Annotated in this window: 105 protein-coding genes, 4 tRNA genes, 1 other RNA gene, 1 pseudogene and 1 riboswitch (1 of these 112 cut by a window edge); of the genes and pseudogenes, 83 read left to right on the top strand and 28 right to left on the bottom strand. The window is 64.2% G+C overall.

Annotated features, from left to right (window positions below):
• The 4 genes in view from amrS to C7438_RS02990 are tightly spaced (at most 55 nt apart) and all read left to right on the top strand, a layout consistent with a single transcriptional unit that may run on beyond the window.
• Positions 1 to 499, top strand: the 3' portion of a protein-coding gene (gene amrS / locus C7438_RS03005; RefSeq protein ID WP_245956448.1) for an AmmeMemoRadiSam system radical SAM enzyme. It extends 545 nt beyond the left edge of the window; the window shows 499 of its 1,044 coding nt (coding positions 546-1,044); the start codon falls outside the window, past its left edge; the stop codon is at positions 497 to 499.
• Between the two features lie 55 nt (positions 500 to 554).
• Positions 555 to 2,354 (top strand): efflux RND transporter periplasmic adaptor subunit, encoded by a 1,800-nt coding sequence (locus C7438_RS03000; protein ID WP_170143520.1) that lies wholly within the window; start codon positions 555 to 557, stop codon positions 2,352 to 2,354.
• Positions 2,351 to 3,043 (top strand): ABC transporter ATP-binding protein, encoded by a 693-nt coding sequence (locus tag C7438_RS02995; RefSeq protein WP_121443828.1) that lies wholly within the window; start codon positions 2,351 to 2,353, stop codon positions 3,041 to 3,043. Before C7438_RS03000 ends, C7438_RS02995 begins: the two co-directional genes overlap by 4 nt.
• 1 nt (position 3,044) lies before the next feature.
• The gene (locus C7438_RS02990; RefSeq protein ID WP_121443827.1) at positions 3,045 to 4,217 is read left to right on the top strand and encodes an ABC transporter permease; all 1,173 of its coding nucleotides are present in this window, start codon (positions 3,045 to 3,047) and stop codon (positions 4,215 to 4,217) included.
• Here the strand turns inward: C7438_RS02990 and C7438_RS02985 are convergent.
• Both C7438_RS02985 and C7438_RS02980 read right to left on the bottom strand, forming a co-directional pair.
• Positions 4,208 to 5,623, bottom strand: coding sequence for a sensor histidine kinase (locus C7438_RS02985; RefSeq protein ID WP_121443826.1), 1,416 nt, complete (start codon positions 5,621 to 5,623; stop codon positions 4,208 to 4,210). The genes C7438_RS02990 and C7438_RS02985 overlap by 10 nt on opposite strands.
• Positions 5,620 to 6,327: a response regulator transcription factor gene (locus C7438_RS02980; RefSeq protein ID WP_121443825.1), complete on the bottom strand. Its 708-nt coding sequence runs from the start codon at positions 6,325 to 6,327 to the stop codon at positions 5,620 to 5,622. Before C7438_RS02980 ends, C7438_RS02985 begins: the two co-directional genes overlap by 4 nt.
• A 30-nt stretch (positions 6,328 to 6,357) precedes the next feature.
• Between C7438_RS02980 and C7438_RS02975 the strand changes: the two genes are divergently transcribed.
• The gene (locus C7438_RS02975) at positions 6,358 to 6,756 is read left to right on the top strand and encodes a secondary thiamine-phosphate synthase enzyme YjbQ (protein WP_121443824.1); all 399 of its coding nucleotides are present in this window, start codon (positions 6,358 to 6,360) and stop codon (positions 6,754 to 6,756) included.
• On the opposite strand, the gene C7438_RS02970 is transcribed toward C7438_RS02975, so the two are convergent.
• From C7438_RS02970 to C7438_RS02955, 4 genes are all read right to left on the bottom strand, one after another.
• Complete coding sequence (locus C7438_RS02970; protein ID WP_121443823.1) at positions 6,734 to 7,435, bottom strand: DNA-3-methyladenine glycosylase; 702 nt, start codon at positions 7,433 to 7,435, stop codon at positions 6,734 to 6,736. The two genes, C7438_RS02975 and C7438_RS02970, sit on opposite strands and share 23 nt — an antisense overlap.
• 102 nt (positions 7,436 to 7,537) lie before the next feature.
• A complete protein-coding gene (locus C7438_RS02965) occupies positions 7,538 to 9,238 on the bottom strand; it encodes an NAD(P)H-hydrate dehydratase (protein WP_170143519.1) in 1,701 nt (566 codons plus the stop codon).
• Positions 9,239 to 9,268: 30 nt separating this feature from the next.
• Positions 9,269 to 9,853 carry a [protein ADP-ribosylglutamate] hydrolase gene (locus tag C7438_RS02960; RefSeq protein WP_121443821.1) on the bottom strand — a complete coding sequence of 195 codons (585 nt, stop codon included), beginning with the start codon at positions 9,851 to 9,853 and terminating at the stop codon, positions 9,269 to 9,271.
• Positions 9,854 to 9,998: 145 nt separating this feature from the next.
• On the bottom strand, positions 9,999 to 10,550 hold the full coding sequence (locus C7438_RS02955; protein ID WP_121443820.1) for a bifunctional nuclease family protein: 552 nt from the start codon (positions 10,548 to 10,550) through the stop codon (positions 9,999 to 10,001).
• 124 nt (positions 10,551 to 10,674) lie between these two features.
• On the opposite strand from C7438_RS02955, the gene hisS reads away from it, so the two are divergent.
• The 14 genes from hisS to C7438_RS02885 all read left to right on the top strand — a co-directional run bounded on the left by hisS (position 10,675) and on the right by C7438_RS02885 (position 24,242).
• The gene (gene hisS, locus C7438_RS02950) at positions 10,675 to 11,943 is read left to right on the top strand and encodes a histidine--tRNA ligase (protein ID WP_121443819.1); all 1,269 of its coding nucleotides are present in this window, start codon (positions 10,675 to 10,677) and stop codon (positions 11,941 to 11,943) included.
• A 150-nt stretch (positions 11,944 to 12,093) separates the two neighbouring features.
• On the top strand, positions 12,094 to 13,932 hold the full coding sequence (gene aspS, locus C7438_RS02945) for an aspartate--tRNA ligase (RefSeq protein ID WP_121443818.1): 1,839 nt from the start codon (positions 12,094 to 12,096) through the stop codon (positions 13,930 to 13,932).
• Positions 13,933 to 14,052: 120 nt separating this feature from the next.
• Positions 14,053 to 14,239, top strand: a non-coding RNA gene (gene ssrS / locus C7438_RS02940) — 6S RNA.
• Positions 14,240 to 14,537: 298 nt separating this feature from the next.
• A complete protein-coding gene (locus C7438_RS02935) occupies positions 14,538 to 14,741 on the top strand; it encodes a YrzR-like zinc ribbon domain (RefSeq protein ID WP_121443817.1) in 204 nt (67 codons plus the stop codon).
• A gap of 23 nt (positions 14,742 to 14,764) precedes the next feature.
• On the top strand, positions 14,765 to 14,959 hold the full coding sequence (locus C7438_RS02930) for a hypothetical protein (RefSeq protein WP_121443816.1): 195 nt from the start codon (positions 14,765 to 14,767) through the stop codon (positions 14,957 to 14,959).
• Between the two features lie 233 nt (positions 14,960 to 15,192).
• Positions 15,193 to 16,290 (top strand): AI-2E family transporter, encoded by a 1,098-nt coding sequence (locus tag C7438_RS02925; protein WP_170143518.1) that lies wholly within the window; start codon positions 15,193 to 15,195, stop codon positions 16,288 to 16,290.
• Positions 16,291 to 16,728: 438 nt separating this feature from the next.
• Positions 16,729 to 19,410, top strand: coding sequence for an alanine--tRNA ligase (alaS, locus tag C7438_RS02920; RefSeq protein ID WP_121443814.1), 2,682 nt, complete (start codon positions 16,729 to 16,731; stop codon positions 19,408 to 19,410).
• 98 nt (positions 19,411 to 19,508) lie between these two features.
• Positions 19,509 to 19,847: an IreB family regulatory phosphoprotein gene (locus C7438_RS02915; RefSeq protein WP_121444068.1), complete on the top strand. Its 339-nt coding sequence runs from the start codon at positions 19,509 to 19,511 to the stop codon at positions 19,845 to 19,847.
• Position 19,848: 1 nt separating this feature from the next.
• Positions 19,849 to 20,271 carry a Holliday junction resolvase RuvX gene (gene ruvX / locus C7438_RS02910; protein ID WP_170143517.1) on the top strand — a complete coding sequence of 141 codons (423 nt, stop codon included), beginning with the start codon at positions 19,849 to 19,851 and terminating at the stop codon, positions 20,269 to 20,271.
• Complete coding sequence (locus C7438_RS02905; RefSeq protein WP_121443812.1) at positions 20,268 to 20,609, top strand: DUF1292 domain-containing protein; 342 nt, start codon at positions 20,268 to 20,270, stop codon at positions 20,607 to 20,609. Before ruvX ends, C7438_RS02905 begins: the two co-directional genes overlap by 4 nt.
• Positions 20,610 to 20,678: 69 nt before the next feature.
• A complete protein-coding gene (mltG, locus tag C7438_RS02900; protein WP_147401975.1) occupies positions 20,679 to 21,767 on the top strand; it encodes an endolytic transglycosylase MltG in 1,089 nt (362 codons plus the stop codon).
• A 146-nt stretch (positions 21,768 to 21,913) separates the two neighbouring features.
• Positions 21,914 to 22,720, top strand: coding sequence for a metal ABC transporter ATP-binding protein (locus C7438_RS02895; RefSeq protein WP_121443810.1), 807 nt, complete (start codon positions 21,914 to 21,916; stop codon positions 22,718 to 22,720).
• A 59-nt stretch (positions 22,721 to 22,779) separates the two neighbouring features.
• Complete coding sequence (locus tag C7438_RS02890) at positions 22,780 to 23,790, top strand: metal ABC transporter permease (RefSeq protein WP_121443809.1); 1,011 nt, start codon at positions 22,780 to 22,782, stop codon at positions 23,788 to 23,790.
• Positions 23,791 to 23,795: 5 nt separating this feature from the next.
• Positions 23,796 to 24,242: a Fur family transcriptional regulator gene (locus tag C7438_RS02885; protein ID WP_121443808.1), complete on the top strand. Its 447-nt coding sequence runs from the start codon at positions 23,796 to 23,798 to the stop codon at positions 24,240 to 24,242.
• A gap of 71 nt (positions 24,243 to 24,313) precedes the next feature.
• Here C7438_RS02885 and C7438_RS02880 read toward each other — a convergent pair whose 3' ends face one another.
• Entirely contained in the window at positions 24,314 to 24,760 is a 447-nt protein-coding gene (locus C7438_RS02880; RefSeq protein ID WP_121443807.1) for an Hsp20/alpha crystallin family protein, read from the bottom strand.
• Between the two features lie 244 nt (positions 24,761 to 25,004).
• Here C7438_RS02880 and C7438_RS02875 point away from each other — a divergent pair, with 244 nt between their 5' ends.
• A complete protein-coding gene (locus C7438_RS02875; protein WP_121443806.1) occupies positions 25,005 to 25,259 on the top strand; it encodes a hypothetical protein in 255 nt (84 codons plus the stop codon).
• Positions 25,260 to 25,568: 309 nt separating this feature from the next.
• The gene (gene sigK, locus C7438_RS02870; RefSeq protein WP_121444067.1) at positions 25,569 to 26,348 is read left to right on the top strand and encodes an RNA polymerase sporulation sigma factor SigK; all 780 of its coding nucleotides are present in this window, start codon (positions 25,569 to 25,571) and stop codon (positions 26,346 to 26,348) included.
• Positions 26,349 to 26,359: 11 nt separating this feature from the next.
• Here sigK and C7438_RS02865 read toward each other — a convergent pair whose 3' ends face one another.
• A complete protein-coding gene (locus C7438_RS02865; protein ID WP_170143516.1) occupies positions 26,360 to 27,496 on the bottom strand; it encodes a HesA/MoeB/ThiF family protein in 1,137 nt (378 codons plus the stop codon).
• A 97-nt stretch (positions 27,497 to 27,593) separates the two neighbouring features.
• Between C7438_RS02865 and moaA the strand changes: the two genes are divergently transcribed.
• Positions 27,594 to 28,607, top strand: coding sequence for a GTP 3',8-cyclase MoaA (gene moaA, locus C7438_RS02860; RefSeq protein ID WP_289626229.1), 1,014 nt, complete (start codon positions 27,594 to 27,596; stop codon positions 28,605 to 28,607).
• 24 nt (positions 28,608 to 28,631) lie between these two features.
• Here moaA and C7438_RS02855 read toward each other — a convergent pair whose 3' ends face one another.
• The gene (locus C7438_RS02855) at positions 28,632 to 29,744 is read right to left on the bottom strand and encodes a YitT family protein (RefSeq protein WP_121443803.1); all 1,113 of its coding nucleotides are present in this window, start codon (positions 29,742 to 29,744) and stop codon (positions 28,632 to 28,634) included.
• A 121-nt stretch (positions 29,745 to 29,865) separates the two neighbouring features.
• Here C7438_RS02855 and C7438_RS02850 point away from each other — a divergent pair, with 121 nt between their 5' ends.
• The 6 genes from C7438_RS02850 to C7438_RS02825 all read left to right on the top strand — a co-directional run bounded on the left by C7438_RS02850 (position 29,866) and on the right by C7438_RS02825 (position 37,085).
• Complete coding sequence (locus tag C7438_RS02850; RefSeq protein WP_170143515.1) at positions 29,866 to 31,050, top strand: MFS transporter; 1,185 nt, start codon at positions 29,866 to 29,868, stop codon at positions 31,048 to 31,050.
• A 32-nt stretch (positions 31,051 to 31,082) separates the two neighbouring features.
• On the top strand, positions 31,083 to 32,468 hold the full coding sequence (locus tag C7438_RS02845; protein WP_170143514.1) for a polysaccharide deacetylase family protein: 1,386 nt from the start codon (positions 31,083 to 31,085) through the stop codon (positions 32,466 to 32,468).
• Complete coding sequence (locus C7438_RS02840; RefSeq protein ID WP_121443800.1) at positions 32,465 to 33,811, top strand: MGDG synthase family glycosyltransferase; 1,347 nt, start codon at positions 32,465 to 32,467, stop codon at positions 33,809 to 33,811. Before C7438_RS02845 ends, C7438_RS02840 begins: the two co-directional genes overlap by 4 nt.
• Before the next feature lie 135 nt (positions 33,812 to 33,946).
• Positions 33,947 to 34,582 carry a YqeG family HAD IIIA-type phosphatase gene (locus tag C7438_RS02835; protein WP_121443799.1) on the top strand — a complete coding sequence of 212 codons (636 nt, stop codon included), beginning with the start codon at positions 33,947 to 33,949 and terminating at the stop codon, positions 34,580 to 34,582.
• Entirely contained in the window at positions 34,579 to 35,724 is a 1,146-nt protein-coding gene (gene yqeH, locus C7438_RS02830) for a ribosome biogenesis GTPase YqeH (protein WP_121443798.1), read from the top strand. The genes C7438_RS02835 and yqeH overlap by 4 nt, the downstream gene beginning before the upstream one ends.
• A 134-nt stretch (positions 35,725 to 35,858) precedes the next feature.
• Entirely contained in the window at positions 35,859 to 37,085 is a 1,227-nt protein-coding gene (locus C7438_RS02825; RefSeq protein WP_121443797.1) for a TraB/GumN family protein, read from the top strand.
• Between the two features lie 104 nt (positions 37,086 to 37,189).
• On the opposite strand, the gene modD is transcribed toward C7438_RS02825, so the two are convergent.
• The 8 genes from modD to modA (C7438_RS02785) all read right to left on the bottom strand — a co-directional run bounded on the left by modD (position 37,190) and on the right by modA (C7438_RS02785) (position 44,835).
• The gene (modD, locus tag C7438_RS02820) at positions 37,190 to 38,032 is read right to left on the bottom strand and encodes a ModD protein (protein WP_170143513.1); all 843 of its coding nucleotides are present in this window, start codon (positions 38,030 to 38,032) and stop codon (positions 37,190 to 37,192) included.
• 119 nt (positions 38,033 to 38,151) lie between these two features.
• Entirely contained in the window at positions 38,152 to 39,420 is a 1,269-nt protein-coding gene (locus tag C7438_RS02815) for a molybdopterin molybdotransferase MoeA (RefSeq protein ID WP_121443795.1), read from the bottom strand.
• 22 nt (positions 39,421 to 39,442) lie between these two features.
• Positions 39,443 to 40,654, bottom strand: coding sequence for an ABC transporter substrate-binding protein (locus tag C7438_RS02810; RefSeq protein ID WP_170143512.1), 1,212 nt, complete (start codon positions 40,652 to 40,654; stop codon positions 39,443 to 39,445).
• Between the two features lie 141 nt (positions 40,655 to 40,795).
• On the bottom strand, positions 40,796 to 41,620 hold the full coding sequence (locus C7438_RS02805; protein WP_121443793.1) for a DUF364 domain-containing protein: 825 nt from the start codon (positions 41,618 to 41,620) through the stop codon (positions 40,796 to 40,798).
• Between the two features lie 12 nt (positions 41,621 to 41,632).
• The gene (gene modA / locus C7438_RS02800; RefSeq protein WP_121443792.1) at positions 41,633 to 42,499 is read right to left on the bottom strand and encodes a molybdate ABC transporter substrate-binding protein; all 867 of its coding nucleotides are present in this window, start codon (positions 42,497 to 42,499) and stop codon (positions 41,633 to 41,635) included.
• Positions 42,403 to 43,161: an ATP-binding cassette domain-containing protein gene (locus C7438_RS02795; protein WP_121443791.1), complete on the bottom strand. Its 759-nt coding sequence runs from the start codon at positions 43,159 to 43,161 to the stop codon at positions 42,403 to 42,405. Before C7438_RS02795 ends, modA (C7438_RS02800) begins: the two co-directional genes overlap by 97 nt.
• Before the next feature lie 36 nt (positions 43,162 to 43,197).
• The gene (gene modB / locus C7438_RS02790; RefSeq protein ID WP_147401974.1) at positions 43,198 to 43,884 is read right to left on the bottom strand and encodes a molybdate ABC transporter permease subunit; all 687 of its coding nucleotides are present in this window, start codon (positions 43,882 to 43,884) and stop codon (positions 43,198 to 43,200) included.
• A gap of 87 nt (positions 43,885 to 43,971) precedes the next feature.
• Positions 43,972 to 44,835 carry a molybdate ABC transporter substrate-binding protein gene (modA, locus tag C7438_RS02785; protein ID WP_170143511.1) on the bottom strand — a complete coding sequence of 288 codons (864 nt, stop codon included), beginning with the start codon at positions 44,833 to 44,835 and terminating at the stop codon, positions 43,972 to 43,974.
• 188 nt (positions 44,836 to 45,023) lie between these two features.
• Positions 45,024 to 45,162: riboswitch (molybdenum cofactor riboswitch) on the bottom strand.
• A 180-nt stretch (positions 45,163 to 45,342) separates the two neighbouring features.
• Between modA (C7438_RS02785) and aroE the strand changes: the two genes are divergently transcribed.
• From aroE to holA, 9 genes are all read left to right on the top strand, one after another.
• Positions 45,343 to 46,230 carry a shikimate dehydrogenase gene (aroE, locus tag C7438_RS02780; RefSeq protein WP_211322032.1) on the top strand — a complete coding sequence of 296 codons (888 nt, stop codon included), beginning with the start codon at positions 45,343 to 45,345 and terminating at the stop codon, positions 46,228 to 46,230.
• Complete coding sequence (gene nadD, locus C7438_RS02775) at positions 46,224 to 46,901, top strand: nicotinate-nucleotide adenylyltransferase (protein ID WP_211322031.1); 678 nt, start codon at positions 46,224 to 46,226, stop codon at positions 46,899 to 46,901. The genes aroE and nadD overlap by 7 nt, the downstream gene beginning before the upstream one ends.
• A gap of 42 nt (positions 46,902 to 46,943) precedes the next feature.
• Complete coding sequence (gene yqeK, locus C7438_RS02770) at positions 46,944 to 47,534, top strand: bis(5'-nucleosyl)-tetraphosphatase (symmetrical) YqeK (RefSeq protein ID WP_121443786.1); 591 nt, start codon at positions 46,944 to 46,946, stop codon at positions 47,532 to 47,534.
• A complete protein-coding gene (gene rsfS, locus C7438_RS02765; RefSeq protein WP_121443785.1) occupies positions 47,531 to 48,043 on the top strand; it encodes a ribosome silencing factor in 513 nt (170 codons plus the stop codon). The genes yqeK and rsfS overlap by 4 nt, the downstream gene beginning before the upstream one ends.
• A gap of 65 nt (positions 48,044 to 48,108) precedes the next feature.
• Complete coding sequence (locus tag C7438_RS02760; protein WP_211322030.1) at positions 48,109 to 48,870, top strand: 3-oxoacyl-ACP reductase; 762 nt, start codon at positions 48,109 to 48,111, stop codon at positions 48,868 to 48,870.
• Positions 48,871 to 49,101: 231 nt separating this feature from the next.
• Positions 49,102 to 51,573 (top strand): leucine--tRNA ligase, encoded by a 2,472-nt coding sequence (gene leuS / locus C7438_RS02755; protein WP_121443784.1) that lies wholly within the window; start codon positions 49,102 to 49,104, stop codon positions 51,571 to 51,573.
• A 149-nt stretch (positions 51,574 to 51,722) separates the two neighbouring features.
• Positions 51,723 to 52,286 carry a hypothetical protein gene (locus C7438_RS09115; protein ID WP_121443783.1) on the top strand — a complete coding sequence of 188 codons (564 nt, stop codon included), beginning with the start codon at positions 51,723 to 51,725 and terminating at the stop codon, positions 52,284 to 52,286.
• Positions 52,287 to 52,363: 77 nt separating this feature from the next.
• Entirely contained in the window at positions 52,364 to 54,589 is a 2,226-nt protein-coding gene (locus tag C7438_RS02745) for an ATP-dependent DNA helicase (RefSeq protein ID WP_121443782.1), read from the top strand.
• Positions 54,590 to 54,786: 197 nt separating this feature from the next.
• A complete protein-coding gene (gene holA / locus C7438_RS02740; RefSeq protein WP_170143509.1) occupies positions 54,787 to 56,058 on the top strand; it encodes a DNA polymerase III subunit delta in 1,272 nt (423 codons plus the stop codon).
• Between the two features lie 226 nt (positions 56,059 to 56,284).
• On the opposite strand, the gene rpsT is transcribed toward holA, so the two are convergent.
• A complete protein-coding gene (gene rpsT, locus C7438_RS02730; protein WP_121443779.1) occupies positions 56,285 to 56,590 on the bottom strand; it encodes a 30S ribosomal protein S20 in 306 nt (101 codons plus the stop codon).
• A 206-nt stretch (positions 56,591 to 56,796) separates the two neighbouring features.
• Here rpsT and mgsA point away from each other — a divergent pair, with 206 nt between their 5' ends.
• Positions 56,797 to 57,282, top strand: coding sequence for a methylglyoxal synthase (gene mgsA, locus C7438_RS02725; RefSeq protein ID WP_121443778.1), 486 nt, complete (start codon positions 56,797 to 56,799; stop codon positions 57,280 to 57,282).
• 116 nt (positions 57,283 to 57,398) lie between these two features.
• Here mgsA and C7438_RS02720 read toward each other — a convergent pair whose 3' ends face one another.
• The gene (locus C7438_RS02720; RefSeq protein WP_121443777.1) at positions 57,399 to 57,608 is read right to left on the bottom strand and encodes a hypothetical protein; all 210 of its coding nucleotides are present in this window, start codon (positions 57,606 to 57,608) and stop codon (positions 57,399 to 57,401) included.
• A gap of 45 nt (positions 57,609 to 57,653) precedes the next feature.
• The gene (locus C7438_RS02715) at positions 57,654 to 59,078 is read right to left on the bottom strand and encodes an NAD(P)/FAD-dependent oxidoreductase (RefSeq protein ID WP_121443776.1); all 1,425 of its coding nucleotides are present in this window, start codon (positions 59,076 to 59,078) and stop codon (positions 57,654 to 57,656) included.
• Between the two features lie 359 nt (positions 59,079 to 59,437).
• On the opposite strand from C7438_RS02715, the gene gpr reads away from it, so the two are divergent.
• The 7 genes from gpr (at position 59,438) to C7438_RS09230 (ending at position 63,425) form a co-directional block, all read left to right on the top strand.
• On the top strand, positions 59,438 to 60,532 hold the full coding sequence (gene gpr / locus C7438_RS02710; protein WP_121443775.1) for a GPR endopeptidase: 1,095 nt from the start codon (positions 59,438 to 59,440) through the stop codon (positions 60,530 to 60,532).
• Between the two features lie 92 nt (positions 60,533 to 60,624).
• The gene (spoIIP, locus tag C7438_RS02705) at positions 60,625 to 61,692 is read left to right on the top strand and encodes a stage II sporulation protein P (RefSeq protein ID WP_121443774.1); all 1,068 of its coding nucleotides are present in this window, start codon (positions 60,625 to 60,627) and stop codon (positions 61,690 to 61,692) included.
• Positions 61,689 to 62,078: a hypothetical protein gene (locus C7438_RS02700; protein WP_121443773.1), complete on the top strand. Its 390-nt coding sequence runs from the start codon at positions 61,689 to 61,691 to the stop codon at positions 62,076 to 62,078. Before spoIIP ends, C7438_RS02700 begins: the two co-directional genes overlap by 4 nt.
• Before the next feature lie 264 nt (positions 62,079 to 62,342).
• Positions 62,343 to 62,418, top strand: a tRNA-Pro gene (locus C7438_RS02695).
• A 63-nt stretch (positions 62,419 to 62,481) separates the two neighbouring features.
• A tRNA-Leu gene (locus C7438_RS02690) sits at positions 62,482 to 62,566 on the top strand.
• 4 nt (positions 62,567 to 62,570) lie between these two features.
• Positions 62,571 to 62,647: transfer RNA gene (locus C7438_RS02685), tRNA-Val, on the top strand.
• Positions 62,648 to 62,957: 310 nt separating this feature from the next.
• Positions 62,958 to 63,425, top strand: coding sequence for a NifB/NifX family molybdenum-iron cluster-binding protein (locus tag C7438_RS09230; RefSeq protein WP_211322029.1), 468 nt, complete (start codon positions 62,958 to 62,960; stop codon positions 63,423 to 63,425).
• 186 nt (positions 63,426 to 63,611) lie between these two features.
• Here C7438_RS09230 and C7438_RS02675 read toward each other — a convergent pair whose 3' ends face one another.
• Positions 63,612 to 64,214 (bottom strand): hypothetical protein, encoded by a 603-nt coding sequence (locus C7438_RS02675; protein WP_121443772.1) that lies wholly within the window; start codon positions 64,212 to 64,214, stop codon positions 63,612 to 63,614.
• 499 nt (positions 64,215 to 64,713) lie between these two features.
• Between C7438_RS02675 and C7438_RS02670 the strand changes: the two genes are divergently transcribed.
• A complete protein-coding gene (locus tag C7438_RS02670; protein ID WP_121443771.1) occupies positions 64,714 to 66,978 on the top strand; it encodes a GGDEF domain-containing protein in 2,265 nt (754 codons plus the stop codon).
• Between the two features lie 67 nt (positions 66,979 to 67,045).
• Here C7438_RS02670 and C7438_RS02665 read toward each other — a convergent pair whose 3' ends face one another.
• On the bottom strand, positions 67,046 to 67,984 hold the full coding sequence (locus tag C7438_RS02665; RefSeq protein ID WP_252393313.1) for a glycoside hydrolase family 130 protein: 939 nt from the start codon (positions 67,982 to 67,984) through the stop codon (positions 67,046 to 67,048).
• Between the two features lie 303 nt (positions 67,985 to 68,287).
• Between C7438_RS02665 and C7438_RS02660 the strand changes: the two genes are divergently transcribed.
• From C7438_RS02660 to C7438_RS02615, 10 genes are all read left to right on the top strand, one after another.
• Positions 68,288 to 68,965 carry a TetR/AcrR family transcriptional regulator gene (locus tag C7438_RS02660; RefSeq protein ID WP_121443770.1) on the top strand — a complete coding sequence of 226 codons (678 nt, stop codon included), beginning with the start codon at positions 68,288 to 68,290 and terminating at the stop codon, positions 68,963 to 68,965.
• 109 nt (positions 68,966 to 69,074) lie between these two features.
• Positions 69,075 to 70,394 carry an HlyD family secretion protein gene (locus C7438_RS02655; RefSeq protein ID WP_170143508.1) on the top strand — a complete coding sequence of 440 codons (1,320 nt, stop codon included), beginning with the start codon at positions 69,075 to 69,077 and terminating at the stop codon, positions 70,392 to 70,394.
• A 1-nt stretch (position 70,395) separates the two neighbouring features.
• Positions 70,396 to 71,490, top strand: a complete 1,095-nt coding sequence (locus C7438_RS02650; protein ID WP_170143507.1) for an ABC transporter permease — start codon at positions 70,396 to 70,398, stop codon at positions 71,488 to 71,490.
• Between the two features lie 344 nt (positions 71,491 to 71,834).
• Positions 71,835 to 74,003 carry a molybdopterin-dependent oxidoreductase gene (locus C7438_RS02645; protein ID WP_121443767.1) on the top strand — a complete coding sequence of 723 codons (2,169 nt, stop codon included), beginning with the start codon at positions 71,835 to 71,837 and terminating at the stop codon, positions 74,001 to 74,003.
• A 58-nt stretch (positions 74,004 to 74,061) separates the two neighbouring features.
• Positions 74,062 to 74,601, top strand: a complete 540-nt coding sequence (locus C7438_RS02640) for a 4Fe-4S dicluster domain-containing protein (protein ID WP_121443766.1) — start codon at positions 74,062 to 74,064, stop codon at positions 74,599 to 74,601.
• A gap of 53 nt (positions 74,602 to 74,654) precedes the next feature.
• Entirely contained in the window at positions 74,655 to 75,734 is a 1,080-nt protein-coding gene (gene nrfD / locus C7438_RS02635) for an NrfD/PsrC family molybdoenzyme membrane anchor subunit (RefSeq protein ID WP_211322028.1), read from the top strand.
• A gap of 330 nt (positions 75,735 to 76,064) precedes the next feature.
• Entirely contained in the window at positions 76,065 to 76,721 is a 657-nt protein-coding gene (locus tag C7438_RS02630) for a Panacea domain-containing protein (RefSeq protein ID WP_147401972.1), read from the top strand.
• A 3-nt stretch (positions 76,722 to 76,724) separates the two neighbouring features.
• Positions 76,725 to 77,138, top strand: a complete 414-nt coding sequence (locus C7438_RS02625) for a type II toxin-antitoxin system PemK/MazF family toxin (RefSeq protein WP_121443763.1) — start codon at positions 76,725 to 76,727, stop codon at positions 77,136 to 77,138.
• 89 nt (positions 77,139 to 77,227) lie between these two features.
• Positions 77,228 to 77,313 (top strand) — tRNA-Leu (locus C7438_RS02620).
• Positions 77,314 to 77,470: 157 nt separating this feature from the next.
• On the top strand, positions 77,471 to 79,438 hold the full coding sequence (locus C7438_RS02615) for an alpha-glucosidase (protein ID WP_170143505.1): 1,968 nt from the start codon (positions 77,471 to 77,473) through the stop codon (positions 79,436 to 79,438).
• 185 nt (positions 79,439 to 79,623) lie between these two features.
• Here the strand turns inward: C7438_RS02615 and C7438_RS02610 are convergent, their stop codons facing one another.
• The 4 genes from C7438_RS02610 to C7438_RS02595 form a co-directional block, all read right to left on the bottom strand.
• Positions 79,624 to 80,340 carry a class I SAM-dependent methyltransferase gene (locus C7438_RS02610; protein ID WP_121443761.1) on the bottom strand — a complete coding sequence of 239 codons (717 nt, stop codon included), beginning with the start codon at positions 80,338 to 80,340 and terminating at the stop codon, positions 79,624 to 79,626.
• Positions 80,341 to 80,952 (bottom strand): deoxynucleoside kinase, encoded by a 612-nt coding sequence (locus C7438_RS02605; RefSeq protein WP_121443760.1) that lies wholly within the window; start codon positions 80,950 to 80,952, stop codon positions 80,341 to 80,343. It abuts the gene before it with no gap.
• Positions 80,952 to 81,662 carry a deoxynucleoside kinase gene (locus C7438_RS02600; RefSeq protein ID WP_121444063.1) on the bottom strand — a complete coding sequence of 237 codons (711 nt, stop codon included), beginning with the start codon at positions 81,660 to 81,662 and terminating at the stop codon, positions 80,952 to 80,954. Before C7438_RS02600 ends, C7438_RS02605 begins: the two co-directional genes overlap by 1 nt.
• 292 nt (positions 81,663 to 81,954) lie before the next feature.
• A complete protein-coding gene (locus C7438_RS02595; protein ID WP_121443759.1) occupies positions 81,955 to 82,326 on the bottom strand; it encodes a hypothetical protein in 372 nt (123 codons plus the stop codon).
• Positions 82,327 to 82,582: 256 nt separating this feature from the next.
• On the opposite strand from C7438_RS02595, the gene C7438_RS02590 reads away from it, so the two are divergent.
• The 11 genes from C7438_RS02590 (at position 82,583) to carB (ending at position 95,955) form a co-directional block, all read left to right on the top strand.
• The gene (locus tag C7438_RS02590; protein WP_121443758.1) at positions 82,583 to 83,023 is read left to right on the top strand and encodes a PepSY domain-containing protein; all 441 of its coding nucleotides are present in this window, start codon (positions 82,583 to 82,585) and stop codon (positions 83,021 to 83,023) included.
• Positions 83,024 to 83,351: 328 nt separating this feature from the next.
• On the top strand, positions 83,352 to 84,116 hold the full coding sequence (locus tag C7438_RS02585; RefSeq protein WP_434963942.1) for a response regulator transcription factor: 765 nt from the start codon (positions 83,352 to 83,354) through the stop codon (positions 84,114 to 84,116).
• 102 nt (positions 84,117 to 84,218) lie between these two features.
• Entirely contained in the window at positions 84,219 to 85,652 is a 1,434-nt protein-coding gene (locus tag C7438_RS02580; RefSeq protein ID WP_121443756.1) for a sensor histidine kinase, read from the top strand.
• A gap of 86 nt (positions 85,653 to 85,738) precedes the next feature.
• Positions 85,739 to 86,167 (top strand): cell wall hydrolase, encoded by a 429-nt coding sequence (locus C7438_RS02575; protein ID WP_211322027.1) that lies wholly within the window; start codon positions 85,739 to 85,741, stop codon positions 86,165 to 86,167.
• 36 nt (positions 86,168 to 86,203) lie between these two features.
• The gene (gerQ, locus tag C7438_RS02570) at positions 86,204 to 86,755 is read left to right on the top strand and encodes a spore coat protein GerQ (protein WP_211322026.1); all 552 of its coding nucleotides are present in this window, start codon (positions 86,204 to 86,206) and stop codon (positions 86,753 to 86,755) included.
• Positions 86,756 to 86,759: 4 nt separating this feature from the next.
• Positions 86,760 to 87,296, top strand: coding sequence for a hypothetical protein (locus C7438_RS02565; protein ID WP_121443755.1), 537 nt, complete (start codon positions 86,760 to 86,762; stop codon positions 87,294 to 87,296).
• 400 nt (positions 87,297 to 87,696) lie between these two features.
• On the top strand, positions 87,697 to 88,716 hold the full coding sequence (argC, locus tag C7438_RS02560) for an N-acetyl-gamma-glutamyl-phosphate reductase (RefSeq protein WP_121443754.1): 1,020 nt from the start codon (positions 87,697 to 87,699) through the stop codon (positions 88,714 to 88,716).
• Positions 88,717 to 88,741: 25 nt separating this feature from the next.
• Positions 88,742 to 90,076: a bifunctional glutamate N-acetyltransferase/amino-acid acetyltransferase ArgJ gene (gene argJ / locus C7438_RS02555; RefSeq protein ID WP_245956444.1), complete on the top strand. Its 1,335-nt coding sequence runs from the start codon at positions 88,742 to 88,744 to the stop codon at positions 90,074 to 90,076.
• A gap of 59 nt (positions 90,077 to 90,135) precedes the next feature.
• Complete coding sequence (gene argB / locus C7438_RS02550) at positions 90,136 to 90,999, top strand: acetylglutamate kinase (protein WP_170143504.1); 864 nt, start codon at positions 90,136 to 90,138, stop codon at positions 90,997 to 90,999.
• Positions 90,996 to 92,198, top strand: a complete 1,203-nt coding sequence (locus C7438_RS02545; protein WP_121443752.1) for an aspartate aminotransferase family protein — start codon at positions 90,996 to 90,998, stop codon at positions 92,196 to 92,198. Before argB ends, C7438_RS02545 begins: the two co-directional genes overlap by 4 nt.
• 190 nt (positions 92,199 to 92,388) lie before the next feature.
• On the top strand, positions 92,389 to 95,955 hold the full coding sequence (gene carB, locus C7438_RS02540; protein WP_170143503.1) for a carbamoyl-phosphate synthase large subunit: 3,567 nt from the start codon (positions 92,389 to 92,391) through the stop codon (positions 95,953 to 95,955).
• Positions 95,956 to 96,076: 121 nt separating this feature from the next.
• On the opposite strand, the gene C7438_RS02535 is transcribed toward carB, so the two are convergent.
• A complete protein-coding gene (locus tag C7438_RS02535) occupies positions 96,077 to 96,985 on the bottom strand; it encodes an HAD family hydrolase (RefSeq protein ID WP_121443750.1) in 909 nt (302 codons plus the stop codon).
• Positions 96,986 to 97,267: 282 nt separating this feature from the next.
• Between C7438_RS02535 and C7438_RS02530 the strand changes: the two genes are divergently transcribed.
• From C7438_RS02530 to argH, 6 genes are all read left to right on the top strand, one after another.
• Positions 97,268 to 98,140: a phosphate/phosphite/phosphonate ABC transporter substrate-binding protein gene (locus tag C7438_RS02530; protein WP_121443749.1), complete on the top strand. Its 873-nt coding sequence runs from the start codon at positions 97,268 to 97,270 to the stop codon at positions 98,138 to 98,140.
• 156 nt (positions 98,141 to 98,296) lie between these two features.
• A complete protein-coding gene (gene phnC, locus C7438_RS02525) occupies positions 98,297 to 99,106 on the top strand; it encodes a phosphonate ABC transporter ATP-binding protein (RefSeq protein ID WP_121443748.1) in 810 nt (269 codons plus the stop codon).
• Positions 99,099 to 100,712, top strand: coding sequence for a phosphonate ABC transporter, permease protein PhnE (phnE, locus tag C7438_RS02520; RefSeq protein ID WP_121443747.1), 1,614 nt, complete (start codon positions 99,099 to 99,101; stop codon positions 100,710 to 100,712). Before phnC ends, phnE begins: the two co-directional genes overlap by 8 nt.
• 256 nt (positions 100,713 to 100,968) lie before the next feature.
• Positions 100,969 to 101,892 (top strand): ornithine carbamoyltransferase, encoded by a 924-nt coding sequence (gene argF, locus C7438_RS02515; protein ID WP_121444059.1) that lies wholly within the window; start codon positions 100,969 to 100,971, stop codon positions 101,890 to 101,892.
• Positions 101,893 to 102,076: 184 nt separating this feature from the next.
• A complete protein-coding gene (locus C7438_RS02510; protein ID WP_121443746.1) occupies positions 102,077 to 103,390 on the top strand; it encodes an argininosuccinate synthase in 1,314 nt (437 codons plus the stop codon).
• A gap of 30 nt (positions 103,391 to 103,420) precedes the next feature.
• Positions 103,421 to 104,905 carry an argininosuccinate lyase gene (gene argH, locus C7438_RS02505; protein WP_121443745.1) on the top strand — a complete coding sequence of 495 codons (1,485 nt, stop codon included), beginning with the start codon at positions 103,421 to 103,423 and terminating at the stop codon, positions 104,903 to 104,905.
• A 92-nt stretch (positions 104,906 to 104,997) separates the two neighbouring features.
• On the opposite strand, the gene C7438_RS02500 is transcribed toward argH, so the two are convergent.
• On the bottom strand, positions 104,998 to 105,804 hold the full coding sequence (locus tag C7438_RS02500) for a sulfite exporter TauE/SafE family protein (protein WP_170143502.1): 807 nt from the start codon (positions 105,802 to 105,804) through the stop codon (positions 104,998 to 105,000).
• Between the two features lie 352 nt (positions 105,805 to 106,156).
• On the opposite strand from C7438_RS02500, the gene C7438_RS02495 reads away from it, so the two are divergent.
• From C7438_RS02495 to C7438_RS09215, 10 genes and pseudogenes are all read left to right on the top strand, one after another.
• A complete protein-coding gene (locus tag C7438_RS02495; protein ID WP_211322025.1) occupies positions 106,157 to 107,137 on the top strand; it encodes a metal ABC transporter solute-binding protein, Zn/Mn family in 981 nt (326 codons plus the stop codon).
• A gap of 4 nt (positions 107,138 to 107,141) precedes the next feature.
• Positions 107,142 to 108,005 (top strand): metal ABC transporter ATP-binding protein, encoded by an 864-nt coding sequence (locus C7438_RS02490; protein ID WP_121443743.1) that lies wholly within the window; start codon positions 107,142 to 107,144, stop codon positions 108,003 to 108,005.
• Positions 108,002 to 108,202, top strand: a pseudogene (locus tag C7438_RS09610) (metal ABC transporter permease); the annotation flags it as partial. The gene C7438_RS02490 and the pseudogene C7438_RS09610, both read left to right, overlap by 4 nt.
• Positions 108,112 to 108,933: a metal ABC transporter permease gene (locus C7438_RS09220; RefSeq protein ID WP_353653308.1), complete on the top strand. Its 822-nt coding sequence runs from the start codon at positions 108,112 to 108,114 to the stop codon at positions 108,931 to 108,933. The pseudogene C7438_RS09610 and the gene C7438_RS09220, both read left to right, overlap by 91 nt.
• Before the next feature lie 58 nt (positions 108,934 to 108,991).
• The gene (locus C7438_RS02480) at positions 108,992 to 109,912 is read left to right on the top strand and encodes a metal ABC transporter permease (protein ID WP_245956441.1); all 921 of its coding nucleotides are present in this window, start codon (positions 108,992 to 108,994) and stop codon (positions 109,910 to 109,912) included.
• Between the two features lie 261 nt (positions 109,913 to 110,173).
• Positions 110,174 to 111,163 carry an LCP family glycopolymer transferase gene (locus tag C7438_RS02475; protein WP_121443741.1) on the top strand — a complete coding sequence of 330 codons (990 nt, stop codon included), beginning with the start codon at positions 110,174 to 110,176 and terminating at the stop codon, positions 111,161 to 111,163.
• 322 nt (positions 111,164 to 111,485) lie between these two features.
• Positions 111,486 to 112,178, top strand: a complete 693-nt coding sequence (locus tag C7438_RS02470; protein WP_170143500.1) for a class I SAM-dependent methyltransferase — start codon at positions 111,486 to 111,488, stop codon at positions 112,176 to 112,178.
• A 396-nt stretch (positions 112,179 to 112,574) separates the two neighbouring features.
• Positions 112,575 to 113,978, top strand: a complete 1,404-nt coding sequence (locus C7438_RS02465; protein ID WP_121443739.1) for a UDP-glucose dehydrogenase family protein — start codon at positions 112,575 to 112,577, stop codon at positions 113,976 to 113,978.
• Positions 113,975 to 114,910 (top strand): UDP-glucuronic acid decarboxylase family protein, encoded by a 936-nt coding sequence (locus C7438_RS02460; protein WP_121443738.1) that lies wholly within the window; start codon positions 113,975 to 113,977, stop codon positions 114,908 to 114,910. Before C7438_RS02465 ends, C7438_RS02460 begins: the two co-directional genes overlap by 4 nt.
• 91 nt (positions 114,911 to 115,001) lie before the next feature.
• Positions 115,002 to 115,343, top strand: a 342-nt coding sequence (locus tag C7438_RS09215; RefSeq protein WP_211322024.1) for a hypothetical protein, incomplete at its 3' end; no start/stop codon positions are given.

Genomic DNA, 115,343 nt, shown 5'->3' with positions numbered 1-115,343 from the left:
CGACCTCAAGGCGTTTCGTCCGGAGACGTACCGGCGTGTCCTCCGCGGCCGCCTCGAACCCGTCCTGCGCACGATCGCCCTCGCTGCCGAGCGCGTCCACGTGGAGGTCACCACGCTTCTCGTCACGGGGATGAACGACAGCCTCGAGGAAGTCGAAGAAATCGCCCGCTTTCTCGCCTCCGTACACCCTGAGATTCCCTTTCACCTGTCTCGCTACTTTCCCGCCTACCGGTACACGGAACCTCCCACGCCCGTCGACTTCCTCCTTCGCGCCTTTGCGCTCGCCCGCCGCCACCTCCGCTACGTGTACCTAGGAAACCTGCGGCGGGCGGACGGAGAGACGACGTTCTGCCCCGCGTGCGGGAGTCCCCTCCTCGTGCGCGAGGGGTTCACCTTGCGCGAGGTGCACCTCGAACGAGACGATGCGGGCGACTGGCGCTGCCCGTACTGCGGACAGAAGATCCCCATCGTGGGCGAGGTGCTTTTCCCCCGAATTTGACGAAGCCTTGGAAATTTCGACCGGTCCGGTCCGAACCGCGAGGGAGGCCACGATGGTGCCCAAGAAGATCTGGATTCCCCTCCTCGCCCTCGGCTTGCTTCTCGGGGGCGGCGGATACCTCTTGTGGTCGCGAGCGCACGCCCCAAAGGCCCCCGACATTCTCGACGCCTTTTCGGAAGCCCGAGTCGTCCGGGGGAAGATCACGGTAGCCGTAAGCGGCTCGGGGTCCGTAGAGTCTGCGCAGACGGTGTCCCTCAAGGCAGAGACAGCAGCCACGATTTCGGAAGTCCTCGTCAAGGCGGGAGACCGCGTTCGGGCGGGCGACGAGCTCGTCCGCTTTTCCGGAAAGGACGTGAGCGCGCAGATTTCGCAGGAAGAGGCCGCCCTCGCCCAGCTCCTCGCCCAGCGCGAACAACTCGTGGCGCGAATCCAGGCCCAAGATCAGGCGGCCGCCCGGGAGGAGACGATCGTCGCTCCGGCCGACGGCCTCCTCGCCGACGTCGTCGTCCATCCGGGGGACCGGGTGTCTCCGGGGACGGAGGTCGCCACGCTCACGCTTACGGGATCTTCACGCCTCGCGGCGTACGTCGCGGAACGCGATGCGGCCAAGCTGTCTCCCGGTACGCCAGCTACGGTCTTTCTCGCAGGGGAATCCGGAGAGAGCGTGCCGGGACGCGTCGTCTCCGTGGATCCCTTCCTCGACGTCGTAAACGGCGTTCCGGCGCGCAAGGTGACGCTGCAGGTCGCGGGTACGGTCCAGGAAGGGGTAAAGGCGCGGGTCGTCTTTCGCCCCGCCGACGGCCCCGAGGTATCCGCCCTGCAAGAAGGCGTCTTTCTCGCGCCCGAACGGATTTCCCTCCGCGCGCAGACGGAAGGTCGCGTCGTCCGCGTGGACGGAAGGCCGGGCCAAGTCGTCGCTCGCGGACAGGCCGTCGCCGCAGTGCGCCCCGTTTCCGCGCAAGATGCGAATCTGGCAGCCCAGCTTTCTCAGCTCGACGACCGGATCGCGCAGTCGCGGCAGCGCATCGCCCAGTACCGGGCCCAGGGCGAGGCTCCGGCTCCCGTAAAGGCCCCCATCGACGGAAAGATCTCCCAGGTCTTCGTCGTCGCCGGACAAGCCGTCGTTCCCGGGCAAGACCTCCTGCTCCTCCTCGACGACCAGAACCTGCAGGTGGTGATTCACGTCGACGAGCTCGACGTGAACAAGATCAAAGTCGGGCAGACGGCGGAGGTCACGGTGCAGGCCGTCTCGCAAACTCCGCTCAAAGGGGACGTCCTCGCGATTGGCGACGAGGGCGAGGTGCAAAACGGCGTCGCCACCTTTCCGGTGACCGTCCACGTTCCCGCGGTATCTGGCCTCAAGATCGGGATGACGGCGGAGGCGCAAATCCTCGTCGGCGAGAAGGACGACGCCTTGCTCGTGCCGGTGGAAGCGGTGGTCCGCCGGAGGAATGCGGCGTACGTGTATGTCCCCGCTTCCGCAGAAAGCGGCGGGCAAAATGCGTCCGAATCGGGGACCTCTTCTTCCCTTCCGCCCGGCGTGGCGCTTAGGCCCGTGGAAGTGGGGCTCGTAAGCATGCGTCAGGCGGAGATCGTCTCGGGGCTCGCCGAGGGCGACGTCGTGCTCGTTCCGCGCCCGCCTTCCCCTCAGGGAACGGGAGGATTCCGGCCTTCTCCGGGTCAGGGGATGGCCGTGCCGGGGATGATGCCGCGGGGAGGCCAGGCCCCCGCCTCCGGCACACCCGGGGGGACCTGGGGTGGTTCCCGGAGCGGAACTTTCCCGAATTCGGGGAGCCGTCCGAGCGGCGGTACCTTACCTACTCCCACACAGCCGGGGGGAGGGGGAGGGCGATGACCTCCCCCCTCATCCGACTCGAGCGGGTTTCCAAGGAGTACTCCATGGGGGAAGAGCGCGTGCGCGCCCTGGACGGGGTCACCTTGGAGATTTCCCGCGGGGACTTCGTGGCCGTCGTCGGCCCCTCGGGTTCCGGGAAGTCCACGCTCATGCACATCCTCGGGTGCCTCGATCGCCCGACGTCCGGGCGCTACGAACTCGACGGTCGGGAGGTAGGCCACCTTTCGGAGGCAGAGCTCGCCCGCATCCGGAACGAAAAGATCGGCTTTGTCTTTCAGCAGTTCTACCTTCTCCCCCGGCTTACGGCCCTCGAAAACGTCGAACTCCCCCTCGTGTACCGCGGATGGCCTCCCGGACGGCGCCGCGAACGGGCGAAGGAGGTCCTCGCCCGCCTGGGCCTCGAAGGCCGCCTCTACCACTTTCCCAACCAGCTCTCCGGCGGGCAGCAGCAGCGGGTCGCGATCGCCCGCGCCCTCGTGGGCGATCCGGAACTCGTGCTTGCGGACGAGCCGACGGGGGCGTTGGACAGCCGTACCGGGCAGGAGATCCTCGAGATCTTTGCCTCCCTCCACGCGGAGGGGCGCACGATCGTCCTGATCACGCACGACGGAGAAGTCGCCCGCCGGGCGCGGCGGCGCATCGCCATTCGCGACGGGCGCATCGTCGCCGACGAAGAAAGAGGGGAGTAGCTTGCTCGTCCTGGAGATCCTGCGGATGGCCTTTCGCAACCTTTCGGGAAACCCGTTCCGCACGTTCCTCACGATGCTCGGGGTGATCATCGGCGTGGCGTCCGTGATCGCCCTCGTAGCCGTGGGGCAAGGAGCGACGGCCCGCGTGACGGAGCAGATCCAGGGACTCGGATCCAACTTGATCGCGGTGAACGTCGTCGGCCGGGGGTCGCAGACGTCTCTAAGGCTCCAAGACGTGGAAGACTGGGCAAACCTCCCCGGGATCGCCGCCGTCGCCCCCGAGGTGTTGGGTCAGGCGACGGTGAAGGCGGGCACGAACAGTGTGAGCGTTCCCCTGGAAGGGGTAACTCCCGCGTTTGCCCAAGTGCGCAATTTGGCGGTGACGGAAGGGCGGTTCATTGCCGACCTCGATCTTTCCGCCCGCAACCGCGTCGTCCTCCTCGGGGCAAACACGGCGAAGCAGCTCTTCGGTTCCTTCGATCCGCTGGGGCAGGAGGTTACGCTCAACGGTACGGTCTTTACCGTCGTCGGCGTCCTCGCCCCGAAAGGGACTACGCTCGGGGCTTCCAACGACGACCGCGTCCTCATCCCTCTCACGACGGCGGAGAGGTTCCTCCAGAGCCGCGGCGTGCGCACGGTGTACGTCCAGGCCGCCTCCTCCGAGGAGGTCCGGGTCGCCGTCGACTCCCTTCGGCGCGAGCTCTTGCGCACCTTCCGCGGCGACGAAAACAGCTTCAGCATCTTCACGCAGGAAGACGTCCTCCGCACGATCGGCTCCGTTTCCCACACGCTGAGCCTCATGCTCGGGGGGATCGCGGGGATCTCCCTCCTCGTAGGCGGGATCGGGATCATGAACATCATGCTCGTATCCGTGAGCGAGCGGACGAAGGAGATCGGCCTGCGGAAGGCGATCGGCGCCCGCCGGAGTCAGATCCTCGTCCAGTTTCTCCTGGAATCCCTCGTCTTGAGCTTGGTGGGCGGGTTCTTTGGCGTGCTCGGGGGGTTTGGCATCGGCGCGCTTCTCGAGCGTCTCCTCCACGTTCCCGTGCTCATCCGCTGGCCGGTGATCGGCGTGGCGACCCTCTTTTCTCTGGCCGTAGGTCTCGTCTTCGGCATCCTTCCCGCGGTCCGTGCGGCCAACCTCGACCCGATCGTCGCCCTCCGCTACGAATGAGGTGCGAGGGGGAGGCGGAGTTCGGCGCGCGTTCCTCCTTCGGGCCGGGGAAGGAGGCGGAGCGTCCCTCCGTGCGCCTGGACGATGATGCGCGCCACGGCGAGCCCGAGGCCGCTTCCCTCGCGCTTTTTTCGGCGCGCCTCTCGGCCGCGGTAAAAGCGGTCGAAGGCGCGTTCGCGCTCTTCGGGGCCGATTCCTATGCCGCTGTCGTCGATCTGAAGGATCGCCTGCTTTTTCGCCTTGTCGACGGCGAGGACGACAGAGGCGCCGCCCTGGTCCGTGTAGCTCACGGCGTTGTCCAAGAGTATGGCGACGACTTGGGCGAGGCGTTCGGGGTCGCCCCAAACGGGAGCCGCTTCCGCATGCACCTCCAGAGAAAGGCCCTTTTCCTCAAAGGCCGGTCGGAAGGCCTCGCCCTCGCGGCGCACGACGTCGGCAAGGTCGACGAGGCGCTTTTCTACGGCGAGCGTGTCGGCGTCCGCTTTGGCAAGCGTGAGGAGGTCGCCCACGAGGTGCTCGAGGCGGGAGAGCTCGCCGAGGAGGACCTCGAGGGTGCGTTGCTCTTCCGCCACCGTGCGGTCTTTATGCCGGACCAGGCGCTCGAGGTTGAGTCGGAGGACCTGCAAGGGCGTTCGGAGTTCGTGGGAAGCGTCGGCGACGAAGCGCCTCTGGGCGGCCCACGCCTCGCGGACGGGGCGTAGGGCGCGGTCGGCAAAGATCAGGCCCAAAAGGGCGGATACCGCCGCAAAGAGGCCACCGGCGAGGAACGCCTGTCGGCGCAGGTTCGCGAGGAACTCTTCTTCGCGTGCCAAGGGGTAGAGGAGGAGGGCGTAGCGGGAGTCGGCGGGAGGGGAGAGGGAAGGCGGCCCTGCCGTCCGCGAATGCGCCTGACCGTTTCGCGCGCCCGACGCAGCGGAAGCCCCTTCGGGGAGGCGGACGAGGACGTAGCGAAACGCCTCCCCTTCCAGCTCGACGCGGGCGGGTGCCGTCACAGGGGAGGATACTCCCAGAGCGGACTTGTTTTTCTCCGCGAGGCGCGCGAGGACGGTTCGCGCGGCGTCCGAAAAGGGGTCGTAGGGCCGGACGGCGAGGGGGGTTTGCGGGGGATCTCCGAAGTACACGAAGAACAGGCGCCCCGACTCGGGGGTGAAGGCGGGGCGCCGTTCGACCTCTCTCGCGTGTCCGGTGGCGATGGCCTGAGCCCGGTTTTGCAGGAGTTCATCGATTCTGCGGATGACCGCGTCTTCCGTCGTCCGCACGAGGAGCACGAGAAGTGCCGCGGTGAGGAGGAGCACGGACGCCGCCAGTCCGAGGGCGAGGTTGCGGTACGTCCGGGCAAACATGCGCGCGGCCTCGGGGTTGAGCACCGCCTCTTCTTGTGCGGGGAAGCGCTTTCGGACGTTCACAGAGGCCGATCCTCCTCTTCCCAACGGAGGAGGCGATAGCCGCGCCCCCGAACGGTTTCGATCGCCCGCTCCAGCCCGAAGGGCCTGAGCTTCCTCCGGAGGTAGTGGATGTACAGCTCGAGCGAGCGTTCGTCGACCTCCCCCTCGTCCCCCCATACGCTCGCGAGGAGCCGCTCGCGCGGGAGGACTTCTCCGGGATGGCGGAGAAAGGTGAGGAGGAGGCGCTCCTCCGTCGGCGTGAGCTCTATGGGCGTGCCGCGCACGACGACCCGACCTTGGGCGGGGTCGAAACGGATCGGCCCCACGCTGAGCGTCCCGTGAGGGTCGACCTTCCCGCTGCGCCGGAGGACGGCGGCGATGCGCGCGAGGAGTTCTTCGCTGGAGAAGGGCTTCACGACGTAGTCGTCGCCGCCGGCGACGCTCAAGCCGCGTACGCGGTCTTCCACCTGGTCGCGGGCCGTAAGGAAGATCGCCGGCGTCTGATCCCCCCGCTCGCGCAGCCGGCGAAGAAAGGTAAACCCGTCGACGTCTGGGAGGACGACGTCGACGAGGTAGAGGTCGAAGAGTTCGCTCAGGGCATAGCCTTCCGCCTCGTAGACGTCCTCGGCGCACGTGACCCGGTATCCTGCCTCTTCGAGGAGCCCGGCCACCGCCTGCCGGAGGGGAGGATCGTCTTCGAGGAGGAGGATTTTCAAGGGAGCCACCGCGGTTCACCTCGAAAGGAGGAATGGTCGATGCGCAAGGTTTCCGTCGTCACCCGCGAACGCGAGGAGCTCGTGGACATCACCGCCGCCGTGGCCGAGGAGGTGCGGGCTGCCGGTTGGGAAACCGGCGCGGTTCTCGTGTACGTGCCGCACACGACGGCGGGGGTCCTGGTAAACGAGCACGCCGATCCCGACGTCGCCCGCGACATCGTCGCCCACCTCCGCCGCGTCGTTCCGCGCGACCCTTCCTTCCGCCACGCGGAGGGGAACAGCGACGCGCACATCAAGGCGGTCCTAACGGGCACCCACGTCCTCGTCCCCATCAAAGGCGGTGCCCTTCAGCTCGGGCGCTGGCAGGGGATCTTTTTCGCGGAGTGGGACGGCCCCCGTCGGCGCGAGGTGTGGCTCACCTTTTTGCGCGAAGGATGAGGTCCGCATCTCCTCCGCCCTCTCGTTCGGCCTTTCGTCGGGGGAAGCGCGTGACGTACGGGTTGTCCCGGAGGAAAAAGCGCCACGGGTAGTCCCGTGCTTCCCCGGCGTAGTCGATTCCGATGCGCGGGCTTCGGCCTACGAGGCGGTCGGGCACCGGCTCGCCGCGCGTAAGGTAGAGGGGTGGACGACGCAGGTCGTGGCCGTAGTGCGCCCGCGTGATGCCGAGGGCCTGCGTGAGCCTTCCCGGCCCGCTCGTAAGCCGCGGTTCGGGAAGTCCCCGGGCAAGGCGCCCTTCCACCTCCTCCGGAGAAAGGCCGCGGCGCCGCGCCATCTCCGCCACGCCGGCGACGGGTTCGAGGGCGCGGATGAGTACGGCGTGGGGCACACCCGCCTCCGCGGTGACGACGTTCAGGCACTCGTGCATCCCGTAGATGAAGTACACGTAGGCGTACCCAGGCGGGCCAAACATCACGCGGTTGCGCTGGGTCACCTTGCCGCCGTAGGAGTGGGCGGCGCGGTCGTCCGGCCCGAGGTACGCCTCGGTTTCCACGATGCGTCCGACGAGCGTTCCCGCGGGTGTTTCGTGGACGAGGTAGCGGCCGAGGAGGTGGCGTGCTGCCTCGAGCGTGGGCAAGTTCCAAAAATCCTCTTCGAGCGGTTCCCAGCGTTCGTCCAAGGCGAGTCCCTCCTGGCGGGCGGTCCAACGTTTTTGCAACGGGTCGGTTTCGTCGCCCCGGTGTCCTTCGGGCTCCGGGGATTTCGGCGTCGTCCGCGCCGCCTACGCGAACTCCGCCGCGCGGCGGAGCGCCACGGGGAGGGAGCGGAGGACATCGTCTGCCGTGTACCAGGGACCTCCGCGTTCGCCGGCGGCGATTTCGCCGGCGAGGCCGTTTACGAAGGCGGCTGCCTTTGCGGCGCGGAAGGCTAGGCCTTCCCCGTCTTTTCCCGGAGTGGAAAGGAGGCCCTGTGCGGCCCCACGGGCGAGGAATCCCCCCACGAGTCCCGCGAGGACGTCTCCCGTCCCTGCCGTGGTCATTCCGGGATCGCCGGTCGTGTTGTACGCCCAGCGGTCGGAGGCGGCGACGACGTCCACCGGCCCCTTCCGGAGGACGACAGCGCGGGCCCTTCGGGCCAACTCGATGACGGTACACGCCTCGGCGACGAGGGGAGGGGCGGAGAAAGCGCCCTCGCCTTGGGCGATGTCTTCCTGCGGGGGGAGCCCCAAGAGGGCGGCGAGGCGGCGGAATTCGCCCGCGTGGGGCGTGAGGACGGCGGGAAAGGGACGGAGGTGCGCCTTCGGAGACGCCTCCCCGGGCGAACGGGGTCGGCTCCAAGCGAGGAGTGCGTCGGCGTCCACGACGACGGGGATTCCGCGTTCCGCGAGGAGCGGCCAGAGCCGGCGCAGGGCGCAGATCGTCTCGGGGTGTCGCCCGAGTCCGGGACCGACGACTACGGCGTGCGCGCGCCGGAGGGCCTCTTCGAGCGCGGGAAGGTGGTCGCGCGTAAACCTCTTCCCCGGGAGGCGGAGGGGGATGAGCTCGTGCGGCACGGGGAAGTTCGGCGCCTCGGCAAACACGCTCACGGTGACGAGGTCGGCCAAGAGGTGGGCGGCACGCGCCGCAAGAAGAGGAGCTCCGGGGTAGCGCGCGCTTCCTCCCAAGACGAACACGCTCCCCCGCTCGCCCTTCCGCGTCCACGGTTGGGCGACGAGCGCCCGGACGTCTGCGGGTCCCGCGCGGAAGGCGACGTCGAGGGGGTAGCCGATGGGGACGACGACGCGCGGGAAAGGGTCCTTTTCGTACGCGTCTTTATCCCAGGCAAAGGTGACGGCGAGATCCGCCTCCACGCGCCGGGCTTCGGGGTAGCCGCTCGGAAGGTCGACGCTCACCACGAAAGCGCCTCGGCGCCTCTGTTCGCGGATCACCTCGATAGCCGTGCGTACGGGCTCCCGCGGTTCGCCCCGGGAACCCGCGCCGAGGAGGGCGTCGACCACGACATCGTACGCCTCTTCCGCGTCGAGGCGGCGGGCGATTTCCCGCGCGTCTTCTGCCCGGGGACAGACGTGCGTCCGGACGAACGGAGAATTCCAAACGAGTTCCCAGTTCACACGCACATCTTCGGGGCGCAGGCGGTCGGGGGAGGCGCACAGGTAGACGTCCACTTCCGCCCAGGCGCTCAGGTGGCGCGCGGCGACGAGGCCGTCGCCGCCGTTGCCACCGCTTCCCGCGAACACGGCGATGCGTCGGGCTTTTGGCCTTCGCTCGCGGACGACCTGCGCCACCGCCGCCCCTGCGTTTTCCATGAGGACGAGGGGGGAGACGCCGAACCACTTTGCGTTCAGATCCCACTCGGCGACTTCGGAGACGGAACGCGGGCGGCGAAATGCCGCCCGCACGTCGCAGGGAAGCTCCCTTTCGTCCTTGCGCCCGGCGTCGCCGGTGCGGTCCGAAGGAGGCATCTCATTTTCGGAAGAAGCCATCGTCCGCATCCTCTCCGGGAAACCAAAGTTTCACGCCTTTTCGCGATCGAGGATCTCCCGCGCCCGTTTCACCTTGTCGCGTTCGCGCAGGACGAGCGACACGCTGCCCACGGACGCGAGGCGGTGTCCCGCATCGCGGACGACCGCGGCAAAGGTTTCAACCACGCGTTCAAAGGGACAGCCGTAGATCCCCGCGCTCACGGCGGGATAGGCGATCGAGGCAAATCCCCGGCGCTCCGCTTCCTCGAGGGGTGCGGCAAAGGCCGCGTACAGCGCACGGGCGTGGTCGTCGTTCCACGTTCCCCGGCAGACCGGGCCCACCGTGTGGATTACCGCGCGCACGCCGTGCTCCGCAAGCCGCATGGGCGGCGTGACGAGCACCTTGCCCGGGGCGAGTCGCCCCTCTCCGTAGCGCCGCCGGAGCTCTTCTTGCGAGATCTTCGTATATTCCTTGGCACATCCGGCCGCCGCCTTGCCGATGGCAAAGGCGACGCCGCCGCCGTGTTCGACCTCCGGATTGGCGGCGTTCACGATGGCGTCCGCGGAGACCTTGGTGATGTCGCCCTCCACGAGGAGAAGTTCGACGCGACCGACGCGGTAGGGGTAGGTGAGCATGGCGTGTGCCCCCTGTCCTTTTCTTTTTACTGTACCAGGGGTGGGCGCGTGCGACAATTCCCAAAAGCTCTAAACTCTACCTTCCCGAGCGCGGAAACGCGGTTTCCGGTGTGGAACACCCGCGAAGGCCAAAGCTGAGAGACGCCTACGAGAGGTCCTTGTTCCGTCGGAGGGCGGTCAGGTCGATGATCTTGCCCCGCTTTGCGTCCTTTTCAGGCGGCCGAGGTTCGGCTCCGCCCTCTTTTTCGGGAGGCTTTGCGTTGGCGTCGGCGGGCCCTTCCGCCTTCGTCCCGTAGAGTTGATCGCCGGGGAGTGCCGTCTCCCACACCCGGCGGTGCACGTAAATCGGGGCTCCCGTGCGCACGGCCATCGCCACGGCGTCGCTCGGCCGCGCGTCGAAGACGAAGCTCCTCCCGTTTTGTTCGACATGCAGGGATGCGTAAAAGATCCCGTCTTTCAGCTGTTCTACGACGACTTGGCGGACGGATGCTTGAAAGCTCGAAAGAATTGCCAGGAAAAGGTCGTAGGCGAGGGGACGTTCCGGCCGTTCCGCCTTGAGGGCGACGCCGATGGCAAAGGCCTCAAACGGGCCGATCCAAATGGGGAGGAAGCGGGTCTCCGCCGCGTCCGTGAGGACGAGGACCGGTTGCATGGCGGCGTCCACTTCGATCCCTTTGATCTTTACGGGGACGAGCATCCGTCTCACCCCTTCGTACAATACTGTACCACACGGACTCGTCTGACGTCGGCTTTTGTGCCTCGCCGCTCGGGCGTGTATGATAGGGCATAGATTCCACGTTGCGGCCACGGGAGGTACGGCGGTGGAAATTCGCGCACCCCGGGGAACCGAAGACCTCTTCGGCGAAGATCTCGAGCTCGTCGTCGCCCTCGAAGAGCGCTTTCGCGAGCACGTTCGCCGCTTTGGCTTTCAAGAAATCCGCACGCCGATCTTGGAGTACGCCGAACTTTTCGTCCGCTCCGTCGGGCCGACGACGGACATCGTAGAGAAGGAGATGTTCACCTTTCCCGATCGCGGCGGCCGCGTCCTCGCCCTGCGTCCGGAGGGGACTGCGCCGGTTGTGCGCGCCTACGTAAACCACAAGCTCTATGCCGATTTGCTCCCCGTCCGTCTCGCGTACGCAGGTCCCATGTTCCGCTACGAGCGTCCGCAGGCGGGTCGGCAGCGGCAGTTTCACCAACTCGGTGTGGAAGTTTTGGGGGGAGAGGGTCCGGAGCTCGACGCCGAGGTGATCGCCTTGGGCCACGAGTTTCTCGCGTCGCTCGGGCTCGGCGACGTCCGCCTCGAGCTTTCGAGCGTCGGCTGCCCGGTGTGCCGTCCCCGCTACCTTGAGCGCCTGCGCGAGTACTTTCTTCCGCATCGGGACGAGCTGTGCCCCGACTGTCAGCGGCGGCTCGAACGAAACCCGCTTCGCATTTTGGACTGCAAACTCGACCGCGACAAGGACTTCGTGCGAGAAGCGCCCAAACTCTTCGACTCCCTGTGCGACGATTGCCGGCGGTATCACGAAGAGGTGGCGGTGCACCTCACGTCTTTGGGGATTCCTTTTGTCGTAAATCCCCACCTCGTCCGCGGGTTGGACTACTACGTGCGGACGGCCTTTGAATGGGTCGACGCGTCGCTGGGGGCGCAGGATGCCGTGGGCGGCGGTGGGCGCTACGACGGGCTCGTCGCAGAACTCGGAGGTCCCCCCCACGGCGGCATCGGGTTCGCCTTGGGGGTCGAGCGCCTCGTCCTCGGCCTCAAGAATCGGGGGATCCGGCTCGCACCTCCGCGGCACGTCGACGTGTACGTGGCCGCCTTCGGAGGCGGGGCTGCACGCCGCCTGCCCCTCCTCTTCCACCTGCGCCGCGCGGGCTTTGTGGCGTTGGGGGACGCGGATACCGAGAAGGTGCGGACACTCCTCAGACGTGCGGACCGCTTGGGCGCCCGCGTCGTCGTTCTCGTGGGCGACGAGGAGGTCGCCCGAGGGGAAGTGGCCGTCAAGGACCTCGCGAGCGGTACGCAGGAGGCGGTGCGCGAGGACGAACTCGTCGCCTGGCTCCGCCGCCATCTCGCGCAGGACGGGTAAAAGGGAGTTTGGCCTCGTGTTCGGACTGGAGCGGATTCCCCGCCTTCCACCTAGGACGGAACGGGCGCGGAAAACGCACCGCTTTTCGAGCTGAACGAAGCTTCGCTTGCGGGCGAAGCGCAAACGCGATGTGGAGAAAGGAGAACGACGATGCCGGAGGAGCACGAAGAACGGGTATACCTCGGAGCGGGAGAACGGGCGTCGGCACTCGTACAAAAGACCCAAGACGCGGGCACGCTCACCTTGGCCGACGTAGGCCGACAGGTGGTGCTCGGGGGGTGGGTGCACCGCCGGCGGGATTTGGGGGGGCTCATCTTCTTCGACCTGCGCGACCGATCGGGGATCGTCCAGGTGGTCGTTCCTCCCGATGAACCGGAAGCCTTTCGCACGGCAGACCGCCTGCGCGCCGAATACGTCGTCTCCGTGCGCGGACGCGTAGTCGCGCGTCCCCCCGAAACCCGAAACCCCAAGATTCCGACGGGGGACGTGGAGGTACGGGCAGAGGAGATCGTGATCTGGAACACGTCGCGGGCGCTCCCCTTCCCCGTCGCCGACGAACGGGACGTAGACGAGCGCGTGCGTCTCCGCTACCGCTACCTCGACCTGCGGCGCGAGTCCTTGCGCGAGGCGATCCTCGCCCGCGCCCGCATCGTGGACGTCGTCCGCCGCTTCCTCACGGAGCGCGGATTCGTGGAGATCGAAACCCCCATGCTCTCCAAGAGCACCCCCGAGGGTGCCCGCGACTTCCTCGTTCCGAGCCGCCTCCGCCGCGGCACCTTTTACGCGCTCCCTCAGTCGCCCCAGCTCTACAAACAACTTCTCATGATCGCTGGCTTCGAACGGTACTTTCAGATCGCCCGTTGCTTTCGAGACGAAGACCTGCGCGCCGACCGGCAACCGGAGTTTACGCAGATCGACATCGAAGTGAGCTTTATGTCCCGGGAAATGTTTCTCGGGATCGTAGAGGAAATGCTCGCCGCCGTGGTGCGGGAGGTACGTGGCCGCGAAATTCCGCGCCCCTTTCCGCGCCTCACGTACGACGAGGCGATGCGCCGATACGGAACCGACCGACCAGACGTTCGCTTCGGGCTCGAACTCATAGACGTAGACGAGGCCGTCCGCGAAGTTCCGAGCCGGGTGTTTCAAGAGGCGCTCGCCAGGGGAGGGATCGTGCGGGCGATTCGCGTGCCGGACGGGGGGGAGAGGATCAGCCGCAAGGACATCTCCGCCTACGAAGAACTCGTCCGCGGTTTCGGGGCGGGCGGGCTCGCCTGGCTTCGCGTGGAGGAAGGCGGGGTAACCGGGCCGCTTGCGAAGTTCTTCGCGCTGGGGCACGTGGAGCGCCTCCTTGAGGCGACGGGAGCCCTTCCCGGAGATCTCCTTTTCTTCGGCGCGGGGCGGGCGGACGTCGTGCACGCCTCCTTGGCGGCCTTGCGGGAGCGCCTGGGGAACGACCTCGGCTTCGTCCCCGAAGAAGAACTTGCCTTTGTGTGGGTTGTGGACTTTCCGCTCTTGGAAGTGGACGAGACGGAAGGCCGCCTCGTCGCCAAACATCACCCCTTTACCCGACCGCGGGAGGAGGACCTTCCCCTGCTTGCGACGGATCCCCTGCGCGTTCGCGCCGAAGCCTACGACGTCGTCTTGAACGGCGTGGAGCTGGGCGGGGGAAGCCTTCGGATTTATCGGCGCGACGTGCAAGAGGCCGTCTTTCGTGCCATAGGCCTTCCCGAAGAAGAAGTTCGGGAGAAATTCGGCTTCTTTTTGGAAGCCCTCGAGTACGGAGCGCCTCCCCACGGAGGGATCGCCCTCGGACTCGATCGCCTCGTCGCCCTCCTCCTCGGAAGGCCTTCCATTCGCGACGTGATCGCCTTTCCCAAGACGCAGAGCGGTACGGACCTCCTCATGGGTGCTCCGAGCGCGGTCACGCCTCGCCAACTCGAAGAACTCGGAATCGTCGTCGTACCTCAAGAAGAGTCGCAGGAAGTCTGAGGATCTCCTGTCCATACGTTCAAGAAAATATCTTTCAAATAATGTCCCAGCAAAAACAATTTCGACTTTGTACCTCCCCCTTGTGCGCTCGCGCGCAGTGTGGTAAGGTAAAACTGCAAGGAGAACCTGGATCGTGCGTGGGTCGTGCCTGTCGCGAACTCGAACACGTTGACTGCCGAGGGAGCCTTACATCTCCGGCGCGGAGCGGAGCCGCTGCGTGCGGAAGGCGAAGGGTCGGAGTGCGGGCACCCACCTACATGGGGACTGCGGGTCGACGGACGGGGACCTACGGCGATCTGGGCCCTACCCGGGGAACGAAGTCGGGCAGCATGTGCTGCTCGCTTTGTTTTATTTTGTATGCGGGGCGCTTGGTCTGTCCGTGTATGGAGGTATACCACCGGGAGAGGATAAGGGAGGGCGTGAGGTCCTCCTCTCCGCACACCGGGCGCTGTACCGGCATACACGGGTACGACGGGTGCACGCGACGAGCCGCGCGAACTTTGTCCTCTTGGGGAATGCACCTATCCTCCGCGTATGCCCGAGGGGGAAAACGGGCATCTTGGGAGCGGAAGCGGAGGAAATCCTGGGTAAGGCAGGGAAGGCCAATGGAGATCCGGTGCCCGGTGTGCAAGGGAAAGAACGTGGGGAAGATCGGGACACACCAGTACTACTGCTGGAACTGCTTCATCGAATTCACCGTCAAAGGGGATCGCCTCACGGTCTACGAAATCGAAGAGGATGGTACGCTCACGTCCCTGAACGACCTCCTCTTCGAGGAAGGCGAAGAAGTCGAAGCGGAGGCGATGTAGTCGAACGTGCGGGAGGTGGGCACATGCGCAACCTCGCCGCGGTCTTTACGCTGGGGAGCGCGCTCGTTGCCCTCGGCGTGTACATCTCCGGTCGTTCTGCTGTCCGACCGCCTACGTTCGGCGAGCGCGTCCGGAATTTCTTCGGAGGAGCGCTTCAGGTTGGGGGCGGACTTGCCCGCGCCCTGACCGGCGCGAGGCGCCTGCGGGTTTTCGGCTAAACAGATGTACGCATCGCGTCATTTGCGGGGCGGAGTTTTCTCCGCCGCCGAGGCGCAAACTAGGGGACGGGAATTCCCGTCCCGTTTTTTGTTTCCTGCTCTTTCCCCTCCCGTGCGGGGATTCTGAGGCGACCTTTTCGGCAGAAAAGAGACGTTTCTGTCCACGGGGCTACTGTTCGGCGGAAATCGCCGCGGATCCCTCGGTTGTTCCTTCGGGAAGGATGACGGGGAAGGTGAAGTCGGTGCAGCTCTTTCGCGGTTCCCCTTCCGAACGGGCGGTGCTTTGGGGGTTCGCGCTCCTTCTGTTGGCCCTACTCCTTCGGGGGGCGCTCCCCGTCCTCACGACCCTCCTCTCTTTCGCCCTCAAGGTGAGCCTCCCCTTCCTCCTCGCGCTCTTCGTGGCGTACCTCCTCGAGCCCGGCGTGCGCGTCTTGGAGCGAAGGGGGTTCGAACGGCGACGCGCGGTTCAGGCCGTGTACGCCTTTTTCTTCCTCCTCGTCGGCTTTGCGCTTGCCCTTGCGGTTTTCCGCCTGGACGAGGTAGCCAAGGGCGTGCAGTCCTTCTTGCATCGCCTCGCCGCATCCTTCGAAGAACTGGGCGACGGAACGGAAGGTCCCTTGGCGGCTCTCCCCCCTTCGCTGCGCGCAGAGGTCCTCCGTTGGGGAGCCCACCTCTACGCCCGCCTTCCCGAGCTCGCCGTCGCCCAGTTGGAAAAGCTCGACAATCTGTGGAACTTCGTCTTCGTTGTCACCCTGTCTCCGTTCATCGCCTACTTTTACCTAGTCGACGGCGAGGCCTTCTTCCGCTTCTTTGCCCTGGGGGTACCGCCGGCATGGCGCGCGACCTTTGCCCACCTTCTGTTTCGGATCGACGGGCGTCTCGCGCGCTACGTGCGCGGGCTCGTCTACGTCGCCGTCTTAGAGGGCATCCTCGTCTATCTGGGGTACCGCCTCGTGGGGTTGCCCTTCGCCGCCGTCTTCGCCGTCCTCACCGCGATATTCGAGTTCGTCCCCTTCGTGGGGCCCGTACTCGCGGCGGGTTTTCCCCTCCTCTACGCTGTACCTTTGGGTTGGTCGAAAGTGCTTTCCGCATTTGCCGTCGTCCTTGTCGCCCAACTCGTGGAAAACAACCTCTTGTCCCCGCTTATTTCCGGGAAGGTCACCGACCTTCACCCCCTCGCCATCCTCACGGCCGTACTCGTCGGCGGAGAGCTTTTGGGCTTTTTGGGGATGGTCCTCGCCGTTCCCGTTTCCCTCGTCGTTCGGGAGGTCGTATTCGCGTGGGATTCTCTTCGCGCCCCGGAGGGGCCCACTCCTTCTCCGGACGGGTAAAAAAGAGCCGCTTTCTCCCTTGCCCATGGTGCAGCCCGTCTCTCCTCAAGGGAAAAGCCGGGCGAACGGAAGTGGCTGCGTCGTTCGGTCGTTGACGGACGGACGAAAACCGGCTACAATGTCCCCAAGGTTCCAGGAGGCTGTAGACGACAACGCGATGAACGACCGAACGCCGCACAAGGCGCTTTTCCAGAGAGGGTCTCCGCGGCTGGAAGGGACCTAAAGCGCCCGCGGCGGGGCCAGTCGGGAGCGGCGGACGATGAGTCCGACGGGTGCGCCCGATACCGCGCGGAAAGAGCCGGTCGCCCGCACGTGCGCCTAAGCGGGCGGCCGAAAGCAGGGTGGTACCGCGAGGTCGCCCCTCGTCCCTGCGGGGAAGAGGGGCTTTTTTGCGTTCTCTCCTCTCTGCGTCGGGCGCAGGAGGGATTCAGACTTCGCGTGTCGAGGGAGGGAAGTTCCGTGCGTTCTTCGGAAATCCGCGCCAAATTCCTCGAGTTCTTCCGGGAAAAGGACCATCTGATTCTCCCCAGCGCCCCGCTGATCCCCCAGGACGACCCGTCGCTTCTCTTCATCAACTCCGGCGTGGCGACGCTCAAGAAGTACTTCGACGGGCGCGAGGCGCCCCCGAGCCGCCGTCTGGCCAGCGCACAGAAGTCCATCCGCACGAACGACATCGAGCAGGTGGGGAAGACCTCGCGCCACCACACGTTTTTCGAGATGCTCGGAAACTTTTCCATTGGCGACTACTTCAAGCGCGAGGCGATCCACTGGGCCTGGGAGTTCCTCACGGACCCGCGCTGGATCGGGTTTCCTCCGGAACGCCTTTCGGTGACGATCCACCCGGAAGACGAGGAAGCCTACGCCATTTGGCACGGGGAGATCGGCCTTCCGGACGAGCGGATCATTCGTCTCGAGGGGAACTTCTGGGACATCGGCGAAGGGCCCTCGGGCCCGAACAGCGAGATCTTCTTCGACCGCGGTCCGGCCTTCGGCGACGACCCGAACGACCCGGAACTCTACCCGGGCGGGGAAAACGAGCGCTACATCGAAATCTGGAACCTCGTCTTTTCCCAGTTCAACCACAACCCCGACGGGACGTACACCCCCCTTCCTTCGAAAAACATCGATACGGGGATGGGGCTCGAGCGCATGGCGGCGATCCTTCAGGGAGGGCGGACGAACTTCGACACGGACCTCTTCCTTCCGATCATCCGTGGGACAGAGGATTTGAGCGGACGCCGTTACGGAAGTTCGCCCGAAGCGGACGTCGCCTTCCGCGTAATCGCCGACCACGTTCGCACTCTCGCCTTTGCCATCGGAGACGGTGCGCTGCCGTCGAACGAAGGCCGCGGGTACGTGCTCCGTCGGCTTCTCCGGCGGGCGATGCGCTACGGGCGTAACCTCGGACTTGACCGCCCGTTTCTCTACGAGATTACTCCGATCGTCGGCGAGATCATGGGGGACGTCTACCCGGAAGTGCGGGAGAAGGCCCGCTTCATTCAGGAGGTCGTGCGCGAAGAGGAAGAGCGGTTCCTCTCGCGCCTCGACGCGGGAATCAAGTTGCTCGAGAAGTACGTCGCCCGCGCGCGGGCGGAAGGTCGGAACGAACTTACGGGAGAAGAGGCGTTTACCCTCTACGACACCTACGGCTTCCCCTTCGACCTCACGCTCGACTACGCCCAGGAAGCCGGCCTCGCCGTCGACCGCGCGGGATTCGAGGAGCGCCTGGAGGAGCAGCGGGAGCGAGCCCGCCGCGCCCGCGGCGAGGTGGATTCCATGCAGGTCCAAGGGGGCGATCTCCTCGCGTTGGACGTAGAGAGCCGCTTCGTCGGGTACGAGACGCTCGAAGTTCCTCGGGCACGCGTGGAAGCCGTCTTCGACCGTGAAGGGCGGCGCGTGCGCGTGCTCGAGGCGGGAGAAGAGGGCGAAATCGTCCTCCACGAAACCCCCTTCTACGCAGAAAGCGGGGGGCAGATCGGCGACCGCGGCGTACTCGAAGGGGATTTCGGCTTCGCCATCGTGACCGACGTGCGCAAGGCGCCCCGCGGGCAGCACCTGCACCGCGTAAGCGTGCGCCTCGGGCGCCTGCGCGTGGGCGACGTCGTCCGGGCCAAGGTCGACGAAGGCTCGCGGCGGGACATCATGCGCCACCACACGGCCACCCACCTCCTCCACGCCGCCCTCCGCCACATCCTCGGGACGCACGTCGTTCAGGCGGGTTCCTACGTGGGCGACGCCTACCTCCGCTTCGACTTCACGCACCCACGTCCTCTCACGCGCGAAGAGCGGCGGGCGGTAGAAGATTGGGTGAACGAACAGATCTGGCGGGCGTTGCCGGTGAACACCTTCTTGAAGCCGCTCGAGGAAGCGCGCGCCATGGGCGCCATGGCCCTCTTCGGCGAAAAGTACGGAGAGATCGTCCGCGTCGTGGAGATCCCCACCGCAAGTCTCGAGCTGTGCGGGGGGACCCACGTCGCGAACACGCAGGAAATCCTCCTCTTCAAGATCGTCTCCGAGACGGGCATCGGTTCCGGTGTGCGCCGCATCGAAGCCGTCGCTGGGCCGCACGCGTACCGCTTTACGAACGAGCGCCTCGCGCTCTTGGAGGCCGTTGCCGACCGCCTGGAAGTCGGCGTCGAGGAGATCTTGCCGCGCCTCGAGGCCCTTGCGGAAGAGCGAAAGACCTGGGAGCGCGAGCGCGAAGCGCTTCTGGGCCGTTGGGCGCGCCTCGTCGCCGCGGGTCTTCTCGAACGCGCGGAGACTCTCGTCTCGCCGGCTCTGGACGGCGAGCGTGTGGAACTCGTTACAGGCGTCGTGGACGTCCCCGACGCGGACGCCCTACGGATCGTGCTCGACGCGGTGAAGGAAGGCGTCTCCGGACGCGGGCGTCCCTACGCGATCGCCTTGGGAGCCACGCCGGGCCCGAACCGCGTAAACCTCCTCCTCTCCTTTTCTCCTGAACTCGTCGCCCGGGGTTTCGATGCGGGGAAGCGCGTGCGCGAGATGGCGAAGTTCGTCGGAGGAGGGGGCGGCGGACGCCCCGACCTCGGCCAGGCCGGCGGTCGCGATCCTTCCGGGCTTGCGGAGGCGCTCCGTTCCGTGCGCACGTGGTTCGCCTGACGCCCTAGCATTTTCGGGGACGAAATAGAAATCTTTACTTGCTGGAAGAAAAGGTCTATGATGAAATCGACCGCCCGGAGCCGAAGGGGGGAGACCTGATGGAGCCTACGGATCAGACCCGAACTTTTTCCTGGGGCGAGGGAGGAGAGGCGGATCTCGTCCGGGACATCCTAACGGATGTCTACGCCGCCCTCGAGGAAAAGGGGTACGATCCCGTAGGACAACTCGTCGGGTACCTCCTTACGGGCGAGCCCGCGTACATTCCCAGGCACCGCCAGGCGCGGAACTTGATCCGCAAGATTCCGCGCGATCGGCTGCTCGAGTTCCTCGTCCGCGACTACCTCACGCGCGAGGTGTATCCGAGGCTTTCTCCCTCGGCCGGCACGTCTTCTCCGGACGAGGGAAAGGGTCCTTCCGCTCCCGGGGAGCGTTCGTGACGTGGGGAGGGTCCTCGCCCTTGACGTGGGGACGCGGACGATCGGCGTCGCGGTAAGCGATCCCCTCGGGATCACGGCCCAGGGGTTGGAGACCATTTTTCGGCGCGGCGGAAACGAGTACGCCCGACTTCTCGAACTCCTCGAGAAGTACGAGGTCACAACGGTGGTCATCGGCTACCCGCGTCACCTGGACGGTCGCCCCGGAGAAACGGCGCGGCAAGCGGAAGACGTCGCCCGCTTCTTGGCCAAACGAACCGACGTGGAGATCGTCTTTTGGGACGAAAGGCTCACCACGCAGGAGGCGCTCCGTGCCCTTCGGGAGGCCGGGGCTTCTCCTGCGCGCAAGAAGGAGCGCAAGGACGTCCTTGCGGCGCAGCTCCTTCTCGACAGTTACCTTCGCAGGCGAAAGGGAGGAACACCATGAGCGAAGAACAGGAACGGCATTCCCACCACGACCTGACGTTTACCTTCGGCCTCGACGCCGACGACTTCGAGGACGTGCTCACCCTCGTCGACGAGGAGGGTAACGAGCGCCAGTACGAGGTCATCTCCCAGTTCCACGTCGACGAGACCGGCAAGGACTACATCCTCCTCGTCCCTCAGGACGCGGAAGAGGCGGAGGACGAGGACCAACAGGAAGTTCTCGCCTTTCGCTACGAAGAAAACGAAGACGGCCTCGTCCTCTACCCGATCGAGGACGAAGCCGAATGGGCGGTCGTCGAAGAGGCGTTTGACACGCTCATGTCCCTGGAAGAGGAGTGATTTCGGGGCGCCGAGGAGCTCCGCCAGAGAGAGGCCGGCGGGCAACTCACGGGAGAGGAGAGGACGACCTTGGGACGGAAGGGACGCCGTTGGATGCTCGGGGCGGCCCTCTTTTTTCTTGTCCTCGCCCTAGCAGGGTTGGGTGGATCGTACGCTTGGTACCGCGCTTCCTTGGCGCCTCCCGCGGACGGTGGGGTTCCGTATCCGATCGTGGTCGAGATTTCCTCCGGGATGAGCTCCCGCGACATCGCCGAACTCCTCATGCGCGCGGGCGTGATCCGAAGCGCCCCGGCCTTCCTCCTCTACCTGCGCCTAGAAGAGCCTTCCGCTGTGCTGCTCGCGGGGCGCTACCGCTTCGAGGCGCCCACTTCCGTGCCGGAAGTCGTCCGCATCCTTCGGGAAGGGCGCACGTATGTGGAAACGGTCACGTTTACCGTACCCGAGGGGTTTACGGCGGAAGAGATCGCCTCGCTCCTCGAAGAAAAGGGGCTGTGCACGCGCGAGGAGTTCTTGTCCGAGGTTGCGCGGGGTTCCTTTTCGCTGTCGTTTTCGGACGACGTACCTTCTCCCGATGAACGTTCGGGTCGCAAGTACCGTTGGGAAGGGTACCTGTTTCCGGATACGTACACGGTTCCGAAGGATGCGGGTGCCCACGCGATCGCGGAGCGTATGCTCCAGCGCTTTGCCGAGGTCTTCGATCCCGCGTGGCGGGAAGAGCTGAAACGCCGGGGAATTTCCCTCGACGAAGCCGTAATCGTCGCCTCCCTCGTGGAACGCGAGGCCGTCGTCCCGGACGAACGGCCGAAGATCGCCGGCGTAATCTACAACCGCCTTGCGCACAAGATGCCCCTCCAGATCGACGCGACCGTAGCCTATGCCCTCGGCGATCCCCATCGGCAGAAGATCGGCTACGACGACCTCGGAGTAGACCATCCGTACAACACGTACCGCGTCCACGGCCTTCCCCCGGGGCCCATCGCCAATCCCGGACGGGAGGCCCTCAAGGCCGCCGTCTTTCCGGAGAGCCATGAGTACCTGTATTACGTGACCAAAAAGGACGGCAGCGGTGAACACTACTTCGCGCAGACGTACGAAGAGCACCTGGCGAACATCCGGCGTAGCGAGGAAAACGCCCGCCGCCTTTCCTCGGGCGCGTGACGCGCGAGGCGCGCGCCCGAACTTTACGCTCTTTTGCCGACGTGGTACAATGAATTTGAAATCGTAACCGTTACGATTTGGATTTTTCCGCCTCCCCGGTGGCGGGAGGCATTCGATCGCCCGAGGCGCGGGAAGGGGGGATTCGGATGTCTCATTTGGAGGTGCGCACCGTTCCTCCGACGTTCGGGAAGGCCGAGCCGGTACTTGAACTTCGCGGGATCACCTTTGCCTACGATCGCATTCCCGTACTCGAAGACGTTTCTCTGACTTTGCACCGCGGTGAACTCTTGGGTCTCGTGGGGCCGAACGGTTCCGGGAAGTCCACGCTCGTGCGCATCGCCCTCGGGCTTCTCCGTCCGGACGCGGGAAGCGTGGCGTGGTTCGGCTTGCCTTTGGAAAAGTTCCGCGCGTGGTCGCGGGTGGGGTACGTGTCCCAAAAGGCGGCGAGTTTCAACCTCGGGTTCCCCGCTTCCGTAGAGGAAGTCGTCACCATGGGCCTCACGGGGAAGCTCGGCCTGTTCCGCCTCCCGGGACGACGCGAGCGGGAAAAGGTACGTGAAGCCTTGGAGACGGTGGGGATGGCCGACTTTGCCGACCGCCCGATCGGCCGCCTTTCGGGCGGGCAACAGCAGCGCGTCTTCATCGCCCGCGCCCTCGTATCCGATCCCGAAGTCCTCATCCTCGACGAACCGACGGTCGGGGTAGACGTGCGATCGGAAGCGGAGTTTTACGCCCTCTTGGAAAAGCTCAACCGCGAACGGAAGCTCTCCATCCTCCTCGTCTCCCACGACCTCGGGGCGGTTTCGGAGCGGATGCACACGGTCGTCGTCTTGAACCGCCGCGTGTTTTTCGCCGGAAGTACGGCGGATTTCCGCGCCCGCTGGGAGAGCGTGCTTCGCGAGGCGTACGGGGAACTCATGGTGCCCGTCGCGCACCGCGCGCTAGGTTCATAGACCGACCCGGATTTGAGGCGCGTGCGGCGGACGAGTGCACCGGGAGGTGACGCGTAAGGATGCGCGAATTTCTGGAAGCCCTCCTCACCTACCGCTTTTTGCAAAACGCCTTGCTTGGCGGCCTTCTCACGGGATTTGTCGCGCCCCTCATCGGCACGTTCGTGCTCGTCCGGCGCCTGCCCGTGATCGCCGACGCCCTCGCCCACATCGCCCTTCCCGGCGTCGCCACGGGGATCATCCTCGCGTCGACGTATCCGTGGTTTGCCCACATCGATCCCGTGTACTTCGGGATGCTCTTTGCCCTCTTGGCGATGCTCTTCATCGAGAAGTTGCGCGGAGCGTACCGCTCGTACAGTGAGATCGCCATCCCCATCGCCCTTTCCACGGGCGTGGGCTTTGGTGTGGTGCTTTTGAGCATCGTCCGCGGGCTCAACGTGGACGTCTTTGACCTCCTCTTCGGGAACATCCTCTCCGTAACTTCGGCGGATCTGTACCGCATGGCCTTTGCGAGCGCGGCGATCCTATTCCTCGTCGTCCTCTTTTACAAAGAACTTCTCTTTCTTTCCTTCGATGAGGACACCGCCCGCGTTTCCGGCGTTCCCGCCGAGTTCGTGAACTTTTTGTTTGCCGTCCTTCTCGCCCTCGTAATCGGCGTCGCCCTCAACGTCGTAGGGATGCTCCTCGTCTCCGCCCTCATCACGCTGCCCGTGGCTACGGCCGTGCGCCTCGCCCGAAGCTTCAAGGAGACGATCCTTCTGAGCGTCCTCTTCGGGGAATGGGCCGTGCTCACGGGAACAGTGCTTTCCTACACGTACAACCTCGCCACGGGGGGTACGATCGTCCTCGTCGCCGCGCTCACCCTGCTCTTCGTCCTTACGGGAGAAGGGTTGGGGAAACGCCTCCGCCGTCGGACGACAGGGGAAGCCCCACGCCCCCTTGTCCGCAGTGCGAACGTGCCGCTTTCGCGTGACGACGAAGGTGTTGCGTCCTTCGAAGCTTCGCGGGGACTCGTCCGCCTTTCGCCCCTCGGACCTTCGAACGGAGAGGCCGCGGACGGGAAAGGAGGCTGAGGACCGTGCGCGTAGAAGAGGCGCTTCGGCGCTTAGAAGATGAGGGCTACAAGGCGACGAACAAGCGCGAGGCGATCCTCCGCACTTTGGCCCGCGAAGACCGCTACCTTACGGCTAAAGATCTCTTCGCTCTCCTGCACGACGACTACCCTTACTTGAGTTTCGATACGATTTACCGCAACCTCCGCCTCTTTGAGGCGCTGGGCATCGTCACGTCGATCGAGTTCGACGGCCAGCGCCGCTTTCGCCTGCGCTGCGATACCGAGGAGCACCACCACCACTTCATCTGCATTCGCTGCGGGGCGACGATGGTCATCCCCGGTTGCCCGTTGGATGTCCTCCCGCTGAACGGGTTGGATCCCGACGTCCTCATCGTCGACCACAAGTTCGAGCTCTACGGGTTGTGCCCCCGCTGCCGCAAAGAGGTGGGGGACGTGACGGCCGTCGTCTGAAGCCGCCAAACCCGAAACCCGCAAAACAAAGGCCCCTCGGCAACCGGCCGAGGGGCCTTTGCGCGGTTGGGTTACTCGATGACGATCTCTCGGCCCTTGGGGGGCGTACGCTTGAGCTTGGGAAGCGTGATCCGGAGCACCCCGTTTTCGAACGAAGCGGTGATCTTTTCCTCGTCCACGTTTTCCAACGCGAAGTGGCGTTCGTTGCGCCCGCGGTAGCGTTCGCGGCGGATGTATTCGCCCTTTTCCTCCGTGATGTCCTTGTCTTCTTCGACAACGATGCTCAGGACGCCTTCGTCGTACGTCACGCGAATGGCTTCCTTCGGGACACCCGGGAGTTCCGCCTCGACGATGTAGGCATCCTCCGTTTCGCGGATGTCCGTACGGAAGCTACGGGGGACAAACGGCACGAGGAAGAAGTCTTCGTCCAGAAGACGGTCCATGAGGGAGCTAAACTCGTCGAAGACGCTCCGCACGTCCCGGCGTTTCCGGTCGCGGAAAGGTACGATCCCGAACATGGCCCATCCCCCCTTCAGCCGTAAGTTTGTCCCGCAATTATCAAAATATCACAGATGGCACCATTTGGCAAGGAGTGCGGGCGCCTTTCGGGCGGACGTACGCCGCCGGGACAGAGGTCTTTCGCATTTGCCTGGGGTTTCTCCCGTGGTATACTGAGTATGAAACCCATTTTCACCGTACGCTTGCGTTCACCGGCAGACGCCTTAACCTCGCCCGCGGGAATCGGGCAAAGGGGGAATCGCCGTGACGCCCGGAAGCGTTCTCGGCATCGCCATCGTCGCTTTGGCCTTGGCCTTTTCGGCGCGAACCCTCTGGCGGACGGCGAAAGTCTGGGCCGACGCCTTGCGCGGCGGCGACCCGTGCGCCACTTGCCCTTTGCGCCAAAGCTGTCCCCGGGCGGGGGGAGGTTGTTCGCCGTTTGGGACGAGTTTCGACCTCTCCCTTCCTCCGGCGGGAGGAAATCCGCCAAAGTCCCCCCGTACGTTCGGAAAGCCTTAATCCGTCGCCCGGGCGCCAGAAAAGCGGCCCGAAAGGCGTTTTGCAAGGCGCCGCATATCGGTGCGGCGCCGTTTTCGTTTGGTCGGAAGTCGGGCTTCGTACGTCTGCAATCGGCTAAGACGGCGAGATGCCGCGCCTTTGCCTGTGCGGCGAAGGTTTTTCGCATGCGGAGCTGGGAATCGTGGCGCGCGAGGCGCTCGAGACGTCTACTTCCTCGTATCCGTGGAGGGATTCCGGCGGTTTCGGGCTTCTTCCTTCGTGAGTCGGGATCATAGAGATAAACGAAGAAGCCCGCCGGAGGTGGAAGCCGTGGATTCCCTCCTGCACTGGTTTTTGTGGGTCGTCCGCGAACTCAAGTACCTGATCGGACAAATCCGGCAAGGCTCTTTCCCCCATCCTCTTCCGGAGGAAGAAGAAGAGGAATACGTCCGGCGGATGCTCGCCGGCGACGTGGAGGCGCGCAACCGCCTCATCGAGCACAACCTTCGTCTTGTGGCGCACATCGCCAAGAAGTTCGAAACGAGCGGGGAAGACCCCGACGACCTCATTTCTATCGGCACGATCGGCCTCATCAAGGCGGTGGAGACCTACTCGCCAGACAAAGGAACAAAGCTCGCGACCTACGCGGCTAAGTGCGTAGAAAACGAGATCCTCATGCACCTGCGCGCGACCAAAAAAATGCGGCGCGACATCTCCCTCTTCGAACCCATCGGTACGGACAAGGAAGGAAACGCCCTCACGCTTATGGACGTCCTGCCGCGCGAGGAGGGCGACGACTTTGAGGAGCGCATCGCGGTTCGCATCGAACGCGATCGCCTAGAGGCGTACCTCCACGTCCTCGACGAGCGCGAACGTGAGGTGATCGTCCGCCGCTTCGGACTTACGGGAGGTGAGGAAGAGACGCAAAAGGATGTCGCCCGCGCGTTGGGGATCTCCCGCTCGTACGTATCGCGGATCGAAAAGCGCGCGCTCATGAAACTCTACCACGCCATGTTCCGCCAGACGCCCACAGAACGGCCGACCTTCGGTGGGGTAGGAGGAGAGGGGCATCCCTCTGCCGACGAGGGAGAAGACAAAACGGACGGCTGACGGCGGACGGGTTACGCCCCGAACGCCAGGTGTGTAAGGAAGAGGGCCTCATCGACGTCGTCCGTGCCCGAAACGACGCACCGCCCGTCGGGGAAAAGGAGCATTGTCCTGGGAGAAGCGGGCGACGCGGCGTTTCCGTGGAGCGGCGTACGCAATACCGCCCGCAGGACGGACGGCGTGCAAATCACCTCGCCATACGGCGCGAGGCGGTCGGCGGCCCTTTCGAGGTCCACGGGCTTGCCGCCGAGCGGATGCACGACGACCTGGGGATTCCCGGTCCCCGGACACGGACGGACGAGCACCTCCGGCGTCGACGCTTCGAGGGCGGGAAAGACGCGGCCTTTGCACGGGTCCTCCGCTTCCGAGTACGCTGACTTTGGCGGGGGAATTTCGAAAGACGTCGCGGCGAGGGTCCACGTGTCGATGTGGAAGAGCCTTCCCGCGACTTCCGCACCCCTACCACTCAAGAACCGAAAGGCCAAAGCCGCCTGCAGGGCGCCGACGACCGCGGGAGCCGGCCCGATCACCCCCGTGCGGTTGCAGCCTTCCGCATCTTTCGGGGGGCGGGGGAAGAGGCGGCGGTAGCACGTGCCGGTTTCCGGATCGAAAGCGACCACCGTTCCCGAGGATCGGTGGACGGCCCCGTGGATCCAGGGAATTCGAAACTTGCGGCTCGCGTCGTCCAGGAGGTAGCGCACCTCCGGACGGTCCGTGCCGTCGACGACGAGGTCGACGTCCGCGAGAAACGCCTCCGCGTTTTCCGGGAGGAGCTCGGCGACGCGGGCGTCTACGCGTACCTCGGGGTCGATTCGGGCGAGGTGCGCGCGCACCGCCTCCGCTTTGGGGCGGAAGCTGCGGGCGTCTGCAAGGTCGAAAAGGGTTTGGCGTGGGAGGTTGTGTTCCTCTACGACGTCGCCGTCGATCACGCGAATGAAGCCTACGCCTGCGCGGACGAGGAGGTCGAGGACGTGGGTTCCCAAAGCCCCGGCCCCAACTACGGCGACGCGCGCCCGGCTTAAGCGGCGCTGTCCTTCTACGCCCAGGGTGGGGAAGTCCCGCTGCCTGAGGTACCGCGGGGAGAGGGGGTCCGGTCCAAGTTCTCTGCCGTCGCGTTTCCGAAGGTCGTCCTGCGTGTCGAAATTTCCCAAAAGGGTCACACCCCGCCTTATGAAAGGGCTTGCAAGAAGAGACCTTGTATAGGATTATAAGAGGTGCAAAGGGGTGAGGGGTATGCCCGATCCGGCATTGGAGGTTCCCTTTCGCGATACGTTCGGTCGACCCATGCGCGACCTCCGCCTCTCGGTCACCGATAGGTGCAACTTTCGCTGTGTGTACTGCATGCCTAAGGAAAAGTTCGGCCCGCATTTTTCCTTTCTCCCGCCTGCCTCACTCCTCACGTTCGATGAAATCGAGCGCCTCGTGCGCATTTTTGTTTCTCTCGGGATCCGCAAGGTGAGGATCACCGGCGGAGAGCCCCTTCTCCGTCCGAGGATCGAAGAACTTGTGGCCCGCATTCGCCGCGTCGCTCCCGGGGTAGACCTCGCGATGACGACCAACGGCTTCCTCTTGGCCAAGAAGGCTCGGGCCTTGCGGGAGGCCGGGCTCGACCGCGTCACCGTGAGTCTGGACAGCCTGAATCCCCAGACGTTTCGCCGGCTCTCGGGGACGAACCTCCTCCCCGAGCTCATCGTGCGCGGCATCGACGCCGCCCGGGAGGCGGGCTTCGAGGTCAAGGTGAACATGGTGGTGATCCGGGGTGAGAACGACGCCGACATCCTCCCCATGGCCCGCTTCTTCCGCGAAAAGGGGGTAACCCTCCGCTTCATCGAGTTCATGGACGTCGGCACGGCCAACGATTGGAACCTCGAACGTGTCGTCCCCGCCCGGGAAATCCTCGAGCGCATCTCCCGGGAGATGCCCCTCGAACCCGTGCATCCCGAGTACTTCGGCGAAGTCGCGAAACGCTACCGCTACGTGGGTTCTGACGTGGAAATCGGTTTCGTGACGAGCGTCACGCAGGCCTTTTGCTCGTCGTGCACGCGGATTCGTCTCACCGCCGACGGAAAGCTCGTCACCTGCCTCTTTGCGGAAACCGGGGAGGACGTACGCACGCTTTTGCGCAACGGCGCATCGGACGAGGAGATCGTGGCCAAGATCCGGGAGGTTTGGGAACGGCGCGCCGACCACTACTCCGAGATCCGCCTCGCCAACACGAAGAAAAACCGCACAAAGGTCGAAATGTTTTACGTCGGCGGCTAGGCGGTTTTCGCGTTTGGGGCGTGGTCAGCTCGTTTCGGGGGGAGGAGAACCTCCCTCCTTTTTTTTCGCAAACCACTTCCGCGCGCCTCCGTTCGCGGATCGGACGAGGGTTTTCGCGGTGGTTTTTTCCCGTTCCGGAGTAGGGAGGAGGAGGTAGATGGGTTCTTCTTCTTCCAGGGGCTCCCGATGCTGGAAGCCGCCCACCACGTCCACGGACTGCACGGCGTCTACGAAAGCGTAAGGGTCGATGCGGAGGAGCTTTCGCTTCAGGTGGGGGAGTTCGTAGCGGGTCACGACCGTCATGAGGACGGAGCGCTTTTTCCCGCTGTACGCGCCCACGCCTTCGAGAATCGTCACGCCGCGGTTGAGTTCGAGAAGCGTGCGGCGCACGGCCTCCCCCTTTTGCGTCACGATAAACAGGGTGAGCTTGAGGTGCCGCGTGAAGACGCCGTCCACCACGCGGCTCGAGACGTACATCCCGAGCATTGTGTACAGGGCGCGTTCCGGAGAGAGGAGGACGCCGGCGAGGGCGACGACCGCGGCGTTGAAGGAGAAGAGGAGCGTCCCCATGGGGAAGTCGCGTCGCCGGGCGAGGTAAAAGGCGACGATGTCGATGCCGCCGGACGATCCAGCCATTCGGTAGATGATCCCCATACCCAGGCCAACGAGCGCACCGCCGAAGACGGAAGAGATCACGGGATCGTTGCTGAGCGGGTGTACGGGGATGAAGTTCATCGCCACGGAAAGCGTGGCGACGGAGAGGGCGCTTTCGCGGATGAAGCGCCGACCGAGGGTAAAGTACCCGAAGACGAAAAGCGGGACGTTGAGGAGGAAGAGGTATGTACCGGCGGAGATGGGGGTGAAGAGGGAGAGGATCATCGCCACCCCCGCGACACCCCCGCTCAGGATCTTGTGCGGGATGAGAAAGGCGTTGTAGGAAAACGCCATGAGGAGCGAGGCGAGGACGACGACTATCCCGGGGAGGACGTCGTGAAAGACGATCTTGTACAGATCCGAAGGTTCGGGTGCGGGGGGCCCTTCTTCGGTCCCCGCGTGAGGAGGAACCTCTTCCGCAGAGGGAATGCTGTGATTCGGGATTTCTTCCGTGTGTGGAGGGTAGGTCCGATCTGCCGCCAACCGGATCCTCCTTTTCGCTTCGGGGAAAACCCGGTATAATCGGAGGAGTACGGGAAAGGAACTAAGGGCCCGGAAAGGTCCGAGGCCTACGGCCACCGCGGAATATGAGGAGCGAATGCCCTTGCCGAAACGATATCCTTCGGGGTTTTTTCACCTTGCCTTTCTCCTCTTCGCCACGGAGTTCGTCCGCGGGCTTATTGTCTTTTCCTTTCTCGTCATCTATGGAGAAAACGTGCTCGGGATGTCCCTCACGTGGGTAGGGCTTGCCGTAACCGCCCACTCCCTTGCGGACCTCGCCTCTAAGTCCTCGGCGGGTTTCTTCCTCGATCGTTTCCCGGCGCGTGTCGTCCTCGGGGTGCTCATGGGCATATCTTTCTTGGGACTTGCCTTGCTCCCCTTTGCCCGCGACGCTTGGCTCTTTCTCCTCTCGGCAACCCTCTTCGGTTTTGGGATATCCCCCGTATGGTTGCTCGCCATGGGATCCGTAGAGGAAGAACGCCGAAGCGCGCAGATGGGAACCTTGTACGCCTTTTGGCTTTTGGGCACGGGAGGCGGGGTAATTCTGAGCAACTTCCTCATCGGGCGGGGATCTGTGACCCCTCTCTACGTCGCCCTGGGAGTGTGGGGGATTTCGCTTCTCAGTGTAGCCTTCCTCCGGGACTTTCGCCATCCGGCGTACCATCCCCCTCTCCTGCGAGAACAGTTCCGCGTCCTCGTCCACCAGTTCGGCCGTATTCGCGCCTTGCTTCCGGGAATGCTCTTTCAGACGGTGGCCGCGGGCATGCTCATCCCTGTAATCCCCAACTTTCTCGCCGTATACCAAAATCTCCCGTACGACGCTTACTCGTACCTCCTCCTCCTCGGCGGAGGCTTGGCCTTGGGAGGGCTCATCCCCATGGGGATGGCTGCCGACCGCCTGGGGCGCCGGGGATTTCTTCTCCTCGGATTCCTCCTCATGGGCGGCGCCCTCCTCTTCATGGCGCCGCCGCAGCCCCTCGGAAGGCTCCTCTTTTGGGCGGCGGTTCTCGGGATCGGCTACGCCGCGCTGTTGCCGGCTTGGAATGCGCTCCTCGCGCAATACGTTCCTCACAACCACAAGGGTGTAGGGTGGGGGCTCTTTTCCACCTTGGAGGGACTCGGGCTCATGCTCGGTTCCGGACTCGGGGGTTTCCTCGCCGATCGCCTCACCACGCCCAACGTGCTTCTCATCAGTGGTATGATGCTTTTGAGCCTTGTCTTTTTCTACGCATTTGCCCCGCTTCATCCCCCTGCCTTTTGGGATGGCTCTTCGGATCGCGTACGCTGAGCGAGGAGGCGGGGCGATCGGGGGGAGCGGACTTGTCGTGGATCCCGGCCTTGGGGAAGGGGATTGCGTACCTCGTCCTCCTTTATACGCTGTACGTCCTTCTCTCGCTCGTCTGGTTTCGCCTCCTTCGGCTTGGTGGGCTTCACCGCCTCCGGGTCCCGGGAACTGTCTTTCTCACGTTCGACGATGGACCGGATCCTGAATATACCCCTCGGCTGTTGGAAGTTCTCGCGCGCCACGGGGCGCGGGCGACTTTTTTCGTCGTGGGCGAACGCGCGGCGCGCTACCCGGAAGTCCTGCGGCAGATCGCCGAGGCAGGTCACGAAATCGGGATTCACAACTTCCGGCACACGATGAACTTCCTCTCCCTGCCGTGGAGGACGGTGCGCGGTGTGGAAGAGGCGGCACGCATAGTAGAAGAGATCACCGGCAGGCGCCCTGCGCTCTACCGCCCTCCCTGGGGCGCCCTCGGTTTCGTAGACTACCTCCTTCTCCGGAAGAGGTTTACGGTCGTCTTTTGGTCGCTCACGATGTACGATTGGCAGGCCGCGCGCACCGTCCTTTGGCTCAAATGGCGTTTCCTCTCGCGCGTATCTCCCGGCGAAATCGTCCTCCTGCACGACTCCGGTCGGACGTTCGGCGCCGATCCCGAAGCTCCGGGTCGTTCCCTAGCCGCCCTCGACGCTGCGCTGACCCTCCTCCGGGAGGCCGGCGTTTCCTTTCGCTTTTCCTCCCTGGGTGAAGGCCTCGCGGCGGCGGCGCGCGGGGAGAGGATCCCCGATCCGCCGCGGCGTTTGCGCCACCGCCTCTACTTCGCCTTCGAACGGCTCCACCACGCGGTGTTGCGCTACACGCCGCTCCTCGGCACGGACGGACTTTTGTACCTCGAGCGGAGGCCGTACTCCGGTCCGCCGCTCGTCGTTCGCGGGCAAACCTTGCTCTCTCCCGGAGATCCGGGGCTCAACCTGCACTTCAACAACGAGCTCCTCTTTTCCGCCCTCCGCAACGAAACTTCCACCTTGCGGTACATGATCCAGCTCAAGCGCCTCGCCGACCAGTCGCTCACGCTCCTCGCGCACTACATCGCGGAGTACGCCCCGGACGTGCGGGGGGTATACGGGCTTTCCGCCTTGCACCGGGGGATCCGCGCCTTCGGCTTTCACGTCCTTCCGCCGCAGGGGACGCTCTGGGAGCGCATTTCCGGGGCCTACATGCTCTGGCTTCTCGGCCTTTTGCACCCCGAGGGCATGCGGCGTCTGCGTGAGGGGGGAGACGTAAGCCCCCGTTGGGTCGTCCTCTCGCGGGAGGAGCTCGAAGCCCGATACGGCGTCCGCGCCGCCGTGCGGTCGGAGCGGTCGTCCCTCGGGCCGACGGGTGCGAAAAAGGCCGCTACGGAAAGGGGAGGGGAAGGAGGATGAAGGGAGGGGACATCGTCCGCGAGCGGTCGCCGCTCATCCGGCGCGTCTGGGTCGTCTATGCGGTGTATGGCGACGGACATCGGAGCGCCGCCGAAGCCGTGGCGGAAGCCGTGCGCACGCTCCACCCCGAAACGGACGTCGTGGTAGAGGATTTCATGGAGCGGGTACACCCACGCTTTCACCGCCTCCTCCAACGGATCTTTTACTTCGCGCTCCGGCGCGCCCCTTCCGCGTACCGGACCGTCTACAACGTGGGCGCCCCGCAAAAGCTCCTCTTTCGCGACGTCCTCGCCCTCGTCCGCCTTGCGGGTCGGGCGCCCCTTTTGGCCCGCCTGCGCGAACTTTCCCCGGATCTCGTGATCTCCACGCACTTCCTTGCCACCCAGGAACTCGCGGAGCTTCGGGCGCGGGGTGAGCTCCTTGCCCCCCTCGTCACCGTGGTCACGGACTACGCCGTGCACCCGTTTTGGGTACACCCGGCAAACGACCTCTACTTCGTCGGCTCCCGCGAGGGGAAAGAAGTTCTTGGGGCTTTCGGCTTTCCGGACACGCGCGCGTTTGCCGTAGGCCTTCCCCTGCGCGCCCAGTTTTGGAACGCGGATGCCGAAGGGCGTCTTCGCTTCCCCCTCTTCCAGGAAAGCGCCGAGCGGCCGCTGCGCCTTCTCTTTATGGGCGGGGGGTTGGGGATGCTCGACTCCCTCCCCGAGCTCCTCCTTGCCCTCGACCGCCTTCCCTTTGCCAAGGAGTACGTCGTCGTTGCCGGACGGAACGCCCCACTCTACCGCGCGCTTTCGGAATACCGCGGACGGTTGCAAGGCTCCCTCGTGGTGTACGGCTTCGTAGAGGAGGTACGCCGCCTCATGGAGGAGGCTGACCTCCTCGTCACCAAGGCCGGCGGCCTTTCGGTCGCCGAAGCGTGGGCCTTGGGTCTGCCCATCTTCCTCTACCGCCCGCTGCCGGGACACGAAGAGGAAAACGCGAAGCTCCTCGAGGCGGCCGGCGTGGCGCGCCTCGTCCGCTCGCCCGAGGAACTCCTGCGCCGGGTCACGGAGTTTGCCGCCCGTCCGTACCGCGGCGTCCCCAATCCGCTCCGCTTGCGGGCGGCCCTTGAGACGGTTCGGATCGTCTGGCCGTATGCTGAGGAACACGTCCTCTACGGATCGGGAGAAGCTCCGCTTCTCGATTGGGAGCCCGACGACCTCTGGGAGGAAGGCTTTTCCACAGGCGAGAGGTCAGCGGACCTCTTTCCGTTTTTGGGGGATAGAGGGGAGGGGGGCGGGAGCGATCCGTCGTGCGGCGAATCACCGTCCCCACGGGTGCCCCTTCCTCCCGGGTCCTGCTGAGGCTTTGTCTTCTGCGGAAGGGGAACCGACCCTCGTCCGTTTGGGGCCATCGTTGGCCCGGCACGCGGGCGCCTCGTTAGGCCCTTCAAGAAAGTTTGGTCCGGAGCGTGAAACGACGCAAAGGGGGGAACCCGCATCGACCGACGGGAAGAAGGGCAGGCTTTTCTGCAGCACGGCAGGGGACAGCACTCCGGACTTCCTTCAAGACGCGAGGTCTTCCCGTCCGCCCGACGCGAACGCGCTCTTCTCAAGAAGCTCCTCGGGTACTTCGTTCCCGAGCGTCTGGCCGATTCCCTCGCCGACGTAGATCTCGAGGAGCTCGCGCGTGAGGGCGTGCGTGGGGTGCTCGTCGATTTGGACAACACCCTCCTTCCGTGGAACTCGTCGGAAATTCCCCCCGCCCACCGCGCCTGGCTCGAGGCGGCCCGCGCGCGGGGGATTTCCGTATGCGTGATTTCCAACAACCACACGACGCGGGTAGAAAGCGCCCTTCGGGAACTCGGCATTCCCTACGTTTCTTCGGCGCGAAAGCCCTTGCGCGTCGGGTTCGTACGCGCCCTGCGCCAGCTCGGCCTTCCGCCCGAAGCGTGTATCGTCGTCGGCGATCAGCTCCTCACGGACGTCTGGGGTGCGCACCGCATGGGGATGCGCGCCGTTCTCGTCCGCCCCGTCGTGTCGACGGATGGGCCGCACACGCGCGTAAACCGCTTTTTCGAACGCCGACTTCGCCGCCTGCTCGAGCGGCTCGGCCTGTGGCCCGAGGAGGGATGAGCGACGTGTCCGCCGAAGTCCGTCTCTGCCCCGGCTGTGGGGCACCGCTTCAGTCGACCGACCCCCACGCCCGCGGGTACCTGCCACCGGAAAAGTGGGACGACCCTCGGGCTTTGTGCATGCGCTGCTTTCGCATGCTCCACTACGGGGATCCAACGGCCGTCCGCTTGAGTTCCGAGGACTTCGCGGAAGCCATGGCTTCCTTGGCCAAGCAGAAGGTCGTCCTCCTCCTCGTCGTCGACCTTTTGGACGTAGAAGCGGGCCTCGGGATTTCCCTTCCCCGCGGTCCGCACCACCCCGTCCTCCTCGTAGGGAACAAAGAAGACCTCCTTCCCCGCTCGGTGCGGCGGGAGCGCGTCGTGCGGTGGCTCGAGCGTCGGGCGCGGGAGTTCGGCCTCGAGCCCGCGGAAGTCCTCCTTCTGTCGGCCAAGCGTCGGAGAAACCTCGAGGCTCTCGTCGCCGCCATGGAGCGCTTTGCGGGGAAGTTTCGAACTTTTGCCGCCGTGGGCGTGGCAAACGCCGGAAAGTCCACCCTCCTCAACGCCCTGCGGGAGGTGCTCGCGCCTAGTGCTCCTGAGGTGGATGCTCCGCCCATCCCCCTTACGGTTTCTCCGTTTCCCGGGACGACGCTGAGCGTCGTCCGCCTCGACCTCCCCGGAGACCTCGTCCTCTACGATACGCCGGGTGCGCTCCCCGCGAGTACGATCGCCCCTCGCCTGTTGCCGGAAGAGCTCAAAATCCTCGTCCCGCAAGAGGAGATCCGTCCGCGTGTGTACCAACTTCGCGATCCGGGGCAGACGATCTTCCTCGGCGGCCTCGTGCGCGTGGACTTCGTCTCGGGCCCGCCGCAACCCCTCGTCGTGTACGCATCTTCGCGCATCCGCGTACATCGGACGAAGCTCGCCCGTGCCGACGAGCTCTACGCACGCCACGTCGGCGAACTCCTCTTCCCTCCCGCTCGCGACCGTGCGGAACGCTTCGCCTTGCGCGAGCAGATCCCCCTTCACCTCTCCGCCTCGCCGGGGAAGCGCGACATCGCCGTAGGGAGCGTCGGTTGGGTCGTGCAGCACGGACAACCGGGGGAATTCGTCGTCCACGTGCCGGAAGGCGTCCGCGTGTACGTCCGCGAAGCGATGGTGTGACGAAGGCGGGAACGGAAAAAGACGCAAACGCCGAGGATCTCGCTTTTTTAGGAAAACTTTATCCCCACCATTTCTTCGGTGATGTATAATCCGCTGTGAGGACCGTGCGGAAACTGGGCAAAGGAGGCGGGGGGATGGTCTTCGGGGGAAGGGGGGCACGCCGTCTGTTTGCGGCGGGTTTGGCCCTCCTCGTGCTTTTGGCCGCCCTCGGCTGTGCGAATCCGTTTGCTCCCTCTCAGGACGGGAAGGCCACTTCGCAGGCGCTTTTGGACGAATTGCGTTCTCAGGAGCAGGACGCGGCTTCTTCCGCCGGGGCAAAACCACGCCCGGATACCGGTTCTGGCAAAAAGGAAACCCGCTCGTCCGCACCCCAAGACTCCGCCCAAGAGTTCCCCGACCTCTTGAAGGAGCTCGTCGGTGGAGGAGAGTCCGACACCGACGTGTTTTCCCAACTCTTGGGCGGTCTCCTTGGCGGGGGGACGAAGCAGGAGGCGGTTCGCCCCTTTGCCGAAGGAAGCGCGCAGGGGAACCGCGGCCTCCTCTTCGAGGCGAAGAAGGACGGGCGGACCGTCTACCTCATGGGTACGATTCACGTCGCCAAGCGCGAGATGTATCCCTTTTCGCCCGAAGTGAAGAAGGCGTTCCAAGAGGCGGGCGCCCTCGCCGTAGAGGCAGACGTCACCTCTCTCGGCGAACAGCTCGCAACGGTAAAGTACACGCTGGACGGGATGTATTCGGACGGGCGCACGTACCGCGACGCATTGCCTAAGGATGTCGTACAAAAAATCGACGAGTTCAAGTCCCGCAATCGGGGGAGCGCCATGCTCATCCAAGATTCTTTTAAACCCTGGTACCTTTACATGATGATCACCCAAGTGCGGCTTTCCTCTTCACTACTCAAGGATTTCAGTCCCGCCTACGGGGTCGATATGGTTCTCATCCAAGAAGCCAAGAAGCTCGGGAAGCCCGTTCGTTCTCTCGAAGGCGCTTCAATGCAGATGGAGCTTCTTTCGACTCTGCCCGACGACGTCTACGCGGAGCTCCTTCGTAAGGAGCTCTCGCAAGATGATGCGGCGTACCGTCAAGAGATGGAATCCTTACATGAATTTTTGCGCACAGGAGACACCGCTGCGTTGGAGCGGGCGGCTGTAGCCGACTACCGAGGGAAGAGCCAAGCGTTGGAAACGTACTACCAGAAGGTCATCGTGGAACGCAACCAGAATATGGCCCAGCGCATCGAGGAAGAACTCCAGCGCGACGGACGCCCCCTCTTCGTCGCCGTGGGTGCCGCGCACGTCGTAGGGCCGGACGGCCTTGCGGAGATCTTTCGAAAGAAGGGCTACACGGTTCGGCAACTATAAACCGCCCAACCGTCCTTTGGGGAGGGTCGGGCGGCACCTTTGCGTTCGAGCGGGTCGGGCTTCGTTCGGGCGTGAGACGAATCCGGTGAACTTTCGGATCGAACTCACGCCCGTTCCATTTCTACGGAAAAGTCGAGAGGTGGCCGGGTGAACATCCACGAGGTCACGAGCCCGTCTACGCCAGTAGAGGCGTAAGCCGCGGCGGTTTCCGGCGTGATTCCCCCCGCCGCGAGGAAGACCGCGCAAGGGTAGGACTCCTTGAGGCGAGGGAGGTCGTGGCGCAGGGCTTCGGGTTCGACCTTTTCGAACTGCACGCCGTCCGCACCCGCCTCGAGATAGCGGATCGCTTCTTCGACGTCGGAGACCTCTACGAGGATGCGCTTGTCGCGGCCGATGGCGCGGAGCTTTCGTACGAGGGCTTCCGGCTGTGGGTCATCCGCGAAGGGGAGGTGCTGCGGAAAGACGAGGACGCTCTCCGAAAGCCCCAGGCGGTGGGGCCATCCTCCCCCCGCGCGGACGGCAAGGGCGGCGAGCTTGCGCGTTCCGGGGAGCGCCTTGCGCGTGGCGAGGACGGGGACGTCGGGCGCCCCTTTGCGGGCGGCGAGGACGAGCTTCCGCGTACCTGTCGCCACGCCAGAGGAAAAACCGAGAACGCCTAAGCCTACACGCCACAGGCGGTGGAGTTCGTACGCATCTCCCTCGACTTCGAGGACGGTTTTCCCTGGGAGGATTTCCCTTCCCGCTGGGAGGACGAACCGGGGGTCGAGTCCCAAGATTCGGGCGAGGGAGGCGACGACCTCCGCGCCGGCGAGGACGCCTTCTTCGCGGGCGCGGTAGCGCATCCGCCCGGGTTTACCCCGAATCTCCAGAAGCTCGCTCGTGAGGTCGGCGTAGGGGACGTCTTCGCGCAGGAGTTCTTCGAGTTCCTGCGTCGTGAGCGTGTACACGGAAATCCCCCCTCGAACGGCGTCATCCGGATCTTACCACGTCCGCTCGTTTCGGTGGAAATCTGCGGGATTCAGGGGGGCTTCTCGGTCTCTCGATTCGAGGAAGGGGGTTTCCCGAACTACCGACACGCGGTCCGCACCACGTGCACGAGATCCCCTTCGCCTACGGTGCGGTCGTGGGGGATTTCCACGAGCACGTCGGAGTCCAAAAAGCTCGAGATGTAAGGAGAAAGCTGGATGCGCGCGGCGTCGACCACGGGTGTTGTGCCCTCCCACCGGAGTTTTCCCCGGTAGTATTGGGTGAGCGGGTAGGGGATCGGCCCTCCGGTCTCGCGGATGCCGGGCGCACCGCGGAGGACGGCGAGGTGCCTTTCGGGGAGGGGGGTTGTCTCGCCAGAAAGGCGGCACAGGGCGGGGAGGAGGAAGAGGTGGGCGGCGACGTATGCGGCCGCCGGATTGCCGTGAAGGGCGAGCCAAAGCTTCGCCCCGTCGGGGGCTACGGCGGCGGTCGTCGACTTTCCTGGCCGCATGGCCACCCAGCGGAAGACGACCTCCAGATCGGCAGCCTCCGCGGCAAAGGGGACGATGTCCGTATCGCCGACGCTCACGCCACCGGAGGTGACGAGGACGTCGACGTCTTGCAAAAGTTCCCGCGCGCGCCGGACGATGTCCTGCATGCGGTCGGGAACGCGCCCTGCGTAGCGCACGGGAAACCCCCGCTCCGCGAGAAGCCCGACGAGAAACGGACCGTTTGCGTCGTAGATCTCCGCCGGGCTTAGGTCTTCCGGCGGGTTTCGTAGTTCCTCGCCGGTAGAGAGGACGGCGACGGACGGCTTGCGGTAGACGCGGATATGGGAAAATCCCAAGGCAGAAAGGGCGGCGAGCTCCGCCGCGCCAATGCGCGTTCCCGCTCGGAGGACATTCGTTCCGGCGGGGAAGTCGCTTCCTTTGCGCTGCACCTTGAATTCCCTCGGGACCGCTTCGGATAAGACGATCGTTTCCCCCTTGCGCCCTACAGAACCGAGGGGGAAGTCCACGATTTCAAAGGGGACGACGGCGTCCGCCCCGGGCGGGACGGGCGCCCCCGTCATCACGCGCGCTGCCTCACCGCGCCGGAGGGGTCGGGTGGGGAAACTCCCCGCGGGGAGCTCCTCTACCACGCGGAGCTCCCCGGGGACGTCCTCAGATCGAAGCGCGAAGCCGTCCTGGAGCGAACGGTCGAAAGGGGGGACGTCGCGCGGAGCGCGGATATCTTCGGCGAGCACGTGTCCCAGGGCGGAGGCGAGGGGTATCTCTTGAGTTTCCCGGACGCGGAGGCGCGCGAAAAGCGCCTCCTGGGCGTCGGCTACGGGTATAAAGGGGCCTTTGCGCAGGCGTTCTTGAAGCACGGCATTCGCCTCCTTCGGAGCCTTACGGTTCGCAGGGGTTTACCGTGCGCAGGCCGCCGTACGTCCGGATGAGTTCCTCATAGGCGGTCTCACCCTTGTCGCCGAAGAACATCCGGAAAAGCTCGCGGCCCTTTTTGTCGAGGTCGACGTCGCCAAAGGCTTCGGGGTAGAGGATCTTGCCCACCCAGTAGGCGTCGAGGAGGGCGATCTCGCCGTTGATCCCGTAGTTGCGAATGGGGAGCAGGGTATAGGTACGGCCCTCTTGGATGGCCTTGAGTTGGCGGTAAAACTCGGGACGCCTTTGGCAGTCTTGGCGGATGAGGTCGAGGTTGATGCTGTCGATGAAGATCACGTCTGGGTTCCACTCGAGGAGCTTTTCCTTGTCGATGAGGAAGCTCCCCTTTTTCCCGCCTTCGCGCGCTACGTTGTTCGCCCCGAGGATGTCGAACGGGAAGTACGATGCGGCCGTGCTCTCAATTCCCGCGCCGCCCCTGAAGGCAAGTCCGCCCAGGTACACCCGCGGTCCGGGCTTGTTTTCGGCCCGGGCCGCGCGCTCTCGAAGGTCCTTTTCCACGGCGTCGATGTCCTGAAGGAGCTTCTGGGCTCGGTCTTCTCGGCCGAGGACCTTGGCCACGAGCTCCAGCGAGGCGCGAAACTCGGGGCCGAATTCCGTAGATACGGGACCGGGAAATCCTTGCGAGAGCTTGGGCGTGAAGTTGATGGAGACGATAGGGAAGCTCACCTTTTCCGCGAGGGCGTCGAGCTCCTTGGGATCGAGCGTCGTAAAGACGACGTCCGGGTTCACTTTGGCGAGGGCCTCGGGGTCCGGGGCCTTTTGCGGACCGCCGGGGGAAATCGTGGGCAAGGCCTTGAATTCCTTCTCGTAAATCTGCGTGTACGTGCGGCCGAGGGAGAGGGAAGCTTCCCGTTGTTCGATCGCCTCTACCCCGGCGAGGCGGTCTACGCCGTCCAAATAGATCACGAAGCGGAGCGCGCCGGGGGCGAGGGCGGCCACGCGCTTTACGGGTAGGGAGATCGTCACCTCGCGATCGTAGGCGTCGCGTATGGTGAGGGTCTTCGGCGTTTCCGCTGCCTTTGCGGGTGCCCCCGACGAAGCGTCGGGCGCGCCTGCGGTACCTTGGCTTTTTCCGCCGCAGGCAGAAAGGATGAGGAGGAGCGCCAAGAAGAGGAGGAAGGGGACGCTCCGACGACGCACGCTTTGTAAACTGCGCATGAAATACCACCTCATTCGTCATCATTCGTCATATGATTAATTTTCAGACTAATATTGGACGTGAGGTGGCTACGGCGCAAAGGCCTCTTTCCTTTGGGCCGTGTACCGTAGCCAGAATTACCTACGTCGTGTGTGCGGCGGTTACAGACCTCCGCCGTGGCGCGGGACGTTGACGCGGAAGGCGCCTTCTTGGAAGAGCCTACGGTGGCCGCCTTCTTGGGCGATGCGCCATACGCGTTCGGGGTCGAGGACGACGAGCCCCGCGAGGACGTCCACGCCCCACGTGTAGAGGAGCGGGTGCATGGGCGTGCTCGGCCCGACGAGGACGAGGAACTTCTCGCGGGCGAGCTCGAGCATCCGGGGGAAGGTCTTGTTCACCAAGGTCGAGGCGGTGAGAAAGACGGCGTCCTGCTCGGCCATGAGGTACTCCGCCGCCGGATCGGGGGTATCCCCCGGGAGGGGTGCGCGTTCGAAGATCGTGAGTTCCACGTCTTCCCTCAGCTCTTCGATACCCGGGAAGTGCCCGACGACGGCTACCCTTTTCCCGCGAAGCTTTTCGCGCAAGGCGTCGAAAGCGCTCTTTGGGTCGTAGGATTCCAGAGGGTATCCGAGGAGGGACTCGACGCGTTCTCGCGTGTTTACCCCGGCGCCGATGGCCGCCACGCCAATGGCCGCCTCGACGAAGTTCCAGGACAGAACAAGCCGCGCCACCTCGCGCAAGGGCTTACCGGCGAAGTCCCCCGCCTGCGGTACGGAAACTTCTCCCTCGCGGTACGTCATGGACATGCCCACGCGGTCGCCGCTGCGCACGAGCGTCCAGTGAAGGCCGACGAGCACCTCGTCGACGACGAGGTCGTCCGGGACGAGCTCGAGGAGGGCGTGGTAGTATTCCCAGCGCCAACCCAAGGGCGGCCAGGAACTCGGGTCCTTCTTTACGAGGGGCGGGGAAGAAGGGCTTTGCTCCAAAGCGTACTCCCCCTACATGCGCCCGGCACCGGGCGAGAATCCGTACTTGGCAAAGACCTTTTGCGCCTCCGGGGAGAGGAGGAAGTCGAGGAACTTCGCCGCTTCGGCTTTGTGCTGTGAGTTGGCGAGGACGACGCCGAGGTAGTGGATGGGGTCGTGCCAGGAGGAGTCGGCCGTGTCCACCACCGTGACCTTGTCGGAAATTTTAGCGTCCGTGGCGTAGACGACGCCGTAGTTCGCTTCGCCGCTCTCCACGTAGGCGAGGACCTGGCGCACGGTCTGGGCGTAGACGATGCGGTCCTTCACGGCGTCCCAGACGCCCGCGGCCTTAAGGGCTTGTTCGGCGTAGCGTCCGGCAGGAACGCTCTTGGGTTCGCCCAAGGCGAGCTTTCCGCCCGCACCCAAGGCTTCCGGGAGGTTGCGGAAGGTGGCGGGTTTCCCCCCGTCTTTGGGGGCGATGAGGACGAGCCGGTTTGTCGCGACGGAGTCGACGCGCCCTTGGTCCACGTAGTTTTTGTCCTTGAGCTCGTCGATCTCCTTTTTCCCTACGCTCAAAAAGACGTCGACGCTCGCCCCGCTCAGGATTTGCTCCTTGAGGTTCCCCGAGGCGCCGAAGTTGTAGTCGATCTTCACGTTCGGGTGATCCTTTTCGTATACCCCTTTAAGTTCAGTGAGGGCGTCCTTGAGGGAGATAGCCGCGGAGACGGTGAGCGTCGTCGGGGCTTTCGCCTCTTGGGACGGCGGGGCCTCCTGCGCCGCCTTTCCGCCGCAGCCACCGAGGCTCAGGGCGAGGAGAGTGAAAAGGGCGACGGCGAGGACGAGGGCGCTTCGGGGGCGGAAGATGCGGGGCGTGCGTCCGCGGAGGCGTGCGGTTTCCATAGGGAATCCCTCCTGGGTTTCCAACGAGGATTTTGGGATGCGCGCCCGCGCTCGAGGAAGAGGACGTCTTCGGCGAGGCGGTCGCGCTCTTCGGGGTCGTGGGTGACGAGGAGGACGGGAATGGGCCTCATGGCCACGAGTTCGAGGAGGGTGGCGTAGAGGTCCTCCTTGAGCGTTTGGTCCAGGTTGGCAAAGGGTTCGTCGAGGAGGAGGACGTCGGGTTGGGTGGCGAGGGCGCGGACGAGGGCGACGCGCTGACGCTCACCTCCGGAAAGGGTGTGCGGCTTTCGCCCGAGGAGAGGTGGGAGGCGCGTGACTTCGAGGAGGGGACGGATTTCTGGGTCGTCGGGCCGGATGCGCCGGCGGATCCCGTACGCGATGTTTTGCCACACGGTCATGTGCGGGAAGAGGAACCCGGCTTGAAGCACGTAGCCGACGCGCCGCATTTCGGGCGGCAGAGGCTTCGTACCCTCCCCCACGAACACTCGCTCGCCGAGGCGGATCGTCCCACGGTCGGGGAGGAGGAGCCCGGCAATCAGGTTAAGAAGTGTGGACTTCCCCGATCCGGAGGGCCCGAAGACGGCCGTGATCCCCGGGGGAAACGCGTGGCGTACGACGAGGGAAAACTCCGCGAGCCGCTTTTCCACGTCCACGTAGAGCACGGTTTCACCTCCGCGGGAGGGTCGTTCGGCTCGTGGTCACCCCGTGGAGAGGAAGGGCGTCCCTTGCCGCCGCGTGAGCCACTGAATGCCGAGGAGGGTGGCGATGCTAAAGGTGAAGAGGAGGCCGGTCATCACCGCGGCGACGTCGTTTTCCCCGTTGGCCACAGCAAAGTAGATCCCCAGGGGGAGGGTGACCGTGCGTCCGGGGATGTAGCCGGCGAGCATGAGGGTCGTGCCGAAATCTCCCAAAGCGCGGGCGAAGGCGAGGGCGACGCCCGCGAGGAGCTGCGGCCACGCCAAGGGCAGTGTGATCGTGAAGAAGACGTACAGGGGGCCGCGGCCCAGAGTGCGGGCTACCGCTTCGTAGCGTGGGTCGACGCTCCGAAAGGCAGCCAACGCTCCTTGGTAGAGGAGGGGGAAGGCGACGACGGAGGCGGCCAAGAGGGCTCCCGTCCACTGGAAGACGAGTTCCACGCCGAAGGCGTGGTACAAGGGTGCGCCCACGGGTCCCTTTTTCGAGACGAGGAGGAGGAGGAGGTAGCCGAGGACGGTCGGGGGGAGCACCATGGGGAGGAGGAAAAGCGTGTGTAAGAGGGAGGCGCCGGGAAACGTCCGGCGGGCGAGGATGCGGGCGAGGGGAACGGCAAGGAGGACGTCGATGCCCGTAGCGAGGAGGGAGACCTTCATGGAAAGGAGGAGGGGTTCGAGGATTTCCGGGCGCACCGCCGGTACCTCCTTCCGCCCGTAGTTCGTGTACCGCACGGAGAGTGCTAAGGTCTTAGGTACCTCTTTGGTAGGATCGGCATCTCGTCAGCGGAGTTTGCCCTTCCCCGGAGAAAACCCGTACGCCTCGAACGTCTTTTGCGCCTCCGGCGTGAGGAGGAAGGCGAGGAAGTCCTTTGCCTCCGAAGGATGCGGGGCGTCCTTGAGAACGCCGGCGTAGAAGTGGATCGCGTCGTGCCACTCCGGCTTCGCCCGGTCGACGATCTCCACCTTGTCGGACACCTTGGCGTCGGAGGCGTAGACGATTCCGTAGTTCGCCTCGCCGCTCTCCACGTAGGCGAGGACTTGGCGCACGGTCTGGGCGTAGACGATGCGGTCCTTCACGGCGTCCCAGACGCCCGCGGCCTTGAGGGCCTGTTCGGCGTAGCGTCCGACCGGAACGCTTTTGGGCTCGCCCAAGGCGAGCTTTCCCTTGTCCCCGAGGGCTTGGGGAAGATCCTTAAACGTTGCGGGTTTTCCGCCCTTTGCGCCGACGAGGACGATCTCATTGGTCGCTACGCTCACCACCGTGCCGAGGTCGGTGGGGAGGAGTTTCCCCGCGTCCGCGAGGGCGTCGATCTCCTTTTTCCCCGGCGCGACGAAGACGTCCGCCGTTCCCCCCGCCTCGATTTGCTGGTAGAGCTGTCCCGCCGCTCCGAAGTTGTACTCCACGTGTACGTTGGGGTGTTTGGCCGTATATTCCGCCCCGAGCTTCTCCAGCGCGTCTTTGAGTCCCGCCCCTGCAAATACGGTGAGCGTGGTCTTGGCAGGAGGTGTCGCCGCTTGCGTTCCTTCTCCCGGTCCGGCCGCGCCCTTCGCCGCGCATCCGGCGAGGAAGGCGAAGAGCGAGAGGGCGAGAATCGCCGCATACGCCCGTGTCCGGGGTTTTCTCGCTTGCGGTCTTTGGGTCACTCCGGCGTACCCCCTTTTCGGCATGTGGCGTGCGGCGCACCTCCGGATCCGGCGTTTTGGAAAGAAATTTCCGACCCGGGCACGGGCCTTCAACCCCACGGGGTTTCGAGGCGAAAACGAAAAACCCTGCCGGAACCGGCAGGGTATCGGGATCCCGAGCGCACTTCCCGTCTGCGCACACAGAGACCACCGGAACCCGCCGCCTCCTTCTACACCGAGGGGAAGGCATACCCGTTTCCGGATATACCCCGTGGGCCGAAGCCCAGGCCGGCTGCCATAGGAGGAAGTTCCTCCCGTAGGACCACCGGCTCGGAGGGGCGTACGTCCGCCGCTTGAATTGTGGGTTTCGCCACAAGTATGGCATAATGGGTAGGTAGCGGCAAGGGGTTCGCGGATGTTTTCAAACTTTCGCCACAGTTGTGTCGCCTTTTTTCGCCTCCGATGTGAGAAACCCGCGTGTTCCGCATCGGGGGTCCGATGCGATCCCCGGAGGGCAGGAAGGCTGAGATGGTCGAAATAGGTGCGGAAACTCGTCTCTACGCTCTCTTCGGCACGCCGGTGGCGCACAGCCTCTCCCCAGCGATGCAGACGGCGGCCCTCAGGGCCCTGGGCGTGGATGCCGTGTACCTCGCCTTTGACGTGGCGCGGGAACGCCTGCCCGATGCGGTACGGGCGATGCGCGCGCTCCGCATCGCCGGGGCCAACGTCACCCTACCGCACAAAGAGGCGGTCTTCGCCCTACTCGACGCCCACACCCCCCAGGCCGTAGCGATCGGTGCCGTGAACACCCTCTATTGGGACGGAGATCGGCTCGTAGGCGACAACACGGACGCCGAAGGGTTCGTCCGTTCGCTCGAAGAGGCGGTAGGGGACTTCCCTTATGTCGAGCGGCAGGCGGTCCTTCTCGGGGCGGGGGGAGCAGCACAGGCGGTGGCGTTCGGCCTTTTGTGGCGGGGCATGCGCCGCTTTCTCCTCACGAGCCGCGGGGAAGAACGTGCCCACCGCCTTGCGGAACGCTTGCGGCGTGCGGGGGCGGAGGCTCACGTTTTCCCCTGGGAGCGGCGAGACGACGTCGTCCGCGCCGCGGAACCGGGAACGCTCGTCGTCCACGGGACGCCCGTAGGCATGCACCCCGACGTGGACGCCCTTCCGCTCTCCCCGTCGGCGCTGCACTCGGATCTCGTCGTCGCCGACCTCGTGTACAACCCGCTGTGTACTCGCCTTCTTCGCGAGGCGGCCGCGCGCGGTGCCCGGGTGGTACCGGGGGCGGGGATGTTCGTCCACCAAGGTGCGGCTGCCCTAGAGCGCTGGACGGGGCGCCCCGCCCCCGTGTCGGTGATGCGCGACGTGGTGTACCGCGCCTTGGGTGCCGAAGGATGGGCGGAAGGATGCTGAAGGACCCGGATGTTCGGAAAGAAGGGTACCGCGTGGGCCTCCTCGGGGGGACCTTCGATCCGCCGCATACGGCCCACCTCGTCGTTGCCGAGTGGGCGCGGGACGCGCTCGCGCTCGACGAGGTGTGGTTCGTTCCCGCCCACGTTCCTCCGTGGAAACGCGCCCGCGTCGTCGCCTCGCCGGCCGAGCGTCTTGCCATGCTCCGCCTTGCGGTTTCCGGCAGGCCCTACCTCGCCGTTCAGACCGTCGAATATGAGCGGCCGGGCCCATCTTACACGGCGGATACGCTGACGACTCTTCGGCGCCGCTATCCCGGGGTGACCTTCGTCTTTCTTTTGGGGAGCGATGCGTTGGCGGGGCTGCCCCGTTGGCACGGCTTTCCCGGAATCCTCGACCTGGCGAACTTTGCCGTCTTCGTTCGTCCGCCCCACACGCCCGACGACGTTTCGCGCACGATCGAGGAAGTCGCTGCAGCCGCCGGGGTTTCCCCGTCCCGGTTCGTCGCCGTAGACGTTCCGCCCTTGGGAATTTCTTCGAGCCTCGTCCGAAGGAGGCTGTGCGAGGGGCGCTCGGTTCGCTCCCTCGTTCCCGACGCCGTCCTCACCTACATCTTGGAGCGGGCGCTGTATCTCCCTCCGGCGTGCGGTGCCGTAGCTTCGGGGGATGGGTAGGTCCCGCGACATGCGGCGAATTTTCGAAGGAGGTGGGGGCCCGTGGTCGATCTCGACCGGATCCGAAACGAGGTATTCTCCGAACTTTCTCCTCGCCGCAGGCGTCACGTGGAAGGGGTTGTGGCGACTTCGCTCCGCTTTGCGGAACGCCTGGGGGTAGACCGCTCAAAGGCGGAGCTTGCGGCCCTCCTCCACGACATGTGCAAGGAGTGGCCGCCGGAACGGCAGGCGGAAGTCCTCCGCCGCCACCGCGACACCCTTTGGCTCGACTACGACGCCAACCTCTGGCACGCCCCCTGCGCGAGCTACATCGCCCGCGAGCGCTTCGGCGTAGAAGATCCCCTCGTTCTGGAAGCGGTATACTACCACACGACGGGACGTGCGGCCATGTCGCCCCTCGACCTCGTCCTGTGGGTGGCCGACTACGTAGAACCGTCTCGCGACTTCCCGGGCGTGGAGGCCGCCCGTGCCCTGGCCGAAGTGGATCTCTACGCGGCCTTCTGCCACGGCGTGCGCGAGACGATCCTCGAACTCGCGTGGGAGGAAGAAAAGATCTTCCCCCTCGCCCTCGACGCGTACAACGCGTGCGTGCGCCGGAGACGGCGTCAGACAGAATCCGCCGAAGATGAATGAGAATTGAGGAGGTGGTCGGGGCGGTGGACTTGTACGACGAAGAACGACATGACCTCGTCCGTTCCGAGAATTCGGATGGCGAAACCTTCGGGTCGGGGATTCGGAACTCGGTCCGAGGCGCGGCGGAAGGGGACGCACGCGCGGTGGCGGTGAGCTTGGGGAACGCTGCCCTCGCGAAGAAAGGAGAGGACGTACTCCTCCTCGACGTTCGTGGGCTCACGCTCATCGCCGACTACTTTCTCCTCGTTACGGGGAAAAACCGCGTGCACGTCCGCGCCCTGAGCGACGCCGTGGAAGAAGAGGCCCGCAAGGTGGGCAGGCGCGCGCGGCGGACGGAAGGACTTGACGAGGGGCGTTGGGTCCTCCTCGACTACGGCGACGTGATCGTCCATCTCTTCACGGAGGAAGAGCGTGCGTACTACCAGCTCGAACGGCTGTGGGGCGATGCCCCCCGCGAGCTCTTGGGAGGCGGGGAGGCAGATCCCCAAGAGCGGTCGGTTCATCCGTAGCGGCAAACCCGGGTTTGGGAAGGGGACGTTTCCGCGAACCGATCCCCCAAGGAGGAGGAGCGACCTTGCGCGCCCTTTCTGAGCAACTCGTACTCGTCACCGGTTCGTCCCGCGGGCTCGGGGCGGCGATCGCCGAGGCATTCGTCCGCGAAGGGGCCCGCGTGGTGGTGAACTACGTACGCAACCGCGAAGCGGCGGAGGCGCTTGTAAGGCGTCTGGGAGATCGCGCCGTAGCCGTGCAGGCGGACGTGATCAAGACCAAGGACGTAGAAGATCTCGTGCGCGCGGCGCGCGAGCGCTTCGGGATGCCCGTCACCACCCTCGTGATCAACGCCGTGGACTACGTGTTTGACCCCGAGAAGCGTCCCACGGTGGAGACGCTGGAGTGGCCCGGCCTCGTGCGCCAGTTCAGCCTCGCCGTCCTTCAGACGTACCTCCTCGTGCGCGCCGTCCTCCCCGACATGCGGCAGGCGGGCTTCGGCCGGATCGTCGCCGTCGGTACGAACCTCGTGCACGATCCGGTCGTGCCCTACCACGACTACATCGCGGCCAAGGGAGCGCTTCTCGCCTTCGTGCGAAGCCTCGCAAAGGATCTCGGCCCCTACGGGATTACGGCAAACGTGGTTTCCCCCGGGCTCATCCGCGTCACGGATGCGAGCCGGCACACCCCCGAGGAGGTATTCCGCCAGGTGGCCGAAGCGAGCGCCCTCCGACGCGTCGTCACACCTGAAGAGGTCGCCGATGCTGTGCTCTTCTTCGCCTCGCCGTGGGCGCGGGCGATTACTGGGCAGGAACTCGTCGTCGACGGCGGGCTCGTCATGCACTGAGGCGGTTTGGCTTCGGAGACGAGGGTGCGCGGAAGTCCTTGGCCCCGGATTCGAGGCGTGCTACAATAGGTGCCAATCCCTTACGGATGGACGCGCTTCGTACCGCGCAACCGCCCCACCGGGGCGGAACGCGGCGTGTTTCCTACCGACTTGCAGGATCGTCCTGACCGTGCGCCGGATGCGGCGTGCGGCCGCACATGGTAGGCATCGTGTAGGAGGGACCGGCAGGCGATGTACCCGCACCGTGCCATCGAGAAGCGCTGGCAAGAGTACTGGGAAACCCACGAGACGTTCGTCCTCAAAGAACCCGTAGACACCTCGAAGCCGAAATTTTACGTCTTGGACATGTTTCCCTATCCGTCGGGTTCCGGGCTGCACGTGGGCCACGTAGAAGGGTACACGGCGACGGACATCATCGCGCGCATGAAGCGCATGCAGGGGTACAACGTCCTTCACCCCATGGGGTGGGATGCCTTCGGCCTCCCGGCGGAGCAATACGCCTTGGACACAGGCAATCACCCCGGTCCCTTCACGGAAAAGAACATCGCGAACTTCCGCCGCCAGCTCAAGGCGCTTGGCTTTTCCTACGATTGGACGCGGGAGTTTGCGACCACGGATCCGAAGTACTACAAGTGGACGCAGTGGATCTTTCTCAAGCTTTTCGAGCACGGGCTCGCGTACATGGCGGAAGTGCCGGTGAACTGGTGTCCGGCGCTCGGTACGGTCCTTGCGGACGAGGAGGTCATCGACGGAAAGAGCGAACGCGGCGGGCATCCCGTCTACCGGATCCCCATGCGCCAATGGCTCCTCAAGATCACCGCCTACGCCGACCGCCTCTACGCCGACCTCGACCTCCTCGACTGGCCGGAGCACATCCGCGAGATGCAGCGGAACTGGATCGGCCCTTCGGAAGGGGCGGAAATCGAGTTTCCCCTCGCGAGCGGCGACGGGGTGATCACGGTCTTTACGACGCGGCCCGACACGCTCTTCGGCGCGACGTACCTCGTCTTGGCGCCGGAACATCCGCTCGTGGACCGGCTCACGACGCCCGAGAGGCGTGCGGAGGTCGAGGCGTACCGCGAGGCGACCGCGCGGAAGTCGGACCTCGAGCGTACGGACCTCGCCAAGGAAAAGACCGGGGTGTTTACCGGCGGGTACGCCCTGCATCCCGTCACCGGAGAACCCCTTCCCGTATGGATCGCCGACTACGTCCTCGGCCACTACGGGACGGGGGCGATCATGGCCGTACCGGCTCACGACGAACGCGACTACGAGTTTGCACGCAAATTCGGCCTGCCCATCGTCGAGGTCGTCAAGGGCGGCGACATCACGCGCGAGGCGTACACGGGAGATGGCGAGCACGTGAACTCCCAGTTCCTCGACGGCCTCAATGTCGCCGAGGCGAAGGAGCGGATGATCGCTTGGCTCGAAGAGCACGGCCGCGGCCGGCGAAAGAAGATGTACCGCCTTCGGGACTGGGTGTTCAGTCGGCAGCGCTTCTGGGGAGAGCCGATCCCCGTGATCCACACGGAAGACGGTCAGGTGAAGCCCGTCCCCTACGACCAACTCCCTGTCACCCTTCCCGACACGGACCAGATCCGCCCCACGGGTACGGGAGAGTCGCCCCTGGCCAACATCAAGGAATGGGTGGAGACCGTCGATCCGGAAACGGGGCGCCCGGCGCGGCGCGAGACGAACACGATGCCCCAGTGGGCGGGCAGCTCGTGGTACTTCTTGCGCTTCGTCGACCCGCACAACGACGAAGCGTTGGCGGACTACGAAAAGCTCAAGTACTGGCTCCCCGTAGACCTGTACGTGGGCGGCGCCGAACACGCCGTCCTCCACCTCCTCTACGCCCGCTTCTGGCACAAGTTCTTGTATGACATCGGGGTCGTCCCCACGCCCGAACCGTTCCAAAAGCTCTTCAACCAGGGCATCATCCTCGGGGAAGACCACCAAAAGATGTCCAAGTCGCGGGGGAACGTCGTAAATCCGGACGAGATCTTGGAAAGCCACGGCGCGGACGCCCTGCGCCTCTACGAGATGTTCATGGGTCCCCTGGAGGCGACGAAGGCTTGGTCGACGTCGGGGCTCGACGGCGCGCGCCGTTTCCTCGAGCGCGTGTGGCGCTACTTCGTGGGTGAGGAGGAAGTCGACCTCGAGCGGCGGACGCTTTCCTCCCGCATCGTCGAAGACGACGCCTACTTTACGCCGGGTTGGGAAGACGACCCCGCGAAGCGGGAGACGGCGCGGATGTACCACCGGACGGTTCAAAAGGTGAGCGAAGACTACGAAAACCTGCGCTTCAACACGGCCATCGCCCAGCTCATGACCTTCATGAACCACGCCTACGACGTAGGGATACTCCCCCGTAGCTATGCGGAGGGCTTCGTGAAGCTCCTCTACCCGATCACGCCACACCTCGGCGAGGAGCTCTGGTGGCGGCTCGGGCACGACGAGACGATCGCGTACGAGCCGTGGCCCACGTACGAGGAACGGTGGCTCGAGGTCGATGAGGTGGAACTGGTCATCCAGGTGAACGGGAAACTCCGCGGCCGTCGACGCGTTCCCAAAGGGCTTTCGGAGGAAGAGCTGCGCGAGATCGCCCTCGCGCACGAGGACGTGCGCCGGCACATCGAGGGGCGGCAGATCCGCAAGGTCGTGGTCGTCCCCGATCGCCTCGTAAACCTCGTCGTAGAGTAGGGCCCCAAAGGGGCGCCGCGTGGCACGACGTTTGGAAGTTCCGCAGAAAACGGACGGAAGGACCCGAGCGCAGAGCAAGGCGCCGCCCGAATGGCGGCGCCTTGCCCGTGCATGCCATATAATAGTCTCGACGAGAGGAGGGGGCCGTCGTGGTCGATCGGACGAAGAAGTGGGAGGCGCTCAAGCGTTTTCTCCAAACCGGTCCCCTGGATCCTCCCCGCCTTGCCGCCGTGGCCTTTCTCGCTGGGCGGCTCGAGCGCGTTCGGTTCGTCTCCGACATCGAATCCTCTCCGGTAGGGGTACGCATTTCCACGCGCAAGCGAGCCCTGTGGCCGAACGTCCCCTTTTTCGCCCGCGTCCACGGGGTGGAAGTCCCCGATCCCTTTCTCTTCATCGCAGCTCTGGCGACGAGCGACGAGACGGTCGACGTCCTCCTCGAAGTCGACCCAGAAGAGCGGGAGGACGGCTGGCTCGACGCGGTCCTTGAGGACACCGAACAAGAGACCCCGCAAGAACGCGTAGACGCCCTGCGGGCGGAAATCGACCGCCTTCTCGACATCTACAACGAAATCCGCCGCGGGTTAGAAGGTGCGGAAGAAGGGCGAGAGGACTACCGCCGCTTTCTCGAAATCGCCCAGAGAGACATCGAAGCGCTCACACGCGAACTGCGCGAACGCGCCGCGGAGCTGAACGGCCGGAAAACGACCGGATAGTTGGAGAACCGCCCGCTTCGAGCGGATCCCGACGGCCGCAGATGCCCGTGGAGGCGGCGGGGAGGTGGTGGGGTACGGTGGACGAGCTTCGGGCGAAGCTCGAAAGGTACGCGGAAGCCCTGTTTGCCGAAGGCGGGATCCTTTCTCAGATCCTCCCGGGGTACAGGCCGCGGCACGTGCAGCGTGAGCTCTACCGGGTGCTCGTCGAGTCCTTCCTGACCGGTCGTCCCCTTCTCGCCGAGGCCGCGACCGGGACAGGGAAGACTTTGGCGTACCTCTTGGCCGCTTCGTTGTACGCCGTCCTCGCGGAGGATACGGTGGTCGTCGCGACGCACACGTTGCCCTTGCAGGAACAGATCGTCGACCGGGAGTGGCCGGTAGCCCGCGAGGCCCTCAGGCGGCTAGGCCTTCCCGTACCCCGCCTCGAAATCGCCCGCGGCCGGGGAAACTACGTCTGCCTCAGGCGGCTGTTCGCCTGGGCGGAGCCCATCCTCACCGGCCACGCCCGAAGTTCGGGAGTTCCCTACGTTCCGCTCGCCGTCGAACTCGTCGGTCAAGCCCTGGAGCTTGAGGAAGGGCTTCGGGACGAGTTTCCGCTAAAGATCCCGGCAGAGGTTTGGGAGGAGATTCGTGCGGATCCCGACGACTGCCTGCACCACGCCTCCCCCTACTACGGCCGCTGCTACGTCCAGCGGGCACGCCGCCGCCTGGCGGAGGCAGAGGTCGTCGTCACGAACCACGCCCTCTACCTCACGGACGTCGCCCGCAGCCGGGCCGGAGAGGCGGGGGTTTTGCCTCCCCACGGGCGCGTCCTCTTCGACGAGGCGCACCGGTTGGCGGACGTATTTCCCGCGTTCTTCGGCCGGGAAATCACCCTAGGCCGCGCCTACGCGCTGTACGACGAAGTGCGTCGGCGACGGCGGGCGTGGGTAAACCACGCCTTTCCCAACGAAGGCGAACGGGCGCATTTCCTCTACCTCTTGGAAAACTTCCTCGTCGGCTTTCGCAAGACGTTTGAAGAGATCGTCCGGCGGGTATTTCCCGCTGCGGCAGTCGAAGGGAACGGACCGCTCTCGCTCTTCGGGGACGGCGAAGGGATGGAGCGCGCCGGACGTCTCGCCCCTCCGTTTGACGTTTCCCGGCACGAACGGGGGGCGTACGAGGTCCTCCGGAATTTCCTCACGCGTAAGCGCGAGGAATTCGACGCCTCCGATCCGGGAGCCGTGGGGATTCGCGGTTTTCTCCGCCGCCTCGATGCTCTGGAACAGGATCTTTCCTTTTTCCTCGCCGGCGAGGGCGGTGACGCCTGGGTGTACGGCTGGTCCTTCTCGGGTTTGGAAGTTCGCCGTGGGGAGGCTACGAAGGGAGACACCCTCCTTCCTGCGTCTTCGGGCGCGGAAGTGCAGAGCCGTACTGCCTTCCCTCCTCCGGAGAACGTGGCGTTTTTTGCCCGACCTCTCGATGCCGGTGAGGTGCTCGGCGACCATTGGGAGAAGGTCGCGCCCGTATTTTTGAGCGCCACGCTCGCCGTTGCCGGGGAAGTGGACCTCTTTGCCCGAGAAATGGGACTCCGCACCTACACGAAGTTCCTCTCGGAGCCCCCGCCGGGCACCTTTGGGCGGATCCTCTATGTCGGAATGCGCGAGGGCCCCTTCCCACCCGCGGGTACCCGGGCTCTCGACCACCACACTCCGTTCGTGACGGAAAAGCTCAAGGAGCTCTACCCGTACCTCGGCGGCAAAGTCCTCGTCCTCTTTACGAACTTCCGTGTGATCGAAGAAGTCGCCGCGTCGCTCTCGCCCTGGGCCGAGGCGGAAGGGGTGGAGGTACTCGCCCACACGCCGGCAAGTTCGCGCGAGGAGCTCCTCGAGCGCTTTCGGCAAGCGCAGCGCGCCCTCCTCCTCGGAAACGATACCTTTTGGGAGGGGATCGACCTTCGCGGGGAATCCTTGCGTGCGGTCGTGATCACCAAGATCCCTTTTCCCAACCCGCGCGATCCTTTGGTGGCGGCCTTGGCCGCGCGCCATTCGGGGGACGTAGGAGACGAATTCCGCGCCTACATGCTCCCCAAGGCCATCGTCAAGCTCCGCCAAGGTCTGGGCCGCCTTATCCGCCACGAATCGGACCGTGGCGTCGTCGTCTTCCTCGATCCGCGCCTCTTCCGCCGCTCCTACGGGCGCCTGATCTTGAGTTCCCTTCCCCGCGGACTTTGGGGGGAGATCGGCGACATCCCGATCTTCTTTGCCGAAGCGAGCGGGGAGGGGGAAGGCAAAACCGGCGATGCGGCTTCCTCACCGCTCTAACTCGGACAACGTCCGAGGCACAATTTGGCGGGATTCGTTCCGCACTCGGCGCGTACGCTCGCGTGCGGTCGGCACACACTAAGATCGCCACGCTTCCCGCCCGAGCAGTCGGTCCGCGGACGAATGCTCGGCGTTTCCATAGAGGGAAAGGTGGCGTCGGGGCCGTAAGGCCCCTTTCCCTTTGGGGGGGGAACGACGTGACCGCTTCTTCATCGGACAAGCAGAAGAGGAGGCGTTCGGCCGCTCAAGAGGACGAACCGAAGGGAAAACTTCCCCTCGCTGTACTCGTCGGGGAGGATGTGTCTCTCCTCGAGGCGGTAGCCCGCTTTCTGATAGCCTCTCTCCGGCAGGGGGGAGACGGAATTCGGCGGGAAGGGGAGGAGGAAGGGGGCGCTTGTCCCGGAGGGGAACTCGGCGCTCGGTTTTGCGCAGCCGTTTCCGCCTCCTTTCCGCAATGGAGCCAGAAGTTGGACCTCGCCGCGCTCGATCCGGCGAAGCCCGAGACGGGCGCGTCGTCCCTTGCGGCGGAGGGATTTGAAACCGTCGTCCTCGACGCGGAGGCCGACGGGTGGGAGGCTGTGGTTCGGGAGTGGGCCTCCGGATCGTTTTTCTCCTCGGGTAAGATCCTCTGGGTAAAGGGAGCGACGTTTCTCGGGACGGCGGAGGGCGGCAAGTCCCTCAAGGATTTCGAGGCCTGGGCGGAGGAAGCGGGGCGAAGTTGGCCGCCGGAGACCGCACTCGTCGTCTTCGTGCCGCAAGCACACCTCGATCGGCGCAAGCGCACGGTTGCCTGGGTGGAACGACGTGCCGCGGGCGTACTCACCCTCGCGCTCCCCGGAGCGCGGCAGCGCGTCGCCTTCGTACAGGAGGTCGCCCGTGCGAACGGTGTACGGTTTACGGAAGACGCGTTGGCCTACCTCGAGTACGCGTTGCCCGCGGAGTACTCGGCCTTGCGTCTCGCCGTAGACAAAATTCTCCTCTACGCCCGAACTCGGAAGGGCGAGGCGCTCGACGGCGAAGACGTCCGCCTCCTCGTCCCGCCTCCGGAAGAAGGGGACGCCTTTCCCCTCCTTTCCGCCGTATGGCGCGGAGACGTGCGGGAGATGGAAATGCACTGGTCGGCCCTTCCCGGCGGCCCAAACCAGGCGATTCGGCTCCTCGCCCTCGTCGCGCAGCGCATCGAGCGTTTCCTCGTCCTCCGTCACCTGCAAGAGCGGGGACACCGTACGGAATCGGAGCTCGCCCGCGCCTCCGGCATGCATCCTTACGCCGTCCGTATGGCCCTGCGCGAAAGCGCTCGCTATTCCGAGGAAGAGCTCGTACGCTTCTACCTCGAAGCCGCGGAGTTGGACGGGCGCTTCAAGAGCATCTACCGCGAAGAAGAACGGCGCGAAGCCCTATGGTTGTTTTTTCTCGAAATCGCGACGAAGGTCGCCCGTCCCACCCGTTCGTCTTCGTCGGCAGGATGAGGTCCTTCTTTTCGGACGAAAAAGGCGCGGTCCTGACGCCCGAACGCATCTTTGCTGATCCCGTGTCTCTTTTGCCCATTGCACGCTTCTTTAGCATCCCTTCGGTTTTCCCGTACGAAGGGCACGTTCCTTTGCTCTCCTCGGTTTCTTTTCTTTGCGTGGTGCAGCGGTGCAAAGAAAAGATTATCAGGGGATAAAAAAAACCGGCCCCCCTTGGGGCCGGCGCTTAGGCTTCTTCCGCAGAGCCGCCTGTTTGCGCGAGACTTGCGGCGTACGCGTTTACCTTGGCCATAAGGCGCGATTTCTTGCGCGCTGCCTTGTTCCGATGGATGACGCCCTTGGACGCGGCCATTTCAAGGCGCTTGGCGGCGATGTTGTACAGTTCGCGGACCTTTTCCAGAGGTTCTCCGTTTTTGATCGCACGCTCGAGTTGCTTGATGCGGATGCGCAGGTCCGCCTTGATGAGCAGGTTGCGCTGGCGCCGCTTCAAGCTCTGGCGCAGGCGCTTTTCCGCCGACCGCGTATTGGGCATGAAATCCCCTCCTCGATGAGTCGGATGGTTGCGGTTTCGCGTCTTCCGTATGGGAATGCGCGTGCGTGCATGCCGCTTCTTCCGTACAATGTGAGGCGAACGTTCCGTGCGGCGCTCCGCATGAACCGCATCTCGTCGAGAGTCACGAAAAACAGTCTACCATGTACAAGGAGAAGGCGCAAGGGAGGATTGCGCCTGAGCGGGGGATGAACGTGGTTTCGCCCGAACAGCGTCCGACGCTTCACATCGCCCTCATCGCCCACGACCGCAAAAAGGACGACCTCGTCCGCCTCCTCACCGCGTACCGTCCGCTTCTCGAGAGGCACGTCCTCTTCGCCACAGGTACGACGGGGAAACGGCTGCGGGAGGAAGTGGGGCTTCCCGTACGCCCCTTTGCTTCCGGCCCGTATGGCGGGGACCAACAGATCGGAGCCCTAATCGCCTGCAACCTCGTCGACGCCGTAATCTTCCTCCGCGACCCGCTCACCGCACAGCCCCACGAACCCGACGTGAGCGCGCTCCTGCGCGTCGCCGACGTGTACGACGTCCCCATTGCCACAAACGAAGGGACGGCGGAGGTCCTCTTACGTGCCTTGGGTGAGGGCCTCTTGGACTTCCGGGCGGTGTACCGCGGACAGGCGCACGACGACGGAAACGACTTCTGCCGCCGCTGCGCCGAAGCCCTCGCCTGAAGAAGGGAAACGAAAAGGCGCTCCGGACGCGGCTCTGCCCGGAGCGCCTGGCTTTTCCTGCGTTCCCGAACGCCAGGGATTCGGCGCACCTGGGAACTTTCGGGGGCTCTCCCGCTCTACTTCCTTTCTTCCTCCCGCATCTGCTCTTTGATCTTTTTTGCGGGTTGGCCGAAGATCGCCATGAGCATGCGGATGTTGATCACGGCAAAGCGGTACATCTGATACAGGTAGCATTTCCGCCAGAAGCGCGAGAACGGAGGCGCCTTGCGAATTTCCTCGTGACCCATTCGAGGCAGCGCGACCAACTCCTCCGAGCGAATGGCCATGGAAATTCCCTCCCTTTGCCGAAGGTTTCTCGGGCCCGTATGCCCTTAGCCGGGAATGTAGCTCCAACCGGGGAGGCCCTTCATCTTGTAGATGAACGTCGTGTGCAGGATCCGCTTGATCCATGCACCGGCAAGCCCAAGCTCCATCCGCGTGATGTCCGGGTCGCGCCCGAATTCGGGGTAGAGCTTGTAGTTGGGCACTACCGGGTACATGATGATCGTCGAGGCTTCGCCGCGGAAAATGGAAGCGTCCAGCGAGGCCACGCACGAGCCCGGCATTTCCGTCATCGGCTCTTCGTGGGACGCGGGGCGTCCGTGAAGCAGGTCGACGAGGTTTTTCGCCACAGCCATTCCGATGAGCGAGGCCGTCATGCCCGTGCGGGGGACCGTCGGCTGGATGAGCCGTCCGGAAGGTGTGTAGAGCGGCTTCGACACCGCCCCCGGCGGGGCAAACGCGATTCCGGCGGCAAAGATGTTGGGGAAGATGGGGTTCTGGTAGAGCTTGGGCCAGTCGTCTTCCGTGAGCTCCTCCCACTTCTTCCCGTACCGGCCGTCGACCTTGAGGAATCCCGCAGGGTTTGTGAGCTCCTTCGTGAGGTCGCTTCCGTCACGGCCTACGTAGGCGATGCGCGCCCCCTTAAAGGGCGGGATGAGCATGGCGAAGTCGTACGGGAGAACCCCCTGTTCGCCGCGGGCGTTTTCCCAGTAGATTTTTCCCGGTTCCACGCGCGTTACCGCCGTCTGGATTTGCGTCTTGATGCCGAACTCCCCGTACAAGGCCTCGCTTACGTCGCGGGAGGTGACGATCTTGTCGCCCCGGCGGAAGACGAGGCCGCCCACGCCGAGATCGCCGAGCTCCGGTTCGTTGGAAAGCCAGGTAATCTCCGCGTTGTGGCGGAGTCCGCGGCGGACGAGGTCCGCGTGTACGTTCGTGATGTACTCCACGGCCGCCCCCTGGCACGTTGCCGTGGGGTGGCCGACGCCGATCACGATCTTGACTCGGTCCCCTTGCTTCAGGCGTTCGACGATTTGGAGGTATGCCTTGCGCGTCTCTTCGGCGTGAGACGCCGTGCAGATGGAGTAGGTGGTCCCGTGCTCGGGACCCATGCCCGGCGTCTCTTCAAAGGCGAGATGAGGCCCGGTGGCGTTCACGAGGTAGTCGTAGGAGATCTCCTCGCGTCCGCCGCCCACGTATTCGATGACGACCTTCTGCGTTTCGGGATGGATTTCGCGGGCGTAGGCTCGCTTGTAGGTGATGTTGAACTTGCGGTACACCGGCTCCAGGGGGAAGGTGGCCTGGTGGACCTTCATCCGGTCGACGCCGACCCAGACGAGCGAGGGTTGGTACGTGAAGTACTCGGCGGGCGTGACCATGACGACCTCGTGGTTCCGCTTGCCGATGTACTTGCGGAGATAAAAGGCGGCAGTCTGACCGGCAAAGCCGGACCCGAGAATCACGATGCGGGCCATGGTGTGTCCTCCTTTCTTCCGGAGCAGACTACCTCGGGAGGAAAGGCGTATGCGCTTTCGCATGCGCTTTCCCGACTGCCCCGGTGCGATCTTTGTGCCGCCCTCCGCTCTCCGAGAGTTTCGGTCGGCCCGTGGGCTCGCATCCGGCGAGTGAAAGCGGTTGTGCGAGCGGTTGCATTTTGGCCTAGAGGCAAGCGCTTCCGTCGTCCTTCGAGACGTCCCTAGGATGCCCCGAAAGACATACATCCCCGGGCTGGGGCTGACACAACTTTGTCACAATCACAGTCTAGCACCCATGATGTCACTATGTCAATAGTGCAAACGAGAAAAAGGGACCGACTTCGCGAGGAGGGACGGGTATGGAACGCCCTCTAGCCTTTCCGGATCTCATGCGTACGGACTTAGCCCTAGAAGCGCGAGAGGCCGTTCGCGCCCGCGACGGGGGAGATGTGGACGGAGTAGAGGTAGACGTCGAAGAGGAGGACGGCATGCGGATCACGCGCATGGAAATTCGCACGGACGCCGCGGCGGACCGCCTCGGGAAGGCGAAGGGGAGGTACACGACTCTCGAAGCCCCTCGCCTGCGCGAAGAAGACCGCACGTTCCTTCCCCGCGTCGTAGACCGCCTCGCCTCCGAGATGCACCGGTATTTCGCGGATTTCGGGATCGGTCCAGACGATCTCGTGCTCGTCGTCGGGCTCGGCAACCGCGACGTCACGCCAGACGCCCTCGGCCCCGAAGTCGTTGCCCGCGTTCACGTCACGAATCACCTCTTTGGCGCGGAAGGCGTCGACGTTTCTGGGTTTCGGCCCGTAGCCGCCGTGGCCCCTGGGGTTTTGGGGACGACGGGGATCGAAACGGGGGAAATCGTCGCCGCGCTGGCGCGCGCCGTCGCCCCTCGGGCCATTGTCGCCGTCGACGCTCTGCGCGCCCACCGCCTCGATCGCCTGCACACGACGGTGCAACTTTCGGACACGGGGATCGTGCCGGGGTCGGGTCTGGGTATGAAGCGCCGACCGCTCACGCGGGAAGAACTCGGGGTACCCGTGCTCGCCGTCGGGATCCCCACGGTGGTAGACGCCGCGACGATTGTGGCCGATACGCTCCACGTCCTCGAGCGCTCGATCGGACGGCAGTTGTCCTGGGAGGCCGATCCTCCGCCAAGGGGGAGGCTCGTCTCTCCCGACGCGCTTCCCGGGATTACCTCCTCGCCCATACGCGAATCCAAACCTACGTCCGAGGTGCGTCAGGCAATCTTGGGTTTTCTCGGAGAGCTTTCGGACGACGAGCGCCGCTCCCTCTTCGTCGAGGTCCTCGGCCCCGTAGAGTACAACTTCATCGTCACCCCCAAAGACATCGACGCCTTCATCGACCGGGCCGCCACCTTTTTGGCTGCGGCGCTGAACCGCGCCCTTCACCCCGACGTCACGGCGGACAACTACGGCGTCTTTTGAGGCTTTCGGGAATACGACCGCCCCCCCTTGCATACGGTGATCTACCGAGACGCGCGGGAGATCCGACTCGGACAAGCAAGGGGGGGTGCGTCGTGCGACGTACGCGGAAATTCTCGCCCGTTTCTTTCCTCCTCGACTTCCTCTTCGTCGTCGGGGGCATTGCTGTTTTAGGAATGGCCCTCGGGAAGTCCTTTGCCTCTTTGCCGCCCCAAACCCACCTCACCCTCCTTTTGCCTCCGTACGGGGAGACGGTCGACCGCGAGACGCTCGCACACGCCGTAGTCTCGAAGCTACCGCTGCTCGGAGGACTTCCCGATCCGTACGCGAGCGGAGCGGGGAGCGACGCCCCCCTTCCCGGGGATCTTTCCGGGGTACTCCCGCCGAAGGAGAAAGGAGAAGGGAAGCCCCCGACCCAAGAGCCTTCGGAGCAAGGGCTTCCCGTACACGCTCCCAAGCCGGACCTCGCCCAGGTCAAGGCCAACCTCCCCGTGGTGCTGGTCTACCACACGCACAACCGCGAGTCGTGGGTCGAGGTCACCCGCGGGCGAAAGGAGAGCTATGGCCTTGATCCCGAGGTGAACATCACCCTCGTAGGCAAGGCCTTCGTCGACGAGCTCAACCGCCTGGGCGTTCCGACCTTGCACGACACGACGGACATCTACGCCCTCCTCCTCCGCGACGGGCTCACCTACGGGCACTCGTATGCCAAATCGCGCGAGGTCGTAGAGACCTACCTCTCCAAAAACCCGCGCATCACCTACGTGTTCGACATCCACCGCGACGGCGTCCCCCGAGAGCAGTCGACCGTGCAAATCGACGGACGCCCCTACGCCAAGGTCATGTTTGTGATCGGAAAGGGAAATCCAAACTGGCAGGCGAACGCCGCCCTTGCCCAGGAACTCGTCCGCCGTCTCGAGGCGCGCTACCCCGGAATCACACGGCCTACGGTGTACCACGAGCGGACGGAAGGACGGAACGGAGAGTACAATCAGTCCCTCTCCCCGAACGCCCTGACCGTGGAAATCGGCGGCATCGAAAATACGCGCGAGGAAAGCGAGCGCACCGCCCGTCTTCTCGCCCGGGTGTTCTTTGAGTACTACGCGGATGCCGTTCCCGTCGTCCGCCAGATCGTCGGCGAAAACGGAGGGGAGGCAAAGTGAAGAACTCCTTTCTCACGGTAAGCCTCGTCCTCGCCCTGGCGTTTTTTTTCGGCTTCGTATTAGGTCTCAGCTTCGGCGAACTCGTACGCGACCGCCCTGCGGCGGGGTCGGGGGGAGAACGAAGTACCGCATCGAATCAGGCGGCTTCTTCTGGCCCGCACGCCGTCTCCGAGGTACGCACTTCCCCGACGGACGATGCGGCACGTAGGGATGCGCATACCGGGCCGGAGACCTCCGAAGAAACGCGCGAGGTTTCGCACTCCGCGCCTTCCGACCCTCTCGGGGTAGAAGAAGGGTTTCTCGCCTCTCTTGGGAAGTTTCTCGGGAATCGCCTGGAGGCGGGGACGCGAAACGCCGTGCGCTTCCTTCCGGGATCCGATCCGTAAGCTCATCCCGTGTACGTCCAAGAGGACCCGAAGCCGCCGCTGCACGGCCGTCTCCTGCAAATTCCCCGGGATCTCTAGGGGAGGGCGCGGGCGGACACGGGGAGGGGCACCCCCACGAGAAAACTTTTCAGACCCCCACGTAACCGCTGTCGCCGCGGAGATCCAGTCCGTCACCCCACGAAAAAACTTTTCGGATCCCCCTTGACGTCCGCCGACGGATTCGGTATGATGTTTCTTGCCGGTTCGCGAAAGGGAGCCAAACGTCGGGACGTGGCGCAGGTGGTAGCGCGTACCCTTGGGGTGGGTAAGGTCGCGGGTTCAAGTCCCGCCGTTCCGACCAGGCCTACATCCTGCCGCGGGCAGGTTCAGGTGCCGGAACCGAGAGGCTCTGGTACCGTCATGTGCGGTGGTGGTGGAATTGGTAGACACGCTATCTTGAGGGGGTAGTGCCGCAAGGCGTGCGAGTTCGAGTCTCGCCCACCGCACCAAGGTGGATCCTTAGCTCAGTTGGTTAGAGCGCTACCTTGACATGGTAGAGGCCGGGGGTTCGAGTCCCTCAGGGTCCACCATACGAAAGCAAACAACGGCGCAGGTTTCCCTGCGCCGTTTTCGTTTGCATTCGGTCCGTTCGTGTCATCCTTTTACACCGGCGTCCATGCCGATGATCCTTCGGTTTTTCCACCAAGCGGCAAAAAGAAGTACGGCTGTCCCCCGTTCTGCGCTCGTTCTCCCATCCTGTGGTACAATAGGAAAAGCCGGTAATCGGCAGATGCCCAATTTCGACTCACCGCCGCCGCCAGACGAGGGATGGGCATTCCGTGGGGCACTCGGCCCGCGGGAGGAGGACAAATACGCACGTTTGTATAAGGAGGGTTAGTCGTGCGCGTCGCCATTGCCGTGCTTCGCAGCGGGAGGATGAATCCGCACTTCGGTCGTGCCAAGACCATTGCCATTGCCACCGTAGAAAACGGGACGATCACCCAATGGGAAGAGGTGGAGAGCGACTTCGCCCACCTCCATCCCGGGCATCACCACGGGCCGCACCACGCCCACGACCATCATCACGGCGACGAGGAAGCCGAGGACCACGACCACGATCACGATCACGATCACGACCACGATCACGAGCACGAGCATGAAGACGACGAAGAAGTTCGGCGCCACCGCGACGCCGTGTTCGACTTTTTGAAGCGCCACCGCGTGGACGTGGTCCTTCTCGACCACATCGGCCACGGCATGCGGCGGGCCCAAAAAGAGGGTTTGCGGCTCGTCCTGGTAAATCCCAAAATGGGCACGGCAAGGGAAATCGTCGAGGCCTTCGCCCGCGGCGAAATCGGCAGGGCATAAGGCACGATCGCATTGGTACGGACTTCCGCAAGAGCGGCGCACCGGGCTGCGCCGCGGCGGGAATCGAGCGAACACGAATAAGAGCCCCCGGAAACTTCCGGGGGCTTGCATTTTTGGTGCCGATGCTTCTGCACAAAGCCCGGACGGCTTTCCGCCCGTGCGCAAGTTCCGCCGGTTTTGCCGCCCTTAGAGGCTCTTGCGCAGAAGTTCGTTGTGTTCCACGCCGATCGGTGCTTCGGCGATCTTTTCCAGCGTGAGGGAGTTGTCCGCCCCGAGCACCACACGGTTGAAGAAGAAGAACCCCTTTTCCAGATCGAAGGTGAACGTGTACACGTTCCGGTTCTTGAGCCCTTCGGCGAGGGAGGGGTCTTCTTCGAGAACCTTCTTCACAAAGCCCGGCGCCCAGATGCGCACGTGGAAGAAGACGTCTGCCTTGCACGAGGTGTCCTTGAGCGCCCGGAGGAACGCCCGGGTGAGCGGAAGGTTGACGTCAGCACCCGCTTCGCCGCCGAAGGCCGTAAATACCAAACTCGACCCGGCGAGTCCTTCCAAAGCCGACTTCACTTGGTCTTCCGATTCCGCCATCGTCGTCACGACGCGGCGCGTTCCGCCGTAGTGCGCGACGTAAGCCGCCTCGATTGCGCCCGTGAGGCTCGCGCAGATGTACGTCTTGTTCGTGAGGATTCCGAGCGTACCCTTTACGCCGATCGCGTTGGCAATAGCCTCTCCGACTACGCGTCCCGTGAGCGCCCGGAGCGTAAACTGCTCTGCAAGGGTAAGGGATGCCATGGGAGTCCCTCCTCGGCGATTTATTTTCATTCTCACCACGCATATAGTACATTTTCCCGCCCTCGGAGTCAAGCCAGGGCGAAAAGATCTCGCAGTAAGCGAGCATACCCTTCAGAGGTCTTCGGCATTCGTCCGGCTGTGTGCGGTTGGCTTTTTCTGAAGACCTTTCCCGTATGCGGGTCGGCTCTACCCAGGGTCCTCTCCGTGCGATTTACTTTGCGAAAGGCCGTTTCCGAGGCTTCGGCAATGGGGGACCTTTCGCTCGCGTCCCATCGGCGTTTTCCTAAGCCCATAGGGAGAACTCCTGGTCGTTCTTGGGTCTTTCCTCCCGGGCCGAGCGGCAGAGATTTTTCGGTGAATGTGGTTGCATCTTGTCGATAAGTCGGGTATACGTAAGAAAGTGGACGTATACGAATCTTGGCAAGCGTTTGGCCTAAGACGCAGGTCCCGAGTCAGATCGCTTCGGATACGTACCCGGGGTCACGAGGAGGCGGCGACCATGCTCGGGTTTGTTCCCCTTCGAGGCGGGGAAGGGGAAGTTTGGACGCCCGAGTCCCTCGCCCAGACGGGAGCCAACGCCCTTCTCTACTTCGACGTCGAGAAGTTCGGTGAGCTCGAAGCGCGCTTCGGCGTCCATCGGATGGAAGAGGTTTTAGGCCTATTGGATGCTGCCTTGATCGATCTTTGGGAGCGGCGTCAATTCGTGACCGCCGCCTTTCGGTCCTTCGGCGACGACTACTTCGTCCTCGTGCAGGTCGTAGGCGAAGAGGCGGAAGACGTTGTCCGCGCCGCTCGGGCGATTGCCGAGTTCGTCCGCGACGAACTCGTCGCCGCCGTCTCCCGAAGCGATCCGGAGGTGGGGGCAGAGCTTCGCTTTCACGTGAGCGCGGTTCCGCTTCTCCACTTTTCGCCGGAGAACGCCGCCCGTTTTTTATACAGCGCCGTAAAACGCGCCCTCACCTTTGCCAAGGTTCCGCGTGCGGAAGAAACCCATTCCCTCCGTTCGGAGATTTCGGCGATCGTAGAAGAGGGCAATATCCGCGTTCTCTTTCAACCCATCTTCCGCCTCGACACGGGGGAAATCCTCGGATTCGAAGCGCTTACCCGCGGACCGGCGGGTTCTCCGTGGGAGAGCCCCCTCGTCCTCTTCGCTCAGGCGGAGCGCGTGGGACTCCTCCACGTCCTGGAGCGTCGCGTTCGAGAAAAGGCGATTCGGGAAATCGTCCCCTACCTCCGCCGCGTGGGCGGCGGCGCGCGCCTCTTCCTCAACGTGAGCCCTTCCGTCCTCTTGGATCCGAGCTTTCGCCCCTACACGACCAAGGAGTTCCTCCTTCGCTTTGGCCTTTCTCCGGAAGAGGTCGTCTTCGAAGTCACGGAGGAGCAGGCCGTAGGTACGCCGGAGCTCCTTCGGGAGGTAACTCGCTATTACCGCGAGCAAGGCTTCCGCATCGCCCTGGACGATGCGGGATCGGGCTACAACTCCCTCAGGCGAATCCTCGAACTACGGCCCGATTACATCAAGATCGACCGTTCCCTCATCGCGGACTTGGACCGTGACCTCGTAAAGCAAAGCCTGCTCGAAGGAATCGTTCAGTTTGCCACGAAGGCCGGAAGCCACCTCATTGCCGAGGGCGTAGAGACGGAGGGAGAGTTTGCCCAGTTGGTCCGCCTCGGCGTGGCATGCGGCCAAGGGTTTTTCCTCGGGCGGCCGCAACACCCGCCCTCCTTGAGCCTTCCGGCAGAGGCCGAGGAAACCCTCCGCCGAAACCGTCGCGCCGTCGACCTCAAGAGCCTGACGAAGACGGTGCGGGAGATCATGCAGCCTGTTTCCGCGGTTCCGCCGGAGATGCCCGTTTCGCAGCTCAAGGAGTACTTCGACCTTTTGGGGGAGGACGTCGTATTCGTAGTCGAAGAAGGGGAATACTTAGGCGTAGTTCAGCGGTCGCGGTTAGATGGGCTTCTCTCCACGCAGTACGGATACGCCCTCTACATCCGCAAGCAGGCGGGAGAAGTCGCCACGCGCGACGCCCTCGTCCTCGCCCCCAACGTCCCCGTAGACACGGCGGCGCGCCTCCTCCTCGAACCCGGAAGGGAAGGTCGGCTGTGCGAACCGATCGTCGTCGCCGAGGACCGAAAGCCATTGGGAATTGTTCCTCTCGCCTCGCTTCTCGATTACCTCGCCAACGTAAAGGCGGAGGTCTTGCGGCTTACGAATCCGCTTACCGGTCTTCCGGGAAACCACCTGATCAACCGCGCGCTTGCGGATTTCTTCGCCCGCGGGCAGCCGTTTTCCTTTGCCTACATCGACCTGAACCGCTTTAAGGCCTTTAACGACCGTTTCGGCTTTCAGCGCGGCGACGAGGTGATCCGCTTTCTCGCCGACGTCCTGCGGGAAGTGGAGACGGTGATCCCCGAAGCCTTCGTGGGCCACGTCGGAGGGGACGACTTTGTCGCCCTTTTGCCGCAGGAGTTCGCCGACCGCTTTGCGGACCTCGTCTTTGCCCGCTTCCGCGCCGAACGCAAGCTCTTCCTCCAAGGGATCGCGGGACGCAAGGCGGGAACGCCCGACGAAGAGCTCCTCACCCTTTCCGTCGTCCTCGTCCACTGTCTAGATCCCCTTCGCGGCGACCCCCTCATGCTCTCGGAGGCCGCGGCCCTCTTGAAAAAACGCGCCAAAGAACGTCCTTCCGATGTGTACCTCGCGGCGACGGCCTCGGAGGTCTTTTCTCCCCAAACTCCGGAAGGTCGGGCCGAAGAAGGGTGAACGTCCGGTCCGCGGAAGGCAGGGCAGCGGCGGTCCCGATGCCCGCCGCCCCCGAGACCTCACCCGATTACGCGAGTCTCACGAGTTGATCTACGATCCGGTCCTTGCCCTGGGCGGCGACCCCGAGGACCGTATCCGCCGCTCCGTAGTAGACGTAGTAGGCCCCATCCTTTTCCACGGAACCGCAGCTGAAGACGACGTTAGGGACGAGGCCTTCCCGTTCCCACGGGAGTTCCGGCTCGAGGACGGGATGGGGGTAGCGCGCGAGGACATTTGTGGGGTCTTCCAAATCGAGCAAGGCCACCCCCAGGCGATAGACGTTCGCCTCGTCCACGGCGTGGTAGAAGAGCACCCACCCTTCCCGAGTCTTGTGGGGCGGTCCACCGATGCCCACCTTTTTGCTTTCCCAGGTCCCGGGGATGGTGGGGAGGAGGATTTGGTGGTCTTCCCACCGGACAAGGTCCTCGGAAAAGGCGATCCAGATATGCGGAATCCGCCGGTGGAGGAGCGCGTAGCGCCCCCGGATTCGTTCGGGGAAGAGGGCGACGTCTTTGTTCACCTCATCGAGAAGCACCCGCCGGCCTTCCCAGCTGCGGAGGTCGCGGGAAAAGGCGATCTTGGGGCGGTAGTCGAACCAGCTTCTCCCGCCGAAGGCGGTGTAGACCATCGCGTAGGTGCCTTCGATTTCCGTCACCCGCGGATCTTCTACCCCCCAATCTTCGTCTTCGCCGTAGGGGAGGAGCACCGGTTCGTCGAAGCGTTCGAAGCGAATCCCGTCCCCCACGGCGTAGCCGATCACAGAGGTAAACTTGCGCGCAGGATCGGGTTCCGGAGAGTCGAGGAAAAAGGGCTTGTCGCTTGCCCGGTACAAGAGGTGCACGTATCCGTCGCGGAGAACCGCCGCAGCGTTGAACACCGCTGCCCGTTCCCACGGGATGTGCGGCCTCGGTTCGAGGATCGGTCGATCGCTGAGCCGTTCCAACTTGAGCAAAGGGCGTGCCCCCACGAGTCCTTCCCTCCCGTACGTGCCCATCTTCCGACATAAGAGGGAGAGTTTCAAGTACTTGACGGACGGGGCCTTCGGACGTAGAATTCCCCTTGTGCCCGGTTTAGACTAGACGGTCTAGTATGGTCACGCCGGCGCAAGGAAACGCGTTTCCGCCCCTCGGGGCTTCGAGGGAGGACGGGGGTGGAGCGCGGAACCTTGAAACCCCAGGCGGGGGAACGGGACGGCGCGCTTCCCGAAAGGGCGCCCTCCGCGCTGCAGGACTGCACCGTGACCAACGCATCCAGCTCGAGGAGGTGCTGTATGGAGGGAAACGGGTCGACGGAAAGAGGGACTTTCAACGGGTTTTCGTACCGCTTGGGGGAGACGTATGCGCATGCCGGAGAGCGCGTGCAGCGCGTGCTGCGCACCGCCCTCGTCCTCTTTTCCGAACGCGGCTATGAGGGCGTGTCCATGGACGCGATTGCGGAGGCCAGCGGCGTAGCGAAGCAGACGCTTTACAACTACTTCCCCTCGAAAGAAGCCCTCTTTCGCGAAGTGCTGGCGGGTGCCGTACGCTTCCTCACGGAAAAGACCGAAGAAACCTACGAAGCCGCGCGCGGGCTTTCCCCCGCGGAGCGCTGGCGCCGCGTCCTGTGGACGAAGCTCGAACTCCTTTGCGCACACCGTTCTCTCCTTCGCCTTCTCGTCCGCTTTTCGTCCCGGGGGCGCGTGGCGGATCTCGACGTTCAGGAGATCTTTGCCCCGTACTTTTCCCTGCTCGACCGGCTCCTCGCGTCGGAAAGGGAAAGCGGGCGGGCATCGTTTGCCTGTGCGGTCGAGGATGTTTCCGGCTGCGTCACGGACCTCTTTGCGGGCGCCGTCGTAGGAGGGCTCGCCCTCGCCGTCCTCCGCCGGGCTCTACAGGAACGTCCCCCGACGGAGCGGGAAAAGGAGGCACTCGTAGCCTTTTACCTGCGGGCTCTGGGGTTTGCCCCGTAACCGGCGACGGAGTCCGGAACGTTGTCCGACGGGCAAGCCGGGCCTCTATGCTCTTCCGCGCGCGATCTGCGATCTGCACGACAACAACAGGGAAAGGGAGGGAAAGGTCGTGCGACGGCTCTTCCGCATCGTTTCCTTCGTCCCGGAGAAGTCTCGCCTTTTCGTTCGCCGCCTGGGAGAGACGCTTCGCGTTTGGCTGTCCCGCGCGAGGGAAAGCTCCCGTCTGCGCCGGGCAGCGGTGAGCGTCGCCTTTGTCGTCGCCGTCCTCGCCCTCTCTGCCGGGGCATACGTCCTTCTCGTAGGGCACGTGCAGGCCGACACACCGCAGGGATTTACCGTCGAGGGCATCGTCCAGCAGCGGGAAGTGCGCCTTTCGTTCCTCGTCGGTGGACGCCTCGCCGAACTTTCCGTCGGCCTCGGAGACGAGGTAAAGGAGGGGCAGGTGCTCGCCCGTCTCGACGATCAGGACCTCAAGACCAAGCTCGAGCGGGCTCAGGCCGCCGTGGCCCAAGCGGAAGCCGCCGTGCGCAAGGCGCAAGAAGGGAAAACCCTCACGGACGCGCAGACGGCCGCCGTTTTGGCGCAGGTGCAGGCCAAGGTCGCCCAGGCGCAGGCGAAGTACAACGCCCTCAAGTCCGGCCCGCGCCCTGAGGAAATCGCCATGCTCGAGGCGAAGCTCGCGGCCGCCACGACCGTATACGAGCAGGCCGTAAGCGCCCGCGACACGTTGGCCAAGGCACTCGAAGAGACCACGAAGCTCGTCCAGATGGGGAAGGCCGACCCTGCTACGCTCACCGAACTTTCGCTTAAACTCGACGAGGCGAAGGCCAAGGTGGCCCAAGCGGAGGCAGAAAAGCGAGCAACCGAAGAACAGCTCGCCCTTGCCCGCAAAGGCGTGCGCAAGGAAGAGCTGGACGCGGCGCAGGCGCAGCTCGAAGAGGCGCAGGCGGCCCTCCGCCAGGCTCAGGCCGGCCGCGATCAGGTGAAGCTGGCCGATGCGGACGTCGCCCTTGCCGAAGGGAAGCTCGCCGAGGCCCGGGCGGCCGTCAAGGAAGTCGAGGACTACCTCGCCCACACCGTGCTTACGGCACCCTTCGACGGGCAGGTCGTGCGCAAGTTCGTCGAACCATTTGAAGTCGTCGGGCAGGGGATGCCCGTCCTCACCCTCGCGGATCCGCGCGAGAAGTGGGCGGACTTTTACGTCCCGGAGGACCGCATCGCCAACGTTCGCGTCGGAGACCGCGTTACGGTCTGGGTGGAGGGGAAGGAGGTGCCGGGATCTGTCGTCGCCGTCTCCGGCGCCCCGCAGTTCGCCGTACGCAAGGCGACGAACCACCTCCACGAAACGGACCTGCGGAGCTACCTCGTGCGCGTAAAGCTCCCCGCGGACGTGCGTGCGGGCGCCACGGCGCGCTGGGAGGTGCGGTGAGGTGTTTGACGAACTTAAACTCCTGACCCACAACCCGCGCATCCTCGTGATCCTCCTCGGTGCGCCGCTTCTTTACCTCTTCATCTTTGGGAGCGTGTACTCCGCCAACCGCGTGTCGCACATTCCCGTGATCGTCTGCGACGAGGCGCAAAACGACCTGAGCTGGCAGATCACCCAGGCCTTCGCTTCGGCGACAGACACCTTTTCCCTCGTGGAGACGACGACTTCGGAGTCGGAAGTCGAACGCGCCGTGCGCGAGGGTAGGGCCCGGCTCGGGGTGATCCTTCCCCCCGGTCCGGACAAAGTCCTCCTCCTTCTCGACGGTAGCAACATGATCGTCGCCAACGCCGCGCTCCGCGGGGCTACGGACATCGTCCAGGGCTTTGCCCTGGCGCAGCAGGCTGCCTTTCTTACCGCGCCCTTTCCCGTACTCACGGCGGAGGCGCGCATCCTGTATAACCCAGGGTTTAACTACAGCATCTTCCTCCTCTACGGGCTCTACGGCGTCGTCCTCCAGCAGGTCCTCTTTCTCGCCCTCGCCATGAGCGTGCCGACGACGCCGTACTACGGGCACACGGGGAAATTCCTCTGGGCCAAAAGCGTGCCCTACGGCCTTCTGGGGTTGTGGAACACCGTCCTCCTCGTAGGAGGAGCGGTCAAGATCTACGGGATGCCCTTTCTCGGAAACGCGGGCGAGTTCCTCCTCCTCGTTTTCCTCTTCCTCTGGGCGGTTCTCGGGCTCGGACTCGCCATCACCCTCTTTTCGCCGAACTCGGTCTACGCGACCCAGTACACGATGCTCGTGGCGCTCCCCTCGTTCCTCCTCTCCGGATACACTTGGCCGCTCGAGGCGATGCCTGCTTGGGCCAAGGTCGTAGGCCACGCGCTCCCGCTCACCTATTTTCTCCATGGCCTACGCGAGCTCGCCGTAAAGGGAAATTCTGTCGCGCTTTGGTGGGGCGACCTCGTCGCCCTCGGGATCATCGGCGCGGTAGGGTACATAGCGGCGCTCGTGGGACATTGGGCGTTCTCCCGCCGTGTGCGGGGGGCGGAGAACCTCCCGCGTACGGCCCCTTCGCCTGCGACGGGAGAGTAGGCGTACGCTCAAGCCGCTTTCTCCACTTTCTTCGCTTTCCGCCGCCCCCGAGAGGCGGCGGATTTTGTTTCGTCACAAGGCTAGTCCTGTCGGCAGGAGGGCACGGCGTTTCCGCCGGCCCGGTCGAAGATCCTCAGATGTAATCCCTATTCGCAACGTTGGTTTCTTCCTTACGGGCACGGGAGATGAATTGTTTGTGAACCTTCGGGGGTTTCCCTTGGCAAAAGAGGAAAGGTACGCTAGACTCATAAGTGAAAGAGTTCACATTCTCAATTCTCGGGTGATTTTCGCCGGGGCGGAGTTTCGCGTAAGTCGGCGCGAAACCGTCAAAGGGGGGAAGAGCCGTGGCTCTTACGGGAAAGTTCACCCGTCGCACCTTCCTCAAGCTTACGGCAGGAGTCGCCGCAGCCGCGTCTTTGGGAACGCTTTCATTCCGGACGTGGCAAAAGGCCCAGGCGGTAGAAAAGGGCGACGTACGCGTGATTCCTACGTTGTGCGACGGATGTGGGAACCACTGCGGAATCTATGTGGAGACGAAACACGGACGCATTTGGCGCGTCACCGGGATTCCCCAGCACCCCAAAAGCAAGGGAAAGGTGTGCGCGCGCGGCCAAGGCCTCATCATGACGCCGTACCTCAGAAAGCGGATCACGCAGCCGCTCAAGCGTCAGCCGGACGGCAGCTTTGCCTCGATCTCCTGGGAAGATGCCTTTCGGGAAATCGGCGAGCGGCTCAAGGAAATCTTGGCGAAGTACGGCCCGCGCTCCGTAGGGCACGTCAGCCACAACCTCCCCATGTACACGTGGTACGGACGGAGGCTCATGGCCGCGCTCGGCTCGCCGAACGTGTTTACCCACGCGACGTCCTGTAACTCTGCGCGCAACGTGGGGTTTAGGCACACGGTAGGCGGTGTTCCCGGTGCGGACATCGAAAACGCGCGCTACATGGTGTTCATCGGCCGCAACCTCGCGGAAGGGATCACCCCGGGGGACGTTCTGAGCCTCGCCCGCGCCCGGCGCAAAGGGGCGCAGGTCGTCCTCGTAGACCCGCGGGTGAACAACACGTTTCAAATGGCGACGAAGTGGGTCCCCATTCGTCCGGGTACCGACCTCGCCTTCGTCCTCGCCCTCGCCCACGTGCTCATCCGCGAGGGGCTGTACGACGCGGAATTCGTCCGCGAGTACGGATATGGGTTCGAGCACTTCGCCAAGGAGGTCGAGGGGTACACGCCGGAGTGGGCGGAGGACATCACGGGCGTACCGAAGGCGACGATCCTCGAAATCGCCCGCAGACTTGGGAAAAACCGCCCGCGCGCCTTTATCCACCCGAGCTGGCGAGGCGCCTTCGGGGCGCACTACCAAAACAGCGCGGACACGGCGCGCGCCGTGGCCCTCGTAAACGCCCTCTTGGGGAACTACCAGAAGGAGGGAGGTCTCACCTTTGGGACCTCGCCCGGGTTCGGATCCCTCGATCCCGCGAAGCATCCCGCGCCTCCCAAGCCCACGCTCGCGCGCGTCGATGCGGAGTGGCCGCTCATTGGAGACGTAGGGTCGGCAATCCCCGACAAGATCCTCTCGGGCGACCTCAAGGCCCTTTTCGTGGCACACACGAATCCCGTGATGCACTACAACAACCCCGCCTTTGCCCGACAGGCGTACGCTTCGCTCGAGCTCCTCGTGGCCATCGATCTCTTCATGAGCGAAACCGCCGAGGTCGCGCACTACGTCCTGCCCGAAGTGAGCTACCTGGAGCGCGATGAACTTGTGGAAGGGGTCGGCGGGAGGAAGCCCGTCGTCGCCCTTCGCCAGCAGGTGATCGGCAAGGTACACCCGGAGACGAAACCCGCTTGGGAGATCTACAACGGGCTCGCCGAGGCGGCAGGTGTAGGGAAGTACTTCAACTTCACCCTCGACGAGCTCAACGCGGCAATGCTCGCGCCGTTGGGGCTTTCGCTTGCGGAGGTGAAGGCCAAGGGGACGGTCGTCCTCAACCAACCTTCCCTCCTCGGAACGCCTAAATTCGCCACTCCCACGGGCAAGGTGGAGTTTTTCAGCACGGCCTTTGCCAACGCGGGATTTTCTCCCGTGCCTAAGTGGATGCCGCCCCTCGTCATGCCCGACCCGGCGAAGGGCGAGTTCCGACTGCTCCACGGGCGCCAGGCCTACCATTCCCACACGACGACGACGCGCAACCCCTACCTTTTGTCTCTTTCTGAGTCTTTTGCCGGCGACCGGTTGTGGATCAACCGACGGGTGGCGGAACGCATGGGGCTCAAGGAAGGCGACTGGGTGGAGGTGCGCTCCGAGGCGGGGAAGGGGCGTGCGCAGGTACACCTCACGGAGGCCATCCACCCCGAGTGCGTGTTCATCTACGCCCCCTACGGCGGGCTCGGCAAGGACAATCCCGGCAAGAAGTTCGCCTTTTCCTTCCTCGACCTCGTCCCCAACCGGCTGGACCCGATCTCCGGCTCGGCCATGGTACAGGACTTTGCGGTAACCCTGCACAAGGTGTAGGGCGCTTCGTTCCGCCTTCAGCGGTTCGACCTTTGCGCGATTCTGGGAGGTGTTTCCCGTGGCCCGCTACGGCATGCTCCTCGACCTCACGGCCTGCGCGGGGTGTATGGCGTGTACGGTAGGCTGTCAGATGCAGAACGAGCTCGCTCCGGAGATCCACTTCATCAAGTACTACCAGCAGGAATACGGGACGTTTCCCGACGTCTCCCTCGTGAACATCCCCGTGCAATGCCAACACTGCGAAAACCCGCCGTGCGTGTACAACTGCCCCACGGGTGCGAGCTATATCGGGGACGGCGGGATCGTCCTCATCGACGAGCACCGGTGCATCGGCTGCAAGTACTGTATGACCTCGTGCCCGTACAACGCCCGCGTTCTCGACGAGGAGACGAAGACCCCGGTGAAGTGCGTCTTCTGCTTCGAGCAAATTCACGAAGGCGAACAACCGATGTGCGTGCGCACGTGCATTGGCGACGCCCGGATTTTCGGCGATCTCGACGATCCGGAGGGCGAACTCGTACGGGCGATCAACGAGCGCCACGCGCGCCCGCTTCGCCCGGATCTGGGTACGAAGCCGAAGTTCTTCTACGTGTGGTGAGTCGACTCCGCAAAACTCTACGGAGGAAAGAGTGGTGAAGGACGATGCCCGTGTTGGGCTCGCACGAAATGCCCATGCCCGGACAGATCTGGGGGATCATCATCGCCCTGTACCTCTTCTTGGCCGGTATGAGCGCCGGGGCGTACGCTACGGCGTTCCTCGCCCAACGCCTCTACCCGGAGGCCCGAAAGATTCGTTGGGCCGGCTACCTCGTCGCACCTTGGCTCGTGATCGTCGGTCTCGTCCTCCTCATGGTGGACGCGGAGGCGGGATTTTTCCACCCGTGGCGTTTCCTCTACCTGTACGTCGGACGACCGACGTCCATCATGGCCATCGGCGTGTACATCCTCACGGTGTTCGCTCCGCTCGCCCTCTACCGGTTCTTCGTCACGCTGGCTGAGGTTTGGAAGGAAGGGGGCGAGAAGCGCTGGCCTTTGAAGCTCGATCGCCTCTTTTCCCAACCGCCGGGATGGCTTCGGTGGCTCGTGGAAGGGCGACCCGGGCTCGATTTCTTCGGCCTCGTGATGGCCGCGGCTACGGCCACCTACACGGCCCTCCTCATCGGCGACGTGCACGCGGTTCCCCTCTGGAATACGTCCGTCCTCCCGGTTCTCTTCGTCACTTCGGCGTTCTCCACGGGAATCGCCGTCACCCTCTTTACGGCCGTGGCTTGGGATCCGCGGGCGGAGGAACACGCCTATCCCTTTTTGACTCTGGGGTGCTCGCTTAAAGGTTTGGAGCTCTTCCTCCTCTTTTCTCTTCTCTACTTCGGATGGTATGGGGACGTAGCTGGCCGCGCTGCCGTAGCCGACCTCATGTGGGGACGGCTCGCGCTTCCGTTTTGGGGTGGGCTCGTCTTCCTCGGGCTCGTCGTCCCCCTCTACATCGAGCTCAAGGAACGAAAGCACCTCGCGGTCGTATACGCCGCGCGGTTTGCGCTGGCATGGGCGGCATCTGCGGGAGGGGCTTCGCCTTCCTCGGATGCGCAGTCTGCTACTTCTGCGGAAGGCGGAGAAGGCGGTGCCCGCCTCTTCTCCGCGGGGCAGTTCGCCTGTCTTTTGGCCGTTGCCGGCGGGCTACTCCTTCGCTACCTCATCCTTGAGGCTGGATACTTCGTGCAGTTCCTCCACTGACCGTTGTGGCGGGTGCGAACGCGCCGGCGGACCCGGAGGAGTCCGCCGGTTTTTCGTATGGAGGTCGAAATTCCGGGAATCCGAACGTTCCTCGTTTTTTGTCTGTTTAATTTTGGCGCAAGCAAAACGAAGAGAATCGAAAACCTCTTGTGTTCCGATCGGAGCTTTGGTACGATGGGACCCAGGGGAATTGGTCCGGACGGGCCGACTGGGAAGGCCGCAAGAGATGGCCCGAGAGAAAGAGGGAGAGGGACGAACCGGCCCGTATTGCACGGATCCCGCGAAAGGAGCGGGAGACGAACGCCGAGATCGCCGGAGGAGGCGGGCGCCTTGCCTCGTGTACGAGACGTGGCGGCGTACATACTGAAAAAGAAGGGGCCGCTGCCTAAGGGGCGGCTCACGGCGATTCTCCTCTTAGCGCAAGGGTGGGCGCTGGCTTGGTGGGGATCGCCTCTCTTTCGCGAGCGCATCTCCCGCATGGGCGGCGAATGGGAGATTTCCGGGCTGTGCGACGAGTGCTCCGCAGACGACTGGATCCACGACTTGCCGGACGCGTCTTGGGAGCGCCTCACCCTCGACGAGCGCCAGATGCTCGATGCGGTGGTCGAGTGGCGGGATAACAACCCCGATGCAGAGGACGAGCTTTTGCAGGACATCATGGAGGACGTCACCTTCCCGAGTTTCACCGAGCGAGACGCCATTTCGGAGAGATCTGCCTCTGAGGGAATGGTCCTCGCTATGTTAACGACCCACACCATGGGTTCGTCTTTCCGTACCTTGCGAAGGTTTCCGTTCCAAGAACTTCCCTTAGATGCCCTCCGCAGGCGCTTCGAGGAAAAGCTGGCGGAGCTTCTGTCTCGGGGGTGTTCAAGCTCCGGGCTCTTCTACCTCATGTGCCTCCTTTCTCGCCACAGGATGCACACCGACGACTTTTCCGAAATACGTCTATGGCAGGAGATGAACCCAATAGGAAGAGAGATGTGGTGACCCGTGAACAACGGACAGACGACCCCCGGATACATCCCGCAAAAGGGGGACATCGTGTGGCTCGATTTCTCTCCCCAGCAAGGGAGGGAAATCCGCGATCGCCGACCGGCGATCGTCGTATCGGAGTATTTGTTCAACAAGATTACGGGGTTTGCGCTCTTCTGCCCCATCACGCAGACGCGGCGCGAGAATTACCTCTTCGCCGTGGAGCTTCCGCCGGACGTGTGCGTGCGGGGGTTTGTATTGGCGGACCAGGTCCGCAGCTTCGACTATCGGGCCCGTCAGGCAGAGCTCATCTGCCACCTGGACGAGGAACACGTTGCCGTTCAGGAGGTCCTCAAGCGACTCCTCTCTATGTTGGGGGTGTCCGCACGTCCCCATCCCAGACGCACGGATGCGCACATCCCGCCCGGCTGAACCTGGTACGGGTGGTGATTGCGGTATTCCCAACCCCCCTTGCTTTTTTTACTTGCCCGGAGTAAGATAGTCCGTGCGCGGGCTTTTCTGCGGGTGTGGCGGAATGGCAGACGCGCTGGATTCAGGATCCAGTGGGGGAGACCCCGTGCAGGTTCGACTCCTGTCACCCGCACCAGCTATCGAGATCTCGAGGCGGGGATACCCCCCTTTTTTCACGTCGTACGGGTATTTTGCCACACCGGCCCTTTGGGGCCTTGTCGGACGTCGTTGCCTCCTCGCACGCGGGACGGGGAGGTTTTTTTGTGGCGTACGCTTCCTTTGGGGGGTTGAGGATGTCCCTCGGAGCACGCTCGTCTTGGTGGCATTCGGCCGTGGTGTACGAAATCTACCCCATGAGCTTCTACGACGCCGATGGGGACGGCGTGGGCGACCTGCGGGGGATTCTCGCAAAGGTCGACTACCTCGCCCACCTCGGCGTCGATGCGGTGTGGCTTACGCCCATCTACCCTTCCCCGTGGGCGGACAACGGCTACGACGTGGCGGACTACCTCTCCGTCCACCCCGCGTTCGGCACGTTGGAGGATCTGTATGCCCTGCGGGATGCACTACGGAAGCGCGGGATGCGGCTCATCCTCGACCTCGTGTTCAACCACACTTCGGACGAACATCCGTGGTTTCAGGCGGCACGTTTGGACCCCCAAAGTCCGTTTCGCGACTTCTATTACTTCCATCCGGGGATCCGTGACGAAGACGGGGAACGTCGCCCGCCCAACAACTGGGGATCCTTTTTCGGCGGATCGGCCTGGACCTGGGACGAGCAGGCGCAGGCGTACTACCTGCACCTCTTCGACCGCAAGCAACCCGACCTGAACTGGGACCACCCGCCGGTACGCCGGGCGCTCACGGACATCGCCCGTACGTGGCTCGTCCGCGGCGCCGGGGGCTTTCGTCTCGACGTGATCAACTTCATCGGGAAACCTCGGGGACTTCCCAACGGTCGACCGGAGCCCGGTTCGGCGTACGCCTACGACCTCGACCTCCTCGACCGCGAGAAGGTCGAGCGCTACGTCGGCGAACTCTACCGCGTGGTGAAGGCGCAAAACCCCGAGGCGGTGGTGATCGGCGAGACGCCGGGCGTCACATTAGAAGAAGCGTTGCGCTGGACGCGTCTCGAGGCTCCCATCCTGGATATGGTGATTGCTTTTGATCACGTCACCTTCGACGGGGAGGGGGGAAACAAGTGGCGACCGCTCCCGTTCGACGTAGGCAGGTTTAAGAAGATTTGGACGCGCTGGCAGAAGGGCCTGTCGGGTCGCGGGTGGTGGGCGGTCTACCTCGGGAACCACGACCAGCCCCGCCCCGCGTCGCGCTACGTCCGTGACGGCGCGTACCGCGCGGTAGGAGCCGTCGCCCTGAACGCCCTCCTCCTTACCGCCTACGGCACCCCGTTTCTCTACCAAGGGGAGGAGCTCGGGCTTCCCAACGCGGGGTTTTCCTCCCTCGCCGAGTACCGCGACGTCGAGTCGCGAAACGCGGCGCGTCTGTTCCGCGAGGCGGGGATGGCGGAGGAAGACATTTTGGCGCTTCTCGGGCGGCGCAGTCGGGACAACGCCCGGGTTCCCATTCCCTGGACGGATGACCCGGCGGGGGGATTTACGCGGGGGAACCCGTGGATTTCGCCCCACCCGCGTGCGGGCGAACTCCACGTCGCGCGCCAACTCGCCGACCCCGGCTCTCTCCTCGCCGCCACGCGGGCGCTCATTGGTTTGCGCCGCGCCTTTCCGGCCGCCGCGCATGGCCCCTTCGTCCCGCTGGAGGACGTGGGGGGCGATGTTCCCCCCGAAGTCATCGCCTACTTGCGTCCTGCCGTGCCGGCGGAGCACTTTGCCGCACGCGGAGCAGAAGCACACCCCTTTGCGGAACCGGGAAGCGGGGGCGCACGGGAGATTTCCCGTGATTCTCCCGTCGGACGTCCAGGAACGCTCCTCGTCCTCGCGAATCTGAGCCCTGATTCCGCCGCGGTGACTGTCCCGGAGTGGCTTGTGGCCGTAGATCCCGAACCCGTCTTTTGTTCCCAACCGACTGAGGGGGCCGTTTCTCCCTCGGGAGTTTTTGAGTACGGCGTCCTCTGGGGCGCGCGTGTTCCCTCCGGACGCGCGGCGAACTTCCCGGGAGTTTGCGGCGCAGAGGGGTCCTGCGAAGCCTACGCCGCGGAGCGGTGCCTTGGGAGCGCGGCGCGCCTGCGGCGCGGCCCCCTCACCCTCGAGCCTTACGAGGCGCGCGTCTACGTCCTCGGGTAAATCCGGCCGCCTTTCGTCGCCTCAACGTGAAGAGAAGGGGAAACGCGAAGGGGGACGCGGCCGCCCCCGTTGTCGTCTTGAGAGAAAGACAAATTCGAGTTTCTTCCTACGGAGATTCGAGGCCTTTGCCGGAAGGGCCCGTACATGTGTGCGCCCGGCGGTTCACCGCCCGGGCGCACGTGCGTTTATTTCGCCGTGGCGACGATGCGCAGGAGGTAGAGATCGGAGAGGTGCGGGAGGAAAAGTCGGTTGTGTTCCGAGAAAAGGTGCGCCTCGCGCAGGCTGCGGGGAGGCGGAGGCGGGGGTTGCCGAAGCCCGAGGAGGCGTTCAAGGGGAACGGCGACGAAAGAGGGAGAAAAGCCGGCCCGGAGGAGGCGCCGCCGCCAAGCGCCCAGGGTTGGGACGCCGCTCACGCCGTAAAAAGCGCGCCACTCCCGGCGAAGGGCGCGCGGGAAAGGCGTGCGGGAGGCGAGTTCGAGAGCGAAGAGGGTTCCTCCGGGACGAAGGACGCGGCGGAGCTCCCGAAGGGCTTTGGGGGAAAGGAAGAGGAGGACGGATTCGGCGACGACGGCGTCGAAGGACGCGTCGGGGAAAGGGAGACGCACGGCATCCGCGCGGACGAAGGCGAACTTCGGGTGCCGTCCGGCGCGGCGGCGAAGGACGCGGAAATAGGCGGGGTCGCGTTCGACGGCGAACACGCGGTAGCCCAGGCGTGCGAGACGGGCGGCCGTCTTCCCCGCTCCGGCGCCCACCTCGAGGATGCGGGCGCCGAGAGGGACGAACCGCCGGACCAAGGACACGAACGCCCGGCTTGCGGGCGCTCCGCCAGGATGGGCATCCGGGGCGCCGAGCCGGGCGAGGAGTTCCATGTAGGGTGTCCTGCGCTGCGAATCGGGCGGCATCTAGCCGACCTCCAAGGCGCGAATTTGCTCCACGAGGTCGTCAATTCCACGGCCCTCGTAGACATCGTAGCTTGCGATCGGCACGCGCAACACGGGTGCGCGGCGGAAGTCCGCGATCCACGCTTCGTAGCGCCGGTACAATTCCCACCAGTACGAGCGCGGGGTTTTGAGTTCTGCGGGACGACCGCGCGTGAGGATGCGCCGGTAGATTTCCTCGAAGTCCCCCGTGAGGTAGAGGACGAGGTCGGGGTGGGGGAAGGCCGGGGTGTCGAGGAGGGTTTCGTAGAGGAGGCGGTAGGTGGCATAGTCGCGGGCGTCCATGTTTCCCTGCTCGTAGTGAAGGCGCGCGAAGATCTCCGCGTCTTCGTAGATCGTCCGGTCCTGCACGTGGGACGTGCGCTCGCGGAGGACCCGGAGTTGCCCACGGAAGCGTTCGGCGAGGAAGAACACCTGGACGTTGAAGCTCCAGCGCCGGAAATCCGCGTAGTAGTCGTCGAGGTAAGGGTTCGTCGAGCCGCGCTCGCTGATCAAGGCGAACCCGAGCCGCTCGGCAAGTGCGGTGGCGAGTGTCGTCTTGCCGACGCCGACCATTCCGGAGACGGCGAGGAACATCAGCGCCGCACCTCCCGCCCGAGCGCCCTGGGGAGGTGCTTTTCGAGTTCCGCCATGACGAAGCGGTACGCCTCGGGATCGTGGACGAAGTCCAGGCTGTCGCCGTCAAAGGTGAGGATCTTGGCCTCCGGGTGCCGCCTGGGTGCGTCGGCAAAGTAGGCTTCGTACGCGAGGCGGATGCGTTCGAGGTAGGCGGGGTCCATGTCTTTTTCGTATTCCCGGCCGCGCAGGGCGATGCGGTACTGCAAGGTGGCCAGGCTGGCGCGGAGGTAGACGATCACGTTGGGGCGGGGGAGGTCTTCCGTGTAGATCCGGTAGAGCGTCTCGTACTTGGCGAACTTGCGTGGCGGGAGGTTTTCTCGGGAAAAGATGAGGTTTTTGAGGATGTGGTAGTCGCTCACCACCGGTGTATGCGGAAGGAGCTCGCGCGTGCGCTCGAGCTGCTCTATCCGGTCGACGAGGAAAAACGTCTCGATGTGCAGAGCCCAACGCTCACGGTCGCGGTAAAAGAGGGGCAAGATGGGGTTGTCTGCGACCGTCTCGAGAAGGAGGTGGTAGCCAAACTCTTCGTGGATCAAGGTGGCCAAGGTCGTCTTTCCCACACCGATTGGCCCTTCTACAGCTACAAACGTTTGCGCAGATGTCCCTTCGGAATTCCGGCTGTGCGGTGTGGGTGCGGTGTCGGGGGAAAGCGGATGCGCTTGCGACATGGGGTCCACTCCTGCCTTGCGGGGTTCGGCGCCGTACACACGAGCCTTGGCTCCATTCTACCGAGAAGCCCAGGGGAGGGACAAGGCGCGAACGGCGCTTGCGGATAGGGGGTGCCATCCGTTGGAAGAGAGAAAAAGGCCGCGCACGGCGCGGCCCAATTTTCTTTGCGACGTAGGGGTTCTTGCGTTTTTGCGTCGGACGGGTTTTGGTTCAAAACGTTGCTCTCGGAGAGGCGGAGGGACGGAGGCTTTGGTTTCTTCCGAATCCGGAGGCGTCGGGAAAGAGGGGGCTTCAGATCCAAAGGAGGCTGATGGCGAGGAGGGCGTACAGGGGCAAGGCGATGGACGCCATGTGCACGTTGGGCGGCGCCCCGCCGGGCGGCGGAGCAGGCGCCTGTCCCGGGGGAAAGCCCAGAGACGTCGGGACCACGGCAAAGGCCGGATCGGGCGCTTGGGGCGTCGGCCATGCGGAAGCCGCCGACGTCGAGACGGGGTTCGGGAGGCGGAAGTTCCGACCGAGGCGGATCGGCTCGCGCATGGGGATCAAATACAACGTGTCGTCGGTCACCTTTTCCACGATCCCGATGTAGCGCGTATCGTCGTCCGTATCGACGACGACGGGCTTCCCTACGAAAGGTTCTACGTGTTCGCGCCGCAAGGGCATAGAAAAACCTCCTTTCCTCCGCTGGGCCGGGCGAACCGCCCAGGCTCGGCAAACACCCATCCTCCACGTCATCCTTATGCGCCCGGTGGGGGATGTGTACCGAAGTTGCGTTAAGCGGCCTTTAAGCAACCTCTCAGCCTCCCTTAAGGACGCGCAGAGAAAGGGGAAGATACGATGGGGCTGCGGACGCCGCCGAGAACTTCCTTCGGCGGACCGCCACAACGCCCGCGCGCGAGCGCAGAGGAGGAGATCCGCGATGCAGAAGTTCCCCACCGTACTCGCCCTCACCGTTGCCCTTGGCTTGGGCGGGTTGGGCGTTTTGGGTGCCCACGCCTTTGCACAGTCCGCCCAGGCTCCGGCCGCTCAGTCCGCTCCGGCCGCTCCTAATGGGGAAGAGAAGTCCGCGGAGGTTCGGGAGGGCAAAGAGGCGGACGAAGCCCAGGAAGCCGCCCGATTGGCGCAGGAGGCCAAGCTCACGCCAAAGGAGGCGGAGGCCAAGGCGCTTGCCGCCGTTCCCGGAAGTGCGGTGAAGACGGAACTCGGCGACGAGAACGAGCGCGTGGTGTACGAAGTACACGTGCAAGACGCTTCCGGGAAGCGCACGGAGGTGAAGGTCGACGCCAAGACGGGTGACGTCGTAGGCAAGGAAACGGGAGAAGAAGGAGGGCCGGACGAGAACTTCGAACACGAGGACTAAGGAGTTTGCTCCCTCCTTCGGTTTGCCGCATTTCCAGAGGGTCCCTCTCTCCCTCGTACTTTGCGTTTGTATGTGGCGATACGAACGCACCTATGCTCGCTACGCCTCGGGAGGACTCTTTCCGAGGCGGTTTTTCTTACGCCGGAGAGGATGTGTCAGAAAAAGGCGGACGTGTACGGAACGGTCGAAGTTGAGCATCAGGTGGTAACCACATGGGTGACGTGTGCCAGGACGCACGGACGGGCCCGGCCCCTTACGGTACAATGCGGAAGAGAGAACCTTTCTTTGTCGGTCGCTACGGGGGGTACGGGACGTGGGAGAAGGGCGTATTCTCCTCGTGGAGGACGAGCCCAACGTCGCCTCCTTTGTCGCCTGGGAATTGGAACACGCTGGCTACACCGTCACGGTGGCGGAAGACGGGCTTCGGGGGCTTGGGTTCCTCCTTCGCGAATCTTTCGACCTCGCCATCGTGGACTGGATGCTTCCCGAGCTGGACGGTCTCTCCCTCGCCGAGGCGATCCGTAGGCACGAGCGCCTTCGCGATCTCCCCATCCTCTTCCTTACGGCGCGGGACGCCGTAGCCGACCGCGTGCGGGGGCTTCGGGCGGGTGCGGACGACTACCTCGTCAAACCCTTCCACGTGGAAGAGCTCCTCGCCCGGGTGGAGGCGCTTCTCCGGAGGAGTCGTCGGAGCGCCGGGAAAAGTTCGGCTGAGCCCGACGCCTCTTCGGTGGCTTCGGCGGATGATGCGGCGAACGCCTCGTCCGAGCGGGGAGGGCCGGAGATCCTCGTCCACGGACGGATCCGCGTCGACGTCCCGGGCGTTCGCGTAACCGTAGGCGGGAGGCCGGTGGAACTTACGGCGAGGGAATTCGACCTTCTCGTCTTGTTTCTGCGCAACCGCGGCCGCGTCCTCTCGCGCGAAGAAATCCTCGATGCGGTTTGGGGCACCGACCGCTTCGTGGAACCCAATATCGTGGACGTCTACGTACGGTACCTGCGGCAAAAGCTCGACGAACCGGGGAAGCCAAGCTTTCTCGAGACGGTACGGGGGAAGGGGTACGTCGTGCGTGAGAGGGATGTAGGGGAGTAGGCGCAAGCCGCCCGCGGTCCGCCCGGTGCCTTTGCTTTGTTCGGACGTTTGGCGGCACCCGCGGTCCGATCTGCGCGTTCCGCTCCGGGGAAGGGGAGAGAGATGCGCACGTGGCGGGGAAAGCTTGTCCTTTGGTCGCTCGCCTCCATGTTTGCCGTGGCGCTCGTCTTTGCGGGGGTTACGTATGCGAACCTTCGGAAGTCGCTGCTCGAAGAGGAAAGGCGCGAGCTTGACGTGCGCACGGAAGCGCTCGTGCGCGTGCTTCGGGAAAATCCCTCTCTTCTCCGTTCCCTCTCATCCCCCCGCGACGAGGAGCGCCGGGCGACGGAGCAGGCGTGGGAGATTCGCCTAAGGGCCTTTCTCTACCCGGACGAGCGCCTCTCGCTCTTCGGGGAGGGCGGTGCGGTTCTTTTGCACATCGAGGGGGACGGAGAGGAGGGAAATGTGGAAGGGGACGACGCGCCGTTTGCTAATCTCACCCTGTACCGCGAGTTCTCCTCCGGGGGAACGACGTATGTCCTCCGCGTCGACCATCCGTCCACGCGGCTCAAAACGCTTACCCACCTCCTCCTCCGTTCTCTCCTCGTTGGCCTCGTGGTGGCGGCGGCGGGGAGTACGGCGGGGGCCCTCCTTCTCGCCCGTGCCTTCCTTCGGCCGCTTCACGCCCTCCTTCAGACGTTTCGCCGGGTTCGCGAAGCGGACTTTTCCGCCCGCGCTCCCGTAGGTGCGGCGGACGACGAACTCGCCGAACTCGCGCGGACGTTTAACGCCATGATGGACGCCGTCGAAGCCTCCGTCGCCCGCGAGCGCCGCTTTTTTGCGGACGCCGCCCACGAGCTTCGCACCCCGCTCGCGGCGATTTCGGGGCACGCGGAGTTTCTCCGCCGCTGGGGAGACCGCGATCCCGAACGGGCGAAACGCAGCCTAGAGGCAATTCGCGAAGAGACGGCACGCCTCACCCGCCTGGTCGAGGGAATCCTCACCTTGGGTCGTCTCGAAGATCCGGACGCCCTTCTCGCCCTTGAGGGCAGCTGTTGGGCGGAAGAGGTTCTCTTGCCGCTCGTCGAGGAATACCGCCTCCTCTACCCGCACGTGGAGGTTTCTTTTTCCTCCGCTGACCGTAGTCCGTGCGTCTCGCCGGCAATGGCCCGTTCTCTTCCGCAGGAGCCCCTTCCTCCTCATGTCTTTCCCCTTGCCTGTGAGAGCCTAAGGCATCTTGCCCGCATCCTTCTTGACAACGCGGTGAAGTACGGCGCGAAAGGCGGAGAGGGAGGCAAGGTCGTCGTAGGCGTCTTCGTCGCGGAGGACGGGGCGGGCTTTTTCGTACGGGACTACGGTCCGGGCATTCCCGAACGCGATCTTCCCCACGTCTTCGAACGATTCTACCGCGGGGATCCCGCGCGCCGCCGCGGCGGGTACGGCCTCGGACTCTCCATCGCGCGGGCGATCGTCGAACGAACGGGCGGGGAAATCCGTTTGGCCAACCTCCCCGACGGCGGGCTGTGTGCTTTGGTGCGCTGGCCGTCCCCCGCATAGCGCGCTGGGCCATCGTCTACGGTCGGGACACGTACCCCTTCCGGGATACGCGCATAGGGATGGGAGCGGAGGAAGGGGGGAAGCCGGTGCCCGTAGTCCGCGCCACGTGGAACGAAATTCAGCTCCTTGCACGTCTCATGCGCGCGGAGGCCGAGTCCGAGGGGCGGCTCGGGATGCTCTTGGTAGGGAACGTAGCCGTGAACCGACTACGCGGGAATTGCCTCGATTTCCGAAATATTCGCACTCTAACGCAGGTGATCTTCCAAAGCCCCGGTGGCTTTGAGGCCGTCCGCAAGGGATACTTCTACCAACGCGCCCGTTGGAGCGAGATTCAGCTGGCCCAACGCGTGGTGAACGGCGAACGCTTTTGGCCCGCGACGTACAGCCTCTGGTTTTTCAAGCCCTGGGGCGGATGCCCGCCTCAGTGGTACGGGCAGTGGAACGCGGGGCGGTACAAGAGCCACTGCTTCTACCATCCTACGTATGCGAGTTGCCCGGGAGTTTACAAGTGGTGAGGCGAAAGGGAAGCCTTAAAGGAGGGAAGAGCGGCGATGAGCTTTTGGGATATGCAGGAAGTCGACGGAGCCTTTGCCGTGACGGGTTTCGGCGGTCCCGATGCGTGGGGAACGGCGGGGATGGATCCGATGCGCGCGGCCAAGGAGCCTGCCAAACCCGCTCCGGGCACCCAGGCGGCGCCGCAGGCGCCGGCGTACCCGTACGTCCCGTTCCCGCCGTACCCCTTCGGGGCCTACGTGCCGTACGGGACCCCTCCCTCTGGAGCCTGGATTCCCGGCGTTCCCATGACGGAGGAGCAGCTCATTGCCGAACAGTCCTACGTGGAGAACATCCTCCGGTTTAACAAGGGAAAGACGGCGACCGTGTACCTCACGTACCAGAACAATCCGGAGTGGCCGGCAAAGGTCGTCCGGGGGGTCATCCAAACCGCGGGACGGGACTTTCTCATCCTGAGCGATCCCAATACGGGCAAGCGCTACCTCCTTCTCATGGTCAACGTGGACTGGGTGGAGTTCGACGAGCCGATTCGCTTCGTCGCTCCGCGGGTCCCCCCCTACGTGCAGTACTACATCGAAGAAAGCAAGTGAGGCGATGGGGCCCGTTTCCCTTTGCGGCGCGGGCGCTTTCGCCCTCCCTCCGTACCCTTGGGAGCGGGGATTCGTCCGGGAGGCGGGGAATGCCCGCGACCTCGTGCGGCGAAGCTCGTGCGTCGTCCTGGGGGATCTCGACGGGGGGGTACGTCGATACGCCCTTCCGCACCGGATCGCCGGTCGTCGACTCGTCGTGTCGGAGCAGCCGCTCTACCTCCGGAGGTGCCTCTTTTCCGCCGACGAAGGGCCGTTGCCTTCGGTACTCGCCCTGTTCAGCCCCGGCCTCGAGCCGCGTCCTCCCGCCGAGGATCCTCTGACCCCTCGCTTTCCCGGCCCCTTCGCCCCCGGGCGCTACGTGTTCTTTTTGCGCCGGCTGCCGCCCCGCCGCGACGCCTGTACCCTCGTCGGGGGGTGGCAAGGTCTGTACCCCGTGGTTTGCGGGAGGACCGTCGCCTTAGAGGGGTACGGGTTCTGCGAATTCGACGGCAAAACGATCGACGAGCTTGCGGCCGTTCTTCGTTCTCTGATCGCGTCCTGAGCGGAAGAACGGAGGTTGCGGAGGGGCGGGCGGGCGTTCGCGGTGCCCCTTTTCTCTTGCGCGCATACACGTGGGACGGGAGCACGCCGCATGTTTGCGCGCGGGAAGGAGGGGTTCGCCGTGACGCCGGAAGGGGCCTATGCCGTTACCCTGTTTTCCTTTGCGGTGATCGTCTACGTGCTCCTCGTGGTCGCCATGCGCACCGTGTGAGAGGTCGCTTGATCACGTCTTGCGGTTGTCCGCCGGGCCCAGGCCCGGCTTTTTTTGTTGCCGAAGCGAAGAGGTGCGCGTGCGAAAGGGAGGGTCCCCTATTGCATATTTATGCGAGAAGCCGTATACTTACTGACCAAGAGAAGGGTCGACGAAGGAGCCCCTGTTCTTGAGCGAGGAGGTGGAGGGAGTGGGTCTTCGGGTCGGCGTCGTCGGTACGGGCTACGGGGGTACAGAGCTCGTCCGCCTCCTCACCTCGCACCCGCATGTGGACGAACTTCACCTCTATTCCGAATCCCAGGCGGGCAAGGGATTGGGCGAGGTGTACGCCGCGTGGCGCGACGCGGACCTCCCCCTTCTCCCCCTCGAGGCGTTGGAGGAGACGGAGCTCGACGTACTCTTTCTCGCCACCCCGCACGGCGCTTCGCGCGAGCTTGTGACCCGCTGGATCGGACGACCTCAGGTGATCGTCGACCTTTCCGGGGACTTTCGCTTCCGCGACGGTGCGGTGTACGAGCGCTTCTACCGCATGCCCGCGGCACCGCGTTCTCTTTTGGAGGAAGCCGTGTACGGGCTTGCGGAGTTCGCTCCGCCGGAGCTCTCGCGTGCGAGGCTTGTGGCGAATCCCGGCTGCTTCCCCACCGCGGCCCTCCTCGCCCTCCTCCCCCTCGCAAAGGCCGGGCTTTTGCGCCCGGGATCGGCGATCGTCGACGCCAAGACGGGGGTCTCCGGGGCGGGCCGTTCCCCCTCCCTCGCCACGCACTTTTCGGAGGTAAACGAGAACGTCCGCCCTTACAACGTCTTCGTGCACCGGCATGGGGCGGAAATCGAGGTGTACCTCGGCGCGGGGCCGGTGAGCTTTGTCCCCCACCTCGTGCCCATGACGCGGGGAATCCTCGTGACGGCGTACGGCGAGCTCGTGGAACCGATGACGACGGAGGACCTTTTTGAACTTTACCGGCACACATATGCCGGGCGTCCTTTCGTCCGCCTCCTCCGACCGGGGACGTACCCCGAAACGAAGGCGGTGCAAGGGAGCAATTTCGTGGACATCGGGCTCATCGCGACCGCCGACGGGCGGAAGGCGGTGGTCATGGCCGCCATCGACAACCTCGTCAAAGGTGCGGCGGGTCAGGCCGTGCAGAACATGAACCTACGCTTCGGACTTCCGGAGACGGCGGGGCTCGTCGGGCGCCCCCTTTATCCGTGAGGCGGGCGCAAGGAGGGAAAGAGACGTGCAGGAAAGTTCCAAAGTCGGCGGTCCGGCCCAGCCGATGGCAGAGCAGTCCGATCGTTCTTCTTCCGCGTGTGGGAAGGGCGAGGAAGCGTGGCTCGCCCGTCTGGGGTATCCCGTATCCGGCGTGCTCGAACGTTGCACGCGGGAGCGGGGGGTGGCGGCGCCCCGCGGATTTCGCGCCGGCGGCGTTCACGCGGGGATCAAACGGCGGCGGCCGGACCTCGGATGGATCGTCTCCGACGTCCCCGCGCGGGCGGCTGCGGTCTACACGCGGCACGCGTTTCCCGCCGCGCCGCTCCTCGTCACGCGGGAGGCGATCGCCCGAAGCGGTGGCGTTTTGCGGGCCGTAATCGTGAATTCCGGAAATGCCAACGCGATTACGGGCGAGCGGGGGTTTGCCGACGCCCGGCGGATGCAGGCCCTCTTTGCCGAACGCATCGGGGCGCCTCCCGAGCACGTTGCCGTGGCGTCTACGGGGGTGATCGGCGTTCCCCTCCCCATGGAGCGGATCGAAAACGCCCTCGCGGAACTTCCGCTTGCCGAGGCGGACGAAGGGGCCTTTGCCCGGGCCATCCTCACGACGGATACGCGCACAAAGCAGGCGGCCGCCACCATCGTCGTCGACGGGGTGGAGGTGACCGTAGCCGGGACGGCGAAGGGCTCAGGGATGATCCACCCGAACATGGCGACTATGCTCGCTTTCTTTACCACGGACGCCGAGGTGGACCGGGCGAGTCTGGAGGGACTCTTTCGCGAGGTGAGCGCCCGAACGTTCAACCGAATCAGCGTCGACGGCGACACGAGCACGAACGACATGGCGCTCATCCTGGCCAACGGCCTGGCGGGGAATCGACCGCTCGAACCGTCGCATCCGGACTGGGGTCGCTTTCGTTCGGCACTCTTCTACGTGGCGCGGGAGTTGGCCCGCGCCATCGCGGAGGACGGCGAAGGTGCAACCAAGCTCCTCCACGTCCGGGTGGACGGCGCGCGCGACGAAGCTTCCGCCGGCGAACTCGCCCGGGCCGTAGTCCGCTCTTCCCTCGTAAAGGCGGCGGTGTACGGTGCGGATCCGAATTGGGGACGCATCGCTTCCGCCCTCGGGGCGAGCGGAATTCCCTTCTCCCCGGAAGGGCTTTCCGTCGTCCTTCAGGGGATTCCCGTTCTCGCGCGGGGGATGCCCCTTCCCTTCGACGAGGCAGCGGCGTCCGCGCGCCTGAGAGAGGAGTACGTGCTCGTAGACGTGCACCTCGAGGACGGTTCGGGCGTCGCCGAGGCGTGGGGCTGTGACCTTACGGAAGACTACGTGCGGATTAACGCCCACTACCGCACGTAACGTAGGCATCCTCGAATCTCAAAAAGCGGGAGATTCCCGACGAAGCGAGGTGGGGCGAGGTGGTCTTCGTGCAAGAGCGAAAGGAGCAAGCCCTAAAAGATGGCGTCTTTCCCTCGACGCTCGTCGTCAAGCTCGGCGGAAGCGCCCTTGCCGAGGTGCCGGACAGCTGGTTTGCTGCCCTCGCGCGTCTCGCGCGTGCGGGCGTGCGTCTGGTCCTCGTGCACGGCGGGGGAAAGGCGATCGATACGTGGCTCGAGGCGCTGGGCGGCACCCCAAAGTCGATCGGCGGCCTCCGCGTCACGGACGAGTCGACGATCCCCCTCGTGGAGATGGTGTTGAGCGGGCTCGTGAACAAGGAGCTCGTCCGCCACCTCGCCCGCTTCGGCATATCCGCCGTCGGCCTGAGCGGCGCCGACGGGGAACTCCTCAAGGTCCGGCGCCACCCGAATCCGAGCCTTGGGCGTGTCGGACACGTCGTGCGCGTGTCCCTGGCCCCGCTCGAAGCTTTGTGGGCGGCCGGCTTCGTTCCCGTCCTTTCGCCCGTGAGCGTGGGGGAGGACGGGGAAGCCTACAACGTGAACGCCGACGAGGCGGCGGGGGCGATCGCCGAAGCTCTCGGCGCGCCGGTGGTGCTCGCGACGGACGTTCCGGGGATCCTCGCGGGGGGCCGCCTCCTTTCCGAGCTCACGCCGGAAGACGTTCGCGCGCTCGGCGCCTCGGGCGTCCTCAAGGGGGGCATGTTGCCCAAGGTGGAGGCCGCGCTCCGCGCCCTCGCCGGCGGGGCCCCGTGGGCCGTCATCCTCTCCGGACGCGATCCCGACGCCCTCACCGCGCTCCTTGCTGGGGAAGCCGTGGGTACGAGGATCCTCCCCGAGGCCGTCTGTTCGGAGTCTCCGTACCCGAAGGCGGGGGAAGGCCGGTGAACGAAGGCGACGTGCGGGCCTTTTCGTCTGCCCCGTTCCTCCCCGTGTACCGCCGCTACCCCCTCCGGATCGTCCGCGGAGAGGGCGCCTACGTGTGGGACGACCGAGGAAGGCGGTACCTCGACTTCACCTCCGGAGTGGCCGTGCTCAACCTCGGACACGTTCCGCCGTCCGTGCGCCGTGCGCTCGAAGAGCAACTCGGCCGCGTCTGGCACGTCTCCAACCTCTTTTGGAACGAACCCGGGGAGCGTTTGGCCGAACGGCTCGTGGCGCTCACCTTTCCCGGCGGCGTGTTTTTCGCGAACTCGGGAGCGGAGGCCGTAGAGGCCGCCCTCAAGTTGGCGCGGAGGTACGCCTACTTCGCACGCGGCCTACGCGAGGGAGAAGGGGAGTTCGTAGCCTTTACCCGCTCCTTCCACGGAAGGACGATCGGGGCGCTTTCCGTCACGGGTCGCCCCGTTTTTCACGAAGGCTACACTCCCCTCTGGTCGAGCGTGCGGTTTCTCCCCTATAATAGCTTGGATGCACTCGAGGAAATCGTCCCGGAACGGACGTACGCGGTGATTGTAGAGCTCGTCCAGGGAGAGGGTGGGGTTTACCCCGCCGATCCGGAATGGGTGCGGGCCCTGCTCGCGCGCGTGCGCCCGCACGGCGTCCCCGTGATCGTCGACGAGGTGCAGACGGGGGTAGGCCGGACGGGACCCCTGTGGGCGTACGAAGCCTACGGCTTCACCCCCGACATCCTCACGAGCGCCAAGGGATTGGGCTCGGGGTTTCCCGTGGCGGCGATGGTTGCGCGTGAACCCTTTGCCGAAGCCTTTGTCCCCGGGAGCCACGGGTCGACTTTCGGCGGCGGGCCGCTTGCCGCGACGGCCGCCCTCGCCACGCTCGAGGTCGTAGCCGATCCCGCCTTTCTCGCGGATTCTCAACGCCGCGCGGATCTCTTCCGGCGCGGCCTCGAGGAAATCGCCCATGAAGACGGGCGCTTCCTCGTGCGTGGACGCGGATGGCTTCTCGGGCTCGACTTTGGCCATCCCGTAGGAGAGGTTGTCGATCGCTTGCGGGAAGAAGAGTCGGTGCTCGTACTCACCGCAGGGGAGTCGGTAGTGCGCGTGCTTCCGCCGCTCATCGCCGGGGAAGCAGAGATCGACACCTTTCTTGCGGCGCTCCGACGCGTTCTCCGCCGCCTGGGCAGCTGAAGGGACGACGAACGGTTTCCCGGCGAGGCCTTTGTCGTTTGCAGGCGGGGGCGGAAACGCTTTGCCGCTTCTGCCTTGGCCCGCGACATCGCCCGGGTGACAGGTGCCCGGGCGCTACGCATGCCCGGGGTGTGCGTTCTTCCGGCCGTTTCCGGGTTTCTACGGCGGTGTAGGGAGGGAGGGTAGACCCGTGCCGCGCGATACGTCCATTCGCAAGGTGCTCCTCATCGGATCCGGCCCCATCGTCATCGGTCAGGCGGCGGAGTTCGACTATTCGGGGACGCAGGCGTGCCTCGCCCTTCGCGACGAAGGCATCGAAGTCGTGCTTCTCAACAACAACCCGGCCACGCTCATGACCGACCCCGCCCTCTCGCATCGCCTCTACATGGAGCCGCTCACCCCTTCGGTCGTCGAGGCAATTCTCGAGCGGGAGCGCCCCGACGGCATCTTGGCGAACCTCGGGGGGCAGGTGGGGCTCAACCTTGCCTTGGCCCTCCACAAGCGCGGTAGCTTGCGCCGCCTGGGCGTCCGCATCCTCGGCACGGACATCGAGGGAATCGCCCGCGGCGAGGACCGGGAAGCCTTTCGCGAGCTCATGCACGCCATCGGCGAACCCGTACCGCAGTCGGCCACCGTCCAGTCCGTTGCCGAAGGCCTCGCCTTTGCGCGTGAGGTAGGCTTTCCCCTCATCCTTCGGCCGGCGTTTACCTTGGGGGGCGAGGGGAGCGGGATCGCCCACGACGAGCGGGAGCTCGAGGAGAAGTTGGAGACGGCCCTCACCCTGAGCCCGATCCACCAGGTCCTCGTCGAGGAAAGCATCGTCGGATGGAAGGAAATCGAATTCGAAGGGCTTCGGGACATTACGGACGAGGTGCTCATCGTCACGGCGATGGAAAACGTCGACCCGATGGGGATCCACACGGGTGACTCCATCGTCGTCGCTCCCGCCTTTACCGTTCCTCCCGAAGATCTCGCGCGCATGGCCCAGGCGGCTACGCGGATCTACCGCGCCGTGGGCCTCATCGGCGGAGCGAACATCCAGTTCGCCTACCACCCGGAGCGGCGAGAGTACCGCGTGATCGAGATCAACCCGCGCGTGAGCCGTTCGAGCGCGCTGGCTTCCAAGGCGACCGGGTATCCCATCGCGTGGGCCACGACCAAACTCGCCCTCGGGTACGCCCTCCGCGAACTCCCGCACCCTATGCTCCGCGGGGTGAGCCTCGCCGATCCGCCCGTCCTGCGGGGTCAGGTCGTGCTCAAGGTACCGCGCTTCGCCTTCGACAAGTTTCCGGATGCAGACCGGTCCTTGGGCACGACGATGAAGGCCACGGGAGAGGTTCTCGCGATCGACGAGAGTTTCGAGGCCGCGCTGGCGAAGGGAGTTCGCTCTCTGGAGATCGGCGCGTTTTCCCTCACGAACTCTCGGTTGCATGAGCTCACGGATGCCGCGATTCGCGAAGAGCTCGCCCGTCCCACGGACCGGCGCCTCTTCGTTCTCGCAGAGGCGATACGCCGGGGGATGCCCGTGGAGGAACTTGCCCGCCTCACGGCGATCGATTCCCTCTTTCTCCGGGCCGTGGAGCGGATCGTCCGGGAGGAAGAGGCCTGGAGCCGCGAGGGAAGGGCGCGCCTCACGCGGGAAAACCTCGCCCGTGCCAAAGCCCTCGGGTTGTCCGACGCCTACCTCGCAAAGTCGGTCGGAATGACGGAGGCGGAGCTTCGCCGCCTGCGCGAAGACTGGGAAATCCTTCCGGACGTACGCCCGCTGGACACGCGTCCCGTTCGCGGGGGAAAGACCGTAGGGGAAATCGCGCGGCCATACTTCTACTTCACCTACGCGTCTTTCGCTCGCGAACTCGGAATCGAGGTCACCCGTCCGCCGGGGGCGCATCCTGAAGCGGACGCCGAATCCCCCCCGAATCCCTCCCTAGGCCGCGGGGAAGAGCCGGCGGATCCCAAGCACACGTCCGTCCGCCCGCCCGTAGGGCTCGTCCTCGGTTCGGGCCCCATCCGCATCGGGCAGGGGATCGAGTTCGACTACGCTTCCGTCCACGCCCTTTGGGGGCTCAAGGCGCTCGGGTACGCTCCGGTGGTGGTAAACAACAACCCCGAAACCGTGAGCACGGACGCGAGCGTCGTGGACCGGCTCTACATCGCTCCCCTGACCGTAGAAGACGTCTGGGAAGTCGTGCGCAGCGAACGCCCCGAGGTGATCCTCGCCCAGTTCGGCGGACAGACTTCGCTCAACCTCGCCCTTCCCCTTCTGCGGGAAGGTGCCCCCGTCGCCGACGTGAACCTGGAGGTACTCACGACGACGGAAGGGCGGGAGGAATTTTACCGATTCCTCGACACCCTGGGGATCCCCCACGCGGAGGGCCGTCGCGTCTTCCGCCTCGACGAACTCGAGGCTGCGGCCCTCGAGCTCGGGTTCCCCCTCCTCGTGCGCCCTTCCTTCGTCATCGGCGGCGAGGCGATGCGCGTCTTGCGGAACTTGCAAGACGTGGCGGCGTACGTCCGCGACCTGAGGGAGCGGGGGGCGGAAGCCCTCCTCGAGGCCACGGGCGAGGGGCTCCTCCTCGACCGCTTCCTCGACGGGATCGAGTTCGAAATCGACCTCGTCACGGACGGTTGGGAAGTGCTCATCCCCGGTGTGTTCCGCCACATCGAAGGTTCGGGAATTCACTCGGGCGACAGCCACGCCTTTTTCCCCGCCCCCGATCTGCCGGAGGAAGTAGAACGGAAGGCGCGGGAGATCTCCCTCCGGATCGTCCGCGCCTTGGGCTACCGCGGGGCGATGAACATCCAGTTCATCTACGACGGACACGACGTGTACGTGCTCGAGGTCAACCCGCGGGTAAGCCGCACCCTTCCCATTGCCGGCAAGGTGCGCGGCACGTCGTACCTCAAGGCGGCGGTCCACGCGATCGTGCGCGGCGCCCTCCCCGAGGGAGAAGCCGCCCCGTCTCCCGTCGGTTTTGCGGACGAAGGCCCCTCCCTCCGCACGCGGGACCGCGTTCGCGGAGGCTCCCCGGATACGTCGGGGCACCGCAAGGAGGATTCCCCGGATCCGCTGGCGCGGCCCGTTTCCCTCAAAGTTCCGGTGTTTTCCCACCGGAAGATCCGGGGGGCCTTCGTACACCTCGGTCCGGAGATGACCTCCACGGGCGAGGCCCTCGTCTTCGGGCGCACGGCCTACGAAGCCTTGGCCAAGGCCTACCCCATTGGGAAAAACCTCTTAAAGGGCGGCCTTTTCTTCGAACTCCCCCACCGCGGCCTCGAAACGCGTCCGGGAAACGCGAGCGGACCGTACGGCCTCTCTTCGCCGCTTGTCTCCGACGTTCGGCGCTGGCGGGAGATGTACCGGGAGCTCTCCGAAAAGGGGATCCCCCTCTGGCTTTTCGAAGCGCACGATGCGGATTCTTCTTCCGGGTCCGAGAGAGGACGGCCCCTCGCACCGGCGGCGGAGGGCTTCCGCCACCTCTCTCTAGAGACCGCACGGGAGCTCATTCGCGGGGAAGTGGCCTTCTTGTACGCCCCTTGGCCGGACGATGCGAAGCTCCTTCCTCTTCACCACGAGCTCGTCCGCCTCGCTACCCTCTACGGCGTCCCCGTTTTCCTCCACCCCGACCTCCTCTACGCGAGCCTCGTCGCGGCCCTCAATCCCGCCGTGGACCCCGACCTCGTCGCGCCGCTGGAGGAGTACGCCTTGGGCGTACGCCCGGATGCGGGAGAACCTTCGGAAGCCCGCAAGCTCTAGAACACGCAAGATCGAGGCACAAAAAGGCGCCGCGGGAACGTTTGGTTCCCGCGGCGTTTGCGCGTTTCTTCGAAAGTCGGGGGAGCGGGGAAAGGGTCGGGCCTCCTTTCGCTTCGGTACCTCAGCCGTGCGACGCCCGATCTCCGTGAGACTCTTGTCCGCAGGCAAAGTCGAGGAAGGCCGTAAGGTGAGGTACGACGAGGTCGGCCTCGTGCCCTTCGGCGATGTTGTGCGGGTCAACGAGCACCGTGTGCATGCCCAGGCGTTTGGCAGGGACGATGTCGTTGACGAGGTTGTCGCCGATGCTCGCGGCGAGCTCCGGGGATACGGCGAAGCGCTCGAGGAGGCGCGTCATGTGCTCCGTCGTCTTTTGCGGCTTCTCCGCCCAAAAGACGAGATCGTCGAAGTACTCGAGAACGCCGATCTTTCGTAGGATGGCCCGGCTGTCTTCTTCCGGACTGTTCGTGAGGAGGGCGAGCACGCCGCCGCGCTCCTTGAACCGTTCGAAAAACCGTTGGAGGCGCGGGTTTTCCGGCAGACGGTAGGCCGGAGATTGCATGTATGCCCGCGTCGCGAGGAAGGCCTTTTCCAGAGCGGGGACGTCTACCCCGTAGTGAAGGGCGATCACGAGGGGGAGCCACCAGCCGTCTCCCACGGGGACGTAGCGTTTCTCCTGCGTCACAAAGGCGGATGCGGGAACGACGTCGTCAAGGGGGGTTCCGTCCCAGCGAAAGGCTCGGTACCTCTCGCCGCTTCCCTCCCTTCGGTAGAGGACGTCTTTGGCGTAGTCGTACACGTCGCCGAACTTCACCGGGCCGCGCCCGCTTCGCGAGCTCGCGTAGTCGCGTTCGTAAGCGGCACGGACTTCTTCGGGGAGGTACTTTCCGATTTCCCGTGCGTAGTAGTCGAAGTGCTCCGTTCCCTCGTAGAGCGTGCCGTCGAGGTCGAACACGAGAAGCCGCTTGTCCCACACGCGGAAGGGCGGTGCAAGACGGAGCGGGCGTTCCGGGGCGTCGTTCTCCCGTACCACGGTTTCCCAACCCCTTTCGCTACCGCCATTATACCGCTTCGTCGTATTCCGCCCAACCCGCGACCGCGGCCTTTTCCTCTCTTTACATCGTTTTTAGAAAACCTTTACACGGGCTTCACAAAAGGGTCTGGCTCGATCGATTTCGAATTTGGTACGATGGGTGCGGTTCGTCTGGAAAACCCGGGGACCTGCGGCCGAAAGCGCCGGCCTCTTCTCGGTGCCGGATAGGCTAGGGGTAAACCTCGGGAGAAGCGAATAGCCCTACAGGGGGGACAAAAGCGCATGAAGCGAGTCGTGGTCTTTCTCCTCGCCGCCTTCGTCGCGCTGGGACTTGCCGCCTGCGGCGGGCAGGGGAGCAGTAATAAGGTGGACAAGCTCGTGGTCGGCTTCGTACCTTCACAAGAAGCCGAAAACCTCCAGGCCAAGGCCAAGCCACTTGCCGACTTGCTCAGCCAGAAGCTGGGCGTGCCGGTAGAAGTCTTCGTAGGGACGGACTACAACGGCGTCATCGAGGCCATGGGCGCCAAGAAGGTGGACATCGGCTTTCTCAACCCCGTGGGGTACGTCGTGGCTAAGGACAAAGGGTACGCCGACGTGATCCTCATCGCCGAGCGGAAGGGGCAGAAGACCTACCGTTCGCAGTTCGTCGTCCTCAAGGATTCTCCGATTCAAAAGCTCGAAGATCTCAAAGGCAAGAAGATCGCCTGGGTCGACCCGAACTCTACGTCGGGGTACATCTATCCGGCGGCGATGCTCAAGGAAAAGGGAATCGACCCGGAAAAGGACGTTCAGGGGACGTTTGCCGGCGGCCACGACAAGGCGATCATGGCCCTCCTCCGGGGCGACGTCGACGCCGCGGTGAGCTTCGACGACGCGCGAAGCATCGTGGCCAAGTCGGATCCAAGCGTCATGGAAAAGACGCGGATCTTGGCCTACTCGCCGGACATCCCCAACGACACCATTTCCGTGCGGAGCAGCCTCCCGCAGGAGTGGAAGGACAAGATCAAGCAGGCTTTCCTGGACATCGCCAAGGACGAGCAAGGGAAAAAGGTCATCAAGGAGATCTACTCCCACGACGGCTACGCAGAAGGCAAGGACTCCGATTTCGACGTCGTGCGCTCCACGATGAAGCTCATGGACATCAAGCTGAAGTAAGCGAAGCGGGAGCAGACGCGAGGTATTCTCCGTACGTGCAGGCGCGTTCTGCGCCTGCTCTTTTTTTCGGGTATCTTGAAGTCAGGGATTTCTCTCCGGCGGAGCCGGGGAGTTTCTTTCGCGCTTTCGGGAGCTCTTGGGGAGGGAGAGAGGCTCATGGACGCTCCTTCGTCGCGCGAGCCGCTCGTCGTCTTCGACCGCGTGCGCAAGGTGTACCCTACGGGCGCCGTTGGCCTAGACGACGTGAGCGTGGCGATTTACCCCGGAGAATTCGTGGCCATCGTCGGTTTGAGCGGAGCGGGAAAGACGACGTTTCTCCGGGCCATTAACCGCTTGATCGAGATCAGCTCAGGGGAGATCTTCTTCGCCGGGCGTTCCGTGACGCGGGCGACCCCTGCGGAACTCCGGCGCATGCGCCGGGACATCGGCATGGTGTTTCAAAACTTTAACCTCGTCAAACGCCTTACGGTCCTGCAAAACGTCCTCGCGGGGCGCGTCGGGTATCACCCCACGTGGCGCGTCCTCTTGGGACTCTTCCCCAAAGAAGACGTGGCGATCGCCATGAAGGCTCTCGAGCGGGTGCACCTTGCGGACAAGGCCTACGTGCGGGCCGACCAACTCTCCGGCGGGCAACAGCAGCGCGTCGCCGTCGCCCGCGCTCTCGCCCAAGAACCGCGCCTCATCCTTGCGGACGAGCCGGTGGCGAGCCTCGACCCCGTGACCGCAGAGGTGATCATGGACGACCTCCGACGCATCAACCGCGAACTCGGAATCACCGTCCTCGTGAACCTTCACTTCGTAGACCTCGCCCGCCGCTACGCCGACCGCATCCTCGGGCTTCGGGCCGGGAAGGTCGTCTTCGACGGCCCCGTCTCGGAGGCGACAGACGAGGTGTTCGAATTCATCTACGGACGTCCGCTCACGCGCGAGGACATGCGGACCGGGGAGGTCGCCGCCCGTGGCTGATCCCGCCCGCCGTTTTCGAGGTACCCTCTCGGCTTTCCCCTTTCCCCCGGAGGAAGGTACGGCGCGCCTCAGGAACGCCGCGCTCTTCGTGGTGCTCTTCGGCCTCGCCGCATATGCCGCCGCAGACACTCAGGTTTCCGTTTCCGCCCTCGTTCAGGGGTTTCCGTACATGGGGCGGTTGTTTGTCGCCTTCTTTTCACCCGATTTTGCCGACATCGCCCGCTACGTTCCCGCCCTCGTGGAGACGATTCAGATGGCCGTTGCCGGAACGCTCATCGGATCGCTCCTCGCCCTGGGGTACGCCTTTTTGGCGGCGAGGAACTTCGTGAGCCGTCGGGGAACGCTTTGGGCGACGCGCGGATTTATGAACCTCGTGCGCACGATTCCCGACCTCCTCTTTGCCGCCCTTTTCGTCGCCGTTTTCGGCATCGGGGCCCTTTCTGGGATCCTCGCCCTCGTCTTTTTTTCCTTCGGCATCGTCGCAAAGCTCACGAGTGAGACGATTGAAGCTGCGGACATGGGCCCTGCGGAAGCTCTCTATGCCGCAGGGGCGACGCCCACGGTGACGGCGGCGTACGCCGTTCTCCCCCAGATCTTGCCCCAGTACCTCTCCTACGTCTTGTACGTGTTTGAAATCAACATTCGCGTATCCACCGTCCTCGGCCTCGTCGGCGCGGGAGGGATCGGCGTTCCCCTCAAGGCCGCCCTGAACCTCCTGCAGTACGACCGCGCCTCCGCCATCCTCCTCCTCGTCTTTGTCGCCGTCCTCCTCATCGAGTGGACGAGCCAATACCTCAGGCGTCGCCTTACGGAAGGGGAACCTCCCGCCGTCTCGTCTCGCCCGTTGGAGGTGTTGCGCCGGTTTCGTACGCCTCTTGCCTTCCTCGGCGTCGCGGCCGCCCTCGCTTGGTCGTTTTGGGGAATTGACCTCAATACGAAGGGCTTTTCCGTGGGGCTTCACATGGCGGGAAGGATCTTTTCCGGGATTTTCCACCCCGAGTGGTCGTACGTTCCGGAGCTCCTCGTAGCCCTTTGGGAGAGCGTGGAGATCGCCTATTTGGGTACGCTTCTTGCCGCCGTCCTCGCGCTCCCCTTCGGCTTTTGGGCGGCGCGGAACGTCGCACCCGCACCCCTTGCCGCGGGAACCAAGGTATTCCTTTCTGCCGTGCGCACGTTTCCCGAGCTCATGCTGGCGATCGTCTTCATGGTAGGTGTCGGTCCGGGGGCCTATGCGGGGATCCTCGCCGTCGGCGTCCACTCCGTCGGCATGCTCGCCAAGCTCTACGGAGAGGCGGTGGAAGCGATGGACATGGGCCCTGCCGAGGCGCTTCGGGCGGCGGGGGCCGACGGGCTCGGCGTTTTTCGTTGGGCCATCTTTCCCCAGGTCTTGCCGGAACTCCTCTCCTACGCGATTTATCGGTTTGAGATCAACATGCGCGCGGCCACCGTCGTCGGCGTCGTGGGCGCAGGGGGGATTGGGGCGCCGCTTCTCTTCGCCCTTCAAAGCCACGTCTGGCCGCGCGTAGGGATCATCCTTCTCGGGATCGTCGTCCTCGTCTCTTTGACGGACGCTCTGAGCGGCGCCATCCGCCGGCGCCTCGTCTGACCGAGTTCGATTCGCCCGGCAGACGGGGTTTTGACCGCTTCGTTCGGAATGGCCGGACACCAGTTTCTCCTCGACCTGCCGCTTCCCTCCCACGCGGCCGATGTGACGCCCCCACCGCCGTGCGCTAGAATGGGGGAAGAAGCACGCGGGCGTCCGTTTGAATAAATATCCGTGAACATGTATAATAAAACGAACGAGAGGAGGATCCGCGGTGCCCGGGGAAGCGGGGACGAGCTCCGTAGCCAATCCATTCTACATGCGCGACGTGCTCAAGGTTTCCGATTTCACGGCGGAAGACGTCCGCGCCCTATTGGAGGAGGCGCGGTGGATGAAGTCTCTGCGGCGCAAGGGGTACCTGCATTCCTACCTCCAGGGCCGTACGCTGGCACTCATCTTTGAAAAGCCCTCTACGCGCACGCGCGTGTCCTTCGAAGTGGCGATGCTCGAACTCGGGGGACACCCGCTCGTGCTCCGTTCGGACGAGCTCCAGCTCGGCCGCGGGGAGACCGTGGAAGATACGGCGCGCGTCCTCTCTCGTTACGTAGACGGGATTCTCCTCCGCACGCACGCCCACGAAACCCTCGAGCGGCTCGCTGCGGCAGCGGACGTCCCCGTGATCAACGGCCTGTCCGACCTCCACCATCCCACCCAGGTGTTCGCCGATCTCCTCACCCTCGTGGAACACTTCGGCCCCTTGGGCGAGCTCAAGATCGCCTACGTAGGCGATGCGCGCAACAACGTCACCCACTCGTGGATCGAAGCCGCCGCCCTCCTCGGGCTCACCTTGGTCGTCGCCTCTCCCGAAGAGTACCGTCCGGATCCCGAAATCTGGTCCTGGGCCGAAGCCCGCGCCCAGGAAAGCGGAGCCGATCTGCGGTGGACCTCCGATCCGCGTGAGGCGGTGGCCGACGCCGACGTGGTGATCACGGACACGTGGGTGAGCATGGGAACGGAGGCCGAGCGCGAAGCGCGCCTCTCTCGCCTTCGGCCCTATCAGGTAAACGAGGGGCTCTTCGCCCTTGCCCGCAAGGAGGCCGTGTTTCTTCACTGCCTGCCGGCGCACCGCGGCGAAGAGGTGACCGAGGCCGTGATCGACGGCCCGCGCTCGCTCGTCTGGGACGAAGCGGAAAACCGACTCCACGTGCACAAGGCGCTTCTGCGACTCGTCCTCGCTCCGTAGAGAGTCGCTCTGCAGGAGGTCCATGCGCGTTTCCGCGCCCGCGCCTTGCATCTGCGCGGCGTATGTGTATACTTATCCATGAATGCGCATATTTATTTGCGCCAGCGGTCCCGCCGGAGTGCTTCCGGCGGCGGTAAGGGCCGAAATGCGGGAGAACCGCAACATGAGAAGAGAGGGAAGGCCGATGCACGGAGCAGAACTTGCGGGCGGAGTGGGGAGCAGACCTTCGGGGGCGGAACGCGCGGGCGGAGAGCGTCCGCTCCTCGTCCTCGCGTACTCCGGGGGTCTCGACACTTCCGTGGCGATCAAGTGGCTAGAAGAGAAGTACGGCTTTCGCGTGGTCACCGTAACGCTCGACGTAGGCGAGGTCAAGGACCTCGAAGCCGTACGGGCCAAGGCGATCAAGGTCGGCGCGGTTCAAGCGGTGGTCAAGGACGCCCGCGCCGAATTTGCGGAGGAATACATCCTGCGCGCCCTTTGGGCGAACGCCCTGTACCAGGGCAAGTATCCCCTGGCGTCCGCCCTTTCGCGGCCGCTCATCGCGCGGGAAGTCGTGCGCGTCGCCCGTGAGGTCGGAGCCCGCGCCGTAGCCCACGGTTCCACGGGCAAGGGGAACGACCAAGTTCGGCTCGAACTGGGGATGAAGGCCCTCGCTCCCGAGCTCGAGGTGTACGCCCCGGTCCGGGAGTGGGGACTTACGCGCGACGCGGAAATCGAGTACGCCCGCGCCCACGGGATTCCCGTACCGGTGACGCAGGAAAGCCCGTACTCCATCGACCAAAACCTCTGGGGACGGGCGATCGAGGCGGGAGCTCTGGAAGACCCTTGGGCGGCTCCGCCGGAAGACGCTTTCCTTTGGACCACGGCCCCCGAAGAGGCGCCGGACATGCCGGAGGAAATCGTCCTCACCTTTGCGGAAGGGCGTCCCGTGGCCCTCAACGGCGAGACGATGGACCTCGTCACCCTCATCACTGCGCTCAACGAAATCGGGGGACGCCACGGCGTCGGCCGCATCGACATGATCGAAGACCGTCTCGTGGGGATCAAATCGCGCGAGGTTTACGAGGCGCCCGCCGCCCTCATCCTCATCGAAGCCCACCGCGCCCTGGAGGCGCTCGTCCTCCCGCGCGAAGTCCTTCACGTAAAGCCGGTGCTCGAACTCGAATGGACGCGCCTCGTGTACAACGGCCTCTGGTACTCTCCCTTGCGAGAAGCGTACGACGCCTTCTTTGCCGTCACGCAAAAGCCCGTGACGGGAGACGTGCGTATAAAGCTCTACAAGGGAAGCATCGTCGTCACGGGGCGCCGGGCTCCCAAGAGCCTCTACCGCCACGATCTCGCCACGTACCAGACGGGGGACCTCTTCGACCATCGGGCGGCGGAAGGATTCCTCAAGCTCTGGGGGCTCCCCACGGAACTCTTCCGCAGCTTGAATCCCGTCTCCGGCGGGGCATTCCGTGTGGAAGAACTTTCCTCGTCTCCCGTTTCTGAAGGGTGAACGCGGGGAACCGCAAGAGGAGGACATGGGGTGCACACGGAACACGAGGGCTCCTTTGACCCCGGGGTTTCAGGCGCCCCGGGGAAACTTTGGGGGGGTCGTTTCGCCAAGCGCACCGCAGAAGTCGTCGAGCGCTATACGGCTTCCATCCCTTTCGACGTCCGCCTCGTTTCGCAGGACATCCGCGGATCGATTGCCCACGTCCGCATGCTCGCGCGGATCGGCCTCCTCACGGAAGAAGAGGCGCGCCTTCTCGAGGAAGGGCTGAGGAAAATCGAAGACGCCGTCCGCAAAGGGGAGGTGCGTTGGACCTACGCGGACGAGGACGTACACATGTGGGTCGAACGCCTTCTCCACGAGCGCGTGGGCCCCGTGGCGGGAAAGCTCCACACGGGGCGTAGCCGCAACGACCAGGTGGCGACCGATCTCCACCTCTACGTCCGCGACGAGGTTCGCCGCGCCCGCGACATGCTTACGGACGTGCGCCGTGCCCTTCTCGAGCTCGCCGATGCCCATCGCGATGTGGTCCTCCCGGGCTACACGCACCTCCAGCGGGCGCAGCCGGTGACGCTCGCCCACCACCTCCTGGCGTACTTTTGGATGTTCTCACGGGACGCCGAACGTCTTGCGGACCTCGACCGCCGGGCGTCCTGGTCGCCCCTCGGCGCGGGGGCGCTCGCGGGGAGCCGCTTTCCCTTAGACCGTTTCTTCACCGCCGCCGAACTTGGCCTTTCGACCGTCTACCCCAACAGCCTCGACGCCGTCTCCGACCGCGACTTTGTCCTCGAATTCGTCTTTGCTCTTTCCCTCGTGGCGGTTCACCTCTCCCGTCTCGCCGAGGAGCTCATCCTCTGGTCCTCCCAAGAGTTCGCCTTTGTGGAGCTCGACGACGCCTTTGCCACGGGTTCAAGCATGATGCCGCAAAAGAAGAACCCCGACGTTCCCGAGCTTTTGCGCGGCAAGACAGGACGCGTTGTCGGCGACCTTGTCGCCCTCCTCACCGTGCTCAAGGGACTTCCCCTCGCCTACAACAAGGACCTGCAGGAGGACAAGGAAGCCCTTTTCGACGCCGTGGACACGGTGCTCGCGGGCCTCGAAGTGACCGCGCCGCTCCTTCGAAGCCTCACCTTCCGCACGGATGCGATGCGCCGTGCCGCCGACGACCCGCTCCTTTGTGCCACGGACCTCGCGGAGGTCCTGGCCTTGCGCGGGGTCCCCTTTCGCGAGGCGCACGAAGCCGTAGGCCACCTTGTCGCCTACGCGCTCGCCTCCGGAAAGTCCCTGCGCGACCTCACTCCGGAGGAACTCCTCCGCCATCACGCGGCATTTCGTCCCGAAGACCTGAAGCTTCTCTCTCCCGAAGCTTCGGTTGCGGGGCGGAAGCTCTTCGGCGGCCCCGCTGAGGAAGCCGTGGCGGAGCAGATCGCCCTCGCGCGCCGCACGCTCGAGGAAGAATCCCGCGGACGTACCGTTTCGGACGTCCTCCGCGACCTTGCGGGGAGCGGAGGGCAGTAGCCGCGGCCCAAGAGTTTCGCATACGGACGAAGCAAAGCCGAACGAAAAACCGCCCCGTGGCGTTTCGCGGGGCGGTTTTTTTGCGCGCAGGTTTACGGTCCCGGTCCGCCGATGCCGCCCGGACCCAAGAAGTACGTCCGGAGGATCATGTACACCCCGACGGCGATGACGAACCAGGCGAAGATCTTTCCCAAGAGCTTGGACGGAAGGCGGCGGGCGACGACCACGCCCACGCCGATCCCGAGGATCGTCCCGAGGGTGAGAAAGAGGAGTCCTTCGAAGTGGATCTTCCCTAAGCCGAGGAGGCGGGCGATCACGCCTTCGGCGCTGTTGAGCGTGATCACGAGGAGGCTCGTGGCGAGCGCTTCGCGCATGGGGAAGTTGAGGACGAAGAGGAGGGCGGGTACGATGAGGAACCCTCCCCCGACGCCGAAGAGCCCCGTGAGGAAGCCCACGCCCAAGGCGGCGAAAGTCGCGCGGAGGATTTCTCCCCATCCCGAAAGGCGAAAGCGAAACGGGGAGGAGTCGTCTTCCTCGGAGGAGCGCTTGCGCAAAGTGTAGATCCCGACGACCTCCATGAGGAGGCCGAAGCCGTAGAGGAGTGCGGCCGAAGGGAGGAGGGTGTTTACGTACGAACCGATCCCGACGCCTACGAATCCCAAAAGGGAAAAGAGGACGCCCACCGTCCATTGGATGCGTTGGCGCGCGGTGAGGAGGTACTGGACGACGCCGGCAAGCGCCCCGGTTCCTACGATGATCAGGCTCGTGCCCGTGGCGACGTGGGCGTCGTACCCCAGGAGGTAGATGAGGATGGGGACGGAAACGATGGAGCCTCCGGCCCCCGTAAGCCCGAGGAGGAGCCCGACGACAGCTCCGTAGAAGAGCTTGAGGAGTTCCAAAGCCGCGCCTCCTTTGCATGGGCGTATGCCTCGGTTTCGCGGCTGTACGTCCAAAGAAGTCCGTTCGTCGCCCCCCTCTGCCTATCCTACGCCTCGGGCGTTTTTCCTGTCAAAGCGACTTCCGCAGGGAGCTTTCGGGTTTTTCGAGCCGTTTCCCTTGACACGGATTGGTACAACGCCTTATGATTTCCCTAGGTAAACTTTGTTCTCCTAAACAAATAGAATTAGCCCAAAGAAATTCATCTCGGCTTCCCGCGGCCGTACGGTTCGGAGACACCGCGCGCGTGGCGAAGTCTGGGAAACGCCCGCAGACCTGCGCGTCCTTAAGGCATCGGGAAAGGAGGTAAGGGTGGTGCGTCCCAAGAAACGCCTTGCCGAGTTTTTGAGAATCGGTCTATTTGCGTTGGCCCTCATCGGGTTGGTGTTCCTTTCCGCCTGCGGGGAAAAGGGGGGCTCGCAGAAATCCGCAGACGTTCGGTCCGATCGGGACCCTTCGTCTAAGGTGCGCGTCACCACGACGACAACGATGATCACGGACCTGGTGCAGCAAATCGGAGGAGAATTCGTAGAGGTCACCGGGCTCATGGGCCCCGGTGTAGACCCGCACCTGTACAAGGCCACACAGGGCGACATGAACAAGCTCAAGGAAGCGGACGTGATCTTTTACAACGGGCTCAACCTCGAGGGCAAGATGGGCGACATCTTCGTCCGCATGTCCCGGCAAAAACCCACGTTTGCCGTGAGCGAATACATCCCCGAAGACCAACTGCGCGAGCCCGAGGAATTCGAAGGCCACTACGATCCGCACATCTGGTTCGACGTCCGCCTGTGGAAAAAGGCCGCCGAACGCGTGCGCGACGGTTTGTGCGAGGTCGATCCTGCACACTGCGAAGCCTACCGCGCCAACACCGAACGGTACCTCAAGGAACTCGACGAGCTCGATGCGTACATCCGGGCCCGAATTGCGGAGATTCCCGAAGGGCAACGCGTACTGGTCACCGCCCACGACGCCTTCGGGTACTTCGGCCGCGCCTACGGCGTGGAAGTCCGAGGACTTCAGGGGATTAGCACGGACACCGAGTATGGCCTCAAGGACATTCAGGAGCTCGTGGACTTCATCGTCGAGCGCAAGATCAAAGCGATCTTCGTCGAGTCGAGCGTTCCCCGCCGCTTCATCGAAGCGGTCGTCGAAGGCGCGAGACGGCGCGGGCACGAGGTGAAGATCGGCGGCGAACTGTACTCGGATGCCCTCGGCGAACCCGGAACTCCGGCGGGGACCTACATCGGAATGTTTCGCTACAACGTGGACACGATCGTCGAGGCGCTGAAGTGAGGAGGTGGGAGAGGTGGTTCCGACGCCGGCCCTATCCGTTCGCAAACTCGCCGTAGCGTATCCCGGACACGTCGCCTTGGAGGACGTCACCTTTGAAATCCCGCAGGGGGTACTCGCGGGAATCGTGGGACCCAACGGCGCGGGGAAGTCCACGCTTTTCAAGGCGGTTCTCGAACTCGTCCCCCGGGTATCGGGAGAAGTATACGTCTTTGGAGAACCGTACCGGGCGGCGCGCCGACGCGTGGCCTACGTCCCCCAACGGGAAGAGGTGGACTGGGACTTTCCCGTCACGGTGTGGGACGTAGTCCTCATGGGGCGGTACGGCCGGCTCGGCCTTTTCCGCCGTCCGGGCAAGGAAGACTATGCGGCAGCCGAGTCCGCCCTCGAACGCGTGGGTATGGCGGAATACCGCCGCCGACAAATCGGCGAACTTTCTGGAGGCCAGCGCCAGCGCGTCTTTCTCGCGCGCGCCCTCGCCCAAGAGGCGGACCTCTACCTCCTCGACGAACCCTTTGCCGGCGTGGACGCCGCCTCGGAGCGGGCCATCCTCGACGTGCTTCGCGAACTTCGTCGGGACGGAAAGACGATTCTCGTCGTGCACCACGACCTGCAGACGGTGCGGGAGTACTTCGAATGGGTCGTGCTCTTGAACCGGCGCGTGATCGCGGCAGGTCCGATGGATGTGGCCTTTACGCCGGAGCATCTGGCCGAGGCGTACGGCGGACGGCTCCTTTTGGTCGAAGGATCCTCCGCGGCTTTAAGGAAGGAAGGCGAGCGGCTTTCCCTTCCTTCCTCCGAGATGCCCCCTGTGCCCACAGAGACTCCGTTTGATGCGGCGATTTCCCACGTTTCGGCGGAAGGGAGGTGAGGCCCGTGCACCTCGTAGCCTACGCGCTCTCCCTCTTTGCCGATCCCAACGTGCGCTGGGTGGTGGGGGGTACGTTTTTCCTCGGATTTGCCACGGGCATCGTCGGATCCTTCGCCCTCCTCAGGCGGCAGTCGCTTTTGGGAGACGCGATGTCCCACGCCGCCCTTCCCGGCGTCGCCCTCGCCTATCTGATCTTCCTGCGGAAAGAGCCGATTGCCATTCTTTTGGGCGCGTCGATCACCGCGGGGTTGCGGCGTACCTTTCTGTACGGATTCCCCGCTGGACGCGTGTTAAGCCGGAAACGGCCCTGGCCATCGTGCTTACGACCTTTTTCGGGTTGGGGACGGTGTTTCTCACCCTCGTCGCCAAGACCCAATCCGGCGGACAGAGCGGTCTGGATTCCTTTCTCTTTGGGCAAGCCGCATCCCTCGTGGGGCGCGACGTGCAGGTGATGGGCGCGGTGGCCCTGTTCCTCGTCTTTGCGATCTTCGTTCCTTTTCCCGCCTGGAAGTTATGGGCTTTTGACCCCCTCTACGCGCGCACCCTCGGCTATCCCGTGCGGGCGATGGACTTCGCCTTTACCTTCCTCCTCACCCTCGCCGTCGCCGTAGGCCTCGAGGCGGTCGGCGTCGTGCTCATGTCCGCGCTCCTCATCACACCGCCCCTTACGGCCCGCCTCCTCGTCGATCGGCTCGAAGCGATGGTCCTCCTCGCTGGAGGCATCGGCGGCCTTTCGGGAGTCGTCGGAACCCTCCTCAGCACGCTGTACCCCCGATTTCCCACGGGACCGCTCGTCGTCCTCACCGCTTCCGCGTGGTTCGTCCTCGCCTGGTTCTTTGCGCCCAAACGCGGGCTCGTCTCCCGCGCCCTTCGCAGGCGGTACGCGTTTGCGGCACAACCCGACAAAACCGGGGGTTTCGTCTCGTGATCCCGTATAGGGTTTCACCCGAGCTGCGCGCGGCTTCCGGAGGAGGAGGTGACATTTCTTGGCCGACGCCCTTTGGGTTACTTTGGCCGCCGTCTTGGTGGCTGCCGCTTCGGGTCTTATGGGTACCTTTCTCGTCCTTCGCCGTCTGAGCATGGTGGGAGATGCGATCAGCCACACGGTTCTCCTCGGGGTGATCGCCGCCTTCCTCCTTACGAAGAGCATGGGCAACGTCGAAATGCTCCTCGGCGCCGCTCTGGCGGGGATTCTTACGGTGCTTCTCATCCGCCTTTTGGAATCCGGCGGCGTCGCGGGCGACGCGGCCATCGGCGTAACCTTTACGACGCTTTTCGCCCTCGGAGTGGTCCTCGTTTCGCACTTTGCCAAGTCCGTGCACATCGACCTTCAGCACGTCCTCTTTGGCGAGATCGCCTACGTCCCCTGGGATCGCCTCTTTTGGCGGGACGTAGACCTCGGCCCCAAGGCCGTGTGGACGATGGGCGGCGTTTTCCTCGCCGATCTCCTCTTCGTACTCGCCTTTTTTAAAGAACTTCGGGTTCTCAGCTTCGATCCCACGTTTGCGCGCCTGAGCGGAATCCCCGTGAGCGCCCTCCACTACGCGTACATGCTGCTTTTATCCCTCACGATCGTCGTCGCCTTCGACGCCGTGGGCGCAATCCTCACCGTTGCCATGCTCGTCGTGCCGCCCGCCACGGCGCACCTTCTCTTCGATCGACTAGAAGGGGTCCTTGTCGGAAGCGTGGTGTTGGGGGCCGTCGGGGGAATTCTTGGCTACCTCTTGGCGTCTCTTTGGGACGTTTCCCTTTCGGGAATGATGAGTGTTGTAGAGGGCGCCTGTTTTGCCGCCGCCGTGCTCTTTGCCCCTCGCCACGGAGTACTCGCCCGACGTCGCTTTCGGCGAGCTTCTTCGGGGCAAGACGTGCATACGGGACGAGGGCGAGACACTACGTATGCGGCGTAGACCGTTCCCTTCGGATCGCCTTTTGGTGCGGGTTGGAAAAAGGGTACGCCTTTCCTACTTGCTCCTTTTCCGTCTTGCGGTTAGACTTAAAAGGTGCATGTCCGGGGGTCATGGGAAAAGATGACACGTTCGTCTTCTAGAAAATGCCTTTAGAAATTTCCGTGCGTGTTTTTCCTTACAAGACACCAGACTTTCCCGGTGTGCCGCTGGTTGCGCGTCGGGGAACGGAGTGCAGTTCAGCTACGGGAGGGAGAGCAGTCCATGCGGTGGAAGCGGGCGTTATTTTTCGGTGGGTCGGCGGTGGCAATCCTTCTCGTGGGGGCAATCGCATACGCCGCCTATCTCTTCCACAAAGCCGCCGTGACCGCCGATTCGATTTACGAAGAGGTAAAGCGCACGGAACCGCCGAAGCGCGAGGATAAGGTCGATCTGCGCCAGCTCAAGCCGGTTTCCCTCCTCCTCCTCGGCGTCGACGAACGGCCGGAAGAAGGGGATTCCGGTCGAAGCGACGCCATGCTCTACGTGACCTTGAACCCCCAAGAAAAGTCGATGTACATCCTCTCCATCCAGCGCGACATTCGAATTCCCCTGAAGGGCGTGGGGAAGAGGAGCGGGACGCTCGACAAGATCAACCACGCCTACGCTTACGGCGGGCCTACCGGCTCCGTGGAAACGGTGGAGAACTTTTTAGGCCTGCCCGTCGACTACTACATCGCGATCAACTTTCAAGGATTTGCCGATCTCGTCGACCTCATCGGCGGGATCACGGTGGACAATCCGGTGGAGTGGACGGATCCGGGGTACTACAAACCCGGTTTCGTGTATCGCAAGGGGCCCATCCGACTGGAAAACGGTGCGATGGCGCTCGGGTACATCCGCATGCGCTACTGGGATCCCGAGGGAGACATCGGTCGAAACGCGCGGGAGCGCCAGGTCTTGCAGGCGATCCTGCAGAAGGCTTCCCGCCCCGAGATGATCCTCAAGCTCGACCAGTTCTTGAACATCGTCGGGAAAAACATGAAGACAAACCTCACGTACGAGGACATGCAGCGCCTCATCCGGGATTACCGGAGCTGCATGGACAACATCCACGAACTCGCCTTCGACCTTGAACCCCTTTGGCTGAACGGCATTTCCTACCAAAAGGTGAAGCCTGAAAGCTATGAGCGCGTGACCGCGACCTTACGCGAGCACCTGGGAATTTCCGCTCCCGCACAAGCCGACGGTACACCTCGGACGAAAACTCCCTAAGGTCGGTAGCCGCCCCTCGGTACGACGCGAGGGGCGGTTTTTTTACCCCGCGAACACGTTGGGCCCGTCGGGTCGGAGATTCGAGACAGCCGATACGTTCGGGGCACGAAATGCGGCCTTTTCCGGGGAAAACTTGCCGAGCCGGCCGGAAGGCGTTTGGGCGTTTAGGGGAATGCGTTTCATCCCATCCTGGTATATGCGACGTGTTTCGCTGGACACGGACGTGCGCGGTGCCTAAAATGGTGTCTGAGATCCGTATTGGTAATTTTCCGCTTATCTCCCTCCCATACTTCACCTTATCCCTCTCGGGAGGCTCGGTCTCGTGGACCCTTTTGAGCGCGAAGCGCGAAGGATACGCCTGGCGTATGAAGAGTACGCCCGCGATCTGACGTACGCGGGAAAGTGGTCTTTGGACAATCCCGGGAATCGCGCTATCGTGGAAGAACGAGAAAGCCTCCTCAGGCAGATGTTACGCGAACACGGATTTTGGCCGCTTACCCCATTTCGCATTTTGGACGTTGGCTGCGGAACGGGAACTACCCTCGCCCGCGTGGCTGAGTGGGGTGCCCGACCGGAAAACCTCGTGGGCATCGACCTCCTTCCCGAACGTATTGCGCAAGCGCGCAAGCGCCACCCCGACATCGCCTTTTACGTGGGCAATGCCGCAGAAGCTCCTTTTCCGCCGGAAAGTTTCGACCTCGTTTTCGTTTTTACCGTGTTCAGCTCGATCTTCGACGACCGACTCGCCCATGCCGTCGCCCGGAAGATCTGGCACGTTCTTGCCTCCGGCGGTGCAGTGGTTTGGTACGACCTCCGCTATCCGAATCCGTTCAACCGGAAGGTACGTCCCATAACGCGTTCCAAGATCCGGGAGCTTTTTCCTGAGGCGCATGCAGACCTTCGGCCCGCAACCTTGATTCCGCCGGTCGCCCGCCACTTCCCCGCCTTGTACCCGTATTTGGCACGCATTCGTCCGCTCAAGGGACACTATCTGGGAATCTTGCGCAAGCGGTGACGTACGAAATTCCATCCGCAGTGAGGACGCACGGAAACCCAGAGAAACCTCTTTCTCCGCGCACCGATCGGCGCTCTGGCGGCTTGGCGAAAAAGTAGGAATACGGACCCTTGTGATTTCGGGAGAAACTAAGGTAATGTAGACCTACACCCAAGATTTCCCGAGGAGCACCTTTCCCCGAAAGGGTGGGGAACGATACGTGCGCCCCGCCCTACGGGAAAACGAACTACGTCGAAAGTTATCGAGAATTCTTTCATATTTACATATTTTTCATAAAGAGTGCGGCGCGCGCCCCTTTACACGGAGGGAGCTAGGAAGTAAAATGGGACACGTGCGTATTGTCATACTCGCTGTGCCAGATACCCGGGGAGATTTTCTGGATCGGAGGTAAGCGTGGTGGACGTTGCCATCGTGGGGATGGGGTACGTCGGTGTCACGACCGCGGCGACGCTCGCCCACATCGGACACCGCGTGTACGGTCTCGATATTGACGTTGGGCGGATTGAGCTATTGAGCCGGGGCAAAGCCCCTTTCTACGAACCGCACCTCGACGAACTCCTCGCACGCAACCTAGAGCGCATGCACTTTACGACCGACTACGGCGAGGCGATCCCTCGGGCGGACGTCGTGTTCATCGCCGTAGGGACGCCTTCTTTGCCCGACGGCAGACCCGATCTTCGGTACGTCGAGGAGGCGGCGCGGGAGATCGGACGGCATTTGAACGCAGAACGCTTTACGCTCGTAATCAACAAGTCTACGGTTCCCATCGGCAGCGGAAATTGGGTAGAGGCCCACATCCGCCGAAGCTTTTCCGAGACGCATGGAGAGGCGAACGGCCGTTTTGCCGTGGCCTCCAATCCGGAGTTTTTACGCGAAGGGTCGGCGGTATCCGACAGCCTGTATCCCGACCGCATCGTCGTTGGCGCAGACGATCCACGGGCGAGGGAAATCCTCCGCAAGCTCTACGCTCCTTTAGTCGCCCAGGACTTTTCTCCGCCCGAAAGCGTGCCGCGACCGGAGCACGTGCAGACGGTACCTTACGTAGAAACGGACACGGCTACCGCCGAACTCGTAAAGTACGCGGCGAACGCCTTCCTCGCCCTCAAGATCAGCTTTATCAACGAAATTGCAGCGTTGGCGGAAAAAGTCGGAGCGGACATTCGCGACGTGGCCCGGGGAATCGGACTCGATCGGAGGATCGGTACGAGCTTCCTCCAGGCGGGTGTGGGTTGGGGCGGAAGCTGTTTTCCCAAGGATACCGCCGCGATTCTCGCGACAGGCGAGGAGTATGGCCTCAAGATGCCCATCGTCGCCGCGGCGCGCGAGGTGAACTTCGCCCAAAGGAAAAAGGTTGTCGAGAAACTCCTCGGAGAACTCAAGATCATCAAGGGAAAGACGATAGGGCTCTTAGGACTTTCCTTTAAGCCGAACACGGACGACCTGCGGGATGCTCCCGCCTACGACATTGCCCGCGAGCTTTTGGAAAAGGGAGCGTTCGTCCGGGCGTACGATCCCGTGGCAATCCCGCGGGCGCAACGGGAATGGAATCTCGACATCGAGTACCGCAAGAGCGTACTGGACGTCGCCCGGGGAGCAGATGCCCTCGTCCTCGTAACGGAGTGGAAGGAGTTCACGGAACTCGATTGGACGGAGGTTGCGCGGGTGATGCGCACCCCGGTCCTCATCGACGGACGGAATGCCTTACCGGGTAAGGTTGTCCAAGAGGCGGGTTTGCGCTACATTGGCTTCGGAGTTCCCGCGCATTTCCCCGCCTACGAAAGGGTGGCTGAACTTCGTTGAGAGTCCTTTTGGTCGGAGCCGCAGGGTTTATCGGAAGCCATCTTGCCGAACGCCTCCTACGCGAAGGGCACGAGGTCGTCGGCGTGGACAACTTCTCCACCGGACAGAGGAGAAACGTCCGGCGCCTCCAATCCTTTTCGGGGTTCACCTTGATCGAAGCCGACGCCAGCAAGCCTCTGAACATCGAAGGTCCGCTGGATTGGGTGATGCACTTCGCCTCGCCGGCGTCCCCGCCCCGCTACATGGAACGCCCCGTAGAGACGATCCTTATTAACGGAGAGGGGACGAGGCACCTCCTCGACCTCGCCTTGGAAAGAGGGGCAAAGTTTTTCCTCGCATCTACAAGTGAGGTGTACGGTGACCCCCTCGTCCATCCTCAGCCGGAAACCTATTGGGGGAACGTGAATCCGATCGGCCCGCGTTCCGTCTACGATGAGAGCAAGCGCTATGCGGAGACGCTTACGATGGCGTACCACAGGGCCCAGGGTCTGTCTGTGCGCATCGTGCGGATCTTCAACACGTACGGGCCGGGGATGGACCCGGAGGACGGGCGAGTGGTCTCCAACTTCATCGTTCAGGCCCTCCGGGGCGAGCCGATCACCGTATACGGCGACGGTTCGCAGACGCGCAGCTTTTGCTACGTCGACGACCTCATCGAAGGGATCCGTCGCCTCATGGACGTGGAGTACAGCTTCCCTGTGAACCTCGGAAATCCCGAGGAGCACAGCGTTCATGAGCTGGCCCAACTTATCAAGGACCTGACCGGAAGCCCTTCGCCCATCGTCTTTCGCCCGCTTCCCGAGGATGATCCCAGACAAAGACGTCCCGATATCCGGCTTGCTAAGATGCTTCTGTCTTGGGAGCCGAAAGTTCCAGTTCAAGAGGGTATTCGAAGAACTATTGCGTATTTTCGAGAAGTTGTTATGGTTTAATACTCTTGGGAGTCGTAGACGAAAAAAGAAAATTAGCATTTAAATATGGAATGCTTCTTAATTTCAATGTTTTTTGAGGAGTAGTATATATATGAGAATCGCTATTTTCGATTATAAAATTATACCAACGAATCCGATTGGCTCTTGTCACTTGCGTATGCTTGCACGGTTGTGTGAGGAACACGAATTCACCGTGTTTGCGGTTGAGTTTGAAAATCCCTGTCCGGAACGTATTCGCTTCGTGCGGATTCCCGTGCCGACACGTCCCCTTGCCCTCCTTTTCATGACATACCATCTGGTGGCCCCCTTGGCCTACCTTTGGTATCGCCTGCGTATCGGCGCACGTTTTGACCTGGTGCAGATAGTGGAAAGCAACCTTTTCTTTGGGGATGTGTCCTACGCACACTTTTGCCACCGGGCTTACCTCCGTGAT

The sequence above is a fragment of the Brockia lithotrophica genome, from assembly GCF_003633725.1.
Lineage (GTDB): Bacteria > Bacillota > Bacilli > Thermicanales > DSM-22653 > Brockia > Brockia lithotrophica.
This window is presented reverse-complemented; position numbering and strand designations above follow the sequence as displayed.

Coding starts and splice junctions, on each gene's coding strand:
- C7438_RS02995 (WP_121443828.1), top strand. CDS start 2,351: ATGACCTCCCCCCTCATCCGACTCGAGCGGGTTTCCAAGGAGTACTCC.
- C7438_RS02975 (WP_121443824.1), top strand. CDS start 6,358: ATGCGCAAGGTTTCCGTCGTCACCCGCGAACGCGAGGAGCTCGTGGAC.
- C7438_RS02965 (WP_170143519.1), bottom strand. CDS start 9,238: ATGGCTTCTTCCGAAAATGAGATGCCTCCTTCGGACCGCACCGGCGAC.
- C7438_RS02960 (WP_121443821.1), bottom strand. CDS start 9,853: ATGCTCACCTACCCCTACCGCGTCGGTCGCGTCGAACTTCTCCTCGTG.
- C7438_RS02955 (WP_121443820.1), bottom strand. CDS start 10,550: ATGCTCGTCCCCGTAAAGATCAAAGGGATCGAAGTGGACGCCGCCATG.
- aspS (WP_121443818.1), top strand. CDS start 12,094: ATGCCGGAGGAGCACGAAGAACGGGTATACCTCGGAGCGGGAGAACGG.
- C7438_RS02935 (WP_121443817.1), top strand. CDS start 14,538: ATGGAGATCCGGTGCCCGGTGTGCAAGGGAAAGAACGTGGGGAAGATC.
- C7438_RS02930 (WP_121443816.1), top strand. CDS start 14,765: ATGCGCAACCTCGCCGCGGTCTTTACGCTGGGGAGCGCGCTCGTTGCC.
- C7438_RS02915 (WP_121444068.1), top strand. CDS start 19,509: ATGGAGCCTACGGATCAGACCCGAACTTTTTCCTGGGGCGAGGGAGGA.
- C7438_RS02905 (WP_121443812.1), top strand. CDS start 20,268: ATGAGCGAAGAACAGGAACGGCATTCCCACCACGACCTGACGTTTACC.
- C7438_RS02895 (WP_121443810.1), top strand. CDS start 21,914: ATGTCTCATTTGGAGGTGCGCACCGTTCCTCCGACGTTCGGGAAGGCC.
- C7438_RS02890 (WP_121443809.1), top strand. CDS start 22,780: ATGCGCGAATTTCTGGAAGCCCTCCTCACCTACCGCTTTTTGCAAAAC.
- C7438_RS02880 (WP_121443807.1), bottom strand. CDS start 24,760: ATGTTCGGGATCGTACCTTTCCGCGACCGGAAACGCCGGGACGTGCGG.
- C7438_RS02840 (WP_121443800.1), top strand. CDS start 32,465: ATGAAGGGAGGGGACATCGTCCGCGAGCGGTCGCCGCTCATCCGGCGC.
- yqeH (WP_121443798.1), top strand. CDS start 34,579: ATGAGCGACGTGTCCGCCGAAGTCCGTCTCTGCCCCGGCTGTGGGGCA.
- C7438_RS02825 (WP_121443797.1), top strand. CDS start 35,859: ATGGTCTTCGGGGGAAGGGGGGCACGCCGTCTGTTTGCGGCGGGTTTG.
- C7438_RS02810 (WP_170143512.1), bottom strand. CDS start 40,654: ATGCGCAGTTTACAAAGCGTGCGTCGTCGGAGCGTCCCCTTCCTCCTC.
- modA (WP_121443792.1), bottom strand. CDS start 42,499: ATGGAAACCGCACGCCTCCGCGGACGCACGCCCCGCATCTTCCGCCCC.
- aroE (WP_211322032.1), top strand. CDS start 45,343: ATGGTCGAAATAGGTGCGGAAACTCGTCTCTACGCTCTCTTCGGCACG.
- nadD (WP_211322031.1), top strand. CDS start 46,224: ATGCTGAAGGACCCGGATGTTCGGAAAGAAGGGTACCGCGTGGGCCTC.
- rsfS (WP_121443785.1), top strand. CDS start 47,531: ATGAGAATTGAGGAGGTGGTCGGGGCGGTGGACTTGTACGACGAAGAA.
- leuS (WP_121443784.1), top strand. CDS start 49,102: ATGTACCCGCACCGTGCCATCGAGAAGCGCTGGCAAGAGTACTGGGAA.
- rpsT (WP_121443779.1), bottom strand. CDS start 56,590: ATGCCCAATACGCGGTCGGCGGAAAAGCGCCTGCGCCAGAGCTTGAAG.
- mgsA (WP_121443778.1), top strand. CDS start 56,797: ATGAACGTGGTTTCGCCCGAACAGCGTCCGACGCTTCACATCGCCCTC.
- C7438_RS02720 (WP_121443777.1), bottom strand. CDS start 57,608: ATGGCCATTCGCTCGGAGGAGTTGGTCGCGCTGCCTCGAATGGGTCAC.
- C7438_RS02715 (WP_121443776.1), bottom strand. CDS start 59,078: ATGGCCCGCATCGTGATTCTCGGGTCCGGCTTTGCCGGTCAGACTGCC.
- gpr (WP_121443775.1), top strand. CDS start 59,438: ATGGAACGCCCTCTAGCCTTTCCGGATCTCATGCGTACGGACTTAGCC.
- C7438_RS02675 (WP_121443772.1), bottom strand. CDS start 64,214: ATGGCATCCCTTACCCTTGCAGAGCAGTTTACGCTCCGGGCGCTCACG.
- C7438_RS02670 (WP_121443771.1), top strand. CDS start 64,714: ATGCTCGGGTTTGTTCCCCTTCGAGGCGGGGAAGGGGAAGTTTGGACG.
- C7438_RS02660 (WP_121443770.1), top strand. CDS start 68,288: ATGGAGGGAAACGGGTCGACGGAAAGAGGGACTTTCAACGGGTTTTCG.
- C7438_RS02615 (WP_170143505.1), top strand. CDS start 77,471: ATGTCCCTCGGAGCACGCTCGTCTTGGTGGCATTCGGCCGTGGTGTAC.
- C7438_RS02610 (WP_121443761.1), bottom strand. CDS start 80,340: ATGCCGCCCGATTCGCAGCGCAGGACACCCTACATGGAACTCCTCGCC.
- C7438_RS02605 (WP_121443760.1), bottom strand. CDS start 80,952: ATGTTCCTCGCCGTCTCCGGAATGGTCGGCGTCGGCAAGACGACACTC.
- C7438_RS02600 (WP_121444063.1), bottom strand. CDS start 81,662: ATGTCGCAAGCGCATCCGCTTTCCCCCGACACCGCACCCACACCGCAC.
- C7438_RS02595 (WP_121443759.1), bottom strand. CDS start 82,326: ATGCCCTTGCGGCGCGAACACGTAGAACCTTTCGTAGGGAAGCCCGTC.
- C7438_RS02590 (WP_121443758.1), top strand. CDS start 82,583: ATGCAGAAGTTCCCCACCGTACTCGCCCTCACCGTTGCCCTTGGCTTG.
- C7438_RS02580 (WP_121443756.1), top strand. CDS start 84,219: ATGCGCACGTGGCGGGGAAAGCTTGTCCTTTGGTCGCTCGCCTCCATG.
- gerQ (WP_211322026.1), top strand. CDS start 86,204: ATGAGCTTTTGGGATATGCAGGAAGTCGACGGAGCCTTTGCCGTGACG.
- C7438_RS02565 (WP_121443755.1), top strand. CDS start 86,760: ATGGGGCCCGTTTCCCTTTGCGGCGCGGGCGCTTTCGCCCTCCCTCCG.
- C7438_RS02530 (WP_121443749.1), top strand. CDS start 97,268: ATGAAGCGAGTCGTGGTCTTTCTCCTCGCCGCCTTCGTCGCGCTGGGA.
- phnC (WP_121443748.1), top strand. CDS start 98,297: ATGGACGCTCCTTCGTCGCGCGAGCCGCTCGTCGTCTTCGACCGCGTG.
- argF (WP_121444059.1), top strand. CDS start 100,969: ATGCGCGACGTGCTCAAGGTTTCCGATTTCACGGCGGAAGACGTCCGC.
- C7438_RS02510 (WP_121443746.1), top strand. CDS start 102,077: ATGCACGGAGCAGAACTTGCGGGCGGAGTGGGGAGCAGACCTTCGGGG.
- C7438_RS02475 (WP_121443741.1), top strand. CDS start 110,174: ATGCGGTGGAAGCGGGCGTTATTTTTCGGTGGGTCGGCGGTGGCAATC.